This window comes from Hydrogenophaga sp. UC242_50, assembly GCF_042697355.1.
GTDB lineage: Bacteria > Pseudomonadota > Gammaproteobacteria > Burkholderiales > Burkholderiaceae_C > Hydrogenophaga.
Genome location: NZ_CP170553.1, coordinates 3,894,046 through 3,999,985, shown reverse-complemented (window position 1 = coordinate 3,999,985; position 105,940 = coordinate 3,894,046). Strand labels below are relative to the sequence as shown.

Below are 105,940 nucleotides of genomic sequence, written 5' to 3'. Positions count from 1 at the left end.
AGCTGCTCGGCATCTCGCGTGCCAGTCTGTACGACCGTTTGGCGGCCCTGGGCGATGCGTCTGAAATTCAGACGATTGTCTGAATTTCAGACAATTTCACGATTCGAGATTGTCTGAAATCTGGACAATCGCCAGGGCGTTCTGAACAAAACCCTTTGAAATCAAAGGCCTGTACCGCTGGCACGAAGTCTGCGATAAGGAAGGCACGGCGCACCGCGCTGTCACGATCCTTCCAACCAGGAGACAAGACATGACTCACACCACCCGCCGCCTGGCGGTCATCGCGCTCGCCTGCTCTGCGGCGCTCGGCACCTCGCTCGTTTCGGCCCAGGCCAACAAGGGCGAGATCCGCATCGCCCACATCCACAGCAAGACCGGCCCGCTCGAGGCCTATGCCAAGCAGACCCAGGCCGGCCTGATGATGGGCCTGAGCTACGCCACCGGCGGCACCATGATGGTGGGTGGCAAGAAGATCGTCGTGATCGAGAAGGACGATCAGGGCAAGCCCGATGTGGGCAAGAGCCTGCTGGCCGCCGCCTACGCCGACGACAAGGTGGATCTGGCCATCGGCCCGACCGCTTCGCCCGTGGCCCTGGCGATGCTGCCCGTGGCCGAGGAGTACAAGAAGATCCTGCTGGTCGAGCCCGCCGTGGCCGACTCGATCACCGGCGACAAGTGGAACAAGTACATCTTCCGCACCGGCCGCAACAGCAGCCAGGACGCCGCCGCCAACGCCGTGGCGCTGGACCAGCCGGGCAACGTGATCGCCATGCTGGCCAACGACAACGCCTTCGGCCGCGACGGCGTGAAGGCCGCCAAGGACTTCACCAAGAAGGCCAAGATCGTTCACGAGGAATACCTGCCTGTGGGCACGACGGACTTCACCGCCGGCCTGCTGCGCATCGTCGACAAGCTCAAGGACCAGCCGGGCACCAAGTACATCTCGGTGGGCTGGTCGGGCGCGCCCACGCCCTTCGGCAAGATCGCCGAGATGGAGCTGGACAAGCGCTACGGCATCAAGCTCGCCACCGGCGGCAACATCCTGCCCGCGATGGTGGCCTACAAGCAGTTCCCGGGCATGGAGGGCGCGCTGTACTACTACTTCGGCATCCCCAAGAACCCGGTGAACGACGCGATGGTGGCCGAGCACTACAAGCAGTTCAAGACGCCGCCGGACTTCTTCACCGCCGGTGGTTTCTCGGCCGCGATGGCCGTGGTGACCGCGCTGAAGAAGACCAACGGCGACACCAAGACCGACACGCTCATCAAGACCATGGAAGGCATGAGCTTCGACACGCCCAAGGGCACGATGACCTTCCGCAAGGAAGACCACCAGGCCATGCAGAGCATGTACCACTTCAAGATCAAGGCCGACCCGGCGTTTGCCTGGGGTGTGCCCGAGCTGGTGCGCGAGATCAAACCTTCTGATCTCGACATTCCGATCAGGAACAAGCGCTGAGCGCTTGACCCCCTGCGCCGCTGACGCGGCTTCCCCCATGAAAAGGGGGACAACACGTGCGGCCTGGCGAAGCCAGTTCCGCCGTGTTTCTGGAAGGTCGCCGCACTGGCGGCGACCGGTGTCCATGCTCTCCGGATCTCCCATGCTTGAAACCCAAGACCTCACGGTCCGCTTCGGCGGGCACGTGGCGGTGAATGCCGTCTCGTGCGCGTTCGCGCCGGGCACGCTCACCGCCATCGTCGGCCCCAACGGCGCGGGCAAGACGACCTACTTCAACCTCATCTCGGGCCAGATCAAGGCCAGCGCGGGCCGTGTGCGGCTCGGTGGCAAGGACATCTCGGCGCTGGGCGCGCCGGCGCGCGCGCAGGCCGGGCTGGGCCGGGCGTTCCAGCTGACCAACCTGTTCCCCAACCTCACGGTGCAGGAGAACGTGCGGCTGGCGGTGCAGGCGAGGGCGGGCGCGGGGCTGAACCTGTGGCGCATCTGGAGCGACCGGCGCGACCTGCTGCAGCGCGCCGACGAGGTGCTGGAAACCGTGGCCCTGGCCGACAAGCGCGACGCGCTCGCCTCCAGCCTGCCGCACGGCGACCAGCGCAAGCTGGAGGTCGGCATCCTCATGGCGCTGGAGCCGCAGGTTTTCATGTTCGATGAACCCACGGCCGGCATGAGCGTGGACGAGGTGCCCGTGATCCTCAACCTCATCCGCAAGCTCAAGGAAGACAAGCGCAAGACCATCCTGCTGGTCGAACACAAGATGGACGTGGTGCGCGAACTCTCGGACCGCATCATCGTGCTGCACAACGGTGAGCTCGTGGCCGATGGCGAACCCGCCACCGTGATTGCCTCGCCCGTGGTGCAGCAGGCCTACCTTGGCATCAACCCGGAAGAAGAGGTGAGCGCATGAGCCAGGACCTGTTGACGCTGAAAGGGGTTCACACCCACATCGGCGCGTACCACATCCTCCACGGCGTGGACCTCGCCGTGCCGGCCAACCAGCTCACCATGCTGCTGGGCCGCAACGGCGCGGGCAAGACCACCACGCTGCGCACCATCATGGGCCTGTGGCACGCCAGCCAGGGCACGGTGACGCTCGACGGCCAGGACATCACCCAGCGCCCCACGCCCGACATCGCGCGCAGCGGCGTGGCCTACGTGCCCGAGAGCATGGGCATCTTCGCGGACCTCTCGGTGCGCGAGAACATGCTGCTGGCCGCGCGCGGCGCGCGCAGCCTGGACGACATCGACACCAACCGCCTCGAATGGATCTTCGGCCTGTTCCCGGCCATGAAGAAATTCTGGCTGCACCCGGCCGGCAAGTTGAGCGGCGGGCAGAAGCAGATGCTCGCCGTCTCGCGCGCCATCGTCGAGCCGCGCAAGCTGCTGCTGATCGACGAGCCCAGCAAAGGCCTGGCGCCCGCGATCATCCAGAACATGATCGCGGCCTTCCGCGAACTCAAGGCCGCCAAGACCACCATCCTGCTCGTCGAGCAGAACTTCAACTTCGCGCGCCAGCTCGGCGACACCGTGGCCGTGATGGACGACGGCCGCGTCGTGCACAGCGGCTCCATGGCCGAACTCGCGGCCGACGAATCGCTGCAATCCAAGCTGCTGGGCCTGTCCCTCGGAGCACACCAATGAAACTCAACGCCGACTTCGACTGGAAGCCGCTGGCCCTGGTGCCCGCGCTGGCGCTGCTCGCGCTGCCCGCCGTGGGCAGCCCGTCCACCTGGATCACGCTCACCGTGGCCGGCCTGGCCATGGGCATGATCGTCTTCATCATCGCCTCCGGCCTCACGCTGGTCTTCGGCCTCATGGACGTGCTCAACTTCGGCCACGGCGTGTTCATCGCGCTGGGCGCTTTCGTTGCGACCACCGTGCTGGCCAGCATGGGCAGCTACACCACGGCCAACAGCCTCTGGCTCAACCTCGTGGCCTTGCTGCCCGCCATGCTGGTGGCCATGGCCGTGGCCGGCGCGCTGGGCTGGGTGTTCGAGCGGCTCATCATCCGCCCGGTGTACGGCATGCACCTCAAGCAGATCCTCATCACCATGGGCGGCATGATCATCGGCGAGGAGATGATCAAGGTCATCTGGGGCCCGGAGCAGATCGCGCTGCCGCTGCCCGAGAGCCTGCGCGGCTCCTTCATCTTCGGCGATGCCGCGGTGGAGAAGTACCGCCTGCTCGCCGTGCTGGTGGGCGCGGCCGTGTTCGCGGCCATGGTGTGGACGCTCAACCGCACCAAGGTCGGCCTGTTGGTGCGCGCCGGTGTGCAGGACCGCGAGATGGTCGAGTCCCTCGGCTACCGCATCCGGCAGCTCTTCATCGGCGTGTTCGTGGTGGGCAGTGCGCTCGCCGGCCTGGGCGGCGTGATGTGGGGCCTGTACCAGCAGACCGTGCTGCCGCAGATGGGCGCGCAGGTCAACGTGCTGATCTTCATCGTCATCATCATCGGCGGCCTGGGCTCCACGCTGGGCGCGCTCATCGGCGCGCTGCTGGTGGGGCTGATCGCCAACTACACCGGCTTCCTGGCACCCAAGGTCGCGCTGTTCTCCAACATCGCGCTCATGGTCGCCATCCTGCTGTGGCGGCCCCAGGGCGTGTACCCGGTCACGAACCGATAAGAAGGAGCCGAAGCATGTTGTCCCGTCTCCTCTCCAACGACCTGCCGCGCAGCCGCTGGCTGGTCGCCTTGCTGATCGTGCTCTTCCTGGGCCTGGCCTTCGCGCCCTTCCTGTTCCCGGGCGTGAAGGCGCTCAACGTGGCCGCCAAGGTGCTCATCTTCGTGGCGCTGGTGGCCAGCTTCGACCTGCTGCTGGGCTACACCGGCATCGTGAGCTTCGCGCACACCATGTTCTTCGGCATCGGGGCCTACGGCGTGGCCATCGCGCTCAACGCGGCGGAGTCACCGTCCTGGGGCGCAATTGCACTGGGTGTGCTCTGCGCGCTGCTGGTCTCGCTGGTGCTCTCGCTGCTCATCGGCCTGTTCTCGCTGCGGGTGCGCGCGATCTTCTTCGCCATGATCACGCTCGCGGTGGCCTCGGCCTTTCTCACGCTGGCCTCGCAGCTGTCGGATTTCACCGGTGGTGAAGACGGCCTGACCTTCCGCGTGCCCGAGCTGCTCTCGCCCGGCTTCACGCTGACCGAAGAACCGCTGCAGACGCCGCTGGGCGAGGTGGACCTCAACGGCCGGCTGATCACCTACTACCTGATCTTCCTGGCCGTCACCGCGATCTTCCTCACCATCCTGCGCATCGTGAACTCGCCCTTCGGCCGCGTGCTGCAGGCCATCCGCGAGAACGACTTCCGTGCCGAGGCCCTGGGCTACCGCACCGTCGTCTACCGCACGCTGTCCAACGTGCTCTCCGCCTCCTTCGCCACGCTCGCGGGCTGCCTGCTCGCGCTCTGGCTGCGCTACAACGGACCGGACACCTCGCTCTCGTTCGAGATCATGCTGGACATCCTGCTCATCGTCGTCATCGGCGGCATGGGCACGCTCTACGGCGCCTTCATCGGCAGCGTGCTTTTCGTGGTGGCGCAAAGTTACCTGCAGGACCTGCTGCGCATGGCCGGCAGCGCCACCGAAGGCCTGCCGCTGTTGCCCGCGCTGCTCACGCCCGACCGCTGGCTGCTCTGGCTGGGTGTGCTCTTCGTCCTGTCGGTGTATTACTTCCCCACGGGTATCGTGGGCAAGCTGCGAGAGCGGGCCTCGCTCGCGCGCCTGAAAGGAGGCCGGCCATGAACACCGCCACCACCCTCGCGCCCGCGGCCACCGCCGTGACCCCGCGCTCGCGCTACCTCATCTGCGCAGGCCGCGAAATCCACTTCATGGACTGGGAGCCCGAGACGCCCAACGGTCAGACGGTGGTCGCCTGGCACGGCCTGGCCCGCACCGGGCGCGACATGGACCCGCTGGCCGCGCACCTCAGCGCGCAGGGCTGGCGCGTGATCTGCCCCGACACGATCGGGCGCGGCCTCTCGGAATGGAGCCCCGAGCCCGAAGCCGAGTACTGCCTGGACTTCTATTCGCGCATCGCCACCGCGTTGGTGGACCAGCTCGTCATCAAACGCTTCCATTGGGTGGGCACCTCCATGGGCGGCGCCATCGGCATGGTGTGCGCCGCCGGCCCGCTGCACGGGCGCATCGAGCGGTTGGTGCTCAACGACATCGGCCCCAAGCTGGCCGACGCGGCGGTGCAGCGCATCCGCAGCTACGCGGGCAACCCGGCCGCGTTCCACACCATGAGCGAGCTGGAACAGTACTTCCGCACCGTCTACAAGCCCTACGGCTACCTGAGCGACGCGCAGTGGCGCCTGCTCACCGAAAGCTCGGCGCGCCGACTGGCCAATGGCCGCGTCACGCCACACTACGACCCGGCCATGGTGATGCAGTTCAGCCACCACCCCGCGGACTACGACCTCTGGCCCACCTACGACCGCATCGACGTGCCCGTGCTGTGCCTGCGCGGCGCGGAGTCGGACCTGCTGCTGGCCGACACGGCCGAGGCCATGCGCGACCGCGGGCCGCGCGCGCTGGTGGTGACGATTGCCGGCTGCGGACACGCGCCCGCGCTCAACGTGCCCGAGCAGTTCGAGCTGGTGCAGCGGTTTCTGGCGGGGCACTGAGCCGGGCACTCACGGAACGATCCCATGCGCCTTCATCACGGCTTCCTCGTCGCCCGTGATCCAGCCAAACACCGTGGCCGTGTCGCCTTCCCGGCGGACGAGGTACGCGTTGGTGAAGTCGATGGTCTTCTTCTCGTTGCCGATGGCATAGGTCGCCGTCCAGTCCACGCGCGCCAGCGCGTGAAGATCGTCGATGCCGGAGATGTCCAGGCGCTGGAGCTTCATGCCGCTCATGCCGATCTGCCGGTAGCGCTCGAAGCCGTCGGCCATCACCCGCTTCAACTGGTCGTCGTTCTGCCCCGTGACCACGCCCGACGGGGTCGCCGCGATGAATGCCTTGGCGTAGAGATTCGCGACCGCCACGAGGTCTGAATCACCGCGGAGGGATCGGTTGAACTCGCGCTCATAGCGCTGGAACAATTCATTCACCAACGATTCCATGGATGGAGATCCGGTCTGGTGGGTCATGGGCTCCTCGCTGCAGGGAGAAAAAGGGCATCGCACCCGATCGATGGGGTTCAACTACCATGGCGACTGTCGTTTGGCCGTGAACCTTGGAGTGGCGTGATGCGTCTTGAGTTCGGCATTTTCCTTCTGCACCCATGAGCCGCCTTCGCGAAGCCGGGCGCCGCATTCGGCACGCCGCGCTGAACACACCAGGGTTGCGCGTGATCCTGCTGGCCATCCGCAATTACGTCCTGCACCAGAGCGCCAACCAGGCCGGCAGCCTCGCGTTCTCGTCGGTGCTGGCAGTGTTTCCGCTCCTGATCCTGTTGTCCGCTTCGGCCGGCTACCTTGGCAAGCCTGGCGACGCGGCGGCGCTGGTGGGCCGCGTGGTGGGGTACACGCCGCAAGTGGTGCGCGACGTGATGCAGCCGGTCATCGAGCAGGTGCTGGCCCAGCGCAACCAGGCCTTGCTGGCCGTGGGCGTGCTGGTGACGCTGTGGACCGCCTCGTCGGGCATGCAGGCGATCCGCTCGGCGCTGAACCGCGCCTATGGCATCGAGCGCGGGCTGCCGTTCTGGAAGGCGCGCATCAAGGTCACGCTGTTCACGGTGGTGGTGGGCTCGGGCGTGCTGCTGGCTTTCAGTTCGGTGGTGGTGATGCCGTATGTGTGGCTATTGTTGGCCGAGAACGTGGGCGTGGGGCGGGAGACCTTGTGGGCGCGCAACAGCGTGCGCTATGGCTCGGCGTTCCTGGTGCTGGTGATGTTGTATGCCTTGATGTACGGCTGGCTGCCGGACATTCGCCAGCGGCTCTACACCGTGATCCCAGGTGCCGTGGTGGGGGCGGCCCTCTGGGTGGGGGCGGCCGCGAGCCTGTCGTACACCTTGCGCACCGCGGGCAAGCTGGCCTTGCTCTACGGCAGCTTCGCGGGCGTGGTGGCCACGCTGGTGTTCCTGTACATCAGCGCCACCACGCTGATCTTCGGTGCCGAGATCAATGGGGTGCTGCGCGGCTCGGTGGAGCCAGACGGCAAGACCTCCCCGCCTTAGCGGATGCGCCGGCCCAACGGCGTGTAGCGCAGCAGCTTGCTCAAGCCATCGCGGCCGCTGGCGGCTCGGCCCACGAGGGCGGTGGCCGCCAGCATACCTGCCGTGCGCACGACCACCGAAGGGCTCGTGCGCGTGAGCGCCCATGCCGCAATGCCCGCGCCCAGCACCAGCCAGTGCTCGCCGGGAAAACTGTCGCGGGCGCCGTCTTGCGCTTTGGCTCGCTCGACGAGCGAGCCTTGGGTTTTTCTTCTGGTCACCACGGTGCATCTCCTACAGTGATCGAGGCTCCACCTTATCGCGCCAGGACACGAGGCGATGTAGGACGACTTCGCGTCCTCATGGCCGCGCGGGCCGCTCCCGGCGGCGCTATTGCCGCAGGATCTTCTCCATCGTCCTGCCCTTGCCAGCTCGTCGATCAGCTTGTCCAGATAGCGGATGCGCTGCATCAGTGGGTCTTCCACCGCCTCGACGCGCACGCCACAGACGACGCCGGTGATCAGTGAGGTCTTCGGGTTCATCGCCGGGGCCTGGGCGAAGAAGGTTTCAAAGTCGTGCCCCTGCGCGATCTGCCGCTCCAGGCCCGCCTGGTCGTAGCCCGTCAGCCAGCGGATGACGTCGTCCACTTCCGCTTTCGTCCGGTGCTTGCGCTCCGCTTTCTGCACATACAGCGGGTAGACCTTGGCAAACGCCGTCTTGAAGATGGGGTGGGCGGGCATGGTCTTCCCTCGTGTGAACCAGCAGGATCAGTCTTTCGCGCCCAGCGCCAGGGCCCGTTCGCGACTGGCCTGCAGCTCCATCGGGTTGTCCGCTGTCTTGGTGGGCCAGCCTTGCAGGTGCCGCTCGGCCAGATCGGCCAGTGCGCGAATCCACTCGGGCGAGTCGTTCACGCAGGGGATGTACTGGAACTGCTGGCCGCCCGCGTGCAGAAAGGCTTCGCGCGCCTCCATGTTGATTTCTTCCAGCGTCTCCAGGCAATCGCTGGTGAAGCCGGGGCAGACCACGTCCACGTTCTTCAAACCCTTCTTCGCCATTGCCACCAGCGTGGGCTCGGTGTAGGGCTCCAGCCATTTGGCCTTGCCGAAGCGCGACTGGAAGGTGAGGGTGTAGCGCTCGGGCGCCAGGCCCAGTTGCTCGGCCAGCAGGCGCGCGGTCTTGCGGCATTCGCAGTGGTAGGGGTCGCCCAGGTGCAGGGTGCGCTCGGGCACGCCGTGGAAGCTCATCACCAGGTGGTCGCCCTGGCCGTGCGCCGTCCAGTGCGCGCGGATGGTCCGGGCCAGCGCCTTGATGTAGCCCGGGTCGTCGTGGTAGCGGTTGACGAAGCGCAGCTCGGGCAGGCTGCGCACGGGCTGGCTCCAGGCCGTCACCGCGTCGATCACGCTGGCGGTGGTGGTGCCGCTGTACTGCGGATAGGCCGGCAGCACCAGCACGCGGGCCACGCCCTGGGCCTTGAGCTCGTCGAGCACGGACGCGATGGACGGGTTGCCGTAGCGCATGGCATAGCGCACCGTCACCTGGTGGCCGCGCTCGCCCAGGTAGCCGCGCAGCAGCGTGGCCTGTTTTTCGGTCCACACCTTCAGCGGCGAGCCCTCGGGCAGCCAGACGCTGGCGTATTTGGCGGCGGACTTCTTCGGTCGCGTGCGCAGGATGATGCCGTGCAGGATGGGCCACCAGACCAGCGGGGGAATCTCCACCACGCGGGGGTCGCCGAGGAACTCGGCGAGGTAGCGGCGCAGGGCGGGGGCGCTGGCTTCGTCGGGCGTGCCGAGGTTGCAATAGACGATGGCCGTGCGCGCAGGTTGGCCATGGGGGATCGTCGGTTCGGGGCGGAAGGGCATGCGCTATTCTCCCGCAGACATGAATACCCCCCTCCCCACTGCGCTGGACGTCAGCCGCATCCGCGCCATCACCATCGATCTGGACGACACGCTGTGGCCGATCTGGCCCATCATCGAGCGCGCCGAGGCCGTGCTGGCCGCCTGGCTGCTGGAGCACGCGCCGGCCACCGCCGCGCAGTGGGGCGACCCCAAAGCCCTGCGCGCGGTGCGCAACGAAATGCACGCCCTGCGGCCCGACCTGGCGCACGACATGAGTGCCTTGCGCCGCGAGGCGATCCGCCTGGTGCTGACGCGCGCGGGCGACGACCCGGCGCTGGCCGAGCCGGCCTTCGACATCTTCTTTGCCGAGCGCCAGCGCGTGGAGCTGTTCGAGGACGCCTTGCCGGCGCTGGAGTTTCTGGCGAAGCGCTACCCGGTGGTGGCCCTGTCCAATGGCAATGCCAACGTGCACACGGTGGGCCTGGGCCAGCATTTCCATGCGGCGTTCAGCGCGCACGAGTTCGGCGTGGGCAAGCCCGATGCGCGGATCTTCCACGCGGCCGCCGGCAGCGCGGGCGTGGGCGCCGCCGAGGTGCTGCACATCGGTGACGACGCGCAGCTCGACGTGGTGGGGGCGCTGGGCGCGGGCATGCAGGTGGCCTGGCTCAACCGCGCCGGCCACGCCTGGGAGCACGCGCCGCTGCAACCCCATGTCACCGTGGCCGACCTGATGGCCCTGTGCCGCCAGCTGGGCTGAGCATGGGCCTCACGATCTACGGCATTCCCGCTTCCCGCGCTGTCCGCCCGCTCTGGGCCGCCACCGAACTGGGCCTGGATTTCAAGCACGTCGAGCTGGCCTACCAGGACCGCGGCACGCGCACGCCCGAGTTCCTCGCGATCAACCCCAACGGCCGCGTGCCGGCGGTGGTGGATGCCCGGCCCGAAGGCGATGTGGTGGTGTGGGAGAGCATGGCCTGCGCGCTGTACATCGCGCGCCACCACGGCCCGGCCGACGGCGCAAGCATCACGCCGGCCACACCGCACGAAGACGCCGAAGCCCTGCGCTGGAGCTTCTGGGCCATGACCGAAACCGAGGCCGATGCGCTCACGGTGCTGATGCACCGGCTGGTGATGCCCATGGAGCGGCGCAAGCCCGAGCTGGCCGACGCGGCCGAGCGCCGCCTGGCGGTGCCGCTGCGCGTGATCGAGCGGCACCTGCAGCGCCAGAAAGAGGCGGACCAGGCCCACCTCGCCGCCGCGCGCTTCACCGTGGCCGACCTGTGCGTGGCCAGCGTCTTGAACTGGGCGCGCCCGTCCAGGGCGCTGATGGACGCCCACCCGCTCACGCACGAATGGATCCGGCGCTGCATGGCGCGCCCGGCCTACCTCGCGGTGCGCGAGAACGGCTGAGCGCCGGGGCTCAGAAGCCCCAGAGCAGCTGTTTGGCGATCCAGCCGCCCACGCCTTCTTCGCGTTCCACGCGCACCCAGTCGGCCCGCTTCTCGCGCGTGCGCAGCAACTCGCCGTATTCCGCCTTGCCCACGATGCGGTGCTGTGCGCCCGGGCCGCTGCGGATGTTGGCGACCTTCGCCTTCACGACATGGTGCGGCGTGTTGCCGGTGAGCGAGCGCGCGACCCAGCCCGTGTCGCCCTCGAAGTCGCGCACCTTGACCCAGCTGCCCTTGCGCTCGGTGATCTGCAGCGGGTAGCCCCGCTTGAGTTCCCACAGCACGGCGGCCTTGGTGCTCGGGCCTTCGCGCATGTTGAGCGTGCTGCCCTGCACACTGACCATGCTTTGCGCCTGCGCCACGCTCGTGCTGAGCGCGAGCAGGCACAGGCCGGCGGCGGCGATGAGGTGTCGGGCGGGGTGGGGGGCGTTCATCCGCGAGGTCTCCTTCGGGTCGGGGTTGAAAAAAATGTCACACGGTGTGAACCCCGTGCGCCCCAGAGGTTCCGCAGATGCGTGGATCAGTGGGCTTCGGTGGCGAGCCGGGCCGCCGCGAGGCCGCTGCGCACCGCGCCTTCGAGCGTGGCGGGGTAGGGCCCTTCCACGTAGTCGCCCGCGGCCCAGAGCCCGGGGGCGATGGCCTGCACCGGCCGCACCAGGCCGGGCGTGCAGGCAAAGGTGGCGCGCTTTTCCACCACGGTCTGCACGGCCTGCAGCGCGGGCAGGCCGAGCTGGCGCCGGCCTTGTTCGAGCACCTGGGTCTGCAGGTCGTCGCGGTCCTCGCCGCTGGTGCTCACCACGAAGGCCAGCAGGCCTTGCGCGGCCGGGTCCGCGGGGCTGAGCTGGCCCCGGTCGAACACGAACTGCGCGGGGGCGGTCTGGGCGTCGGGCTCGGCGCGCAGGGCCAGCATGGGCGAGGCCAGGCGCGCGCCGGATGCCCAGGCATACACGGTCGTGATGGCCGTGAAGGGCAGCGCGCGGGCCGAGCGCGCCCAGGCCTTGAGGATGGGCTCGGTGCTTTCGTCGCAGGCGTCGGCGGCCTGGCGGATGGCCTTTTCGGCGGGGCTCGCGGCGGTGGCCCAGATCACGCGGTCAAAGGCCTCTTCGCCACCTTCGTGGCCCAGCATCCATTGCGTTGCGCAGCGGGCGCAGGGTGCTCACGCGGGTGCCGATGCGCATCTGGGTCGAGCCGCCATGGCGCAGCAGCCACTCGGCCGCCGCATCGGGGAACAGGCGCGAGAGGTCGGTGCGCGGCAGCAGCAGGCTGGACGCGCTGAAGCCCGCGAAGCCCTTGCCGAACAGGGCATCGCGCAGCACGCGCAGGAACACGGCCGCGCTCGCGTCCACCGTGGGCGTGTTGAGCGCGGACACGCACAGCGGTTCGATCAGCTCCTGCACCACGCGCGCGGGCAGGCGGGCGCAGAGCTCGGCCACGGTGAGCTGGGGATCGCATTGGAAGCCCTGGCGCTGCCAGCGCAGCGAGGCGTTGACGAGCGCGAGCCGCTCGCGCCAGCGCCAGCTGCGCGTGGTGGCGATGGCGGCGAGCGCGTCCAGCGGCGCGGGCCAGTGCGCGGCCCAGGCCGGCGTCTGCAGGCCCGAGCCGTCGGTGTGCGGCAGGGCGAGGGGCAGGGCCAGCAGCGCCTGGGACAGGTCCAGCCCCACGCGCTGCATCAGCGCCAGCGTGTCGCTGTAGGCGCCGATGAGGATGTGTTGTCCGTTGTCGATCGTGAGCGGCGTGCCGTCGGGCAACTGCGCGGGCAGGGCGCGCGCGCGGCCCCCGAGCGTGCGCGCCGATTCGAACACCGTCACATCGATGCCGCGCGAGGCGGCTTCCACCGCGGCGGCCATGCCGGCCCAGCCGGCACCGACGACGGCGAGCCTCATAGGACGCGAAGACCCGCGCGGCGGCGCAGCGTGGGGCTCATAGCCTGCCCAGGGCCTGGACTTTCCAGGCCAGCCAGAACTTGCGCAAAGGCGTCAGGCTCACGCGCTGGGTCAGCACCAGCAGCGGGTCGGCCGCGATTTCCTTGAGCAGGGTGCGGTAGATGCTGGCCATCATCAGGCCCGGTTTCTGGGCACGGCGGTCGGCCGCGGGCAACAGGGCCAGGGCATCGTCGTAGGTCTGCAGGGCGCGCGTGCACTGGAACTGCATCAGCGCGTGGAAGCGGCGCTGGAAGTCGGTCACATCGGTGCCGGGCGCGGCGCCGCGCTGCAGCAGCTCGTGGGCCCGCACGTTGAAGCTCTGCAGCTCGTTCACAGGCAGGTAGATGCGCCCGCGAGTGGCGTCCTCGCCCACGTCGCGGATGATGTTGGTGAGCTGGAAGGCCAGGCCCAGGCGGTGGGCGTATTCGGTGGTGGCGATCTGCGTCTGGCCGAAGATGCGCGCCGCCACTTCCCCCACCACGCCGGCCACCAGGTGGCAGTAGCGCTGCAGGTTGGCGAAGTCGAGGTAGCGGTTCTGCTCCAGGTCCATCTGGCAGCCGTCGATCACGGCCAGCAGGTGGCGGATCTCGATCTCGTAGGTCTTGGCCAGCGGCATCAGCGCCTGCATCACCGGGTGGCTGGGCTCGCCGGCATAGGCTTGCGCCACCTCGCGGCGCCACCAGGCCAGCTTGGTCTGGGCCACGGCGGGGTCGCTGACCTCGTCCACCACGTCGTCCACCTCGCGGCAGAAGGCGTAGAAGGCGGTGATGGCCGCGCGGCGCTCGGCCGGCAGGAACAGGAAGGCGTAGTAGAAGCTGCTGCCTGAGGCAGCGGCTTTTTGCTGGACGTAGTCTTGAGGGCTCATGCGTGGTGCGATCCGGGGCCCAAGTGTACGCACCCGGGCCCACCGCCTGCGGGTAGGATGGGCCGGCGATCCAGCGCGTCCCCCACGAGGTGCCCCATGAACGATTCGAACCGTCGCGTCTTTCTGTTGCGAGCGGCCGCCACCGGCGCGGCCGGCTGGGCCGCCTCGGCGGTGGCCCAGCCGGCCATGGTGGGCGACAAGGACCCCACCGCCCTGGCCCTGGGCTACACGCCCGACACCCAGAAGGTGGATCCGCGCAAGTTCCCCAGGCACACCCCGGCGCAGACCTGCCGCAACTGCCAGCTCTACACCGGCAAGCCCGGTGACGCGGTGGGGGGTTGCACCATCTTCACCGGCAAGATGGTGGTGGCGAACGGCTGGTGCAGCGCCCACGTGCCCAAGGGTTGACGCGGGCGCCGCCCGGGCTCACTTGCGGGCCTTCGCCACTTCCTCGGCCACCAGTGCGAGGAGCTGCTCGCGCCCGAAGCTGGGCAGGCCCCGGCCATTGACGAAGAAGGTGGGCGTCTTGGTCACTTCCAGCGCGGTGAGGTCTTCGATGTCCTGCCGCAGCGCGGCCGCGAGTTCGGGCCGCTGGGCGTCCTCGATGGCCTGGTTGATGTCCAGCCCGGCCTGTTCCGCGGCCTGGAAGGCCACGCGCAAGTTGGGCTGGGCGTGGTCGGCCCACTGCGGTTGCGCGGCCAGCACGGCGTCGAGCACGGGCGCGTACTTGTTCTGCCGCTTGGCCGCTTCCAGCAGCAGGACGATCTGGTCCGAGCCCTGGTGGAAGGGCGCATAGCGGATCACCACACGCACTTCGTTGGGGTACTGCGCCAGCAGGCCCTTGACCACGGGGTGGAAGGCGCGGCAGGTCTCGCAGGCCGGGTCGAAGAACTCGACGATGGTCACCGGCGCGCCCTGCGGGCCGAACACCGGCGAATGCATGCGCACGAGGCGCGCCTGTTGCTGGGTGACCTTGTCCATCTGCGAGTTCTGCACACGCTGCTGGTACAGGTAGGCGCCCAGGCCGAACGCGGCGAGCACGACGGCGACGAGCGCGATCACGGTGATTTTCTTGGAGGTCATCGGGAGGTCTTTCGAAGGAACAGGGTGAGCAGAAGGCTGATGGCCGCGAAGGCGGCCAGGGAGAGCCAGGGAATCTGGATGCCGTTGAGGATCTCGAGCCGCTGGTCCGCGCACGAGACACCGGCGCTGCACGGCAGCCAGGCCTTGGGGATGAGGCCGGCCACCAGCAGCGTGTGGTAACCCGCCATGGCGGTGCCGCCCAGCGCCAGCGGCAGCGCGTAGACCGCGCCGCGCCGGTCTTCGCTGAAGCAGGCCATGCCCAGGATGAGGGCCAGGGGAAACATGAAGATGCGCTGGTACCAGCAGAGCTGGCAGGGCACCATCAACATGACCTCGCCGATGAACAGCGCGCCGGCCGTCGCGGCGAGCGCCACCAGCCAGGCCAGGAGCAGAAGCGTCCAGGGGTTCTTCATGGTCGGGCGTCCGGTGTGGCGACGGGCGCGGCAGGCCGCCGCAGCGAGAGCAGGGCCCAGGCGACGACGGCGGTCACGACGAACACGTCGGCCAGGTTGAAGGCCGGCCAATGCAGGCCGCGCCAGTGGAGGTCGAGAAAGTCCACCACCGCGCTGGTCTGCACGCGGTCGATGAGGTTGCCCGCGCCGCCGGCCACGATCACCGCGCCGAGCCAGCGCTCCATCGGCTCGACGTGGCGCGTCATGCTCACGAAGCTGATGGCCACGACCACGATCAGGCCGACGGCGATGAGGAACGGGCGCTGCCAGCCGTCGGCATCGGCCAGCAGCGAAAACGCCGCGCCGGTGTTGAGCACATGGACCAGGTTCAGCCAGGGGGTGAGTTCGATGCCCGTGCCCAGCGGGATCGTGGCGGCGAAGTGGGCCTTGGTGGCCTGGTCCGCGCCCACCAGCGCGACGACGAGAACCAGCCAGGCCCAACGGGGGGATCGGCGGAGCCAATGGAGTGACATGGGGTGCACCTCTTCGAAGAGCGCAGGAATGAGAGAAGAGCGGGCGACCCGGAAGGCCGCTCGCCGCTGCGTGAGGAGGGGGAGACGCGGGCGCGGCGCCGCGAACGGCGCTGCCACAGGCGGATGAGGCCGCTGCCCGGGGTCAGCCCCGGGCGCTCCACTGAGGCCGGTCGGGCAGGTCGGCCGGCCTCGACGCCGGCACCATGGCGGCCCCCGTCAGCGGGAAGGCCGGTGCGCTCGCGAAGGGGCGGCGCGGTTCGTGGAACAGGGCCATGGGACAGCCGTTGTGGCAGGTGCCGCAATCGGCGTGGTGCGCCGTGCTGGCATCCAGCCCCGGCGTGCGGGTGGCGCAATGGGGATGGGGGCAGTGCGCCCCCGCCACGGGCTCGCGTTCATGCGGGGCGGGCGTGCCCATCGCAGCCCAGGAGAACTGCAACGGCAAGAGCACCAACAGGAGGACGGCGAGCCACGAACGCATCAGGGGATTGTAGGAGTGGCCTGGGCGATGGCATCGGCGATGTCCGCGTGCACGGCCATGGGCCGGAAGGCGCTGACCTGCGACCGGCCCGGGTTGCCGATCGGCAGGCGCCCTGTGAGGTGGCCCAGGGGCACGAGCAGCAGCCGCAGCACCTGCCCGGCCCCCTCACTCGCATCCCGGGTGCGCCAGGCCTGGCCGAGCATCAGCCAATGGGTCTCCAGGTGGGGCCGGAAACGGGTCTGGCCGACCACATGGGCCGCCTCCAGCAGCAGCCAGCGCTCGCGGGTCGCGGTGGCGGGCAGTGCGTGCAAGCGCGACAGCAGGCGGGCGTAGATCACCGGGTCGAAGCCCGGCACGGCGGTGGGCTCAGTGCGCATGGTCGTGGTGCCCGTGGGCTTCGCTTTCACCGGCGAGCTCGCCGCGCGCCTGGCGCAGCACCTGCCAGCCGCCGTGCAGGGCCAGCGCGGCCATCAGGCTGGCCACCATCAGGTCGGGCCAGGCGCTGCCGGTGCCGAACACGCCGAGCGCGGCCAGCATCACGGCCACGTTGCCGATGGCATCGTTGCGCGAGCACAGCCACACGCTGCGCATGTTGGCGTCGCCCTCGCGGAAGGCGTAGAGCATCCAGGCCACGGCCACGTTGGACACCAGCGCCAGCACCCCGATCACGCCCATGGTGGTGGCATCGGGCACCTGGCCGTTCCAGGCCGCCCACGCCGCGCTGCCCAGGATGTACAGGCCGAAGCCGATCATGCTCACCGCCTTGAGCACGGCCGCGCGGGCCCGCCAGGCCAGCGCGGAGGCGAGCACCGCGAGCGAGATGGCGTAGTTCAGCGCGTCGCCCGCGAAGTCGATCGCGTCGGCCAGCAGCGCGAGCGAGCCGGCGCGCCAGCCGGCGACGATCTCGACCAGGAACATGGCCGCGTTGACCAGCAGTGCGATCCAGAGAATGCGGCGGTAGCGGCCCAGGTTGGCGACCTCGGTGGGTTTGGGGGTGTCGTGGGTATGGCAATGGGCTGACATGGTTTTTCCTTTCGATGCCTGTATTGAAAACCCTAAAGCGGCTACAGTGTCAACAAGGAGAAAAACCATGCAGATCAAGGAACTGGCCCGTGCCACGGGCGTGGACGTGGAAACCATCCGCTTCTACGAGAAGGAAGGCCTGCTGCCCGAGCCCGCGCGGCTGGACAACGGCTACCGCAACTACGACCAGCCACACCTTGAGCGGCTGTCGTTCATCCGCCATTGCCGCGCGCTGGACATGCCCCTGGCCGACGTGAAACGCCTGCTCGGCTTCGTGGACGACCCCGAAGGCCATTGCCTCAATGTGGACCAACTGGTGGACGAACAGCTCAGCCGCGTGCGCGCCCGCCTCAAGAGCATGCGGGCGCTGGAGAAACAATTGCTGCAACTTCGTTCGCGATGCGACGGCGAGCACGAGGGCGGGGCGCCCTGCGGCATCCTGACCGAGCTGGTCTCGGCCGCGCACGGGGAAGCCTGCGCCTGCCATCCCGGCCATTGATGCCTTTTGACGCCGTTTTTTACCGGTTCACTCCCATGGACGCCCTGCGCATCACCTTCCTCTTCGCCGTCACCGCGCTCGCCGAGATCGTGGGTTGTTACCTCACCTGGCTGGTGTTCAAACAGGAAAAAGTCGCCTGGCTTCTGCTGCCGGCGGCGCTGGCGCTGGGCCTGTTCGCCTGGCTGCTCACCCTGCATCCCGCCGCCGCCGGCCGCACCTACGCGGCCTATGGCGGCATGTACATCGCCGTGGCCCTGGTCTGGCTGCGGCTGGTGGACGGCGTCTCCCTCACCCGCTGGGACGTGGCGGGAGCGGTAATTGCCCTGACCGGGATGGCGGTGATCGCACTGCAGCCTCAGGGCGCCTGATCCCTCTCGTTCTCCTACGGCGAAAAGGGCACTTCGTCTGACACGGTGTTCGTGCGATCCCCGGCCTAATTTGGGCTCGGCTCACCCCCCGGGTGGGCCCGCGAATCGAACGACCTGTTGAAAGGGAACTGCCATGACCACCAATCCGTCTCCGCTGCCCAGCAACCACTTGCTGGCCGATGCTGTCGAGCGCCGAATGGGAGCTTCTGGAGCCCGACCTCGAATGGGAAGAGCTGCGGGCCGGCGCCTTGCTGCACCAGGCCGGCGCCGAAGTGCGGCACGTGTACTTTCCCGTCAGCGCCACCGTGTCGCTGGTGTCCTCGCTGGAAGACGGCGCATCGTCCGAAGTGGCGGTGGTCGGCAACGAGGGCATGGTGGGTGTGTGCGCCTTCATGGGCGACACCAGCGCCCTGTGCGACGCCGTCGTGCAACGCCCCGGCCACGCTGGCCGCATGGGTGTGCAGGCGCTGCTGCACCACACTCGCCGCTCGCCCGAACTGCTGCAGCACCTGCTGGCCTACACCCAGGCGCTGTTCACGCACATGGCGCAGTCGTCGGCCTGCAACCGCCACCACGCGCTCGACCAGCAACTCTGCCGCTGGCTGCTCCAGCACCTGGACCGGCAGGACAACAGCGACATGCAGGCCACGCAGGAGCGCATCGCCAGCCTGCTCGGCGTGCGGCGCGAAGGCGTCACCAGCGGCGCGCTGAAGCTGCAGAAAGCCGGTTTGATCGAGTACCACCGGGGTCATATCTCCATCCTGGACCGCGACGGGCTCGAAGCGCGCAGCTGCGAATGCTACGGTGTGGTGCGCCGCGCGTACGACAAGCTCTCCTGCGGCCACGGCACACCTTCGCTTCCCACGCGGATCGTCAAACGGACCCTGCAGAGCGCCTGACCCGCGCCTCCTGCGGCAACGGTGCGGGCGCCGTGGTCAGGCCGAACACTTCGCTCAGGCTCTTGTGCTCGGGCAACACGTACACCACGGCCGACATGGTCGAGAACACCGGCTTCAGCTGCGCTTCGTAGAACGCGGCCGGCACATTAATGCACCCATAGGAAATCCGGTTGTCGTCGATGGTCGCTGACGCGAGCCGCTCGGCGCGCCGTTCCTTGGGCTGCAGCGTGGGCCGCACGCGGTGCATCGACACGGCGGCGTCGTAGTCGACCCACACCACGTCTTCGCCCGTGAGGTTGTGGCCCAGATGCCCGACAAAGCGGCCGGCTGGTGTCGTGCGCTCATGCGGTTTCACTTGTTCCACCGGCCTGTTGCCGATGCCTGGCACGGTGTCGTCGCCAGGCGCAAATCCGAGCAGCACCGGGGTGCTGTCTCGCAGGCTCGCGTTGGCATTGAAAACATGCAACCGGGCGGCTGGCTTGTCCACCAGCACGAAAGGCATGCCCGCGTTGTCGCCCGTGCGGGCGATCCACTGCACGAGTTCGTGCGCGTTGGCGGTGGCCTCGACGCCGCCGAAGTCCGGCTCCGGCGCAGACAGGGGCGCGAGCGGCACCGCGATGGCGGCACCAGCCTGTGGGCCGTCGGGGCCCTGCACCAGCTTGGCCGGCGGCATGAGCAAGGTGAGCACCGCCGCGCCGATCAGCACGCCGTTGCGGATGTCCTGCGCGAGGGAAGAGGGGATGCGCATGACGGTCGTGTTCTGGAAATGGGCGGCACCCGGAGCCTCATCGGGCTCATGGGGGCCTGTTTCATCAAGGGTCAGTTGCGATCAGCCTGGGCATCCGTGGTCATCGGCACGGTGCTGCGTTGCGTGGTGTCCTGGCTGGGCGTCGCAGGCATCGTGGTCGACGGTGCGGGCGCGGTGGGCGTGGCAGGCTGTGCCTGGGTGGTCGAGTCCTGCGTCATGGGCGCTGGCGTGCTCGGGGTGGTGGTCTGCGCGTACACGAGGCCAGCGCCAACGACGGTCAGCGCGGCCACGGAGGTGGTGAGGAGTTTGGAAGTCTTCATGATGGGGTCCTTTGGAAAGCTGCACGGGGCAGGGGGGAGACAACAGCCGGAAAAAGCGGCTGAGTCCAGACTAAGCCTCACGTGGGCGAAGTTCTGTACGTCAACGCACAGACCCCTGGGCGCATGCCCGCGATCCTGAAGACTCCATATCGAGGAGCACGCCATGGCACAAACCGCACACATTGTTGGCAAGGTCGAGTACCGCGAAGGCGATGGCCCCAACATCGTCATTCGCCCCGGTCCCGTGAAGGTGGAAACGGGTTTGAACGACGCCACTCTCAGCTGGGTGGACGAGGAAGTGCGCGGCTCGGCGGCCATGCCGCTGACCGACTTCAAGCGCTACGTGACGGAGGGCAAGATCAAGCTCGCCGCATGATGAAAAACGCCGCCTGCACCGGGCTGTGATACCCGATGTAAGCGGCGTAAATCTTGTGCTTCAGGCTGCCTGCGGCTGCAGGAACACCCGGGCCTTCTTCGGCGAGACCACCAGCGTGTCGCCTTCCTTGAAACCCAGTTCGCGGAAACGCTCCGACGACATGCGCGCCTCGATCAGCGGGTCGTACCCACCCGGGGCCTGTGCGTCCACCGGCAGCAGTTCGAGCCGGGCGATCGGGCCCACCACCACCGCACGCTCCAGCTTGGCCACGATGCCAGGCAGACCGGCCGCGTAACGCTGCACGTCCAGGTCGTGCGGGCGCACATAGGCAAAGGCCTTGGCGTCTTGGGCACCGGCGTGTTCGGGCGAATCGATGGACACGCCTTGCAGGTGCAACTGGCCTTCGTTGGCGCGGCCATGGAACAGGTTCACGTCGCCCAGGAAACCGTACACGAACGGGCTCGCCGGGTGTTCCCACACCTCCTGCGGCGCGCCGATCTGTTCCACCTGGCCCTGGTTCATCAGCACCACGCGGTCCGCCACTTCCAGGGCTTCTTCCTGGTCGTGGGTGACGAACACGCTGGTCACGTGCAGCTCGTCGTGCAGGCGGCGCAGCCAGCGGCGCAGTTCCTTGCGAACCTTGGCATCGAGCGCGCCGAAAGGCTCGTCGAGCAGCAGCACCTTGGGCTCCACCGCGAGCGCGCGCGCCAGGGCGATGCGCTGGCGCTGGCCGCCCGAGAGCTGCGAAGGGTAGCGGTCCGCCAGCCAATCCAGCTGCACCAGCTTGAGCAGATCGAGCACCTTGGTCTTGATCTGCGCGTCGCTCGGGCGCTGGCCGCGCGGCTTCACGCGCAGGCCGAAGGCCACGTTCTCGAACACCGTCATGTGGCGGAACAGCGCGTAGTGCTGGAACACGAAGCCCACGTTGCGCTCGCGCACGTGCACGTCGGTGGTGTCCTCGCCGCTGAACAGGATGCTGCCCGTGTCCGGCGTCTCCAGCCCCGCGATGATGCGCAGCAGCGTGGTCTTGCCGCAGCCCGAAGGGCCGAGCAGGGCCAGCAGCTCGCCCGAGTGGATGTCCAGGTTGACGTTCTTCAGCGCCTGGAAGGTGCCGAAGTTCTTGTTGATGTCGCGGATCTCAATGCTCATGGTGTCTGTCCCAGCAGGGTTGGGTGGGCGGGCGTGGGCCGTTCGGGGGGCAGCTCGGCCAGCGCCTTCAATTCGCGCTCCATCTGCCATTCGGCGACCGACTTGATCACCAGCGTGACCAAGGCCAGCAAAGCCAGCAGCGACGCCACGGCGAAGGCGGCGACGGACTGGTACTCGTTGTAGAGAATCTCCACGTGCAGCGGCATGGTGTTGGTCTGCCCCCGGATGTGGCCCGACACCACCGACACCGCGCCGAACTCGCCCATGGCGCGCGCGTTGCAGAGAATCACGCCGTAGATCAGGCCCCACTTGATGTTGGGCAGGGTCACGTGCCAGAAGGTCTGCCAGCCCGAGGCGCCGAGCACGATCGCGGCCTGCTCCTCGTCATTGCCCTGCGCCTGCATCAGCGGAATGAGTTCGCGCGCGATGAAGGGGAAGGTGACGAAAATCGTGGCCAGGATGATGCCGGGCACGGCGAACACGATCTTGATGTCGTGCTCGGCCAGCCAGGGGCCCAGCCAGCCCTGCGCGCCGAACACCAGCACGTAGATCAGGCCCGCCACCACCGGCGACACCGAGAACGGCAGGTCGATCAGCGTCGTGAGGAAGGACTTGCCCCGGAACTCGTACTTCGCCACGGCCCAGGCCGCCGCCACGCCGAACACCAGGTTCAGCGGCACGGCGATCGCGGCCGTGAGCAGCGTGAGGCGGATGGCCGACCACGCGTCCGGGTCCTTCAGCGCTTCCCAATACGCGTCGAAGCCCTTGCGCAGCGCCTCGGTGAACACCGCGGCCAGCGGCAACACCAGGAACAGCGCCATGAACAGCAGCGCGATGCCGATCAGCGTGCGGCGCACCCAGGCCGCTTCGGTCGTGCCCTTGCGCGCGGTGCGCGGGGAGGTGGCGGTGCTCATTGCAGGTTCCCCCCGGAGCGCTTGCGTTGCCAAGTCTGCAGGCCGTTGATGAGCAACAGCAGCACGAACGAGAACAGCAGCATCACCAGCGCCACGGCGGTGGCACCCGCGTAGTCGTACTGCTCCAGCTTGCTGATGATGATCAGCGGCGTGATCTCCGACACCATGGGCATGTTGCCCGCGATGAAGATCACCGAACCGTACTCACCCACCGCGCGGGCGAACGCCATCGCGAAACCGGTGAGCAGGGCAGGCGCGATGCTCGGGAAGATCACGCGGCTGAAGGTCTGCCAGCGCGTGGCGCCCAGGCAGGTGGCGGCCTCTTCGAGTTCCTTTTCGGAGTCTTCGAGCACCGGCTGCACCGTGCGCACCACGAAGGGCAGGCCGATGAAGATCAGCGCGATCACCACGCCATTCGGGTTGAAGGCCAGTTGGAGACCCAGCGGCTCCGTGTACTGGCCGATCCAGCCGTTGCCCGCCAGGATCGCGGTGAGCGAGATGCCCGCCACGGCGGTGGGCAGCGCAAACGGCAAGTCCACCAAGGCGTCCACGATCTTCTTGCCGGGGAAGCTGTAGCGCACCAGCACCCAGGCCACCAACAGGCCGAACACGGCATTCACCGTGGCGGCGATCAGCGAAGCGCCGAAGGTCAGCTTGTACGACGCCAGCACGCGGGGCGCGGTAACGGCTTCCCAGAACTGCGGCCAGGTCAGCGAAAACGTCTTGAAGAACAGGGCCGACAACGGGATCAGCACGATCAGGCTCAGGTAGAAAACCGTGAAACCCAGCGTGATGTTGAAGCCCGGCAGCACGCGGCGGCGCGTGCGGCGACGGGTTTCAGTTGGAGCGGCTGCGGTTGGCAGCGTGGCGGTGGTCATGTCGTGGGTCCAGGTCGCTGCAACGCGAGAAGTGGCTTGTTCAAGAGGTGCCGCGGAACCGGCTTTGCCGGGCCGCAGGCACCGCCCCCTCGAGGGGGACGCGCGCAGCGTGGCGGGGGTGTTTCCTTGTTACTTGCCGACCGTGTACAGCTTGTCGAACTGACCGCCGTCGTTGAAGTGCACCTTCTGCGCCTCAGCCAGCGAACCGAAATAGTCGCTCACGTTGAACAGCTTGATCGGCTTGAAAGCCGAGGCGTACTTCTTCAGCACCGCTTCGTTGCGCGGGCGGATGTTGTGCTTGGCCGCGATCTCCTGGCCTTCCGGGCTGTAGAGGAAATCGAGGTAGGCCTTGGCCTCGGCGGCCGAGCCCTTCTTGTTCACCGTGCGCTCCACAATCGCCACCGGGTTCTCCGCCACGATGGACGCGCTGGGGTGGATCGCATCGACCTTGCCGGCGCCGAACTCGGCGTCCACCGACACGACCTCGGATTCGAAGGTGATCAGCACGTCACCAATATTGCGTTGCAGGAACACGCCCGTGGCGTCACGGCCACCACGCGCCAGCACCGGCACGTTCTTGTAAAGCTTGCCCACGAACTCGGCGGCGTCGGCATCGCTGCCGCCCTTGCTGCGCACATAGCCCCAGGCGGCCAGGTAAGCCAGGCGGCCATTGCCACCGGTCTTGGGGTTGACCACCACCACCTGCACGCCAGGCTTGATCAGATCGTCCCAGTCCTTGATGCCCTTGGGGTTGCCGTTGCGCACCAGGAACAGCATGGTCGAGGTCGTGGGGGCGGCGCCATTCGGGAATTTCTGGCGCCAGTCCTTGGCCACCACACCCTTTTCCGCCAGGAAGTCCACGTCCGTCGTCGTGTTGAAGGTCACCACATCGGCTTCCAGGCCATCCGCCACGGCACGCGCTTGAGCGCTCGAGCCGGCGTGCGACTGGTCCACCTTGATGTCCTTGCCGGTCGATTTCTTGTAGCTCGCGGCGAACGCCACGTTGATGTCCTTGTAGAACTCACGGGCCACGTCGTAAGAGACGTTCAGCAGCGTGGTCTGTGCGCCCGCCAGGGCAGAAGTGGACAGGGCGACGGCGGCAAGCGCCGCGCGCAAGGTGTTTTTCATGGGAAAGCTCCAAGCAAGAAACAGGATGTGTCAGATTCTGGGTGCCCACCCTGAGAATCCAAACGACTTTGTTCTTGTTTCTTTATTCCAGATGGGAATAAAGAAGGCTCGGGCCTTTCTCGCGTTTAGACACCCGTGCGGGCTCGCAGCAGACGGTCTGTGTCGGTGAACAGCTGGCGCAGCTTGAGCAGCCAGTCTCCATCTGCTCGCCACTGCCCCGTCTCCACCATCAGGGCGTACCTCGCCCGCAATTCATCGTGAAACGCCCTGGCCCCCAAATGCCCGGCCAGACCCATCAAAGCATGCATCAGCGTCTTCGCCCGCCCCATGTCGTTGGCCGCGACATAGCCGGCCAACTGGCCAAACTTGGTGCGCATGTCCTCCAGCGCATGGGCGAGATCCGCCTTGATCAGGCCCAACCGGCGCAAGCTGTCCAGCCTGGCGACATCGATGAGCGCGTGCACCGCCGCTGACGCCTGTGGGGTCGGCAAGGCATCCACCCTCACATCCTTGATGGCGATACCCAGTTGCCGGCTCAGCGACTCAAGGAGTTTTATCGACTGCACCGGCTTGATGAGAAAGTCGTTGATGCCCGCCTCGCGTGCCTCCGACATCATGGCCTCATCGGAACGGGCGCTCAGCGCGATCACGGGCATGGTGCCCGAGGGCGGGGGCGTGCACGCAGGGTGTGCGCGATCTCGATCCCGCTCAGGTCGGGCATGTGAATGTCCGTGATCACCGCGTCGACATGCATCGAGGCATCGTTCAAAAAGCTCAGGGCGATCTGTCCGTTGGGGGCCTCGAGCACCTGAAACCCCTGCGTCATCAACACCGTGCGCACGTACTTGCGGCTGAAGTCCTCGTCGTCGACCAGCAGGATGGTCTTGCCTGAGTGCTTCGCGCAAGCCTCCATGGTTTTCGCCTGGCTTTTCGACGAGGCGTGGGCGCGACACAGCACCTCGATCAACTCCAGTGGCGAACAACCCTTCGAAAGGAATTCCTTCACCCCGATCCGGTCCAGCCTGACCCTGGCCGCATGTGGAGACTCCGATGAATGGGCCACGATGGTCAGGTTCTCCAACCCGGGGATGGCACCACGGCGCACCCTTTCGGCCGTGGCGTAGCCGTCCAGCTCGGGCATGCACAGGTCCAGCAGCATCGCGTCGTGTCGTTCGGCGGCCAGGGGCGCACCCTCAGGGTCAGCAGTGGCGAAGCTCCGTCCAGCGCCCGTCTTGAACACGACGTGCCAGAACAGGCTGCACCCAGCACTCAAGGCCTGTATCGGAACCAAGCCATCACCAGCCTTGAGACCGACGATCGATGACTACATCCTGAGCCAGCCAACGGCATCTTTTGGCACTTGGCTTTGGTCAGGTTTGCGACTGACTTGAAGTGTCAGTTGACCACTTCCACCTGCCGCACCCCCACCGGCACCTCCGCCCCCAGCGACTGCAGCAACGCCAACCCCAGCGGCCATGCCCCATGGCCCGAATCCACGTTGATGTGTCCCGCGTCGTTGAGCCGCACGAATTCGCTGCCCCAGGCCCGGGCATACGCGCCGGCCGTGCGCACCGGGCAATACGGGTCGTTGTTGCTGCGCCCGAGGATGCTGCGGTACGGCAGGCGCTGGTAGGGCACGGGCGCGAAGTCGGCGAGCACGCCTCGGCGCTCCGGGTCGGCCGGGGCCACGAGCAGCGCGCCCTGGATGCGCTGCGTGATCTCGGGCGGCAGGTGGGTGGTGGTGATGCAGCCCAGGCTGTGCGCGACCACGACCACCGGGCCGGGCGCGCGTTCGATGGTTTCGCTCAGCCGCGCCACCCACGACTGGCGCACCGGCGCCACCCAGTCGTCCTGCTCCACCCGCAGCACCGAGGGCAGGCTGTCGGACCACAGCGTCTGCCAGTGGCCCGGGCCGGAGTTGCGCCAGCCGGGAATGATGATGACGGTGGGTGAGGACGACATGCGGCGAACCCTCAGCGGTTGGGCTGCGGGGTGAGGCGCAGGTAGGGCCGCACGGCCTTGAAGCCCTTGGGGAAGCGTTGTGCGATCTCGGCCGGGTCTTGCAGGCTGGGCACGATCACCACGTCGTCGCCGTCTTTCCAGTTGGCGGGCGTGCGCAGCCTTGTGGCTGTCGGTGAGTTGCAGCGAGTCGATGACGCGCAGGATCTCGTCGAAGTTGCGGCCGGTGCTGGCGGGGTAGGTCAGCGTGGTGCGGATCACTTTCTTGGGGTCGATGATGAACACGCTGCGCACGGTGGCGGTGGCCGATGCGTTGGGGTGGATCATGTCGTAGAGCGTGGCGACTTTCTTGTCCGCATCGGCGAGGATGGGGAAGTTCACCGTGGTGTTCTGGGTCTCGTTGATGTCGAGCACCCATTTGCCGTGCGAGTCCAGCGGGTCGACGCTGACGGCGATGGGTTTGACGTTGCGCTTGGCGAATTCGCCCGAGAGCGCGGCGGTCTTGCCGAGTTCGGTGGTGCACACGGGTGTGAAGTCGGCCGGGTGCGAGAAGAGCACGACCCAGCTGTCGCCCGCCCAGTCGTGGAAGTGGATGGGGCCGGCGGTGGAGTCTTGCGTGAAGTCGGGAGCGGTGTCGCCGAGTCGAAGGGTGGTGTTGCTCATGAGAGGGCTCCTGGTTGTTCAAATGCAAAACTGCATTCTGTTGACGCCGTCCAAATAACCAAACGACTATGAAGTAGTTTGTTTATGGCTTGTGGGCATATGGGTGCGCATAGACGCTGAGCGCATGAGCTAAGTCCGAATGCGTCGTTGTGTGGGTGGCGGAGCGCGCGGACACTGGACCGCATGGCTGCTGTTGCGACGTTCGATGCCGACGGTCTCTGGTTGTCCACTTCGGTGTGCGAAGGTGCTGCCTGCCCGGCCGCCGCGTCGGTGGGCGTGCGCTGGGGGCGCTGGGTGGACGGGCCCGAGCCGGGCGATGCCGTGGTGGATCATGCGAAAGCGCTGGTCGAGTTGCGGCGGCAACTCGGCGCGCACGTGTCGGAGCGCGTGCGCTTCAGCCACCCGGGTTACGACGGCGCGCACCCGCGCCCTCAGGAGCTCACCAGCGAGGACGCCGTGGCCTGCGTCTTCCTGAAGGGCACGGCGCTGCTGAGCGTGCGCACCTCGGCCGGTTTCACCGGTGTGTTGTGCGAGGCTGGGGACTGGGTGTGGCTGCCGGCGGGCGTGCCGCATGTGTTCGACGCGGGCGAGTCGCCCGACGTGGTCTTCCTGCGGCTGAGCGCGGGCCGGCGCGGCTGGTTTCCGCTGCACACCGGCCGCTCCCTGCCACCGGGTCTGCCGCCGATGGAGGCCTTCGTCGAACACCTGCTGCACGAGCTGGGCGAGGACATCGAAGGCAGCGAGGCATGAGCCGGCGCCAGCTGCGGCTGGGCGCGTTCATGCGCCCCGTCAGCATTCACACCGGTGCCTGGCGCTACCCCGGCGCCTGGGCCGACGCGAACTTCAACTTCGAGCGCCTGAAGTACCTCATCAAGCGCCTGGAGGCCGCGCGCTTCGACGCCTTCTTCATGGCCGATCACCTGGCCGTGCTGAACATGCCGATCGAGGCCCTGCAGCGCAGCCACACGGTGACCTCGTTCGAGCCCTTCACGCTGCTCTCGGCCCTGGCGCAGCACACGCGCCACATCGGGCTGGTGGCCACGGCCTCCACCACGTTCGAGGAACCGTTTCACATCGCCCGGCGCTTCGCGTCGCTGGACCACCTGAGCCACGGCCGCGCGGGCTGGAACATCGTGACCACCAGCAACCCGGACGCGGCGCGCAACTTCGGTCTTGAAGATCACATGGAGCACGACCAGCGCTACGTGCGCGCCCGCGAGTTCCACGACGTGGTCACCGGCCTGTGGGACAGCTGGGCCGACGACGCGTTCGTCCGCGATGCGCAGAGTGGTCGCTTCTTCGACCCCGAGCGCCTGCACGTGCTCAACCACAAGGGGCCGTATTTCTCGGTGCGCGGCCCGCTGCACATCGCGCGGCCGGTGCAGGGCTGGCCGGTGATCGTGCAGGCCGGCGCCTCGGAAGCTGGGCGCCAGCTCGCGGCCGAAACGGCCGAGGTGGTGTTCTCCGCCCCGGGCACGCTGGACAACGCGCGGCACTTCTATGCGGACGTGAAAGGCCGCATGGAAAAGATCGGCCGCGACCGCGACCACCTCAAGGTGCTGCCCGGCGCCTTCGTGGTGGTGGCCGATTCCGTGGCCGAGGCGAAAGCGATCCGCGCGCGGCTCGACGGCCTGGTGCACACCGACAGCGCGATCGCCTCGTTGTCCATCGCGCTGGGCCACGATGTCTCGGGTTTTGATCTCGATGCGCCGCTGCCCGAGGTGCCGCCCACCAACGCGAGCCAGAGCACGCGCGAGCGCACCATCGAGCTGGCCCGGCGCGAGAACCTCACGGTGCGCCAGCTGGCCCAGCGGCTGGGCGGCTACGCTGGCCTGGCCTTCGTGGGCACGGCGCAGACCATTGCCGACGAGATGCAGGAATGGCTGGACACCGAGGGCAGCGACGGCTTCAACGTGATGTTCCCCTGGCTGCCCGGCGGGCTGGACGCCTTCGTGGACCACGTGGTGCCCGAGCTGCAGCGGCGCGGCCTGCTGCGCCGCGAGTACGAAGGCAGCACCCTGCGCGAGAACCTGGGCCTGCCCCGGCCCGACAACCGCTTCTTCCCATCGCCGTCGAACGCATAAGCAATCGCGAAAACCTTCTTTGCGCACCGAGGGGCCGGCCTCGCATGATGGCCGGTTTAACCCAAGAAGCCGAGGATTGTTCGTGAGCGTTGACCGCACCTATTTCGAGGATGGAAGAATCGAGCTGACCCACTACGGATCAGCGGCCTGGAAGATCACCGACGGCAAACACACCGTCTTGCTGGACCCGTACTTCACCCGCCTGCGCTACAGTGGCAACCGCTTCGGCATGCTGCCCGCGAACGCCGCGCCGGGCGACGAGCGCCCCGCCTACAGCTTCGACGAGATCGTGCCCAGCGACGCCGAGACCATCGACCGGCACATCCACGAAGCCACGCACATCCTGCTGTCGCATGCGCACTTCAACCATTGCATGGACATGCCGCACATCGCGAAGAAAACCGGCGCGCACGTGGTCGGCTCCTACAGCGCCACCAACATCGCCCGCGCCTACGGCGTGGCCGAACCGCAGCTGGTGCCGGTGCGCGGTGGCGAGGACTACGACTTCGGCGAGCTCTCGATCCGCGTCATTCCCAGCCTGCATTCCGCCCTGTGCGACAAGTGCTATTTCGACGCCGGCATCGTGCCCGAGGGCCTTCAGGGGCCGCTGCCGCTGAAGGCGTTTTCCGAAGGCGGCACCTTCGGCTACCTGGTGCGCTTCCGGCACCACGAGATCCTGATGTTCGGCTCCATGAACTACATCGAGCGCGAGGTGCAGGGCCTCACACCGTCCATCGTGCTGGTGCCCTCGGCCCGGCCGCGTCTGCAGATCTTCCGCTACACCGAGCGCCTGCTGCGCGCCACCGGCCTGCCCAAGGTGGTGGTGCGCAGCGCACTGGGACGTGCAGACCTTCCCCTACGGCGCGGACCAGAGCAGCGCGCTGGCGCACGCCGAGATCTTCCAGAAAGAGGTGCGCCGGGTGGCACCCGCGGCGGCGCAGGTGCTGCCCCGGCATTTCGAGACCTTCTCGGTGCTGCCGGGCGGCCAGGTGGTCCAGCGTTGACGGTCAGTCGCTGAGTTTCACGTTCTTCCAGAGCTGTACTTCCTGCACCACCACGGCCTGCGCGTCGTCGGCGGTGCCGGGCAGCGCGTCCAGGCCCAGGTCCACCAGCTTCTTCTGGATCTCGGCCGAGGCCAGGGCCTGCTGCAGCGCGGCGTTGAGCTTGTTCACCACGGGGGTGGGCGTGGCCGCGGGCACGACCACGGCGTACCAGGGCAGCACGCGGAACCCGGCGACGCCCGCTTCTTCGACCGTGGGCAGGGTCTCCCAGCCGCGCAGGCGCTTGGTGCCGGTGGTGGCCAGTGGCACCAGGGCGCCCGTGTCCACGTGCTGGCGCGCGATCAGCGGGCTCACGAAGGCCACCGGCACCCGGCCCGCGAGCAGGTCGGGAATGAACTCGCCCGTGCCCTTGTAGGGCACGTGCACCATGTCGATGTTCGCGGTGTTCTTGAGCAGCTCGCCCGCCAGGTAGGGCGAGGTGCCCTTGCCACCCGAGGGGAAAGACAGCTTGCCCGGGTTCGCCTTGGCGTGGGCCACCAGCTGCGCGATGGTCTTGATGTTCAGCGACGGGTGGGCCACGGCCACCACCGGGCCCTGCGCCACCATGCCGACCGCGCGGAAGTCGCCGATCTTGTAAGGCGCGTTGTCGAAGATCACGGTGTTGATCGACAGCGCGGAGCCGGGCAGGGCGATGGTGTAGCCGTCCGCCGCGGCGCGGGCGGTGTGGCCGGTGCCGATGTTGCCGGCGGCGCCCGGCTTGTTCTCGATCACCACCGGCACCGCGAGCGCCTTGGCCAGCTCCGGCCCGAGGGCGCGGGCGATCGTGTCGTTCGGCCCGCCGGGCGGGTAGGGCACCACCAGGGTGATGGGTTTGGTGGGGTAGGCCGGCGTCTGCGCCAGGGCGGGAGCCACCGCGGCGACCAGGGAAACCAGCGAGAGGGCGGTGACTTGGAGCACCTTCGAGTTCATGCAAACATCCTTGGGTTGAAAGGCCGTCGAATGACGGCGAACCCGGCAGCGTAGGCAGGCGCCCGCATCCGCGCCAATGCGCTTTTCGCAGATCGATACTCGGTCTTCGCCAGGGGCATGGCTTCCTGCGCACAATGGAGGCCGATCCCACCCATGGAGAGCACACACGATGACGTGGTCCGCCCGCACCTACTCGGCCTTTGAACAAGAGCGCACGCGCCCGGTGCGCGACCTGGTGGCCGCCTTGCCGGCGCGCGGCGTGCAGGTCGCGATCGACCTGGGCTGCGGCCCGGGCAATTCCACCGAGGTGCTGGCCGACCGGTTTCCGCAGGCCCGGGTGACGGGTCTGGACAGCTCCGACGACATGCTGGCCGCGGCGCGCGAGCGCCTGCCCGGCATCCGCTTCGAACTCGCCGACATCGAGGCCTGGAACCCGGTCGAGTCGTTCGACGTGATCCTGGCCAACGCCTCGCTGCAATGGCTGCCCGACCACGCCACGCTCTACCCGCGCCTGCTGAGCCGGCTGGCGCCCGGCGGCAGCCTGGCCGTGCAGACGCCCGACAACCTTGAAGAGCCGGCGCACCGCCTCGCGCGCGAGGTCGCGGCGCAAGGGCCCTGGGCGAGCAAGATCGGGAGCGTGAAGCACCCCGCGCGGCACGACGCCGCGTTCTATTACCAGTTGCTCAAGCCGCGCTGCGCGGCGGTCGATGTCTGGCGCACCACCTACTTCCACCCGCTCTCGGGCGGCCCCGAGGCGGTGGTGGAGTGGTTCAAGGGCTCGGCCCTGCGGCCCTACCTGGCGCCGCTGGACGGCGGCGAGAAAGCGGCCTTCCTCGCCCGCTACCTCGCCGCCATCACCCAGGCCTATCCCGCGCTGGCCGATGGCACGGTGCTGCTGCCTTTCCCCCGGCTGTTCATCGTCGCCAGCCGCTGAGGCTTCGGGCTACCGCCGCCGGCCCGAGCTGAGCCGCCGCACCACCGCGATGAAGCGGTCCACCTCTTCGCAGGTGTTGTAGAACGCCAGCGAGGGCCGCACCGTGGCCTCCACGCCGAAGCGCCGCAGGATGGGTTGCGCGCAGTGGTGGCCCGAACGCACCGCGATGCCTTCCTCGTTCAGCGCCTGGCCCACTTCCTCCGTGCTGTGGCCCTGCAGCACGAAGGACAGCACGCTGGCCTTGTCCCGCGCGGTGCCGATCAGGCGCACGCCCGGAATGGGTTGCAGGTGGTGCGTGGCGTAGGCCAGCAGGTCGTGCTCGTAGCGCGCGATGTTCTCCAGCCCGATGCGCTGCACGTAGTCGATCGCCGCGCCCAGGCCCACCGCGTCGGCGATGTTGCCGGTGCCGGCCTCGAACTTGTTGGGCGGCGGCTGGAACACGGTGCGCTCGAAAGTCACGTCCGCGATCATGTTGCCGCCGCCTTGCCAGGGCGGCATGTCGTCCAGCAGTTCGCGCTTGCCGTAGACCACGCCGATGCCGGTCGGGCCGAACACCTTGTGGCCGGAGAACACGAAGAAGTCGGCGTCGATCGCCTGCACGTCCACGCGCAGGTGGCTCACCGACTGCGCGCCGTCCACCAGCGCTTTCGCGCCCGCGCGGTGCGCCAGCGCCACGATCTCCCGCACCGGCACCACCGTGCCCAGCGCGTTCGAGACCTGGGTGACGGCCACGATCTTCGTGCGGCTGTTGAGCAGCTTCTGGTACTCGTCCAGCCGCACCTGGCCGCTGTCGTCCACCGGGATCACGCGGATCACCGCGCCCTTCTCGGCCGCGAGCTGCTGCCAGGGCACGATGTTGGCGTGGTGCTCCAGGTGCGAGACGATGATCTCGTCGCCTGCGCCCACGTTTTTCGCGCCCCCAGGTTTTCGCCACCAGGTTGATGGCCTCGGTGGCGCCGCGCACGAAGATGATTTCCTCCACCGACGACGCGCCCAGGAAGGCGCGCACCTTCTCGCGCGCGCTCTCGTAGGCGTCGGTCGCGCGGGCCGCCAGCGCGTGCGCGGCGCGGTGGATGTTGGAGTTCTCGTGCTCGTAGAAGTGGGCGATGCGGTCGATCACCGACTGCGGCTTGTGCGTGGTGGCCGCGTTGTCGAACCACACCAGCTGCCGGCCGTTCACGCGCTCCTGCAGGATGGGGAAGTCACGTCGCACCGCGTTCACGTCGAACGGCGGGTGGCGCGCCGCGTCGGCCTGCGGCGCCTGGGTGGCGAAGCCTTGCGGCGTCTGCAGGCCCTGCGTGAAGTAGAACGCGCCCGCCGTGTCGGTGGGGGCGTTGCCTGGTGCCGCGCTGTGGCGCGGTGGCGTGGCGAGCAGCTCGCGCAGGTCGTCCGCGCCCGGCAGGCCGAAGGACTGCGCGGTCACGCGGTCCGAGGGCGGCACGCCCAGGGCCTGCGTGCCCACGCGGCCGTCGAGTGCGGGCGGCACGATCGCGGCGTGGTCGGGCAGGCCGTTGGGCGCGGTCGAGTGCGGCACCAGCGAAGGCGCGGACGCGCCCAGCGAGAGCACGCTCTGTGGCGAGGTGGGCGCCAGGTTCGCGCCGGGCGCCAGCGTGCCGGGCAGCTGCGGGCCCTGGGCCAAAGGCCCGAGCGAGCTGCCGCCAGGCAACACGTTCACCGGTGCCGGCACGCCACCCAATGGGGTGGTGGGCAGCGTGGGCGGCGAGCCGGGCAGGGCGGCGAAGAACGCGCCCGCGAGCTGGTTCAGCGCCGCCAGGTCGGGCAGGCCGGCCGGCGGCCGCTCACTTGTAGGTGTCTGGATAGTCATGGAACTTGCCCACTTCAACGTCTTCCAGCACGGCCAGTGCGTCCTCGGTCTGCACCGCGAGCGAGCAGTACAGCGAGATCAGGTACGAGGCGATGGCGCTGCGGTTGATGCCCATGAAGCGCACCGACAGGCCCGGGCTCTGCTCGCCGGCCAGACCCGGCTGGTACAGGCCCACCACGCCCTGGCGCTTGTCGCCCACGCGCAGCAGCAGGATCTTGGTCTTGCCATCGGCCACGGGCACCTTGTCGCTCGGAATCAGCGGGATGCCGCGCCAGGTGAGGAACTGCGAGCCGAACAGGCTCACGGTGGGCGGCGGCACGCCCCGGCGCGTGCACTCGCGGCCGAAGGCGGCGATGGCCAGCGGGTGCGTGAGGAAGAAGGCCGGCTCCTTCCACACCTTGGTGAGCAGTTCGTCCAGGTCGTCGGGCGTGGGCGCGCCGGTGAGCGGGTAGACGATCTGGTCCGGGTGCACGCTGGCCAGCAGGCCGTAGTCGGCGTTGTTGATCAGCTCGCTTTCCTGCTTTTCCTTGATGGTCTCGATGGTCAGGCGCAGCTGTTCCTTGATCTGGTCGTGCGGGCTGCTGTAGAGGTCGGACACGCGGGTGTGCACGTCCAGCACCGTGGAGACGGCGTTCAGGAAGTACTCGCGCGGCTGGTCTTCGTAGTCCACGTAGGTCGAGGGCAGCTCGCTCTCGTCGCGCTTGGCGCACAGCACCTCCACGTCCTGCGGGTTCTTCACCTTGTTGAGGCGGTAGATGCCGGCCTCCACCGGCTGCCATTGCAGCAGATGCGTGAGCCAGCGCGGGCTGATGGTCGACAGCACGGGGGCCGTCTTGGTGGCATTGGCCAGTTGGCGCGCGGCGTTGTCGCTCAGCGCCAGTTGCGAGGGGGTTGGGTCAGACATGAAGGCTCCGTGGCTCGGTGGTTGAAAAAAGGCAAAAGAAGGCCCCACGCGTGCGGCCGAAGCGACGCGGCGAAGGGGGAAGGGCGGGGAAAGCTCGGTGGCGGTCGATCAGGGGCTGGCGGTGACCTCCCGCGATCGGGCCTGGCTCAGGTTGGCGCCGGCGGCCACGTCGTGCGTGACCCACAGGTTGCCGCCGATGGTGGCGCCGCGGCCGATGGTCACGCGCCCGAGCACGGTGGCGCCGGCGTAGATCACCACGTCGTCCTCCACCACGGGGTGGCGCGCCAGGCCCTTGCTCAGGTGGCCGTTCTCATCGGTGGGGAAACGCTTGGCGCCCAGCGTGACCGCCTGGTACACGCGCACGCGCTGGCCGATGACGGCGGTCTCGCCGATCACGACGCCGGTGCCGTGGTCGATGAAGAAGCCCGCGCCGATGGACGCGCCGGGGTGGATGTCGATGCCTGTCGCGCCGTGCGCGAGCTCGGCCACGATGCGCGCGAGCAGCGGCACACCCAGCTGGTAGAAGCGGTGCGCCACACGGTGGTGGATCATGGCCTGGATGCCGGGGTAACACAGCAGCACCTCGTCCACGCTGCGCGCGGCGGGGTCGCCCTCGTAGGCCGCCACCACGTCGCTGTCGAGCAGCTCGCGCAGCCGGGGCAGCGAGTGCGCGAAGTCGCGCACCAGTTCGCGCGCCTGCTGTTCGGTGGCCGCTTCGTCGGTGCCGCCCGCGTGGCGGTGCTGGTAGCGCAGCTCCAGCCGCACCTGGCCCAGCAGCGCATGCAGCGTGGCATCCAGCGTGTGGCCGATGTAGAAGTCCTCGCTCTCCTGGCGCAGGTCGGGCGGGCCCAGGCGCATGGGAAACAGGGCGCCGCGCAGCCCGTCGAGGATATTGCCAAGCGCGTCGCGCGACGGCAGCTCGCGCCCGCCCGGTTCGCGCGAGCGCTTCTGCGCGGTGCGCCAGCGTTGGCGCACGTCGGCAAGGTCGCGCACGACCTGCTGCAGGTCGAACAGGTGCGAGCGCACGTCCACAGACGATTTCCGGGAATCGCTCATGAGACCACCACCCTGTTGGCGCGCCGTGGCCCAACCAGAAATGCCGCAGATCCGGCTTTGCCGGTCGGCTGGCGTTGCCCCCTTGAGGGGGACGCGCGAAGCGCGGCAGGGGTGTTCAATCTTGCACCCATGGGAGTTGGTGGAAGCGCCAACCGTCCTGACCGCCGCGGTGCTGCTGCGCGTCGATCTCGCCCTCGAAACCTTCGAGCACGTTGAACACCTGCGTGAAGCCGGCCTTGGTGGCGGCCTCGGCCGCCAGCGCCGAGCGCTTGCCGCTGCGGCACAGCAGCAGCACGCGCGCTTCCTTGCCGACCTTGGCTTCGAGCTCGCGCACGAAGCGCGGGTTGCGCGTGAGGCTGGTGCCCGTGGCCCAGGGCACGTGCAGGCTGTCGGGCACATGGCCCACGAACTTGCGCTCTTCCGCGCTGCGCACATCCACCAGCCGGGCTTCGCCGGCCGAGACCAGCGACCAGGCGAGTTCGGGCGGGATGCCACCCGCGTAGGGCAGGCCCCGGGCCTGGGCGTCGCGCCCGATGGCGTCCAGGGCGTCGAGCAGCGTGGGGGATTCGATGGCAACCGTCATGTTGGAGACCCTTGGTGTGAAGTTGGAATGCACTCTAAAAGCGCCGCTTCAACACACAAACCATTGTTTTTTTGTTTCTTAATTGCCCAAACATCTGAGCCAGGGTCACGCTCCAAAAAAAAACCGGCCGATGCAATCCTCCCCCCAGGAGACAACCAGGGTTCTCTGCATCCCCGCATCGGCCGGACCAGTCGTTTCCAACACCGGTGCATGAATGCTAGGCCGCATGCTGCGTTGCCGCAACGAATCAGAACGGCTATGGATATGCGGTTTGTTTCCTTCCTCGGGGCCGCATGCGCGCCTAGATTGGCGGGCTCGATCCACTGGGAGCACACCCGCATGAGCAAACGACAACTGCGCCTTGGCGCCTTCATCATCGCCACCGGCCACCACGTCGCCGCCTGGCGCCACCCGGGCTCGCAGATCGACTCGGGCACCAACATCGACCACTACATCGAGGTCGCGCAGACGGCCGAGCGCGGCCTGTTCGACCAGGTCTTCGTCGCCGACAGCCCGGGCATCTGGGGCACGGGCGACGACGAGTCCTTCAGCCGCCAGGGCCGCATCTCGCACTTCGAACCGGTCACGCTGTGGGCCGCGCTCTCGGCGGTGACGAAACACATCGGCTTCGTCGCCACCGCGTCCACCACCTACGAAGACCCCTACCTGCTCGCGCGCAAGTTCGCCTCGCTGGATCACATCAGCAAGGGCCGCGCGGCCTGGAACGTGGTGACCACCAGCAACGACAGCGTGCACGGCAACTTCGGCCTGGACGCGCACCCCTCGCCCGGCGAGCGCTACGCCAAGGCCACCGAGTTCGTGGACGTGGTCAAGGGCCTGTGGGACAGCTTCGAGGACGACGCCTTCGTGCGCGACCGCGAGTCCGGCGTGTACTTCGACCCGGCCAAGCTGCACGAGCTCAACCACATCGGCAAGCACCTCAAGGTCAAGGGGCCGCTCAACCTGGAGCGCTCGCCGCAGGGCCACCCGGTGATCGTGCAGGCCGGTTCGTCCGAAGACGGCAAGGAACTCGCGGCCGCCACCGCCGAGGCCATCTTCACCGCCTGGACCAGCCTGGCCGAAGCCCAGGCCTTCTACCAGGACGTGAAGGGCCGCATGGCCAAGTACGGCCGCCGGCCCGAGCAGCTGCTGGTGCTGCCCGGCATCTCGCCCGTGATCGGCCGCACCGAGGCCGAGGCGCAGGCCAAATGGGCCGAGCTGCAGGCGCTGATCCACCCCTCGGTGGGCCTCTCCACCCTGGTGCCGTTCTGGCCCGGCGAAGACCTGCGCCGCTGGAACCTGGATGCGCCGCCGCCGTACTACCCCGAGCCGCCCAAGGGCATCAACAGCCGCGCGCACGTGGTGATCGAGCTCGCGCGCCGCGAGCGCTTCACCGTGCGCCAGCTCTACGAATACCTGGCGGGTGCGCGCGGGCACTGGGTGGTGATCGGCACGCCACAGACCATCGCCGACCGCATGCAGGAATGGTTCGAGAACGGCGCGGCCGATGGCTTCAACGTGATGCCGCCGGTGCTGCCCGCCTCGCTCAACGAGTTCGTGGACCTGGTGGTGCCCGAGCTGCAGCGCCGCGGCCTGTTCCGCACCGCCTACGAAGGCCGCACGCTGCGCGAGAACCTCGGTCTGGAGCGCCCGGTCGGCCGCCACGCGGCGGCCGCGCGCCTGGCGGCCTGATCAGCGGTCGAGGTGCGGCTGCATCAGCGCCTCGAACCACTCGATGAACGCGATGAGCCGGCGCGAGCGCTGCCGCCGGTGCGGGTAGACCAGCGACACCGGCATGGCCGCCGCGCGGAACCCGGGCAGCACCTCGACCAGCTGGCCCCGGTCCAGCAGGTGCTGCACGTCGAAGCGCGGGATCTGGATCAGGCCCAAGCCCGCCGCGCAGCAGGCGATGTAGCTCTCGGCGTTGTTGACGAGCACGCGGCTGGGCACCTGCAGCGCCCGGGCCGAGGGCGGGAGCTCCCAGGCCAGCTCGCGCCCGTTGGAGGCGGAGGCGTAGCCCACCGCCCAGTGCCCTCGCGCCAGATCGTCGGGCTGCGCCGGCACGCCATGCTCGGCCAGGTAGTCGGGGCTGGCGCAGTTGATCAGCGCCACTTGCCCGAGCGGGCGCACCACGAGGCTGCTGTCCTGCAGGGTGCCGAAGCGCACCGCGCAGTCCACCCCTTCCTGCACCAGATCGATGGCGCGGTCGGTCGAACCCAGCGCCACCTGCAGCCGGGGGTAGCGGCGCAGGAAGCCCGGCAGGGCCGGCGCGACCAGCCGGCGCGCGATGCGGCTGGGCACATCCACCTTGAGCCGCCCCGAGACCTTGCGCTGGCCGGCCTGGAACAGCTGGTCGATGTCCTCGGCCTCGGCCAGCAGCGCTCGCGCACGCTCCAGCAGCTGCAGGCCATCGGCCGTGGGCCGCACCTGCCGGGTCGTGCGGTGCAGCAGGCGCGTGCCCAGGGTGGCCTCGAGCTGCTGGATGGCCGCCGACACCGAGGCGCGCGGCAGCTCCAGCGCGTGCGCGGCCTTGATGAAGCTGCTCATCTCCGCGACCTGAACGAACACCCGGTACTGCTCAAGCTTGTCCATGGACCGAATTTAGCCCACGGCAGCGGGGTTGGTATCGTCCAGAGGCATCCAGGGTCCGGCTGCGCCGGCCCGAGATGCCGTCCCCCCTCGAAGCGCCGAAGGCGCGCCACGGAGGGGGGAAGCCGCGCAGCGGCGCAGGGGGGTGTCATTACTTCGTGGTGTAGCCGCCGTTGATCAGGATCGTCTGGCCCGTGATCCACCAGCCGTCGCTCACGAGATGGCGGATGAAGGGCACCACGTCCTCGATGTCGGTCAGGCCCGTCTTCGAACGGGGCGAGAGGGCGGCGGCGGTCCTGTGGTACGCCACCGCGTCGCTGCCTTCCTGGCCGTAGAAGAAGGGCGTGTCCATCGGGCCCGGGCCCACGGCCGTCACCGAGATGCCGCGCGCGCCGAATTCCTTGGCCGCCGCGCGGGTGTAGTGCTCCACCGGTGCCTTGGTGCCCGCGTACGCCGCGTAGAAGGGCGTGAAGGCCCCCAGCAGCGAGGTCACCAGGGTGCAGACCTTGCCGTTGTCGTTGACGTGCCGGCCCGCTTCCTTGAGGAAGAAAAAGGCGGACTTGGCATTGACGGCGGCCATCTCGTCGTACTCGGCCTCGCTGATCTCGGCGAACGGCTTCTTGAGCACCTTGCCCACCGTGTTGATGGCGATGTCGGGCCGGCCCACGGCCGCGATGGTGTCGGCGAACAGTTTCTCGACCGCGCCCGCCGTGGTGAGGTCCGCCTGGATCGCGACCGCCTGCGCGCCCGCGGCGCGGATGGCGCCCACCGTGGCGTCGGCATCGGCCTTGCTGGCGGCGCTGTTGTAGTGGATGGCGACCGCGCGGGCGCCGTGCTGGGCGAGGTCGCGGGCGATCAGGCCGCCGAGGTTCTTGGCGCCGCCGGCGATGAGGACCACCTTGCCGTCGATGGAGTGCTGTGCCATGGTCATGTTTCCCTGTGAAGGATGGATGGAAGGAACACCCAGTCTAGGCAGCGGCAGGCGGGAGATCAGCCCGTGCTGGCTGGATGCATTGTTCAGGAAACCGGTCCAATGCCGGGGTCACAGGGTCCGCAGAAAGGCCTGCAGCGCGACGATGTCCGCCGCGCTCAGCGGCAGCGGCTTCAGGTGGGGCGAGCGGCGCTGCGCGCAGGCGTACAGCGGGTCGGCCGCCACGCCCGCGCGGCCATTGCGCGGGTCGCCGCCGCCGCGAGCATAGAGGTTCAATACGCCTTGCAGCGAATCGAACAGGCCGTGGTGCATGTAGGGCGCGGTGCGCGAGACCCCGCGCAGGCTGGCGGTGCGAAAGCGGCCCACGTCCTCGCACCGCCGCGTCACCTCGAAACGGCCGAGGTCTTGCGAAGGCTCGCCGACGAAGGCGATGCCGAGGTTGTGGAAGCGGCCGTCGCTCAGGGTGGGGCCGAAGTGGCAGTTGGCGCAGCGCGCGCTGGTGCGGAACAGGTGCAGGCCCTGGAGTTCCAGGTCGGTCAGCGCGCGGTGTTCGCCCTGCGCGAAGCGGTCGAAGCGGCTGCGTTCGTGCAGCGTGTGCTGGAAGGCCGCGAGGGCCTCGCCGATCCGGGCGGGTGACAGGGCCATGCGCCGGCCGACAGCGTGGAGAGAGGCGTTGGCGATCTCGCGCGGGTCGGTCAGGGGCCGCAGCGATTGTTCCGCGAGCGAGCGGGCCGCGCCGTCCCAGGCCCAGTGCGCCCGCGTTGCGCACGTCCTGCAGGCCGGGCGGGTTGCGCCGGCCCGGCGCGCCCCTCACACCGGTGGCCGTGGGCGTGCGCACGGTCCAGCCCTGGTCGGGCCGGTGGCAGCTGGCGCAGGCCACGTGGCCGCTCGCGGAGAGGCGGGCGTCGAAGAACAGGCGCTGGCCCAGTTGCACGAGGTGGTTGGGTGGCGCGGGCGGTGGCGGCAAGGCCCCCAGCTCCACGAAGGCCACACCTTCATCGACCCAGGGCGCAGGCCATTGGTTGGCCGGTTTCTCGTACAAGGCGCGCAGCGGCTCGCCCGCGACCACCGGGCCGCTCAGGCCGAGCGCGATCGCCAGCGCCGTGAGCCACCGCCGGCTCAATGGCAGTCCGGCCCCGTCTGGTCGAAGTAGACCTCGAACGCGACGTTGGCCGCCCACTTCTGGCGCCGCTGCGCCCAGGCGGCCGTCGAGCCGATCTCCTGCACCGCGGCGCGGATGGGCGCGGCCAGTTCGTCGCGGCCCTCGGCCAGCCAGGCCTGCAGCGCGCTGTCGCGCGTGGCGGGCAGGGTGGCGGAGAACTTGCGCCATTCCTTCTGCGCCAGCAGCGGCTCCAGCTGCGAGCCGTCGAGGATGGCCGCCGCGCACTCGCCGGTGCGCACCTGCACCAGGGCCTGGGCCGGCGCGTCGAAGACCTTGAGTTGTCCCTGGATGCGCGCCGCCTGCGCGTGGGCGCGCGGATTGTCGGCCGTCACGCACACCACGCGCCCGGCCAGGTCGGTCCAGGCGCGCACGTCGGTGTCCGAGCGCATCGAAACGCTCAGGCCCGACTGGTAGCCCGTGCGCAGCACGCGCAGACCGTCTTCCTTCTGGCGCGCCTCGTCGGCGCGCGTCAGCACCAGGTCCACGTCGCCCTGGCGCAAGGCCTGCGCCTGCGCGCCGGGCGGCAGCGGCACGATGAGCGCGTCCACGCCCAGGTGCCGCGCCAGTTCCTGCGCGTAGACCGCCTCGAAGCCGGCGTTGGTGTAGTCGCGCTCGCCGGTGCTCACGGGCAGGGTGGTGGGCGCCACGCCGATGCGCAGCTGCTTCAGCGGCAAGGGCGCGGCCGCGGCGGCGCGCGATTCGATCGCCATGAACACCGCCGCGCACAGCGCGCCGATGCCCAGCGCGGTGAGCCAGGCCAGCGGGCGCAGCGGGCGTTCGGGGGAAGCGTCGAGGAAACTCATGGGAAGGGCATTCTGGGCGCGCCCCCGCGTTCGTGTGGCTCGAAATGCGCATAAGCATCTGCGCCATTTGCGGCCGCATATCGGTGTCCGTTTTCCTTCGTTGGCCGGCGCGCGCTCCGCCCCAAGAATCGGCGCGTCATTCACACCACCTGACAGACGAACCCTTGGAGAACCTCATGACCGTCGTGACGAAACACAGAAGCCCCCGCAACCGCTTGCGCGCCCTGAGCAGCGCCGCCGCCCTGGCCCTGGGCCTGATCGGCCAGGCCGGCACCGCCGCCGCCGAGGTGCTGCCGGCGATCAACCTGCAGCTCACACCGTGGACGGTGATCGCCCGCGAGAAGGGCATCTTCAAGGAAGAGTTCAGCAAGGTCGGCACCAAGGAAGTCAACCTCATCGCCTCGGGCGGTGCGGAGCTGGTGGGCGCCGAAACGGGCGCCCTCAGCAAGGGCGCGATCTCGATCGCGCAGCGCATGATCTACCCGGCCACGGTGCACCGCGCCAACGGCCTGGACGGCGTGATCATCTGGGCCTCCGAGACCTCCAACCGCTACCGCGCGCCGGTGCTCGCCGCCGTGTCGAACAAGTCGGTGAACACGCTGGCCGATCTGGACGGCAAGAAGTTCGGCAGCAGCCGCATCAGCTGCTACTGGTCCGCCCCCACCGAGGCCTTGAACTCGGTGGGCCTGCCGCTGGACACGCGCCAGACCAAGGGCCGCGTGCGCTACGAATCGATCGACAACCCCACCGTGGCGATCTCGGCGGTGATCTCCGGCGCGCTCGATGCCACCACCACCCACCTGGCCGCGGGCAACGCCACCGGCGCCTGGCTCTCGGGCAAGCTCAAGGTGATCGGCCACGTGCCGGACGACGGCGTGTACGTGAACCACGCAGGCCGCGTGACCTACTTCGCCAAGCGCGAGTTCGTCAACAAGTACCCCGACGCGGTCAAAGCCTTCCTGGCCTCGCGCGAACGCGCCATGGCCTGGACGCTGGACAACGTGGACGAGGCCGCCAAGATCGTCTCGCGCGAAACCCGCGTGCCGGTGGAAGTGGCAGAGTTCCAGATCACCCACCTGGGCCAATGGGAGTTCATGGCCGGCGAGCCCAATGCCCAGCGCGCGCGCAACTCCATCAAGACCTTCATCGACTGGTACGTGAAGCAGGGCGACGACATCCTGAGCGAACGCCGCCTGACCGACGCGCAGGTGGACGCCTTCGTGGACGGCCGCTTCTTCGCCGGCGGCTCGCACTCGATCTACCACTGAGCGCGCCATGAACACGCTGACGCACAACCTTCCCTCCACGGCGCCAGCGTCGGAAGCTTCGTCCTTCGCGACGAAGCTCCAGCAATGGCTGGCGCCCAGCCGCGCGATCGGCTTCCTGCTGCCGGCCGGGGTGCTGCTGCTGTGGCAGACGGCGGCCAGCCTGGAATGGATCGACCCGGTCTTCCTGCCCGCCCCCATCAAGGTGGTGGAGGCTTTCTTCAAGATGCTGACGGAGCAGAAGCTGCTCTGGGACTTCGCCGTCAGCCTGTCCCTCGTCGCGCAGGGTTTCCTGTACGGCGCCTTCGCCGCCGTGGTGCTGGGCGTGGGCGCGGGCCTCTCCAAGCGCTTCGAACAATTCCTCTCGCCCACCTTCGACACCATCCGCCACATCCCCGGCATCGCCTGGTTTCCGCTGATCGTGCTGTGGCTGGGCCTGGGCGCGCCGGCCAAGATCCTGGTGATCGCCAAGACCGTGTTCTTCCCGGTCTTTCTCAACACGCTGCAGGGCATTCGCAGCGTGGACAAGAGCTACATCGAGCTGGCCGAGGTGATGACGCTCACCCGCTGGCAGCTGGTGCGCAAGATCATCCTGCCGGCCGCCACGCCGACCATCATGGTCTCGCTGCGCTACGCGGCCGGCCTGGCCTGGGCGCTGGTGGTGGTGGCCGAAGGCCTGAGCGGCCTCGAAGGCCTGGGCTTCCTGATCTTTCGCGCGCAGGGCCTGCTGCTCACCGACCAGCTGCTGGTCTGCATGGTGATCATCGGCCTGGTGGGCTTCGGCATCGACCGCACCATGTACCTGCTGCAGCGCCGCGTGCTGCGCTGGAAACAAGGCTTTGAAGGATAAACACCATGGCAGAACCCGGTCGCCTTGAAGTCAAGGCCGTCTCCAAAAGCTATGCCGTGCCCGGCCGCCCGCGCCTGGACGCGCTGGTCAACGCCAGCTTCAACGTCGAGCCCGGCGCCTTCGTGACGCTGGTCGGCCCCAGCGGCTGCGGCAAGTCCACGCTGCTGCGGCTCATCCTCGGTCTGGACAAGGACTACGAGGGCGACATCCTGCTGCACGGCGAGCGCATCGCCGGCACCAGCCTCTCGCGCGGCATCGTGTTCCAGGACCACCGCCTGCTGCCCTGGATGACGCTGGAGCAGAACATCGGCCTGGCGCTGACCAATTCCACGCTCCCGCCCGAGCAGCAGCGCCGCACCATCCAGTCGCACATCGATCTGGTGGGCCTGCAGGGCTTCGAGAAGGCCTACCCGCACGAGCTCTCGGGCGGCATGGCGCAGCGCGGCGCGATCGCGCGCGGCCTGGTCGGCCAGCCCGAGATCCTGCTGCTCGACGAACCCCTGGGCGCGCTGGACGCGCTCACGCGCGTGCGCCTGCAGGAAGAGCTGCTGCGCATCTGGCGCGCCGAGGGCGTGACCATGATCCTGGTGACGCACGACGTGGACGAGGCCATCTTCCTGAGCGACACCGTGATCGTGATGAACGCCAACCCCGGCCGCATCGTCAAACAGGTGAAGGTGGACCTGCCACCCGGCCCGCGCGACCGCGTGAGCCCGGCGTTCGCGGCGCTCAAGCGCGAGATCCTGGTCGGCGATGGGCGAGGCGGTGCCGCACGCGGCCGCGCAACTGGCGGAGGCCTGAATGAGGCGGTGGCTCATCACCGCCGCCCTGGCGGCCGCGCCGCTGGCGCTGGGCGCGGCGGGCACTCCGCCGTCGTCCGACCTGCCCGACCTCTCCGCCGTGCGCGCGCTGGTGTACGCCGGCGAGTACACCAAGGCGGTGCAGCGGCTCACGGCGCTGAGCGAGACCGTGCAGCACGCCGAGGTCTACAACCTGCTCGGCTACAGCCTGCGCCAGCTCAAGCGCTACGAGGAAGCGGGGCGCTGGTACCGCGAAGCCCTGCTGTACGACCCCGAGCACCGGCCGGCGCTGGAGTACCAGGGCGAGCTGTTCCTGGCGCTGGGCGACGTGGCCGGCGCGCGCAAGAACCTGCGTTACCTGGAATTGCTCTGCACCGCCAAGCCCTGCGCGGAATACGAGCTGCTCAAGAAGGCGGTCGACAAGGCCGGGCGCTGAAGCGTCCCGAACACGTCCGGCAGCATGCGGTGGATCTGCGCCGCGATGAACATGGCCCCGCCCGGGTCGCCGAAGGTGCCCAGCGTGGGCGGGCCGATCAGGCGGATGCGCGACAGCGCTTCGCCTTCGCTGTCGATCACGCGGCAGTTCGCATCCACCGCGTAGCCGATGCCGCAGGCGTCGGCGCGCAGCGTGCCGTGCGACACCAGGGCCTGCAGCAGGGGGTTGCCGGCGGTGCGCGCGGCGGCGTCCAGGCCGGTGCAGTTCACCACCACGTCGAAGGCCTCGGTGCGCGGCGCGCCGCCGCCCGAGGGCTGCAGCATGGCGTCGATGCGGTGCGTGCCGGCCTGCACCGCCAGCGAGCGCAGCCGCGCGGCCAGGTGCACCACCCGGCCGGCGGCCAGGGCTTCGCGGTGGATGGCTTCCGTCTGCGGTGGCGAACGGAAGCGGTGCACGTCGTACCAGGGGCGCACGCTGCGCAGGAAGCGGCGCTGCTGCGCCGGCGGCAGCGTGGGCCAGAGTTGCCACACGGCGTCGCGCAGCTCGTCGAAGGGCACATTCCAGTTCTCGCCGCGCGCCACGCTGTCGCGGATGCGCGCGCGCAGGGTCTTGATCCAGGTGCGCAGCTCGGGCTTCACCTCGGTGAGGAAAGCGGGCGCGGGGCCGAGCAGGCGGTCCAGGTTCTGGCGCCCGACCGGGTGGGCCACCACGCCGCTGGCCAGCGGTTGCGCGCGTGGGCGCAGGCCCCGGCGCGAGACCACCGTGACGCCACCCGCGTGCCCTTGCCGCTGCAGCGTGGAGACCACGTCCAGCGAGGTCAGGCCGCTGCCGATGATGAGCACGCGCGCCTCGCGCGGAATGCCCAGCAGCCGAGCGGTCACCAGTGGGTTCTCGATCACGCCCGGGTGTTGCGCCAGCGCCGGGTCCAGCGGGGCCTGCAGGCGCGGCTCGGCGTTGCCGGTGGCGAGCACCAGCAGGTCGGCCGTCAGCGTCTGCCCGTGTTCTGTGACGGTGGTGACCTCGCCGTCGGCCTCCCAGGCGTGCACGGCGCGGTCCTGCAGGGTGCGGATGGTCGAGCCCGTGGCCGCCCAGGTGGCGTGGCCGCGCACCATGGCTTCGAGGTAGGCACCCAGCACCGCGCGGCGCACGAAGGCCGTGCCATTGGCCTGAACGGCCTGCGGGTCTGCCTCGAACACGCCGTGCGTTTCGCACCAGCGCGTGAAGTGCTCGCCGTCGACGGGGTCGACCGCGTGCACCCAGGTCGGTCCGTTGAGGCGGTGGTCGGGGTCGTGCGTGGCATAGGCCAGGCCGGGGCCGACGCGGTCGCGCGATTCGATCAGCGTGACCGCCAGCGGCACCGGGCTGTGGCGCACCAGCTGCACGGCCGCGCTCACGCCCGAGAAACCACCGCCGACGATGGTGATGCGGCGCGGCGCGCTCATCGCGCCACACCCCAGCGGCGGATGGTGAGTTTTTCGACCGTCTGGAACACCACGTTCTCCACCAGCAGGCCGATGAGGATCACCATCACCAGGCCGGCGAACACCTTGTCGGTGTAGAGCTCGTTGCGGTTCTGGAAGATGTACCAGCCCAGGCCGCCTTTGCCGGAGGACACGCCGAACACGAGCTCGGCGGCGATCAGCGTGCGCCAGGCAAAGGCCCAGCCGATCTTCAGGCCCGAGAGGATGGCCGGCAGGGCCGAGGGCACCAGGATCAGCAGCACGTAGCGCACACCGCGCAGCCCGTAGTTGCGCCCGGCCATGCGCAGGGTCTCGGGCACGGCCTGGAAGCCCGCGAAGGTGCGCAGGGCCAGCGGCCACAGCACCGAGTGCACCAGCACGAAGACCAGGCTGCCGTTGCCCAGACCGAACCACAGCAGCGCCAGCGGCAGCAGCGCGATCGCCGGCAGCGGGTTGAACATGGACGTGAGCGTGGCCAGCAGGTCGCGCCCGATCTGGGTGGACACGGCCAGCGTGGTGAGCACGAAGGCGGCCACGATGCCGAGCAGGTAGCCCTGCAGCAGCACGGCCAAGGAAGCGCGGGCGCGCAGCAGCAGCTCGCCGCCCGCCAGGCCCTCGGCGAAGGCGCGCGCGGTCTGCGCGAAGGTGGGCAGCAGCAGATCGTTGTCCTGCCAGCGCGCGAGCACTTCCCACAGCAGCGCCAGCGCGAGCAGGATCAGGGTCTTTCGCACCCAGGCCTGCTGCCACACGCGGCGCTGCCAGGGCAGGGGGCGCTCGGCCGGGGTGTCGCCCAGCGCGGGCAGCGGGTATTCGGCCTCGGGCCGGATCGGGGGCAGGGCGTCGGCCAGGCTCATGGGTGGGGGGTCTCGGGCCCGAACAGCAGGCCGTGGATGCGTTGGGTGGCGGCCTGGAAGGCGGGGCCGCCGCTGCTGCCCAGGCCGAATGCGTGCGCCTGGATCTCGGCGCGCAGGCGGCCCGGGTGCGGCGAGAGCACACCGATGCGGCTGCCCACCACCAGGGCTTCTTCAATGGAGTGCGTGACGAACAGCAGCGTGAAGCGCACCGTCTCCCACAGCGCGAGCAGCTCTTCCTGCATGCGGCGGCGCGTGAGGGCGTCCAGCGAGGCGAAGGGCTCGTCCATCAGCAGCACGCGCGGCTGCATGGCCAGGGCGCGAGCGATCGCCACGCGCTGCTTCATGCCGCCCGAGAGCTGGTGCGGGTAGGCGTTCGCGAAATCGGCCAGGCCCACCTGTTCGAGCACCGCGTGCGCGCGCTCCAGCGCCTCGGCGCGGGCCAGGCGCCCGGTGGCGCGCAGCGGGAACATCACATTGCCCAGCACCGTCTTCCAGGGCGGCAACTGGTCGAATTCCTGGAACACCACGATGCGGTCCGGCCCCGGGCCGGTGATGGCCTGGCCGTCGAGCCGGATCTGGCCCTCGCGCGGTGCGATGAAACCGGCCGCCGCCTTCAGCAGCGTGCTCTTGCCGCAGCCCGAAGGCCCGAGCAGCACATAACGCTCGGCCTCGAACACCGACAGGCTCACGCGGTGCGTGGCGCGCACCACCTGCTGGTCGGTCGCGTACTCCAGCGAGACGCCATCGAAGTCCAGCAGCGGCCGGGGCAGGGCGGCCGTGGGCACTTTCTCGGGGCCGAACACCGCGCCGCCCTCCTGCTCGCGCGTGGCGCGCAGCAGGTCCTGCATCGGCGTGCCGATGGCGTGGCGCTGCAGCACGTGGGCCGGGTTCATGTCAGTTCGCGGCCGCGCTGTGGGCGTCGTCGAAGAAGTAGTCCTTCGCCGAGGCGGGCTTGTTCTTGATCGCGCCGATGCCGTGCATGAAGGTCGCGAGCTTGAAGGTGTTCTGCGGCGCGAGCTTGAACTGCACTTCGGGGTTCTTGATGATGGAGAGCAGCAGCTGGCGGTCGATCGCGCCCTGGCCGGTGCGCAGGTAGATGTCGGCCGCGCCCTCGGGGTTGGCGGTGATGTACTGCGCGGCTTCCTGCAGCGCGGCGGTGAAGGCGCGGTAGGTCTTGGGGTTGTCGTTGCGGAATTTCTCGGTCGCGTACAGCACCGTGGCCGACGAGGGGCCGCCGAGCACGTCGTAGCTGTTGAGCACGATGCGCGCGTTCGGGTTGCCGGCCAGCGCCTGGTTCTGGAACGGCGGGTTGCCGAAGTGCGCCGTGATCTCGGTGCCGCCCTTGATGATCGCGGCCGTCGCGTCCGGGTGGGGCACGGCCACCTGCAGCTTGTCGAGCTTGTTGTACTGGTCGTTGCCCCAGCGCTGGGCCGAGGCCAGCTGCAGCACGCGCGACTGCACCGACACGCCCACGGCGGGCAGGGCGATGCGGTCCTTGTCGCTGAAGTCGGCAATCGTCTTCACGGCCGGGTTGTTGCTCACCAGGTAATACGGGAAGTTGCCCAGCGAGGCGACGCCGCGCACGTTCTGCTTGTCCTTGGTGCGGTCCCAGATGGTCAGCAGCGGGCCCACGCCCGCGCCGGCGATGTCGATCTGGCCCGAGAGCAGCGCGTCGTTGACCGCGCTGCCGCCCGAGAGGCGCACGAATTCCACCTTCACGTCCAGCCCGGCGGCCTTGCCGTGTTTCTCGATCAGTTTCTGTTCTTCCGCCACGTTGAGCAGCAGGTAGACCACGCCGAACTGCTGGGCGATGCGGATCTGGCCTTCGGCGTGGGCCGCGAACGACGCGCCAGCGGTCAGCGCGGCGGCCAGCAGGCCGTGGATGAACGTGTGTTTTTTCATGGTGTTTCCTTCTAGAACGGCACGTGGCCTTCGATCGTGGTGCGGAACAGGCGGCGGCGCTGGTCGGGCGGGCAACCCGCGGCCAGGTGCAGCACCGAGCGGTTGTCCCAGAACACCATGTCGCCTGGCAGCCAGCGGTGGCGGTAGATGTAGCGCTCCTGCGTGCTGTGGGCGTACAGGGCCTGCAGCAGCGCCTCGCTTTCGTCGTCGGGCAGGCCGACCACGCGGGTGGTGAAGTGTTCGCTGACGAACAGCGCCTGGCGGCCGGTTTCCGGGTGCGTGCGCACGATGGGGTGGCTCACGGTGGGCACGGCGGCGATCTGCTCGGGCGAGAGGTTGGGCCGCCAGGGGCTGCGGCGTTGCAGCTCGGCGTACACCTTGAGGTAGCTGTGCTCGGCGCGCTCGCCCTGCACCGCGCCGCGCAGCCGCTCGGGCAGTTCGTCCCAGGCCAGGTGCTGGTTGGCGAACAGGGTGTCACCGCCCTCGGCGGGCAGTTCCTGCGCGTGCAGGAAGGAGCCCAGGCTGGGCCGCTCCTTGTACGACAGGTCCGAGTGCCAGAACACACCCGCATCGCCCAGGCCGATGGGTTTGCCGTTCTCCACGATGTTGCTGACGATCAGCACCTCGGGCTGTTCGGGGTGGGCGAACTGGTGCAGCACATGGCGCTGCAGCGGGCCCCAGCGCGCGCTGAAGGCGACCTGTTGCGCGGGGGTGATGCGCTGGTCGCGGAACACCAGCACGTGGTGCCTGAGGTGGGCGCGGTGCAGGCGGGCGAAATCCTCGTCGGACAGGGGCGCGGCGAGGTCCAGGCCCAGCACCTCGGCGCCGAGCGCGTCGCTCAGGGGCTGGATGTGAAAGTCCTGCCGCACGGGGGAAGCTCTACAAGAATCATGGTCCGCCCATGCTAGGCAGCCCATCGCGCGCAGGGAACGATCCTTATCGAGCAGCGATATGCGGAAAACGGATATCGGCACCCGGTGGAGGGAAAAACCGCCGCCCCCTGGTGAATCTGACCGACGTTTTTACCGATTCCGGGTGGGTGTGGGCCCCATGTCCAGCAGCTGCGGACCCATGCAGGCGAAGCGCGCCTGCGCCTCCCGCACCAGCCAGCCGCCGGTGAAGAGGGAGAAGGCGGGCAGCACCAGCTGCCGTTCCGTCAGGGCGAAGGCCGGAAACCGGCCCCGGAAGCCCGGCACGCTCACCACCGGGTGCACATGGCCGCAGACGACGAACCGGGCACCGGTGGTTTCGGGTGCGGGGCGCGGAGCGTGCGCGAAGCCGAACGGGCCGTCGTCCACGGGTTCGCGGCGGTGCTCGATGTCCAGCCCCGCGCGCGCCGCCGCGCGGTCGTGATTGCCCTCCACCAGCAGCATGCGCACGCCCGCGTGGCGAGCGCGAAAGCGCGCCCATTCCTCGCGCCAGCGCGCATCCACGCGCGGGCCATGCAGCAGGTCGCCCAGCACCCACAGCGAATCCGCGCCGCTGCGTTCGATGAGCGCCGTCAGTCGCTCCAGGTCGTGGCGCGTGCCGCCGGTGGGCAGGGCGATGCCGGCGGCGCGGAACGCGTCGTCCTTGCCCAGGTGCACGTCGGCCACCAGCAGGCGCCGCCGCGCCGGCCAGTACAGCGCGCGGTCGGCGAACAGGCGAACGGGCTCGCCGGCCAGCACCAGGTCGATGGCCTCAGCCATGGCGCGCCTGCAGTTGCTCGGCCGCGCGCCGCACCCGGGCCGACCAGTCTTCCGTGCTCAGCTCGCCGCGCACCGTCTCCGCCCACAGCGGAAACGACAGCGGGGTCAGCGTGCGGGGCTGGCGCAGATCGATCGTGCGCGCCGCGCAGCGCTTGAACGCGGCCGTGAGGGCCTGCACGTCCATCTGCGCCTCGAACACCTCGCGCACCGCCTGGGCCAGCAGCAGGTGATCGGGGTCGTAGCGCTGGAGCACGTCGAACAGCAGGCCGCTGGAAGCCTGCAGTTGCCGCGCGCTGCGCTGCGCGCCGCCGGGCAGCGAAGGCACCAGCATGCCGGCCACGCGCGCGATCTCGCGGAACTGGCGGCGCGCCATCTCGGTGAGGTTCAGGCCTTCGTGCAGGTCGTCCAGCAGATCCGCCGGTGCGAGCAGCCGGGCGATGAGGTCCGGGTCCACCGGCGTGGGCTGCGAGGCGTTGAGCACGAAGCCGTAGTCGTTGACCGCGTACAGGAAGGTGTTGGGCGCCAGGCGCCCCCAGCGCAGGGCAAACAGCGCGGCCATGCCTTCGTGCACGGTGCGCCCGGCGAAGGGGTAGACGAACAGCGACGCGCGCCCACGCGTGCGCACCGTCTCCACCAACAGGGTCCGCGGCGTGGGCAGGGCCGAGACACGCGCCTGCAGGTCCAGCAAGGGGGCCAGGGCGCGCAGTTCCGGGCTGTCGCGCGGGCCGTCGAGCACCGACTCCATGGCCGCGCCCAGTTCGGTGGACAGCGGCATGCGCCCACCCTGCCAGCGCGGCACGGCGGCGCTCAGGCCTTTGGCCATGCGCACGTAGGCCGTCATCTGGTCCACCGCCACCAGCTCCAGCGTGCGGCCGGCGAACTGGAAACGGTCGCGCGGGCGCAGCCGGCTGATGAAGCTCTCCTCCACCGAACCCAGCGAGGCGCCGCGCAGAAAGCGCACCGCCACCGCGCCGTCGGCCGTGATGGTGCCGATGGAGAGCCGGTGGCGCAGCGCCACGCGCCGGTCCGTCACGCGGTACACGCCGTCGTCGCCGCGCACGGCGCGGTGGAAGTCGGGGTAGTTCTCCAGCGCCTGGCCGCCGCGTTCGATGAAGCGCAGCACGCCGGCCCATTGCGTGTCGCTCAAGGCGGCGAAGGCGTGTGTGCCGCGCACCTCGGCGAGCAGCGCGTCCGGCTCGAAGCCGCCGCCCAGCGCCAGCGTCACGCAGTGCTGCGACAGCACGTCCAGCGACAGGCGTGGCGGCCGCCGGGCCTCGATCTCCCCGGCCGCGATGGCTTTGCGTGCGGCGGCGAACTCGGCCAGTTCCAGCGCGTGCGTGGGCACGCCGTGGACCACGCCGGCCTCGCCGGGCCGGTGGTTGGCGCGGCCGGCGCGCTGCAGCAGGCGCGCCAGGCCCTTGGGGCTGCCCACCTGCATCACCAGCTCCACGGCGGGAAAGTCCACGCCCAGGTCCAGGCTGGAGGTTGCGCACCACGCAACGCACGCTGCCGTCGCGCAAGCCCTGCTCGGCGGCCAGGCGCAGTGCCGTGTCCAGCGAGCCGTGGTGCAGGGCCAGGGTGCCCGGCGCTTCCAGCCAGATCGACGACAGCGCGCGGTGCCACAGCTCGGCCTGCGCGCGCGTGTTGGTGAACAGAATGGCGCTGCGCGCGCCGGCAATCAGCTGCATCACCCGCTCCAGCTGCGACAGGCCCAGGTGGCCGGCCCAGGCGAAGCGCTCGCCGTGCTCGGGCAGCAGCGTCTGGAGCACCAGGCCCCGGCGCCGCGCGCCGCGCACCACCGGCGCGCCGGGCCGGTGCGGCAGCAGCACGTCGCGCGCCTCGTCCAGGTTGCCCAGCGTGGCCGAGAGGCCCCAGGTCACGGCCGTGGGCGCCAGCGCGCGGATGCGCGCCAGCGTGAGTTGCAGCAGCACGCCGCGCTTGTTGCCCAGCAGCTCGTGCCACTCGTCCACGATCACGCCCCGCAGCCCCGCGAGCAGGGCCACCGTCTCGGGATAGGACAGCATCAGGGCCAGCGACTCGGGCGTGATCACCAGCACCTCGGCCAGGCCCTGGCGGGCCAGGCGCCGGTCGCGCGAGCTGGCGTCGCCCGTGCGCTTGGCGCACCGTCCAGGGCAGGCCCAGGGCTTCCAGTGGCGCGCTCAGGGCCTGGGTGGTGTCGGTGGCGCAGCGCGCGCAGCGGCGTCACCCAGAGCAGGCGCAGGCGCGAGGTGGGGGACGCGGGGGCCGCCTCGCGCAGGCCGTCGAGCAAGGCGCCGCCCAGCGCCGCCAAGGTCTTGCCGCTGCCGGTGGGCGTGACGAGCAGGCCCGACTCTCCGCGCTGCCAATGGCGCCACACCTGCCGCTGGAAGGGGGCGGGGGACCAACCCTGGGCAGCGAACCACGCGAGCAGCGCCGCGTCCGCCGCGCGGGCGCGAGCAACCGGAACCCGCTGGGTCAGGGCCACCCGATCGTCAGGACGTCGAACGGCAGCAACGGCGGCGGCTGCTTCACCTTGTCCAGCTGCGCGTTCACCACCATCAGCCCGCGCGGGCCCACGGCGGCGGTGGTGGGGAAGTTGAAGCCAGGCTCGGCGATGCGCTGCGTCACGCGCGCGCGGCTCCAGTCGTCGCTGAGGGTGAGCCGGGCGACCTCGTTGGCCTGGTTGCGCACCACGTAGAGTTCATTCGCCCCCCGCAGCGCCAGGCCGTCGCCGTAGCGCAGGTCGCCGCCGTCCACCGCCACCGGCGTGACCGCCTTGGAGGCGATGTCGATGCGCCAGAGCTGTCCCGTGATCAGCTGCACCACCATCAGCCAGCGGCCATCGGGCGAGGCGACGATGCCGTTGAGGTTGATCTGGTTGGGCTGGTAGCGGATGGGCGTGGTGGAGAGGTCCAGCCAGGGGTCGAGCAGGGGCGGCCCGTCCATCACCTGCCGGGCGCGGAACAGCACGGGGCGGAACGAGTCGGTCACATAGACATGGTTGTCGGGCGCGAGCACCAGGTCGTTGAGGAAGGTGTGCGAGTCCTTCGGGCTCTTGAGGTTGCGCCACGGTCATGCCGGTGTTGAGGTCGATCACCGCCACGTTGCCCTGCGGCCCGCCCGCCACCCACAGGCGCCCGGCCACGTCCACCTTCATGCCGAACGCCGCCTGCCGCCCCACGGCGCCACCGGCCTGGAACAGCTCCGCCTTGTTCGCGCCCGCTGGCAGGCGCCAGATGTTGCCGTCGTTGGTCGAGCCCACGTAGGCATCGCCCGTGCGCTGATCGATGGCGATGCCTTCGGGAAACACGCTCGCGCCATCGAAGGTGGTGCGAGCGGTCGCGGCACTGGGCCGGGCCGCCTGGATCACGCCGCACAACACGCGCGCGCCGGAGTTGCCGGCCGGGTCGGTGGCGTGGTCGTCGGGGTTCTGGTGCACCACCAGCGCGCGGCCGAACGCCGAGTCGGGCCCGCGCGAGAGGGTGACGTTGGGGTTCAGGTAACGCAGCGATCCCGTGCCGTCCGCGCCCACGGTGATGTTGGGCAGTTCACCGGCGTGCGCCTGGTGCGCGGGTTGCCCCGGCTGCCCATGGTTGTGCGACTGGCCAGGGTCGAAATGGCAGCCCGCCGCGCCGAAGGCCACGGTCTGGCCTGTGGCCGGGTCCGGTCCCGGGGCGCAGGCGCCGTGGGCGTGGATGTGGAAACCATGCAGGCCGGGTGTGAGGCCCTGCACGGTGATGGCGATCTCCACCCCGGCGGGTGTCTGCACGAGCTCGGCCCGGCCCGCTGACTGGCCCGAGGCCGTGACCAGCTGGGCCACGGCGGGTTGGCGCTCAGGCCCGCTCTGCGTGGGCCCGCCCGGATCGGCGGGCGAGGGGGTGGTCCTGCAGCCCGCCACGGCGCCCAGCACAAGGACGGCGGCGAGCGACACACAGGAAGACAAATGGCGTGGCATGGAGGGATCCTTCAAAGGGTTCAACGGCCGGTGTGGGTGATGCGGTAGATCACCCCGTTCTGGTCTTCCGCCACCAGCAGCGAGCCGTCGGCCGCCATGGCCAGCCCGGCCAGCCGGCCGAACTGCGCCGGGCGCCTGGCCCGGTTCTGCTCGGAAGGCGGCGCGTTCGGGCCCACTTGCGTGAAGCTGGGCGGCGGCGTGTCCATGAGCCAGCCGGTGGCGAAGTCCTGCACCGCGGTGGCGCGCCCGGCCGCGTCGAAGCGCACGCGCGCGACGCGGTAGCCGCTGGGCTGGGCGCGGTTCCACGAACCGCGAAACGCGACGAAGGCGTCGTTGCGGAACTCCGCCGGGAACTGGCTGCCGGTGTAGAACGCGAAGCCGATCGGGGCGGCGTGCGCCGTGTAGGTGAGCACGGGGGCTTCGGTGCCCGGGCAGAAGTCGGCCTTGGTGGTGCCCGGCGGATCGTTGAACACCTGGGGGTCGGGTTGGCGGGTGCCGTAGCAGTACGGCCAGCCGTAGTGCTTGTTGGCCCGCAGCTGGTTGAGCTCCTCGGGCGGCGTGTCGTCGCCGTGGTAGTCCGAGCCGTGGTCGAAGCCGTAAAGCAGGCCGCTGCCCGGGTGCCAGCCGAAGCCGATGGTGTTGCGCAGGCCGCTCGCGTACACGGCGCGCGCGCTGCCATCGGGCAGGGCGCGCAGCAGTGTGGCGTTTTCCGGGTTGGCGTCGCGGCAGTCGTTGCAGGTGGAGCCCACGGTGATGTAGAGCATGCCGTCCGGCCCGAAGGCCAGCGTGCGGTTCGGGTGCTGGCCCGCGTCGGGCAGGTCGTCGATGAGCACGCGCGGGGTCGAGAGCGAGCCGTCGGGCTGGATGTCGGCCACCAGCACCTTCTTGTCGGCGGTGATGTAGAGCTGGTTGCCCCGCAGCGCCAGGCCGTGCGCGGCCTTGAGGTTCTGCGCGACGATCTTTCGCTCATCCACCGTGCCATCGCGGTTGCTGTCGCGCAGCAGCAGCACGTCGCCCTGTTCGCGGCGGCTGGCGTACACATCGCCATTGGGCATGGGCAGGAGCCAGCGCACGTTCTGCAGGTCCTTGGCGAAAACCGTGATGCGGAAACCCGGCGGCACCGTGAGCCGCGAGAGCAGCTCGTCCTGGAACTTCACCGGGCTGGGCTCGAGCACCGTCACCGTCGTGGTGAGGGGGCCATCGCCTGGTGGCAGCTGCGCGTGGACCATCGACGGGGCCAGCAGAAGGGCGGGCAGCGCGCCGCCCAGGGTCACTGTCAGCACGGCGGAGCGCCAAGGGTTCATGAAAATCTCCAAAGGGTTGCGCCAGGGGGCATCAGTCGCCGCTCGGCTCTGGCTTGTCGGGCGCGGGGCGGTACGGCACCTCGGCCGGCGCGTGGTCTTCTTCGGGCTTTTCCGCGTCGCGGTAGGCGCCGCGCTGGTTCTGTTCGAGGTGGGGGGCGTCGCTGCTGCCCAGCGGCGCGTGGTCGCGGCCCCGGCCAAAGTCGCCCTGGGGCTGGCGCGAGGAGGCCCGCACGGCGGCGGGGCGCTTGCTGTCTTCGAGTCGGGTCATGGTCGGTCCTTTCCGTTGGTGTGCAAAGGCGGGGGCAAGGCGCGTACCCGCGCCGTGCCTTCAAGCGGGCACGGTCGCTTCGTGCAGTTGCACCGCGTGCCCCGTCGCCTGGTGGAAGACCGCTTCCAGCGACGCGGCGAACTCGGTGTCCATCACGATCAGCTCGGCGCCTTCGCCCACCTTGGCGCGCGGCCCGTCGACCGCCAGGCTCGACCAGTGGCGATCCACGACGGCGTGGCAGGGGAAGGGGCAGCTGTCGTCCACACGGTACACGCGGGCCCCGACGCTCAGAAGGTCGGCGCAGCGTTCCTGCCACCGCCAACCCAGCGCATGCCGGTGCACCACGACGGTCACACCCACGCCGCTGGCGCTCGCCGCGAGCAGGGCCTTCATCAGGCGGCGCGAGGGCGCTCGCTCGACCATGCTCACGAACACCTGGGCGCGCGCTTTCTCGATCTGCTCGACGAGGGAGTGGCCTGCCTGCAGCGGCACACCGCCCGTGGCGGGCGCGGCCGACAGACCCATGTGCGCGCGCCCGACCGCGATCAAGGGCGGAAAGTAGTTCGCCTGGGGCAGGCGGGCGGCGGAGCTGGAGGCGTGCCAGGCCTCCAGAAAGAGCCGCTGCAGGCGCTGCACCACCGGCCCGCGCATCCGCACGTGGGGACCGAAACTGCAGAGGTCCGGGGAGCGGATGCCCGGCCCGCACCAGGCTACCTCGCCATCCACCACCGCCAGCTGGCGGTGCGTGGCGCGCAGACGGCGGTCCAGCCAGCCGCGCCAGCCGCGCCGGGGGTGGTCTTCGTTCAGGGTGATGCCCGCCTCGCACAGGCGAGAGAGCTCGTCGGTCGCGCGCGCCATGTCCAGCGTGTGCGCGATGACCTGCACGCGCACGCCCTTGCGGCATTGTTCGCCCAGGCAGCCGATGATGTCGGCGCCCAGCCCGGGTGTGTGCAGCAGCGCGGCGTCCAGGTTGATGTGGTCCACCGCGCGCTCCAGCGTGCCGATCAGCGCGGCCCGGACGTCTTCGGTGTGGTCGAAGAGGTCGGCCTGGTTGCCCTCCAGCAGCCGCTCGCCCGGCTCGTCGTCCGCGTCGGTGGCGGCCACGGAGGCACGCTCAGGGCCAAATGGCGTGAAGGCAGGCTGTTTCATGCCCCCCCAGGGCAAGCGGCGTTCCCGACCGCCTCTTCAGCGGCGGGTCGCGCAGCAGCTCGGTCAGCTGTTCAAGGTCCGCAGGTTTGATGAGGTGGTGGTCGAAGCCCGCGGCCATGATGCGTTCGCGGTCCGTGGCCTGTCCCCAGCCGGTGAGCGCGACCAGCACCGTGTCGGCCAGCGCGCTGTCCGCGCGCACCAGGCCAGCCAGCTCGTACCCGTCGCGCACGGGCATGCCGATGTCGACGAACGCGATGGTCGGTGGACACGCCTCCATCGCGGCCAGAGCCTCGTCGACGCCATAGGCCACCGAGGTGCTCGCGCCCATCAGACCGAGCAGCTCCGCCAGGGAGTCGGCCGCGTCGCGGTTGTCGTCCACCACCAGGACGCGGTGGCCCTGGCCGGCGCGCCGATGGGCCGCCAGGGTATCGGCGGTCACCTGCTGTGCTTCATCGGACACCAACGGGAGTTCGACCATCATCGTGGTCCCCTCGTTGACGCCAGGGCTGCTCGCCGTCACCCGCCCGCCATGCAGTTCGACCAGGCTGCGCACCAGCGTGAGACCGATGCCCAGGCCGCCCTGCGCCACGCGGGACGTGTCGCTGATCTGCACGAACATGTCGAACACCGAGCCCAGCATGGCCGGCGGAATGCCCACGCCCGAATCGCGGACCTGCACGCGCGCGGTGCGCCCGTCCGACCGCAGGCTCACCACGATGCGGCCTTGCGGCGGGGTGAATTTGGCGGCGTTGTTGAGCAGGTTGGCGAACACCTGGGTCAGTCGCACGCCGTCGCCCTGCACGGTGCAGGGCATCGGGGGCAGGTCCAGCTCCAGCTCGTGGCGGCCCGCCGCGAGCAGGGGTTTGCTGAGTTCGGCGGCATCGCGCACCACACGGTCCAGCGAGATGGGCGCCAGGCGCAACTCGATCTTGCCGCGCGTGATGCGCGACACCTCCATGAGGTCGTCGATCAGCCGCACCATGTGCGTCACCTGCCGGTCCATCATGGCGTAGAGGCGCTGGGCGGTGGCTTCGTCCGGTTGCTTTTCCGTGAGGATGCTCAAGGACGTGCGCAGCGGCGCCAGGGGGTTGCGCAGCTCGTGCGCGAGCGTGCGCCAGGAATTCGGTTTTCCGCTGGTCCGCCTCGCGCAGGCCTTCCAGCGTGGTCCTCAGCTGGTACTGCCGCCTGCGCGCGGCCAGCGCCGTGCGCACCGAACTCACCAGCGAAGACACCCGCATCGGCCGCTCCAGCACCGTGAGGTTCGCCAACTGCTCCAGGGCCTCGGTGATCGCCACCGAATCCAGGCCCGAGCGTGCCAGCACGATGATCGGCATGTCGGACCAGGCGGGCTGTGCCCGCAAGGCCAGCATGACGCGCCCGAAGCCCTGGTCGGCCAGGACCTCCTCCGCGATCAGCACGGCCCCGGCGCCCACCGCCATCTCTTTCGCCAACTCGGCGGCATCCGCGCAGGATTCGGCCGCGATGCCAGCGCGCTCCAGGAGCTGGATGGTCATCGCGGCGTCCTTCGCCGTGACCATCCTGAGCAGCACACGCACATCGTGCGACCGCGTTGACACCTCGGTCATGCAGTGGGCGTGTCGGGTGCGACCACGCCTTCCAGGGGAATCGGAACGCCCGTGAGAATGCCGCGGAACTGGCGCAAGGGCGGGCCGAGGGACAGCCCCTCTGCAGTGATCTTGAAACTGCGGATGCTGCGCTCGTGCTGGCCGCCACGCTTTTTCATCACGGAAATCGCCTGCCGCACCTCGCCCTCGGCCTCGAAGTAGCGCAGCAGCACCACGGCATCGGCCAGGTAGCTCGCGTCCACCGGCGAGTGCATCTGCATGCCGATCAAACCGTGCTGCGCGCCGATGAGCAAGGTGCGCACGCCGGCCTGACCGAGGAAGGTGAGCAGCTCGTGCAGTTGCACGATGAGGAAACGCTCGTCCGGCATGGCGTTGAGGTAGCCGTTGAGGCTGTCGATCACGACCACGCTGGCACCGTGTTCTTTGACCGCCTGCCGGATCTCGTGCACGAACTCGCCGGGCGAGAGTTCGGCCGGATCGATCTGCCGCACGCGGATGCGGCCCGACGCCATGTGTTTGGACACCGGCAGACCCATGCCCTCCGAGCGCGTGCGCATGGTCGCGATGCTCTCGTCGAAGATGAACAGGGCCGTGCACTCGCCGCGCTCGGCCGCCGCCATGGCGAACTGCACCGCCACGCTGGACTTGCCGGTGCCCGGTGCGCCCACCAGCAGCGTGCTGGTGCCGCGCTCGATGCCGCCGCCCAGCAGGTCGTCCAGCTCCTTGAGGCCGCTGGGCATCTTGGTCTGGCTCACGGGTTCGACGTGTTCGGCCGCCACCAGCCGGGGAAAGACGATCAGGCCGCCGCGCGTGATCTTGTAGTCGTGGTACCCACCCCGGAACGACTGGCCCCGGTACTTGAGCACCACCAGCCGGCGCCGGGCGTCGCCGTAGTCGGGGTTGAGCTGTTCCAGGCGCAGCACCGCGTGCGAAATGCTCTGCACCTGCAGGTCGTGTTCCACGGCGGTCATGTCGTCCAGCAGCACCACGGTGCAGTTGCGCCCCGCGAAGAACTGCTTGAGCGCCAGGATCTGTCGCCGATACCGCAGCGAATTGCCGGCCAGCAGCCGCAGTTCGGACAGGGAGTCGAACACCACCCGGGAAGGGTTGATGCGCTTGACGTCCTCCAGGATGCGGATGGTCGTCTCGCCCAGCTCCACCTCGGAGGGGTGGAACACCGTGTACTGCTCCTCGGGCGAGAGCGATTCCTGCGCGGGCAGCATCTCGCGGATTTCCACGCCATTGAGATCCCAGCCGTGGGAGCGGGCCACGCCCTGCAGTTCGTCGGCGGTTTCCGAGAGGGTGACGTACAACACGGCCTCACCCATGCGAACCCCTTCCATGAGGAACTGCATCGCGATGGTGGTCTTGCCCGAACCCGGCGAACCCTCGGCCAGGTACAGGCGGCCCGGCGTCAATCCGCCACCGAGCACGTCGTCCAGGCCGGGCACGCCGGTGCGCAGCAACGGGGAGGTGGTGGTGTCGTCGATAGGCAGTGAGGGTCGGGTCATGGCGGGCCGCGTGAAGAGAGGGGGGGAGGGGGGCTTAACCCATCTTCCCACAGGCGCCCGGATGCACCAAGCCACCGCGCCCATCAGGCGGTGGCACCACCGGACAACGCCTTGAAGAAACGAAAGTTGAATTGGGCGCCATACCAACGGAATGGCCGGTTTTCCATGGCCTGATCGTGCGAAGGACGACTACCGAAACTGCTAAGGTCCACTGCCAGTTACAAAATCCAATCACCCTAGCCATCCATGCTGTCTGCCATCACGAATCGGAAATTCTGCGTCCTGAATCTGTTGGCACTTCTCACCGCTTGCGGCGGTGGTTCCGGAGGCTCTCCCGAGGCAGCCCCGCCGCCCGTGCCCCCGCCACCCCCACCACCCGTTCTCACCTCGCCCGCCGCCGCGACCACCCTGAGCGTGAGCCTCAGCGTCCTGGCGCTCAAGGTCTCTGGCGCCTCGCGCAGCGTCAGCGTGGTGAACACCGGTGCCCACCCCGCGACGCTGGTGGAGGTCGATCCGGCGGTGGTGTTCCCGGCGGGCACCACCTACCTCAACCACTGCGCCACGCTGGCACCCGGCGCCACGTGCACCATCACCATCACGCCCGGTGCGGTGGCCAGCGCGCCGCCCGGTGCCCTGGCGCCGGTTCCGGTGTCCATGGCCGTGCGGGGCAGCAACACCAACACGCCAACGGTTCAGGTCCATGTGCTTGACTACGGCAGCGTCTACCAGGGTGGTCATGTCTTTGCCCTCGACGACGCCACGCCCCCCAGCGCGAGCATCGGCGGCAAGGTTGCCATTGCCGGCGACAGCACCGCGCTCTACAACTGGAGCCAGCACAACGTCGCGCCCGGCGCCGTGTTCGAAATCCCCGGCGTGACCGACAACTCGGCGGGGCCGCTGCCCTTCTGCAACGGCAAGTTCGACGGCGCCTGCAACACGCAGCGGATCGTGTCGGCACCCGAGCATGTGGGTGTTCCCTTGACGGGTTACGCGGCGGGCGCCTGCCGCGCCACCATCAATGGCTATGCCGACTGGTACCTGCCCGCCATCTGCGAGCTCAGCGACAGCGCTTCCACCGGATGCACCAGCGGGGAGTCGGTGCAGGAGAGGCTGCACAGGCCCGGCCATGTCAGCTTTCCCACGAGCTGGAGTTCCACGCAATGGAGCGTGGGCCCGGTGGCCCTCGCCTGGTTCCATGCGTTCGCGCCCCCCCGGTGGTGGTTCCGCCGGGATGTTCAAAGGCGTTCCCACTGCGGTCAGCTGCGTTCGTCAACTCACGCACTGACCGGCTCAGGGCTTTTTATTCGACCGCTTCCACGATGCGGATGTCGCGCTCCGCGCCATTGCCCAGGGCCTTGAGCGCCAGCTGGTACTGCGGGCTGTCGTGCGCCCCGGTGGCCTGCGCCACGCTGTCGAATTCGATCAGCACGGCGCGCTGGTGGACCGCCGCTTCGTACACCTGCGCGGGCATGCCGCGCGCCAGGAAGCGCCCGCCCGCCGCCTGAATGGCAGGGCCGGCCAGCTTGGCGTATTCCGCCAGGGCGGCGGGGTCGCTGATCGAACGGTAGGTGCGATCCAGTAAGCCTTGGGCATGTGATTTCCTCGTGTGGTTGTTGAGAGCAGGGATGAAGCCCGCAATGTACAGGCCGCGTCTTTTTCACATGCCACCCAGGGCCTTTTCGACCAGCCCGGCCAGGGCCTGAGCTTCGTCGCTCGGGTCCGCTCGCAAGGCGCACACGGTGCCCAGCCGGTCGGGCAGGTCTTCGTCCTGGCTGGCCTTGAGCTTGCCTTCGAGACGTTGGATGGGCAGCTCCACCCCGACGATGGCGCGCAGCATGCGGTCGACGTAGTCCGCGGGCGCATCGTCCACGCGCCACGGTGCGGGCCGGTCGGCCTCGTGCGTGGCCGTGAGCCGGTTCAGCATGTCCAGCAGCCAGTCCCGGTCGTCCACCGCGCGCGCGACGCCGTGCGCATGCGCCACTGTGTAGTTCCAGGTGGGCACGACCTTGCCGTGGGCCGCCTTGCCCGGGTACCACCCGGGCGAGATGTAGGCCTGCGGCCCCTGGAACATCACCACCGAAGGCGCGGCCGCGCCCAGCGCGCGCCAGATCGGGTTGGCCCGCGAGACATGGCCCACCAGCGTGCCGAATTCGCCTCGGCTGCGGTCCAGCAAGAAGGGCACATGGTTCGCCACCAGGCCGCCCGCGGTATGGCACACCCAGGCGCCCAGCGGGTGTGCCTCCACCAGGCCGAAGATCGCCTCGCTGTCATCGAGGGCGTGGTGCTTTGAAACGTACATGGTCCATCCTCAGGAAGTGGTGAATGCATGGCGCACCAGCAGCGCCGCGAGCACCCACATGGTGATGCCGATCAGCCCGTCCAGCACCTGCCACGCGCGCGGCCGCGCGAACCAGGGCGCCAGCCAGCGCGCGCCAAAGCCCAGCAGCCCGAACCAGCACAGGCTGGCCGTGCTCGCCCCGGCCACGAACCAGCCGCGCAGCGCGGCCGGCTGCTGGGCGCCGATGCTGCCCACCAGCAGCACCGTGTCCAGGTACACATGCGGGTTGAGCAGCGTGAACGCCGCCGCCTGCGCCACGGCCGCGCCTCGGCTCAAACCCTCACCCCCATCGGCGGCAGTCAGCTGCTGCGGCAGGCGCGCGCGCCGCAAGGCCCGCCAGCCGTACACCGCGAGGAAGGCCGCGCCCGCCAGCGCCAGCGCCCGCGCCAGGCCGGGGCTTTCGCCCAGCGCCTGCGCCATGCCCAGCACACCGGCCGTGATCAGCACCGCGTCCGCCACGGCGCAGAACAGCACCACGCTGCCCACGTGCTCCCGGCGCAGGCCCTGCCGCAGCACAAACGCGTTCTGCGCGCCAATCGCCACGATCAGGCCCAGGCTCAGCACCAGGCCTTGAATGAAAGTTGTCGTCATGCCCCGAGATTGCCAGTGCGGGGTTGTGAAGGCAAACTGTCTTCACTACATCCGATGAAGCAAAACTGAATCATGCTGGACTACGCCTCCTTGTCCGCCCTGGCCGCCGTCGTGCGCGAAGGCAGCTTCGAGCGCGCCGCGCGCGCGCTCCATGTGACGCCCTCGGCCGTCTCGCAGCGCATCCGGCTGCTGGAAGAGCGCGTGGGCTGCGCGCTGGTGGTGCGCGGCCAACCCTGCGAAGCCACCGAAACCGGCCGGCGCCTGTGCCAGCACGTGGACCGCGTGAGCCTGCTGGAACAGGAACTGCAAGGCACGCTGCCCGCGCTCGCACCCGAAGGCGTCGCGCGCGTGGCGCTGCCCGTGGCGGTGAACGCCGACAGCCTGGCCACCTGGTTCGCCCCCGCCGTGGCCGCGTTCGCGGCCCAGGCGCCCGTGCTCATGCAGGTGGCCGTGGACGACGAAGACCACACCTCGGACTGGCTGCGCAGCGGCGCGGTGCTCGCCGCCGTCACGGCCACCGCGCGCCCGGCCGTGGGCTGCAACAGCCGCCCGCTGGGCACCATGCGCTACCTCGCCACCGCCAGCCCCGCATTCGTGCAGCGCCACTTTCCCCAGGGCGTGGGGGCCGGCAGCCTGGGCAAGGCGCCCAGCCTCGTCTTCAACACCAAGGACCAGCTGCAGGCGCGCTGGGCGCGCCGCCAGTGCCACCGGCACGTGGAGCTGCCCCGGCACACCTTGCCGTCGCCGCATGCGTTTGTCACGGCGGCCCTCGCGGGCATGGGCTGGGGCCTGCAGCCCGAGGTGATGGTGCGTGCCCATCTCAAGGCCGGCCACCTCGTTGAACTGGTGCCCGGCACCCCGCTCGATGTGCCGTTGCACTGGCAGCAGGCGCGCGCGGCCTCCACCTTGCTCGACGAACTCACGCGGCACCTCACGCGCGCCGCCGCGGCAGCGCTGTTGCCCCACTGACCAACCCCTGGGGCTGTGTTCGCTACCCAACAGACGACCTGGTCACCCAGGCCAATACTGGTCTGATGGACGCCTCAACCGGTTGCCACCATGGCTGACATCTTCCTGGTCGATGACCACGTGATGTTGCGTGAAGGCCTGCGCAATGTGCTGGAGAAAGCCGGGCACCGCGTCGTGGGCGAAGCCGGCCACCCGGCGGCGGCCATCGCCGACATCGCCCGCCTCCAGCCTTCGGTGGTGCTGCTCGATCTGCACCTCGAGCCCGACTCGGGCTTTGACGTGCTGGAGGAGGTGCAGCGCCGCAAGCTGCCGTCGCGCGTGGTCATGCTCACCATGTCGGCCAACCCCCGGCACGTGGTCGAAGCCTTGCGGCGCGGCGCCCTGGGCTACGTGCTGAAAGACTCGGCATCCCTCGAGCTGCTCAACGCCGTGGAGGTGGTCGCCAACGGCCACCGGTACCTTTGCCGGCGGGCATCCACGCTGGCGGTGGAAGGCCTGATGGCCGAATCCCGATCGGCCGCCGTGCTCTCCCTGTCGGCGCGGGAAAGGCAGGTCATCCTCATGGTGGTTCGGGGCCTCACCAGCGCCGTCATCAGCACGAAGCTGGACCTCTCGCCCAAGACCGTGGAGTCCTACCGCGCCCGCATCATGGCCAAGCTGGGCGTGGACGACGTGCCCGCCCTGGTGCGCCTGGCGGTGCGCGAGGGCTTGATCGGCGTCGAGGACTGAGCCTGCGCGCTCAGAACCGCAACCACCCGCGCCGCGCGAGGTGGTGCAGCACCAGCCCCACGGCCAGGCCGATGGCCACGTTCCACAGGCACAGGCCGGCCGTGGCCAGCACCACCAGGCGGTCGTTTCTGGCCGCGCCCAGCGCGCCCGCGCCCAGGGCCAGCTGCGCGCCGGTGAAGAACAGGATGACGCCCAGCACCGCCGGCGGGAAGAGCTGGAACAGCACGTGCACCGAGTCGCTGAAGAACAGCGCCAGCGCCAGCAGCACGGCGCCCAGAATGACCACGGCCCCGCCGGTGCGCGCGCCGAAGGCCACGTGGCCGGCCATGCCGCCCGCGCCATGGCACATGGGCACGCCGCCCACGGTTGAGCTGAACACGTTCATGAGGCCGGTCGACACCGCCACCTTCTTCTCCGTCACCGGCGCGTGAGGGAACAGGCGGTTGTTCTCCTCCTTGATCGCGATCACCGCATTGCCCAGCGTCAGCGGGATCTGCGGCAAGGCGAGAAACACGACGCCGATGAACAGGTCGTTCCACGAGAGCGAGCCCAGTGCGAAGGTGGGCGTGGTCAGTTGCACGCTCGCATTCGCCAGCGCCGAGCCCAGGGCCGGGTTCTGGTACAGGCCCACCGCCGCGCCCAGGGCCAGCAGCACGAACATGGCGGGAATGGCCCGGGTGCACATCAGCGCCAGGGTGACGGCGCCCGCCACGGCGGCCAGCACCCAGGCCGTCTGCATCATGCGCACGCCTTCGAGCATGAAGCCCAGGCCCAGCCCGAGCACGATGCCCGCCACCACCGTGGGCGGCACCAGGCGCGAGAGGGTGCGCGCCGCGCCCGTGAGCCCGAGCACGAGCCACACCGCGCCCGTCACCAGCGCCGCCGCCACCACGGTGCCGGGTGTGATCACCGCCGTCTGCGCCGCCTGCGCCACCGCCACCGCGCCAATGGCCTTCATGGGCTGCACCGGGAACGGCGTGCGGTAGTACAGACCGCAGACCAGCATGCGCAACGCCGAACGCGAACAGCACGCCCGTCGGGTCCATCTTCAGCACGCCGATGTAGGCCGCCAGAAAGGGAATGAGCGTGCCCAGGTCGCCGAACGCACCGGCCCATTCCATGCGGTCGAATCGGTTGGCCGGTCGTGCCAGCGGCGCGGTGGTGTTGGCGGAAGGTTCGGTGCTCATCAGGGGTGCCAGTTTGACACCACCGGTGGCGTGTTCGCCGAGCGGCTGCCCGCGAGCGCATACGACAGTTCGTTGGCCGCGCGGATCACGTGCTTGGCGTATTTCTCCAGCTTGGGCTTCGTGAGCCGCGAGCCCGGCCCCGAGATGCACATGGAACCCAGCAGCCGCCAGTTCAGGCCGAACACCGGCGCCGACACGCTCGACACCTCGGGCTCGCGCTCGCCCAGCGAGAGGTGGTAGCCGCGCTTGCGGATCTCTTCGTAGGGCTCGCCGCGCTGCCCGCTGAACGCCAGGATCACGCGGCCGGGCGAGCCCTTGTCCAGCGGCAGGCGCTCGCCGATGCGCACGTGGTGGCGCACCGCCTGCGCGCCTTCCACACGGGCGATGCAGGCGCGGATGTTGCCCTCGCGCACGTAGAAGGTCGCGCTCTCGCCGGTGAGTTGCACGAGTTCGCGCAACACCGGCTCGACCGCGAAGTTCACGTCGAAGCCGCGCTGGTAGCGCGCGCCCAGCCAGCCCGTGGCCGGCCCCAGGCGCCACTGGCCGTCCTCGGCCTGCACCATGTAGCTGGAGAGCGCGAGCGTGCGCGCCAGCCGCAGCGCCGTGGTCTTGTGCATGCCCGCGCGCCGGCTCATTTCCGCGAGCGACAGCGTGGCCTCGCCGGCCTGGAAAGTCTCCATCAGCGAGAGTGCCCGCGTCACCGCGTTGACACCCCCGGCAGCGGGTTCATCATCGTCTTTGGGAGGATTGCGCACCATGCACCTCGTTTCGTTCCGTGAAACGGCATTGTACTGAACGCAACTCCTCCCTACAGTCCGGTCCCACGGCCAACGTGGTTGGCTGAACAACTGGAGACAAGCACCGTGATCATTTCCCGCCGCATCCTCGCCGGCCTCGCGCTGGCATCCGTTTTCGTCACCACCGCCCATGCCCAGGCCTGGCCCAACAAGCCGGTGCGCCTGGTCGTGCCCTTTCCCGCGGGCGGCGGCACCGACCTGATCGGCCGCGAGGTCACGCAGAAGATCAGCGAGACCACCAAGTGGTCCTTCATCATCGACAACAAGCCCGGCTCGGGCGGCAACATCGGCATCGACAACGTGGCCAAGTCGCCCGCCGACGGCTACAGCCTGGTGCTCGGCCAGACCAGCAACCTCGCCATCAACCTCAGCCTGTACAGCAAGCTGCCCTACGACCCCGTCAAGGACCTCACGCCGATCTCCATGGTGGCCAGCGCGCCGCTGGCGCTCGTGGTCTCGGCCACCTCGCCCTACAAGACGTTTGCCGACCTCGTCGCGGCGGCCAAGGCCAAACCCGGCGCGCTGAACTTCGCCACCTCGGGCAACGGCACCGTGGCCCACCTGGCCATGGAGATGTTCCAGAAAGAAGCCGGCGTGAAGCTCATGCACGTGCCCTACAAAGGCGCGGCCCAGGGCATCAACGACGTGATCAGCGAGCGCGTGGAGGTCTATGTGTCGTCCATCCCCACGCTCATCGGCCACATCAAGAACGGCAAGATGCGCGCCCTGGCCGTCACCTCGCTCAAGCGCGTGGACGACCTGCCGCAGACGCCCACCATCGCCGAGTCCGGCTACAAGGGCTTCGAGGCCGTCACCTGGTTCGGCATCCTCGGCCCGGCCAACCTGCCCAAGGACGTCACGGCCCGCCTCAACACCGAGATCAACAAGGCCCTGCAACTGCCCGCCCTGCAGAAACAGCTGAGCGACCAGGGCGCTGACGTGGCCGGCAGCACCCCCGAAGCCTTCGCCAAGCTCATCGGCGACGACATCGTGCGCTGGGGCAAGGTCGTCAAGGACTCCGGCGCCAAGCTCGACTGATTCACTTCCTTCAGGACCTCACCGTGACCACCACCCCCGACATCCTCCGCGACTTCGAGCGCGTTCCCCCGCACATCGTGCAGCAGGCCGGCGCCTACCAGGCGGCCATCCTGGCCGACGTGGCCGGCCGGCGCGGCGCGCTGCACGGCCGCATCACCGCCCTTCGCCCCAGCATGAAAGTGGTGGGCACCGCATTCACCGTGGAAGTGCGTCCCGGCGACAACCTCATGATCCACGCCGCCATGTCGCTCGCCCAACCCGGCGACGTGCTGGTGGTGGACGGCAAAGGCGACCAGACCGCCGCGCTCATGGGCACCATCATGATGACCGCGTGCCAGAAACTCGGCATTGCCGGCGTGGTGCTCGACGGCGCCGTGCGCGACTCGCTCGAACTCGAGGAAATGGGCTTTCCCGTGTTCAGCGTGGGCACCAACCCCAACGGCCCCACCAAGCTCGTGCCCGGCCGCATCGGCCACCCCATCTCCATCGGTGGCGTCACCGTGCACCCCGGCGACCTCGTGCTCGGCGATGCCGACGGCGTGGTGATCGTCGAGCGCGAGAAGATCGAAGCCCTGCTGCCCCTGGCCGAGAAAAAGGTGAAAGACGAAGCCGCGCGCATCGCCGCCATCCAGCAGGGCGACACGGCCGCCAAATGGCTGGACGCCGCGCTGCGCTCGGCCGGCGTGCTCAAGGAAGGGGAGCGGCTGTGAGCTCCACCAGGCCCGCCATCCTCGTCACCGCCGCCGACCTGGCCCCACAAGCGCTCGCGCTGCTGACCGATTTCGACATCGTCTATGCCGGCAAGACCCCCAGCGAGCAGGACATCGTTTCGCTCTGCCAGCAACACGACCCCGTCGCCATCATCGTGCGCTACGGCAAGGTGGGGGCAGAGGCCATCCACGCCGCGCCCTCGCTGCGCGTGATCTCCAAGCACGGCAGCGGCACCGACACCATCGACAAGGTGGCCGCGACAGCGCGCCACGTGGAAGTGCGCGCCGCCGTGGGCGCCAACGCGGCGGCCGTGGCCGAGCAGGCCATGGCGCTGCTGCTGGCCTGCGCCAAGTCCGTGCCGGCCCTGAACGCCCGCATGCACTCGGGCCACTGGGACAAGGCCACGCACAAGAGCGTGGAACTGGCCGGCCGCACCATCGGCCTCATCGGCCTGGGCGCCATCGGCCAGCGCTTCGCGCGCATCGGCCAAGGCGCTGGACATGCGGGTGATCGGCTTCGACCCTTACGCCAGCAAGGTGCCGGCCGACATCGAGGTGGTGGACCTCGACACGCTCTGGCGCGAGTCCGACGCGATCTCGCTGCACTGCCCATTGACCGACGACAACCGGGGCCTGCTCAACCGCGACACCCTGGCGCGCTGCAAGCCCGGCGTGCTCATCGTCAACACCGCGCGCGGCGGCCTGGTGGACGAAGCCGCGCTGCTGGACGCCGTGCGCTCGGGCCACGTGGCCTCGGCCGGGCTGGACAGCTTCGCCATGGAGCCCATGGTGGCCGACCACCCGTTCCGCGACGAAGACCGCATCATCCTCAGCCCGCACATCGGCGGCGTCACGGCTGACGCCTACGTGAAGATGGGCCTGGCGGCCAGCGAAAACCTGCTCGCCGTGCTGCGCGAGGCAGAGGTCTCGGCGGACCGCTGAGCCCGATCGGGTTCAAGCCGGAAGAAACAGCGCCACCGCGCCGGCCACCACCCCCACGATGGAGCCGAGCGTGAACAGCAGCCCGGCATCGCGGGCGTTGTCGGCCTTGCGCTCGTTCCAGGCCAGCCACAGCAGCAGGGCGGCGATGGCGCCGATGGTCAAGGCGTAATCCAATGAAGTCATGAAGATGCGTCCGATAGAGAAATAGGGAAGGGCACGCGCGGCTGCGGCGCGCCCCGCGGCCTCCTGGGCCAGGAGGGCACGGCGAAGCAACGCGGCAGCGGCGTCGTCAGGCGAGGAAGAGGGGGGGTGGCGCACCAACCGGTGCGCCAGGCGTCACGCCAGGGCGGCAGGTGGCGCGCGGGCCAGGTAGCCGTGGGGCGCGGGCTCGGGCAGCCTCGGGCCATGGCGGTCGGGGGCCTCGCCCCCGGGGGTGTCGAGCGTGGTGAACGTGACGCTAACCACCGGCAGCGCGCCATCGGCCCCCTTCGCCCCCATCTTCTTGGCAAAGGGGCGCAGGGCCGCCATCGCAGACCGCCCCGCCGCCGTCATCACCGCCTGACGCAACGGCGTGCCATCGCCCTGGGCGTAGGTGTGGGGCGCGTGCTCGCTCAGGCGCGCCGCCGGGTTCCCCAGGGAAACACCCAGAAGAACCAGCAAAGACAGCAGCGCGGCAGTGAACGCACGGTTCATCGACATGGCCGCCGGGTTGTAGGTGGCGCTACGGCGGCGAAGAAGAAGACACCGCCGCTGACTTCCTCTCCACCTGCGCCTGCAGCACCGTGGTGGTGTCCGCCAGCGCGCCGAGCTGCCGCTGCATCTCGGCATTCAGCGTGTGCAGCAGCGAGCCCAGCTCCGAGCGCGAAGGTGGCACAGCGTCGTCCACCTCGTGCTCGTACTCCGGCGAGATGAAGCGCTCCAGCGCCTGATAGGCCTTGAAGGTGATCGACAGCTCGGTCACCTGGTTGGCCGCCTGCAGCGCGAGCGACGAGACCCGCGCCTCGGTCGCATCGGCCGATGCGGCAGCGCCAAGAACGCGCACGCCGCGCGGCTTTCTGGTGGGGATGGTGCGTTGTTCTGCCATGAGGGCTTGCCTGAATGGCAGGCGCTTCAGCGGCGGCCGTTGTTCTTGTCGGCCAGCGCCTGCAGCGCCAGCAACGTGTCGAACAGGTCGATATAGCGGCGGCTCGCCTCGTCGTGAAGCGCCTTGCGTCGCTCGTCGTGGACGGCATGGACGATGTCGTCATCGACCTGGCTTTCCAGGGACAGGCCCAGCCGGTTGAGCCGGTGGAAGGCTTGAGCGGTGAGGTCGGAGACTTCGTGGGCGAAGCTCTTGGGGCGCAGGCGAGCGAGCGCGTGTTGGAAAGAGAGACGAAGGTTGATGGCCGATGTAGGGGCTCCCCCGGATTCGGTTTGCTACAACCGCCGCCCCTCTTGTGGAGGGGCGGCGGCCCGAACAGGTTGGAAGACCGGCGAAACCGAAAGCGGAAAACCGGCGGACCTTGCGATCACCCCATTCGGGCCGCCATAAAGGGGCACGAACAGGCAAGCCGCAACGCCTCGTGCGTTGGGTTTCACATGGAGCGGTGCGGCTTGCAGCGCTCTCGGTTTCGTTTCAGGCTTCCAAACCTCATCACGCCTTTTTTGGGCGTGACCGGCGAAGTATAGCTAGGGACATGTAAGGCAAATGGCCGAGTTTGGCCTTGCGCCATCGCATGGTTGCAGGGGATGGCCGGTCTGCAGCGATTGCCGTCAGCCGCTCCCACGCCCCGAATGGGCGATCTGCGTCACATGGCGGACATTCCAGTGTGCGCGGTCGGCAAATCGACAGCTGGCGGGCGACGGACCCGATCAACTAAAGGTCGCCGCCTCGGGTTTCGCTTTCTCCCATGCCTTGCGCGCTGCGCTGTACTCAGCCTTGATTCGGTCCATTTGAGCCAACTCGTCAACCACGAAATCAATCGTCAACGGCACTTCGTGGAAGTCTGGCGAATGGGAGTGAGCATCGATGTAGCGAGACAGCATCGCCATGCGCGTGTGAACCTGGGCAGCAATGCCTTCATCGAAATACACCTGACTGAGCGTGAAGGTGATGTTCTCCCGCCAGCGGCGGACGACATTGCCAAACAGCTTTCGCTGGATGAAGTCCTCATAAGCGGTACGCAGGCTGCCACACGCCTTCTCCAAGCTGTCGCGCTGCTTCTCGCCGTCTAGCGTACGGGCCAGGGCGAGATGATTTAGTGCGCGATCGTGTGCAGCACCTTCGTAATGTTCGTGTGGGAAGGCCAGGCTGTCGATGACACCTGGCTCATCTGCCACGCCACGCCACACGGTCCTGCCCGCAAAATCTACACCCTTGTCCACCGCAGCCGTCGCCAGATAGTTCGTAAACAGGATGTCATGCGTAAAGACGATCACCTGCCGCTTGGCGGCTTCGTCCACAAGACGCTGCGCGATCGCCTCTTTGCGAACATGGTCCATTGAGGTCACGGGGTCATCGAACACCACGCCCAAGCAGGAGCCATTGAGTTCCACTTCAGTGAGAAAGTCGGCCAGCGCTGCCACTGTCTGTTCGCCCTCGCTCAGCACCGAAGAAGGGTCGATGCCAGCCACGCTGGCGTTGGCAATCTCGATTTTTCGATCGGTCGTTCCGGCATCGCCCGCGAAGCGGAACTGCACCGGTAGTTTGAGTTGCAGGGCGGCGCAATTGTCCGTGAATCGCGCGATGAAGCCCTGCGCGACCAGTTCCGTGCGCCAGCGCTTTCTGCTTACTCGTCACTTCGCGTTGGGTCGCGGAAAAGCCGCGGATACACGCATTTGCCTTTCCTACCCACTTGAGGTCCGCTACCGCCGCGGCGATAGCATCGTACTGGTCGGCGAGGACCTGGCGATCGAGTAACAACCGCTCTTCGGCCATCAACGACTCCATCAGTACCTTCAGGTCCTTCTGTCGCAAGGCATCGTTGTCGGATTTCAGGCGTTCAACCAACTCCGTGATGCGTATCGAAACCGGGTCATGATCCAACATGCTCAAGCCAGGGTCAAAGGCACCGGCAACTGCGTGCACCAATGCTCCGATGACTTCCCGATAGCCTTCGACATGACTGGAAACCGCTGCGGCCATCGCGGCATCCACCTCGGTCAAGGTCCGGTGCGCAACACTGCCCTCATCAAAAAAGGCGAGACTGAACTTGGACAGCTTCATGCCATACCCTACGAGCGCGGTCTTGGCCTGGCCCAGCTGCGCTTCCACATCGCTAGTTGCGAACTGATAGAAGCGGGTCAATCGTGCCACCCCGTCTTCGTCAAGAACCTGATGGCAAAGCACGCATCGGGCCGCATCTGCTTTCGGTGGAAACGCCTCGTCAGGGTAGGCTTCGGTGTTATAGGCGATGGCCGCAGTTAGCAGGTCACGCCATGCTGCTGTGCCGATAGGCTGCACCGGCTCCTCGCCCAACTGTGCCACTGAGAGCGCCGCTGCCTTTTCCGTCAACGTCTGAATCCGCTTGACGGCATTGATGATTTGTTCCGCAAGTGCAGGCGATAAAGTCAGGTGCAAAGCGGAGAGCGATACCTTCAGTGCGTCCAGGTCGGTGATGCGCTGCTCATTCTGGCGAATGATCTCCTTGGGATCGGTAGTCCTGAGTGTCGCAAGTTGCCGGACAACCGATTCCAAGCGCGCGAGCTCCTCGTTGCCAAAGACGGCCAACGCCTTCAGGCGAATGAGGTTCGTCTGTGCCGTCAGGGCTGCGCAACAGCGTAGCGACTTCGGACGTGCTGCTTGGAACTGCGAACTTGTCCGTTGCATGGGAACGCAGAGCGATGTCATCGCGCAGCCTGCGCTGCAGCTTTCCGAAGACCTCCACCATGCGGGGAAAGACATCGAACAAATAGGGCATGACCTGGAAAGCATTGCGCTCATCCAGGTGGACACGCACGCAGGTCGAGTCGAACACCGCGAAGTTGTCGCGCAGCCGCTGGCAAGGCTCCTTGTAGACGAAAGTCGTGTTGGAACCGTCGTCGAAGGCAAACGTCGCGCTCGGCGTGGGTTGCTTGTGCTTGGCCAACTTCACGTCGCCAAGAATCGCGGTTTGCTTGGAACGGGTAAAGCATGCGGCTTTCAGCACTCGCGCATAGCCGGACTTGCCTGCACCGTTGGGGCCATAGATCACAGTGAGCTTGCGGCCGAAAGTCAGTGTTTCACCCTGCGCCAGAGCGTTGACGCCGGTCAGCGCGGTCATAGCTGTAACTACGCTCGTGGCCGTTGTGGGGCCGCCCTGAATCTGTGGCAAGGCTATGTCCCATGTCGCACGTGGCACCTCCGCCGGGGCCAGTTGCTGGTCCATCAAGTACTCGCGGTAGACGTCATCCAAAGCCTCGTCCGGGAAATCGACGGCGCCGACGAGTTTGACCAGCAGGCACCGTTGCCAGTTGGAGAGCGTCCTGCTCCAAGCGGATAGTGCATCGAAGACATTGAATGCCGCTTGCGACATGAAGACCCCCAGTTTTAAATCATTCCCACTTTTTCAACAAATCTGGATGATGAACCACTGCTTGGGTTGCTACCTGTTTCGAAGCGAGGGTCCAATTCCCCGACCTTGCCTGAACCGTGTTGCGGCATGCCAGTGATTGCAGGACTGCGCAGTGTAGGAAAAGTACCAAGAACCGTGTGAACTAGAGGCGGCGATGGACGACTGCTAGGGCTACGCAACCGTCCTTTATTTGCCAAAGTTGACGGACCGTACTCAGCCTGACTCGTCGTCTAGCTGCCAAGATCTGCTTCGAAGCGACTGGAATGTTTTAGTAATCTTTGCCTGACTTAGATTCAGGTGGCATTGCTGATTTGTGCGCACGAACTCCCATTGGGCGCCGGCAGCAAGTCAGAGACGACACCATGTCTGAACTTGAAATTTGCTCACAGCTCACCTAGAGTATGGGTAACCACCAAGCCGAAGTTATCTGACAATGCTTCAGCATTAAGAGGCTCTAGGAATGGTGGCAAAGCGCAGAGGGGTGTTCGTAACCGAATCGAGGGTTTAAAGCATGTGTTCTAAGTCGGCTCAGGTAAATGTAGCCATGTTTTTGCAAGCCGTATTTGCAGCGAATGCTTGGGCTATCGAGTGCAGCCCGCCTCCTAGCACGACCTTAAGAGACTATCGTGCGGATTTTGAGGTGGCTACGCTGCAAGTACTGAAGCTACGCGGGCCTAGCGCCACCAGCGCAGTCCAGTCTCAATCGAGGAGCTTGCTGGAAAAGTTGCCGAATGCAGACAAGACCCTAGTCGAACTGACATATCTGTACACCCTGTGTACCGCATTGAGAGACGACCGTTTCATGCCGGAGCGCGAAAAAGGGCGACTGATTTCAGACTACGGGCGTGCGCTGAGACCAGCTAGTGCCTTGTCTGATCGTCCACAGGCACCTGCTGTAAAGCCCCAGGCGCCACGCGCAAGTGCCCCCCCTCAGACGCCGTTAGCGAGCAAACCAACCACTTCGGTGTTGGGGAACACTGGAACCGTTGTCATAGGCAACGAGGTCAAGGGAGATCTCAACATTAACAGCACCAGCAAATGAAATATTGGAGCGCACGCTTTTGCGCGGTGATGTTGTCGGCTTTTGCCGCGCACTCACTGGGGGTGGCGCAAGAGAGAGGGCCAGCAGTCACGGGTAACAGCGGACCTGTGGTGACCAATAACAATGTCGGAGGTAACTTACATCTCACCATCAATCACGGGTGGGATATCAATCGTGCGCCCGTTGTGCGTCAGTCCCAAGTGCATCAGCAAACTTGGCAGGAGACGGCTTCTTCCGTCGAGCTACTCAACAAACAGCTGTTGAATGATCGAGAGTTCTCTTCCTTTCTTATGCTGTTGACTGGAGCTACTGGAACGTTGCACGTAGACAATGCTCTAAAGCAGCTAGACGTCGCGGCCGAGAAGGGCAGCTCCATGGCTTCAATGGTTAGTGCGGTGTCCTATTGGAATGGCTGGTGGGGAAGAGCGCAAGACCGAAATCGGGGGCGTCGGTTATTTGAGCAAGCCGCCGAGAGGGGCTCACCAGGCGGTCAAATTTTTGTCGGAGACAATCTTTGGAATGGTGCGAATGGCTTTCCCAAGGATCCGGTTCGAGCAAATCAATATCTTGTGAAGTTGGTCAACAACGAGAACGCTCTGCGTCAGACGCGCGCTGAGCATGCAACCTACTTAGGGAACCGGTACTTGCAAGGGACGGCGGTGCCTAAGGACGAATGTTTAGGAATTCGTTACATGGCTCAGGCCGCAGCGCTAGGTAGCCCTGAATCGATGCGGACACTTGGCTTTGAACGGGAGAGCCAGACGCGGTGCCTACCTGTGGATAAAGCGGAAGCGTTGAACTGGTTCGAAAAGGGCGCACATGCTGGCGACAGCGACAGCGCCAACCAAGCGGGTCGCATGCATCACTTCGGCGCCGCGAAGGACCGTGACTATGCATCGGCCGAACGTTTCTATCTGATGGCGGGGACGCCTTACGCGGACGGGATGCTGTCTTGGCTGTTTGTCAAAGGACTGTCCAATTCGGAAGGCCGCACCGATGTGGGAAAAGCTTTTTACTATGCGCGCAAGGCTGTGGACGGGGGGGATGCAAGCTCCGCACTGATGTTGGGCTTGTACTATGAACTTGGGATAGGTGTCCGGCAGAATGTCCATGAAGCATTTCGCTGGTACGGGAAGGCTTTCGACGCAGGCATCGTTCAAGGAAAAGTTAACCAGGCTACGCTTATCAAACAAGGCTGCGTTGGCTTAGAGCAAATGCCAAATTGGGTTGCGGAGTTGAGCCTGATCGCGGAGTCTGCGGACGCTGAAAGCGGAGCAAAAGCTCGAGCGCTGAATATCCTTGGTGGTGTGTACACGGATGGAAGTCCAGGAGTTCCTGCTGACAAGCGGCGAGCGTTGACGTTCTTTGATCGCAGTTGCAAGTTGGGCCTGAAGCAGGGCTGCGAGAACTATGTTGCGCAGAATCGTGGAGGCAAGATTTCTCCTGAGGCGCAAGCTGCTGCTGATAAGGCGCGCACCGAAGGGAGCAAGCTCACAGGTGAAGCTTGCCAACGAGTGGTAGCAGAGTTTTCTGCTGACCCAGACACGTTTCCTTAACTGGACGCCACCGGTCAACTTAAGGAGTAAGCTTCTTCGGGTAGGGCACCTCCCGGGATACTTAAGAAGAGGGGAATCAGGAGTCTACCTGCCGCTCTCTTGCGAGCAAGGCCGCTCGTGCTTCAATGATGGTTTTGAAGGGCCGCTGAGGAAGTCAGCGACGCTCGCCGCGATCGCGCCGGGCTGGACCGTACTGAGGAGCACCCATTCGAACGGCCGCTGCAGAAGCTTATGCGCGAACCAGAGAGTGAACCGCCTTTCAGGTACCGCTACGGGAAGAAGCCGAGCAACCTCGACGACTGCTATCGGCACAAGCAGTCTTTGGCGGACTGCACTTTAGACGTCCGCTCGCAGTCTGAAACGGCCGTTCATTGGGGCAAGCCTCATGGCGACTCCTTGCCGGTGAACTGCACCAGCCGGCGCGGCACACGTCACACCGTCACGATCTCATCATTCAGCGCTTTTTCCAAAATCTGCCGCATGAGGCCAGGTGGAAGTTCTCAATGAAGCTGCAGGCATACCCGCGCAGCCTGATTCCGCGCGTCCGGCGCGGTCAGGAGGCAAGTGGCAGGCCTCAGCCGAACCGCTGGGCAGATCCGAAATCGCCGATCGGCTGCAAATGGCTGACGAGGCTGCCATCGGCTTGCACGCCATGAAGGTAGAAGCCCGGCGGCTCGAAGATGAAGGCGGGTTCGCTCTGCGGCAGCAACCCCATGGCGATCTGGTGGGCGGTGGATGGTGCGGTCATCGCCAGCGTGCCGCCGAAGCGCCGCAGGATCGTGCGGTGCAGATGACCGCACAGCAAGCGCTCCACCTGTGGGTGCTGCGAGACGATGCGTTCGAGTTCCTCGGCGCCTTCGCGCAGACCCATGCCGTCCATGAAGGCGATGCCGGTGGTGAAGGGCGGGTGGTGCAGGGCGACGAGGGTGGGCATTTCGGGCTGGGCGTCCAGGCGCTTGCTCAGCCAGTTCAACCTCGCGGCGCACAGGGTGCCGAACGGCTTTCCCGGCACGGTCGTGTCGATTGAGAGCAGGCGATGGCTGCCGAGGTCAAGCTCATAGAGCACGAACGCCGCGATCGTGCCGTTGTCTTCGGGGTTGCCTTGCAGGTACGCATGGTCGGGAAACGCTTCGCGCAGTTGGGGCACCGAGTCGTGGTTGCCGGGCATCAGCCAGTAGGGACACGGCAGTGGCTTGAGCAACTCGCGCAGGTGCTGGTATTCGCCGAGCGATCCCTGATCCACCAGGTCGCCGGTGATCAGCACATGGCTCGGGCGTGGTGTGATCTGGTTGACCCGCTCGACGGCCTGGGCGAGGTACTTCGCTGTGTCGATGCGCCCCATCAGGCGCTTGCCCCGCGCCACCACATGGGGGTCGGAGAGTTGCACAAGGTTCAGGCGCGGTGCTTCCGGGTTCATGGCGTGGGGCTCGGGTGGGGTGGCGGTGCTGGCGAAACACGCGCTCATTCTCACGCAAGATGACGCCCGGCTACACCGTCACGATCTCATCATTCAGCGCCTCTTCCACGATCTGCCGCGTGAGGCTCGGCGCGAAGTTCTCGATGAAGCTGTACGCATACCCCCGCAGCCAGGTGCCGCGCCGCACCGCGAGGCGGGTCACGTTGATTTCGAACAGGTGCCGCGCGTCCAGCGCGTGCAGGTGGCGGTCGCGGTCGGGGTCCACCGCGATGCTGGCGACGATGCCCACGCCCATGCCCAGTTCCACATAGGTCTTGATCACGTCCGCGTCCATGGCGGTGATGACCACGTTGGGCCGCACGCCTTCCTTGTCGAACGCGTCGTCGATGTGCGATCGGCCGGTGTAGCCCTGGTCGTAGGTGATGATGGGGTGTTCGGCCAGCTGTTGCAGCGACAGCGGGCCCTCCACGCGCAGCAGCGGGTGGCCGTGCGGCACCACGACGCTGTGCGTCCAGCGGTAGCAGGGCAGCGTGACGAGTTGCGGGTAGTTGGCGAGTGCTTCGGTGGCGATGCCGATGTCGGCTTCGCCCGCGATCAGCATCTCGGCCACCTGTTTGGGTGAGCCCTGGTGCAGGTTGAGCGTGACTTGCGGGAACAGCGCGCGGAAGTCGCGCACGGCGTGCGGCAAGGCGTAGCGCGCCTGCGAGTGGGTGGCAGCGATGGAGAGGCCGCCTTCGAGGCGCGAGACGAATTCCTTGCCGGCCTGCTTGAGGTTGTCGGCTTCCTGCAGCAGGCGTTCCACGATGGGCAGCAGCGTCTGCCCCGGCCCGGTGAGGCCGGTGAGGCGCTTGCCCGCGCGGGCGAAGATGGTCACGCCCAGCTCGTCTTCCAGCTCGCGGATCTGCCGGCTCACGCCGGGTTGCGAGGTGTAGAGCATGGCGGCAACCTCGGTGAGGTTGAAGCCGCTGCGCGCTGTCTCTCGAACCGATCTGAGTTGCTGGAAGTTCATGGCGTTGTCGTCAAAGCAAGGCGTCTGCCCAGATGTTGCGTGCCCAGGACCGGGCGTACTGGCCTTCGAGCGCATTGGCGGTCGGCGTGAGGCCGCCCGCGCCGTTCACGGCCACGAGTGTTTTCTGTTCAGTGTTCCATTTGTGCACGCTGGCCACGTGCACCACGTCGGTGTCGCTCACGAAGCTGTAGCAGGTGTTGGCGATGATGGGTTCGGTGTTCACCGGCCGGCCCTGGATGAGCGCGATCACCGCGTCGGCCGCCACCTTGGCGTGGTTGTTGGCCATGAAGCCGGACTTGGGCATGCCCGGTGCCGAGAGCGTGGCGTCGCCCAGCACGTGGATGCCCGGGGCCACGGTGGATTCGAAGGTCTGGAAGTTGACGCCGCACCACTTGTTGTTGGCGGTGATGAGCCCGGCGGTCTGCGCGATGCGCCCGGCCTGCTGCGGCGGCACCACGTTGAGCACGCCCGCGCGCACGGTTTCGAACTGCAGTTCCACGGTGCGGTTGGCCGCGTCCACGCGCACGATCTCGCTGTTGGGCTTGTATTCGACGATGCCGGGGTAGAGCTCGTTCCAGGCCTTGAGGAAGAGGGCTTTCTTGGAGGTGATGTCGGGGTTGGCGTCGAGCACCAGCACCTTGCTGCGCGGCTTGTGCTGTTTGAAGTAGAAGGCCACTTGCGCGGCGCGTTCGTAGGGGCCGGGCGGGCAGCGGTAGGGTGCCTTGGGAATGTGCAGGGCGTACACGCCGCCGTCGGGCAGGGCTTCGAGCTGTTTGCGCAGGGCCACGGTCTGCGGGCCGGCTTTCCAGGCGTGCAGCACCTGGTTTTGCGCTTCGGCGCTTTGCAGGCCGGGCACCTGGTCGAACTGGAAGTCCACACCGGGTGAGACGATGAGGCGGTCGTACTTCAGTGTGTCGCCGCGCGCCAGGCGCACTTCTTTCCTGGCCGCGTCGATGGCGGTGGCCTCGTCGCGCACCACGCGCACGCCGTGCTTTTTCTGCAGCGCGTCGTAGCCGGTGGTGAGGTTCTCGATCTTTTCCGTGCCGCCGAGCACGAGGTTGCTCAGCGGGCAGGAGACAAACGCGGCTTCGCGCTCGACCAGCACCACCTCGATCTCGGGCGCCCATTGGCGGATGTACTTGGCGGCGGTGGCGCCACCGAAACCGCCGCCGATGACGACGACGCGGGCCTTGGGCGCGGACGAGACCGAGGCGCAGCCCGGCAGGGCCAGGGCGGCCACGGTGCCGCCGGCGGCGGCGAGGAAGTGGCGGCGTTGCAGCAGTTGCTTCATGGGAGGTCTCCTTGTTGTTATTTGGGTTGGCGCGCGAAGTGGGCGGCCAGGCGTTCGAGCTCGGCGTCGGTGTAGCCCTTGGCGTGCTGGTGCATCACGGTGGCGGGCAGCGTGCCTTGCTTGTAGGCCAGCAGCTTCTGCAGCAGCACGGTCTTGTCCTGCCCTGCAATGGCGGGAATCGCGCTGTTGCTCTTGCCGTCGGTGCCGTGGCAGGCCGCGCACGAGGCGGCCCAGGCGCGGGCCTGGAGGTCGGGCGCGGTCTGCGCCTGCGCGGCGCCGCCCAGCATCAGGGTGGCGGCGATGCCGAGGAGTCTCTTCTGGTTCATCGTGGTCTCTTGTTGTGATGGGTTCGTTCGTTCGTTCAGACGGCGGCCAGGGCCTGGTCGAGGTCGGCCAGCAGGTCGTCGATGTGTTCGATGCCGATGGACAGGCGCACCGCGTCTTCGGGCACGCCGGACTTGCCAGTTCCTCGGGCGAGAGCTGGCGGTGCGTGGTGGAGGCGGGGTGGGTGGCGAGCGATTTGGCGTCGCCGATGTTCACCAGGCGGGTGAAGAGTTGCAGCGCATCGAGGAAGCGCGCGCCGGCCGCGCGACCTTCGCCGGCGGCGGCTTTCACGCCGAAGGTGAGCAGGCCCGAGGCGTGGCCGCCCAGGTATTTCAGGGCGAGCGCGTGGTCCGGGTGGTTGGGCAGGCCGGCGTAGTTCACCCAGCCCACCTTGGCGTGCTGCTCCAGGTGCTTGCGCACGCGCAGCGTGTTGCTGTTGATGCGGTCCAGCCGCAGAGAGAGGGTTTCGATGCCTTGCAGGATCAGGAAGGCGTTGAAGGGCGAGATGGCCGCGCCGGTGTTGCGCAGCGGCACGACGCGCGCCCGCCCGATGTAGGCCGCCGGGCCCAGGGCCTCGGTGTAGACCACGCCGTGGTAGCTCGGGTCGGGTTCGTTCAGGCGCTTGAAGCGGGCCTTGTGCTCCGCCCAGGGGAACTTGCCGGAATCGATGATGGCGCCGCCGATGCTGGTGCCGTGGCCGCCGAGGTATTTGGTGAGCGACTGCACCACGATGTCGGCGCCGTGTTCGATCGGGCGCAACAGGTAGGGCGAGGCGACGGTGTTGTCCACGATCAGCGGCACGCCGTGCTTGTGCGCGATGGCGGCGACGGCCGCGATGTCGGTGATGTTGCCCTGTGGGTTGCCGATGGACTCGACGAAGATGGCTTTGGTGCGCGCGTCGATCAGCGGCTCGAAGCTGGCCGGGTCGCGGTGGTCGGCGAAGCGCGTGGTGATGCCGAACTGCGGCAGCGTGTGCGCGAAGAGGTTGTAGGTGCCGCCGTAGAGCGCGGTGCTGGAGACGATGTTGTCGCCCGACTCGGCGATGGTCTGGATGGCGTAGGTCACGGCAGCCTGGCCCGACGCCAGCGCCAGCGCGGCGATGCCGCCTTCGAGCGAGGCGATGCGCTGTTCCAGCACGTCCTGCGTCGGGTTCATGATGCGCGTGTAGATGTTGCCCGGCACCTTCAGGTCGAACAGGTCGGCGCCGTGCTGCGCGTTGTCGAAGGCGTAGGCGGCGGTCTGGTAGATCGGCACGGCCACGGCCTTGGTGGTCGGGTCGGGCTTGTAGCCGGCGTGCACCGAGCGGGTTTCGAATTTCCAGTGGGCGGACATGAGGGTCTTCTCCTTGTTGTGGTTGATCAGGCCGTGGCGAGCTCGCGCGAGGCTTGCACGGTGGCCGGGTGCGCGGGGCGAGGCAGGCCCAGGTGGTCGCGCAGGGTGCGGCCGGTGTATTCGGTGCGGAACAGGCCGCGCCGCTGCAGCTCGGGCACGACGAGCTGCGCGAAATCCTTCAGGCCGTGCGGCAGCGTGGGCGCGAGCACGTTGAAGCCGTCGGCCGCGCCGGTGGTGAACCAGTGTTCGAGCTGGTCGGCGATGGATTCGGGCGTGCCCACCACCGTCCAGTGGCCGCGCGCGCCGGCCACGCGCTCGTAGAGCTGGCGGATGCTCAGGCCTTCGCGGCGCGCGAGGCCGGCGAACAGTTCCTGGCGGCTTTGCCAGCCTTCGGTCACCGGCAGGCCTTGCGGGAAGGGGCCGTCCACCGGGTACTTCGAGAGGTCCACGTTGCCGAGGAAGGTGGAGAGCAGGCCGACGCCGAGCACCGGGTCGATGAGGGATTGCAGTTCCTCGAACTTCTCGCGCGCTTCGGCCTCGCTGCGGCCCACGAAGGGCGAGATGCCGGGCAGGATCTTCAGCGCGTCGGTGGAGCGGCCATACCCGGCCAGCTGGCCCTTGAGGCTGTTGTAGAACTTGCGCGCCTCGTCGGCCGTCTGCTGCGCGGTGAACACCACCTCGGCGCTGGCGGCGGCGAGGTCCTGCCCGTCGCCGGACGAACCGGCCTGCACCAGCACCGGGTGGCCTTGCGGCGAGCGCCGGGTCTGCAGGCCGCCGTGCACCTTGTAGTGCGCGCCGTCGTGCGCCACGCGGTGCAGCTTGGTGGGGTCGAAGAAGCGGTTGCGGGCCTTGTCTTCGATGAAGGCGTCGTCTTCCCAGGTGTTCCACAGGCCTTTGACGACCTGCACGTACTCGCGCGCGCGCTCGTAGCGCTGGGCGTGGGCGATCTGCTGGTCCAGCCCGAAGCTGCGGGCCTCGAAGTCGCTGCCGGAGGTGACGAGGTTCCAGCCCGCCCGGCCGCCGCTCAGCTGGTCGAGCGAGGCGTATTTGCGGGCCAGGTGGTAGGGGGGCAGGTAGGTGCTGGAGACCGTGGCCACCAGGCCGATGTGCGTGGTGTGCTGCGACAGCGCGGCCAGGGTGAGCAGCGGGTCCAGCGGGTACCAGAGCGCGTTCTTCGCCACCACCTCGTCGGGCGGGCCGGGCAGGCCCACGTTGTCGGCGAAGAAGATGGCGTCGAACTTCGCCGCCTCGGCCAGCTGCGTCCATTCGGTGAGCGCGGCGATCTGCCCGCCGGCCGAGGGCACCACGTCCGGGTGCCGCCAGGCGGCCAGGTGGTGGCCGGCGCCGAAGAAGAAGGCACCGAGGTGCATCTGGCGAGGGGTGGTCATGTCAGAACCCGGCGAGCACGGAGCCCTTGAACTCGGTCTGGATGAAAGCCTTGACCTCGGCCGACTGGTAGGCCTTCACGAGTTTGGCGACCCAGGGCTTGTCCTTGTCGGCTTCGCGCACGGCGATCAGGTTCACGTACGGGCTCTTGGCGTTTTCCTGGGCGATGGCGTCCTTGCCCGGGTTCAGGCCGGCGGAGAGCGCGTAGTTGGTGTTGATGGCCGAGGCGTCGAGGTCATCGAGCGAGCGCGGCAGTTGCGCGGCGTCGAGCTCCACGAACTTGAGCTTCTTGGGGTTGCTCACCACGTCCAGCGGCGTGGCCTTCAGGCCGGCTTCGGGCTTGAGCTTGATGAGGCCCTGGTCCTGCAGCACCAGCAGCACGCGCCCGCCGTTGGTGGGGTCGTTCGGAATGCCGACCTTGCCGCCTTCGGGCAGGTCTTTCAGGCTCTTGACCTTCTTGCTGTAGATGCCGATGGGGAAGTTCACCGTGTAGCCGACGGCGGTGAATTTGTAGCCGCGGTCCTTGATCTGGTTGTCCAGGTAGGGCTTGTGCTGGTAGCTGTTGGCGTCGAGGTCGCCGGCGGCGAGCGCGGCGTTGGGCTGCACGTAGTCGCTGAACTCGACGATCTGGATCTTCAGGCCGTCCTTCTCGGCGATCTTCTTAACCTGCTCGAAGATCTGCGCGTGCGGCCCGGCGGTGACGCCGATCTTGAGCGGCTTGTCCTGCGCGAGCGCGGGCGCGGCGAAGGCGGCGGCCAGCGTGAGGGCCAGGGTGGATTGCAGCAGTTGCCGTTTGTTGAACTTGTTGGTCATGATGAAAAGTCCTTGTGGGAAGTTGAAGTGGTGAGGGGTAGGGGAGGAAACGAAAGGGGGATCACTTGTGGCTGAGGCGGCGCACCAGCCAGTCGCCCAGGCTTTGCACGGCCTGCACGAAGACGATGAGCAGCAGCACCACGGCCAGCATCACCTCGGGCAGGAAGCGCTGGTAGCCGTAGCGGATGCCGAGGTCGCCCAGGCCGCCGCCGCCGATGGCGCCGGCCATGGCCGAGTAGCCGGTGAGGCTGACGAGGGTGATGGTGAAACCGGCCACGATGCCGGGGAAGGCCTCGGGCAGCAGCACCTTGAAGACGATCTGCGAGGTGGTGGCGCCCATGGCCTGCGCGGCCTCGACCAGCCCGCTGTCCACCTCGCGCAGCGAGGTTTCCACCAGGCGCGCGATGAAGGGCGCGGCGGCGATCGTCAGCGGCACCACGGCGGCGGCCGTGCCGATGGACGAGCCGGTGATGAGGCGCGTGAACGGGATGATCGCGACCAGCAGGATGATGAACGGCGTGGAGCGCACCGCGTTGACGATGCCGCCCACGGTGCGGTTGAAGGCCGCGTTCTGCAGCACGCCGCCGTGGTCGGTGAGGCGCAGCAGCACCCCCCAGCGGCACGCCGATGAGCGCGCCCACGAAGCCCGAGATGCCGACCATCACCAGCGTCTCCCAGAAGGAGAGCACGAAGAGGTCGAGCAGGGCCGGCGGGAACCAGGTTTGCAGCTGTTCAAGCATAGGCCACCTCCTGCACCTGCACGCCCACGCCACGCAGGTGGCCGATGGCGGCGGTGAGCTGTTCGCGCGCTCCGCTGGCGAGCACGGCGAGGGTGCCGAAAGGGTGGCCCTGCACCTCGTCGATCTGGCCGTGCACGATGTTCAGGTCGAGGCCGAAGCGGCGCACCAGGTCGGAGAGCAGGGGCTGGTCGGACTCGACGCCGGCGAACACCAGGCGCAGCAGGCTGGCCGGCGGCTGGCCCGGCGCGCCGAGCAGCGCGCGCACGCGCTCCAGCACGTTGGCCGGCAGTTCGCGCGGCACCACATCGTCGAGCAGGCTGCGCGTGACCTCGTGCGCCGGGTGGCTGAACACCTGCAGGGCCTCGCCCTGTTCGACGATCTGGCCGGCCTCCATCACCGCGAGGCGGTCGGCGACCTGTTTGATGACCTGCATCTGGTGCGTGATGAGCACGATGGTCAGGCCCAGCTCGCGGTTGATCTGCTGCAGCAGCGCGAGGATGGAGCGGGTGGTTTCGGGGTCGAGCGCGGAGGTGGCTTCGTCCGACAGCAGCACCTTGGGTTGGCTGGCCAGGGCGCGGGCAATGCCCACGCGCTGTTTCTGCCCGCCGCTGATCTGGGCCGGGTAGCGGTCGGCCAGCGCGCCCAGGCCCACGAGTTCGAGCAGCGGGTTCACGCGCGCGCGGATCTGGTGGCGCGAGAGGCCGGCGAGTTCGAGCGGCAACGCCACGTTGTCGAACACCGTGCGCGAGGTCAGCAGGTTGAAGTGCTGGAAGATCATGCCGATGTCGCGCCGGGCTTCGCGCAGGCCGGCGGCGTTCAGCGTGGTGAGGGAGCGGCCGGCGACCGTCACCGTGCCCTGGCTGGGCCGGTTGAGCAGGTTGATGGTGCGCACCAGCGAGCTCTTGCCCGCGCCGCTGCGCCCGATCACGCCGAAGACCTCACCGCCGCGGATCTGCAGGTCCACGCCGCGCAGGGCGTGCACCGGCCCTTTCGGGCCGCGGTAGGTCTGGTGGATGTTGTCGAGAAGGATCACGTCGGCGCCGGCCTTCAGAGCTTGGCGATCGACACTTCGGTCGACTTCACGAGCGCGACCACCTCGGAGCCGATCTGCAGGTCCAGGTCGTTCACCGAGCGGGTGGTGATGACGGAGGTGACGATGCCCCAGGGCGTTTCGACATCGACTTCGGAGACGACATCGCCCTTGATGATTTCCTTGACTTTGCCCTTGAACTGGTTGCGCACGTTGATGGCTTGGATGGACATGGTGTTTTCCTTGGTTTGAAGTGGAGGAGATGACTTAGATGGCCCAATGCCAGGCGGGGAACGCCGCGGAACCGGCTTCGCCGGGCCGCTGGCGTTGCCCCCCTTGGGGGGTGGCGCCGTAGGCGACGCGGGGGGGAGTTGTGTTCAACACGCGGTCGAGGATGCGTTTCTCGATCGCGGCGAAGGTGGCATCGCCGCGCGAACGCGGGCGGGCCAGCGGCACGCGCTCGTCGAGCGCGATGGCGCCGTCCTCGATCAGGATCACGCGGTCGGCCAGGGCCACGGCCTCCTGCACGTCGTGCGTGACGAGCAGGGCGGTGAAGCCGTGGCGTTTCCACAGGCCTTCGATGAGTTCGTGCATCTCGATGCGGGTGAGCGCGTCGAGCGCGCCCAGCGGCTCGTCGAGCAGCAGCAGCTGGGGCCGGTGCACCAGCGCGCGGGCCAGCGAGACGCGCTGGCGCTGGCCGCCCGAGAGCTTGGCCGGCCAGTCGTTCAGACGGTCGCCCAGGCCCACCTGGCCGAGCACGGCCTCGGCGTCGGCCCGGCGGTCCTTGGGCAGGCCCAGGGCCACGTTGTCGACCACGCGCTTCCAGGGCAGCAGGCGCGCGTCCTGGAACATGATGCGGGTGTCGTCGTGCAGGCCGTCCACGTTCTTGCCGTCGAGCAGCAGCTCGCCGCCGCTGGCCGGCTCCAGGCCGGCGATGAGGCGCAGCAGCGTGCTCTTGCCGCAGCCGCTGCGGCCCACGATGGCGACGAACTCGCCGGGTTCGATGGTGAGCTGGTTGTCGCGCAGCACCTCGCGCGCGCCGTAGCGCTTGCTCAGGTGGCGCAGCTGCACGCGCACGCCGTGGGTGTCGGTCTTCTCGCTCATGCGTTCACCCCTGCGGCTTGAACAGCGCCACGTCCACCGCGTTGACGCGGCGCGGCAGCAGCTTCTCGGCCAGGAAGGCGTCGGCGATCTTCTGCTGCTCGGTGATGTTCTGCGGCGTGACCGGGCGCACCGCGTAGCTGCGGCGGCCGTTGGCCTGTTCGACGATGGCCGCGTCCAGGCCCCAGAAGGGCGCGAGCAGGGCGGCGGCGTCCTTGGGGTTCTGCTTGACCCAGCGGCCGGTCTTCTCCAGCTCGGCGTAGATCACGCCGAGCACGTCGGGCCGGGCCTGGGCGAAGCGGGTGCTGGCCAGGTAGTAGCGCTGGTACGAGGCCAGGCCCGTGCCGTCGGCGAGCACGCGCGCGCCGGCCTGCTTCTGAGCGGCGGAGAGGAACGGGTCCCAGACCACCCAGGCGTCCACCGCGCCTTTCTCGAAGGCGGCGCGGCCATCGGCCGGCGTGAGGTAGGCGGGTTCGATGTCGGCGAAGGACAGGCCGGCTTTTTCCAGCGCGGCGATCAGCAGGTAGTGCGCGCCGGCGGCTTTGGCGAAGGCCACGCGCTTGCCCTTGAGCTCGGCCACGCTCTTGAGCGGCGAGTCCGCGCGCACCACGATGGCCTGGGCCGTGGGCGAAGGCGCTTCCTGCGCCACGAAGGTGAGCTGGGCGCCCGCGGCCTGGGCGAACACCGGCACGGTGTCGGCCACGTCGGCGCTGAAGTCCAGGTTGTCGAGGTTGAGCGCTTCGAGCAGCGGCAGGCCGCTGGTGAACTCGTGCCAGCTGAGCTTCACGCCCAGCGGCTCCAGGCGCTGTTCCAGCGTGCCCTGCAGGCGCAGCACGGCGATCAGCGTGGACGATTTCTGGTAACCCAGGCGCACGGCGCGCGGCGCGTTGCCCTGGGCCAGGGCGGCACCGGCGGCGAGGGAACCCAGGGCGCCCAGCGCGGCGCGGCGGTTGAAGAGGGAGTGCGTCATGGTGGTCGTTCTCGTTGGATGGGGTTCAGGGGTTCTGGTAACCGGGGTGCCAGCGCAGCCAGTAACGTTCGAGGCCGCGCGCGAAGACATCGGCCAGCTTGCCGAGCGCGGCGTAGAGCAGGATGCCGACGAGCACGATGTCGGTCTGCAGGAACTCGCGGGCGTTCATCGTGAGGTAGCCGATGCCGGCCTGCGCCGAGATGGTCTCGGCCACGATCAGGATCACCCACATCAGGCCGAGCGAGAAGCGCAGGCCGACCAGGATGGAGGACAGCGCGCCGGGCAGGATGATCTGCGTGTACAGGCCCCAACGCGAGAGGCCGTAGGTGCGGCCCATCTCGATCAGGCCCGGGTCCACGTTGCGGATGCCGTGGAAAGTGTTGAGGTAGATCGGGAAGAACACGGCCACTGCGATGAGGAAGAGCTTGCGCACCTCGTCGATGCCGAACCACAGGATCACCAGCGGGATCAGCGCGAGCGCCGGGATGTTGCGCACCATCTGGATGCTGGAGTCCAGCAGCGTTTCGAAGAAGCGCACCGAGCCGGTGAGCAGGCCCAGCGCCAGGCCCAGGCCGCCGCCGACGGCCAGGCCGATCAGGGCGCGGCCGGCGCTCACCTTCACATGGGTCCAGAGTTCGCCCGAGACGGCCAGTGTCCAGAACGCGGCGACCACGTCCAGCGGCGCGGGCAGCACGCGCGTGGACAACCAGCCCAGCGAGGACGAGAGCTGCCACAGCACCACCAGCAGCACTGGCACCAGCCAGGGCAGGAAGCGCTGCCAGAGGCCGCGCAGCAGCGGGCCGAGGAAGGCACCGGCGCCACGGCCGGGCAGCAGGCCCCAGCCGGGCGCGTCGATGGTGTCGGGCACCGGCGTCACCGGGGCCTCGCGGAGGGTTTGGGCCTGGGCCTGCGTCATGCGGCGCTCCCTTGTGGCGAATGGTCGGGTTCGAGGAACTCCAGCGGGTTGCCCGCGGGGTCGTTGACGAAGAAGCGCAGGTGGCCGGGCAGCGGACGGGTTTCGTCCAGCTCCAGCCCGGCGTCGAGCAGCTTGGCGCGAAAGCCGGGCAGGTTCTGCACTTCGAAGGCCAGGCGCGAAGGCGAGGGCGGCGGGGCCCAGTTCGGCACGGGCACGAGGTCCACGCGCTGCGAGGCGGCGTAGAAGCGCAGCGCGTTGCCGGTGCCGCCCAGGCGGAATTCCTTCAAGCCCAGCAGTTCGCCGTAGAAGTGCCGCACCAGCGACTGCTGGCCGGCGGGGAAGCCAAGCTGCACGTGGTGGATGGAATGGATGGTCATGGCAACTCCGTGACGCTTGCAGAGGTCTCTTCCAGAGACACCGCGGAACCGGCTTCGCCGGGCCGCTGGTGTTGCCCCCTGGAGGGGGTGGCGCGCAGCGCCGCAGGGGTGGGAACGAATACGTTGGCCACGGTTTCGCCGAACGGGCCGGTGAGCGCGGGGCCAGGCAGCTTCTCGCGCAGCTTGCGCGGCAGCAGCGGGAACACGAGTTCGGCGAAGCGGTAGGCTTCTTCGAGGTGCGGGTAGCCCGAGAAGATGAAGTTCTCCAGGCCCAGCTCGGCGTACTCCTGGATGCGCGCGGCCACGGTCTCGGGGTCGCCCACCAGGGCGGTGCCGGCACCGCCGCGCACCAGGCCTACGCCGGCCCACAGGTTGGGGCTGATCTCCAGGTCGGCGCGGGTGCGCTTGGCCCCACCGGCATGCAATGCGGCCATGCGGCGCTGGCCTTCGGAATCCATCTTGGCGAACGCGGCCTGCGCGCGGTTCACCACGTCGTCGTCGAGCTTGCTGATGAGCGCATCGGCGGCGGCCCAGGCCTCGGCGTCGGTCTCGCGCACGATCACGTGCAGGCGGATGCCGAACTTCACCGTGCGGCCGTGTTTCGCGGCGCGGGCGCGCACGTCGGCCACCTTCTTCGCCACCTCGGCCGGCGGCTCGCCCCAGGTGAGGTAGGTGTCCACCTGTTCGCCCGCGAGTTCGTGCGCGGCTTCCGAGGAACCGCCGAAGTACACCGGCGGGTGGGGGTGCTGCAGCGGCGGGAAGAACAGCTTGGCGCCTTTGACCTGCAGGTGCTGGCCGTCGAAGTCGTAGGTCTCGCCTTCGTGGCTGCGGGTGAGGATCTCGCGCCAGATGCGGATGAACTCGGCCGACTGCTCGTAGCGCTGCGCGTGGTCCAGAAACACGCCATCGCCTTCGAGCTCGGCGCGGTCGCCGCCGGTGACGAGGTTGATGAGCAGGCGGCCGTTGGAGAGGCGGTCGAAGCTGGCGGCCATGCGCGCGGCCAGCGCCGGCTGGTGCAGGCCGGGGCGCACGGCCACCAGGAACTTGAGCCGCTGCGTCACCGGCAGCAGGCTGGCGGCGACGACCCAGGGGTCTTCGCAGGAACGGCCGGTGGGAATCAACACGCCTTCGTAGCCCAGGCTGTCTGCCGCCTGCGCCACCTGCTTGAGGTAGTCGTGGTTGAGCTGCCGCCCGCCCTGCGCCGTGCCGAGGTAACGGCTGTCGCCGTGGGTAGGGATGAACCAGAAGATGTTGAGACCCATGACCGTGTTGCTCCTTAACTTGCGTTGACCGCAGCCTCGAGCACGTTGATCTTTTTGGGGATCAGCTTGAGGTTGAAGAAGGTGTCGGCGATGACCTGCTGTTCCTGCAGGATGGCCTTGGTGATCGGGCCGGTGCCGTAGACCTGGCGGGTCACCGAGCGGTCCACCACCGGCTTGGGCAGGCCCCACAGCGGCGCGAACTCGGCGGCCAGCGCGTCGCGGTTGGCGCTGCCCCACTGGTCGAGCTTGTTGATCTCCTCGATCACGATCTTGATCACGTCGGCGTTCTTCGCCGCGTAGTCCAGCGTGGAGAAGTAGTAGGCGCGGTTGTTCACCACGCCGGTGGCGTCGGCCAGGATGCGGCCGTTCAGGCCCACTTCGGCGGCGGCCAGGAACGGGTCCCAGATCACCCAGGCGTCCACGGCGCCTTTCTCGAAGGCGGCGCGCGCATCGGCCGGCGGCAGGAAGACGGACTGCACGTCCTCGTACTTCAGGCCGTTCTTCTCCAGCAGCTTGACCAGGAAGTAGTGCACGTTGGAGCCCTTGTTGTAGGCGACCTTCTTGCCCTTGAGATCGGCCACGCTCTTGATGGCCGAGTCCTTGGGCACGAGCACGGCTTCGGTGGCGGGGCGCGGCACGGTGGCGGCCACGTAGGCCAGCGGCGCGCCGGCGGCCTGCGCGAAGATGGGCGGGGCTTCGCCCACGTCGCCGAAGTCGATCGAGCCGACGTTGAGCGCTTCGAGCTGCACCGGGCCGGCGGTGAATTCGGTCCAGCTGATCTTCACGCCCAGGGGGGCGAGACGCTGTTCCAGCGTGCCCCGGCCTTTGAGCAGGCTGAGGAAACCTTTCTGGTGGCCGACGCGGAACACGCGGTTGGTCTGCTGGGCCTGCGCGGGCAGGCTGGGCAGTGAGGCGAGGGCGGCGGCGCCCACGCCCGAGAGGACGAAGCGGCGGCGGTTGGAGACATCGAAGGTCATGGCGGTGGTGTTCGTTGAAGGGGTCAGGACGCTGCGCGCTTTCGCGGCGGCGATGCTCCAGGAGGCCGCGGTGACGGCCAGCAGCTGGGCGATGTGGCGGCGCAGGTCGGCCGCACTGAAGGGCTTGGACATGGCGCAGGTCTCAGGGCTGGGCGACGACGACGGCTTCGTTGACCTTGATCGCCTTGGGGATCAGCTTGAGTTCGAAGAAGGTGTCGGCGATCTTTTGCTGGTCGGCGGCCACGGCGGGCGTGATCGGCTTGACGTTGAACTCGTAGCGCTGCAGCGCGAGTTCGACCACTTCGACCGGCAGGCCTTGCAGCGGCGCGATGAGTTCGGCGGCCTGGCGCAGGTTCTTCTTGAGCCAGATGCCTTGCGCCACGGAGTCCTCGAACAGGGCTTCGATCACCTTGGGGTTCTTGCTGACGAAGTTGCGCGCGCCCAGGTAGTACTGGTAGTTGTTGACCACGTTGCCCGTGCCGTCGGCCAGCACGCGGGCGCCGGTGGCTTTTTCGGCGGCGGCCTGGAACGGGTCCCAGATCACCCAGGCGTCCACGTTCTTGCTTTCGAAGGCGGCGCGGCCATCGGCCGGGGCGAGGTAGACCGGCGTGATGTCGGTGATCTTCAGGCCGTGTTTTTCCAGTTGCTTCACCAGCAGGTAGTGCACGTTGCTGCCCTTGTTGAGCGCGACCTTCTTGCCCTTGAGGTCGGCGACCGACTTGATGGGCGAGTCCTTGGTGACGAGGATGGCTTCGGCGCGCGGCGCGGCCGGGTCGTAGCCGAAGTAGACGAACTGCGCGCCGGCGGCCTGCGCGAAGATGGGCGGGGCTTCACCCACGTAGCCCACGTCCACCGCGCCGACGTTGAGGCCTTCGAGCAGCTGCGGGCCGGCCGGGAACTCGACCCACTTCACGCCGAAGCCCAGCGGGGCGAGCTTCTTCTCCAGCGTGCCTTGCGCCTTCTGCAGCACGAACAGGCTGGCCGACTTCTGGTAGCCGATGCGCAGCTCGCCCTTGGTCTGCGCTTTCGCTTCGGGCACCGGCAGCAACAGCAGGGCCAGGCCGAAGGCGGCGATGACGAAGACCAGGAAGCCGATGGCCCATTGCTTCAGGCGGCTGAAACGCGTGGGCTCGACCGGCACGCCGGCCTCGGGGTGGTGTTGAAACAGTTCACTCATGATCAATTCCTCTGTCTGTGACGAAGGCGCAGGCAACGGCCGTCAAGGCCACCCGCGCGGTGGCTGAAAAAAACGAATGGGGATGCGGGCGAGATCGGCCGGGTGGTCCCGGCTCGCGGCGGCTCAGACGCTACATCGCACCTGGGCGAACGGCACGGGCGCGAACCCGGCCGTGACCGGCATTCGCAGGCCTTCGTGGAGGAGGGTGTTCACGGCGTCGTCCAGCCGGTCACCGATTTCGGTGCCGACGTGGTACTGGCCTTCGGTGTCCTTCGGGATCTGCGCATCGGTGGCGTAGACCCCGGGGAGGATGTGCCGCGCCGCGAGCGACTGCAGCACGGGGCGCAGCGCGTAGTCGAGCGCGAGCATGTGGTGCGGGCTGCCGCCGGTGGCGCAGCGGCAGCACCACCTTGCCCTTGAGGGCGGATTGCGGCAGCAGGTCCAGGAAGACCTTGAGCACGCCGCTGTAGGCGGCCTTGTAGACCGGGGTGCGCCACGACCACGGCGCGCGCGGTCTCCACCTGGCTCAGCGCGGAGCGGATGGACTTGTGGCCCACGTCCGCCAGCAGCAGGGCCTGGGGAGACAGGTCCCGGATGTGCAGGCGTTCGATCAGCGCGTGGCGCAGGCCCAGCCGTTGGGACACCGCATCGAGCAGCGCCGCCGAGCGCGAGTGCTCGGACGGGCTGCCTGCGATCAAGAGAATGGACACGGTGTGTTTCCCTGAAGGGTCGTTCGTTCTTGTGGGTGGCAGCGCGAAGGCTTCTTCTTACTTCTTGGTGTAGATCTGGTCGAAGCTGCCACCGTCGGCGAAGTGCACCTTGGCCGCTTTGTCCCAGCCGCCGAAGGCGTCTTCGATCTTGAACAGGTTGAGCTTGGGCAGCTGCTTGGCGTACTTGGCCTGGGCCTTGGCCGAGGTCGGGCGGTAGAAGTGCTTGCCGATGATGTCCTGCGCCTCTTCGGTGTACAGGAACTCCAGGTAGGCCTGGGCCACGGCGCGCGTGCCCTTCTTGTCCACGTTCTTGTCCACGACCGTCACGGCGGGCTCGGCCAGGATGGACAGCGAGGGGTAGACGAAGTCCACCTTGTTGCCGAATTCCTTCTCCAGCAGGTAGGCCTCGTTTTCCCAGGAGATGAACACGTCGCCCTGGTTGCGCTGCGCGAAGGTGATGGACGAGCCGCGCGCGCCGGTGTCGAGCACGGGCACGTTGGCGTACAGCTTGCCCACGAACTCCTTGGCCTTGTCGTCGCTGCCGTACTTGCGCTTGGCGAATTCCCAGGCGGCCAGGTAGTTCCAGCGCGCGCCGCCGGAGGTCTTGGGGTTGGGGGTGATGACCTTGACGTCGGGGCGGATCAGGTCGTCCCAGTCCTTGATGTTCTTGGGGTTGCCCGCGCGGGTCACCAGCACGATGGTGGAGGTGTAGGGCGAGCTGTTGAGCGGCAGGCGCTTCTGCCAGTCCTTGGGGATCCAGTTGCCGTTGTCGTGCAGGGCGTCGGTGTCACCGGCCAGGGCCAGGGTGGCGACGTCGGCGTCCAGGCCGTCGATGATGGAGCGGGCCTGCTTGCCCGAGCCGCCGTGGCTTTGCTTGATGGTCACGTCCTGACCGGTCTTGGCCTTCCAGGCCTTGGCGAAGGCGGCGTTGTACTCGACGTAGAGCTCGCGCGTCGGGTCGTACGACACGTTGAGCAGCGTCACCGGCGCCGGCTGGGCCACGGCGGAAAGCGCGCTGGCGGTGAGGGCGGTGGCGGCGAAGGCCTGGATCAGTTGGCGGCGGGTGGTCATGTCGTTCCTCATGGGGATGCGTTGAAGGGATGCCGGATGATCCTTTCAAAGCCACGGATAAGGAACGAATGGTTTTTTGGTTGTTTATTACTTAAACATCTGAGCCGGTTTTTCCTTCCGCCGGGCCGCGCCGGAGCGCGCGAAAGCCCTGGCGGACGCGCTCGACCAGGGCCTGCTCCAGCGTGGAGGCCGGGAAGTGGGGGTTGCGCACCATGAAGACCTGGGTCGACGGCGCCTTGCGCACCGGGCGGAAGGCCAGCCGGTCGTGCGGCCAGGCGCGCGCGGTCAGGCTGTCGACCACCGCCACGCCCGCGCCGGCCGCCGCCAGCGCGCAGGCCACCTGGCCCGAGCGCACCTCGATGCGCTGACGGCCCGGGTCGATCGCGCGCGGGTAGGCCTGGGCCACCATGCGGCCCTGCGGCGTGTCGGGGCTGAAGGCGATCAGCGGCTCCTTCACGATCTCGCGCAGCGAGACCGCGCTTTCCTGCTCGAAGCGGTGGCCTTTCTGGAACACGCAACTGAGCGACCACGAACCGATGGCTTCGGTGACCAGGGGCGGGTGGTCGATGGGCAGGCTGCTGAAGCCCACGTCGGCCTCGCCGATGGAGAGCAGGCGCACCATCTCGCGCACCAGCTGCGATTCCACATAGAAGCGCGAGTCCGGGTAGCGGGCCGAGAGCGAGGACACCGCCTCGGGAATGATTTCCAGCAGCAGGCTGGGCGTCGCCAGCACGCGCACGGCCAGGCCGCCGCCGGACTTCAGGGCCTGGGCTCGCGCGTCGATGCGCTGCACGCCCCGGTAGACCTGCTCCACCTCGGCGTACAGCGCGTGGGCCTCGGGCGTGGGCTTGAGCCGGCCCTTGCCGCGCTCGAACAGGCTCACGCCGAGCTGCAGCTCGATGTGGCCGATCATGCGGCTGATGCCGGGTTGCGAGACGTGCAGCAGCCGGGCCGCGTCGGCGGTGGATCCGGTCAACATGGTGGCTCGGAACACCTCAATCTGTCGCAGGTTCATGGCCTTCCTTCCAATCGATAACAGCATGTTATTGCATGCCATCGAATTGGTATTTGCCTGTTAGGGGGTCCGTTTCTACGATGCCGGCTTCCGACACCGATCCTGGAGACAACACATGACCTCGCCTTCCGCTTCTTCCTCGCCCCTCGTCCGCCGCCGCACGCTGCTCTCGGGCGCCGCCGCCCTGGGCTGTGCCGCCGCCGTCTGCGCACAGGGCGTGCTCGCGCAGTCGGCCTGGCCTTCGCGCCCCGTGCGCATCATCGTGCCCTTCGCCCCCGGTGGCGGTGCCGACAGCTCGGCGCGCGTGCTGGCCGAGCTGTTCGCCGCCCAGCTGGGCCAGGGCGTGATCGTGGAGAACAAGCCCGGCGCGGGCAGCGCCGTGGGCGTGAACGCCGCCGCGCAGAGCAAGGACGGCCACACCCTGCTGATGGGCAGCAACAGCATGGTGATCAATCCCTCGCTGATCCCCAACATCGGCTACGACGTGGCGCGCGATTTCGACGCCGTGGGCATGGTCTCGGCCCAGCCGCTGGTGCTGGTGGTGCCGGCCAACTCGCCGCTCAAGAGCTTCGCCGACGTGGTCGCCGAAGCGAAGGCCAAGCCCGGCCAGCTCATGGCGGGCAACAGCGGCAACGGCACGCTGGCCCACCTGGCTTCGGAAATCTTCGCCAGCCAGACCGGCACCACGATCACCCCCGTGCCCTACAAGGGTGAGAGCGCGCTCATGCCCGACCTGATGGGCGGCCTGGTCTCGCTGGGCTTCCTGAACCTGCCCAGCGTGATCGCGAACATCCGCTCGGGCCGCCTGCGCGCGCTGGCCGTGTCCTCGCCGAAGGAAGTGCCGGAGCTGCCGGGCGTGCCCACCTTCCGCTCGCTCAACCAGCCCAGCCTGGAAGTGCAGGGCTGGGCCGCGCTGTTCGCGCCCAAGGACTCGATCCCCGCCGACGGCCTGACCAAGCTCGAGAAGCTGCTGGCCCAGGCGCTGGCCTCGGACGCGGTGAAGAGCCGCTTCGCCACGCTGGCCGTGTCGCCGGTGAGCCAGAGCCGCGCGGAGACCGTGAAGTTCATGAAGGCCGAGACCGAGCGCTACGCCGCCGTGATCAAGGCGCGTGGCATCAAGGCGGAGTGAACGTGAGCCCTGCCAACGGACGGGCACCGATGACGGTGGATGTGCTGGTGTGCGGCGGCGGTGTCGCCGGCACCATGGCGGCCGTGGCCGCGGCGCGCCAGGGCGCTTCGGTGCTGCTGGTGGAGCGCTACGGCTTCCTGGGCGGCAACGCCACCGGCGGGGCCGTGGCCCAGTTCAACAGCTGGCAGACCGAGAACGGCCGCCGCGTGATCGCCGGGCTGCGCCAGCGAGGTGGTGGAGCGGTTGCGCGCCTACCAGGCGGCCGGCGAGCACGAGGTCTTCGTGATGTCCACCGGCCACCGCATGGACCGGGTGGAGTACGCGCCCGAGGTGCTCAAGCTGGTGCTCGACGACCTCGTGACCGAAGCCGGCGTGCAGCCCATGCTGCACGCCCAGGTGTGCGACGTGGTGCGCGAAGGCGATCGCATCCAGGCCGTGCGCCTGCTCACCAAGAGCGGCGTGATCGAGGTGAACCCGCGCGTGGTGATCGACACCTCGGGCGACATCGACGTGCTGCACCGCGCGGGCGCGGACTTCCTGGAGCTGGACGCGGGCGATGCCCTGCAGCCGGCCACCATGATGTTCCGCTTTGGCCCGATCGACTTCGCGCGCTTCGACGCGCTGGCGCCGGCCGAGGTGCAGGCCCTGGCGCGCCAGGGTTATGAAAGCGGCGAGCTGGCGCGGGCCGCGCTGCACTCGTCGCGCGACCCGTACTCCCACGACGGCTGGTTCAACATCAGCCGCCTGGGGCATCGACGCCACCGACGCCAGCGCGCTCAGCCGCGCCGAGATCGACGGCCGCCGCCAGGCCTGGAAGGCCGCGGCCTACCTGCGCCGCGCCGTGCCCGGCTGCGAGGGCGGCCGCCTGCAGGCCTTCGCCACCCAGGTCGGCATCCGCGAGACGCGGCGCGTGCAGGGCGACCACGTGCTCACCGCCGAGGAGTTGCTGCAGCCCACGAGCTTCGCCGACGGCATCGCCTGTGGCGCCTACCCGATCGACATCCACCCCGCCGCGGGCGGCGAGCTGATCTATTCGGGCCTGGGCGAAGACCACGCATACCAGATTCCCTACCGCAGCCTGATCCCCACCGGCCTGTCGAACGCGCTGGTGGCGGGGCGCGGCATCTCGGCCACGCACGCGGCGCTGGCCGCCATCCGCGTGATGACGATCTCGATGGCGGTCGGCCAGGCGGCCGGCACCGCCGCCGCCATGGCCTGCCAGGCCGAGGGCGCGCCCGACGTGCGCGCGGTGGACGCGGCGGCGCTGCGCGCCAGCCTGGTCGCGCAGGGTTCCCTGGTGGGCGGTTGAGCGTGCGCATCGATGGCCGCACCGAGCTGATCGCCCTCATCGGCCACCCGACCCACACGGTCAAGTCGCCGATGATCTACAACCCGCATTTCGAAGCAGTCGGCATCAACGCCCTGGTGATGCCCATGGACTGCCGGCCCGAGTATTTCAGCGTGCTGATGCGCGGCCTGTTCGCGCTGGAGAACACGCGCGGCGCGCTCATCACCATGCCGCACAAGGTCGCCACCCTGGCGCTGCTGGACGAGGCCAGCGTGGCCGTGAAGGTGGCGGGCTCCTGCAACGCGGTCAAACGCACCGAGGACGGCCGCCTGGTGGGCGACATGTTCGACGGCGAAGGCTTCGTGCGCGGCGTGCGCCGCAAGGGGCTGCCGCTGGCGGGCGCGAGCGCGCTGGTGGTGGGCAGCGGCGGCGTGGGCTGCGCCATCGCGGCCTCGCTGGCCGGCGCGGGCGTTGCGCACGCTGGCCTTGTTCGACGCGAACGCCGCCTCGGCCCAGGCCCTGGCCGATCGCTTGCGCCAGCACCACCCGGCGTTGCGGGTGCGTGTGGGCAGCAAGGACCCCCAAGGCTTCGACCTCGTGGTCAACGCCACGCCGCTGGGCATGAACGCGGGCGACCCCTTGCCGCTGGACGTGGACCGCCTCTCGCCCGACACGCTGGTGGGCGAGGTGGTGATGAAAGCCGAGATGACGTCGCTGCTGCAGGCCGCGCGGGCCCGGGGCTGCCCGGTGCAGATCGGCACCGACATGCTGTTCGAGCAGATCCCGGCCTACCTGGAATTCTTCGGCCTGCCCACGGCGACGGCGGACCAGCTGCGCGCGACCGCGCGGCTGGCCTACTGAGGCCCGCCGCTCACGCGCGGGCGGCGTGCTGGTAGCCGGTGCGCAGCAGCGGGGTGAGGGCGCCGAAGCGCGGCCACTCCAGCAGCACACCTTGCGCTTGCAGCAGCCGCTGGAAGTCCTGCAGCAGCTCCGGCTTGGCGCGCACCGCGCGCGGTGGCTCGGCCCGTTGCAAGGCGAAGGCGGCGAGCGAGCCGGCGGCTTCGCCGATGCTCCATTCGGTGGCGTGTTCGCGGTAGGCGCCGTTGGTGACGCGCGTGGTGCCGAGGTTCTTGCAGGCCGGCAGCAGGTTGTCCACCCGCTGCGGCAGCAGGGCGCCCAGCGGGATCTGGAACGGGTACGCGTCGATGTCCACCGTGTTGCGCCCGCGCGTGCTGGGGTGCAGGTCGATGCGGTAGGCACCGATGCCCACGCTGTCGAAGAAGCGCTCCGCGCCGTCCTGCCCCGGCCGCGCGGCCACGCCGATGTGCTGTTCGAGCACGGTGAACTCGGCCTGGATGCGCCGGCCTTCGCGCCAGTAGACCTGCTGGGCCATGCCGTCTTCGGTGCCCAGCACGTCGCCGCGCAGGCGCAGGCCCGGGTAGCCCACGCCGCCGTCGTGGCGCGGGGCCTCGGTCTGCATCCAGTAGAAGAAGCCCAGGCTGAACTGCTTGGCCTGCCGCAGCGCGTGCTGCTCCTCGGCCTCGGACACGCCGATCAGCGGCTTCTCCCAATAGTCCATCTGCGGCCAGTTGGCCAGCGTGATGTCGCTCTCGTAGGCCCCCGGCTGGAAGTGGCCGCGCCAGGCGATGCGGCGCGCGTGCCAGAGGTCGTACACGCCGGGCGCGTCGGTGTCGCCCGCGAACAGGGCGCGGGTGCGCGGCTGGTGGGTGACGAAGTCCGACAGCGTCCAGCTGTACTGGGCGTTGGGCCAGCAGTCGAGCTGCAGGGTGCGGAAGCGCTCGTAACCTTCGGGTTGGTCGATCACGTGGTGCTCGCCCGGGCGGTGCTCCATGGCGAAGCACCAGGTCACGGCCTGCTGGTCCATGGGGTCGGCCTGCGCCAGGGCATGGGGCTCCTGCGTGGCCGACTGCGCCTCGGCGCCCAGCACGTGTTCCACGCCGGCCTGTTGCAGCAGCTCGCCGGTTTCGGTGGCGTCGATGAACAGCGGCGCCTGCAGCACGCTCTCGCGGCCCGTTCGCAGGTCGCGCAGTTCCAGCGCCCTGAGCCGGTCGCCTTCGCTGTGCGCGCGTTGCACGCGGTGCTGGCGCAGCACGCGCAACCGGCCATCGTGTTCCCAGGGCGCGAGCAGTTCGTCGATCACCTTCGCGGCCACCCAGGGCTCGTGGCACAGGGTGCTCACATTGCCCTGACCGGGGTTGAGGCACAGCGCGCGCCGGGCCTCGGGGGTGAGGGGCAGGTGCAGGCGGTAGTGCTCGCGGATGGCGCGGCGCAGCTGCGCGTAGCTCTGCGAGGCCTGCAGCGATTCGATCCAGGGGTACTCGTCGGGCGGCACGGCCTGAGCCGTGAGCTGCCCGCCGAGCCACTGCATCGCCTCCACCAGCACCACGCGCCGGCCCAGCCGCAGCGCGGCCAGCGCCGCCGACACCCCACCCAGGCCACCACCGACGATGGCGACCTCCGTTGTCCAACCGCCTGCCACCACCGCCATGCTCATTCCACCTTGATGCCCATGCGGCGGATCGCTTCGCCGTAGCGCTGCGTGTCCGAGCCGATCAGTTTCTGGAACTCGGCCGGCGTGCCGCCGCCGGACTCCAGGCCCAGACCGCTCAGGCGCTCGCGCAGCTCGGGCTGTTGCAGCGCGGCGTTGAGCTCGCGGTTCAGGCGCTCCACCACGGCGGCGGGGGTGCCCGCCGGCGCCAGCACGCCGAACCAGCCGATCACCTCGAAGTCGCGGATGCCTTGTTCGATCACCGTGGGCACGTCGGGCAGCGCGGTGCTGCGGGTGCGGGTGGTCACGGCCAGCGCGCGCAGCTTGCCCGACTGGATGTGGGGCAGGGCGCTGGAGGGAATCTCGAAGCCGACCTGCACCTCGCCCGAGAGCAGCGCGGTGAGCGCCGGGCCGGAGCCTCGGTAGGGCACCTGGACCATGTCGGTGCCGGTGTCCTTCTTCAGGAACTCGGCCGCCAGCGCGGTGGTGGTCGCGCCACCGCCGCCGGCGGCGTAGTTCAGCGTGCCGGGCGCCTTGCGCGCGGCGTCGAGCAGTTCGCTGAGCGATTTCCAGGGCTGGGCGGCCGGGACCACGACCACCACCGGCGTGGCCGCGAGCTTGATCACCGGGGTGAAGGCCTTGATCGGGTCGTAGCGCAGCGTGGGGTAGAGCGCGCCGCTGCCGGCGTGGCCGCTGGTCACCAGCAGCAGGGTGTGGCCGTCGGGCGTGGCCGAGGCCACCGCGGCGGCGGCGATGGTGCCGCCCGCGCCGGGCTTGTTGTCGACGACCACGGGCTGGCCGAGCGCGCCGGTGAGTTTCTGCGAGATGGCGCGCGCCAGGATGTCGGCCGAGCCGCCGGCGGCGAAGCCCACGGTGAGGGTGACGGGCTTGCTGGGCCAGGCCGCTGGTGCCTGGGCCTGGGCCAGCAGGGCGGTCGAGCACAGCGCGGTGGCGAGGGCGGTGCGCGCCAGGGCGCGCCGGTGAAGCTTGAACATGTCTTGTCTCCTGAATGAATCCCGGTGTTCGGGCCGAGTGGGGGGATGCTAGGAGGGCCGCTCCATACGATCCAATACTTTTCCGCCAGTTCTGAATAACACGGGGTTATGCGTGGGCGACAATGCGGCCCATGAACCTGCGTCAGATCGAGGTGTTCCGCGCCGTCATGACCACCGGCTCCACCACCGAGGCCGCGCGGCTGCTGCACGTCTCGCAGCCGGGCATCAGCCGCCTGGTGCGCCACCTGGAGCTGCAGCTGGGCGTGGCCCTGTTCGAGCGCCGCAGCGGCCGGCTGGTGCCCACGGCCGAGGCGCGCGAGCTGCAGGAGGAAATCGAGAAGGTCTACCGGGGCGTGCAGCACGTGCGCGACGTGGCGGCTCACCTGCGCTTCGGCACGCGCACCACGTTGCGCGTGCTCTCCAGCGCCAACACCGCACTGCAGCTGGTGCCGCGCTGCATCGCCGCGCTGGTCGGCCAGGCCACCACCGCGCGCGTGCTGTTCGAGTCGCTGCCCACGCGCGAGATCGTCAAGCTGCTGGTGACGGAGGAGGCCGACGTTGCGCATCTCCAGCGCGCCGCTGGACCACCCGGCGCTGGACATCGAGGAGATCGGCCGCTGGGAGCTGCTCTGCGCCTTGCCCGCCGACCATGCGCTGCTGAAGAGGGCCAAGCCGTCGTTGGCCGAGGTGCTGGCCGGCCGCCTCGTGGTCTACAGCCCGGAGGCACCGCAAAGCGCGGTGATCGACCACTGGATCGAATCGCACGGCGTGGCGCGCAACGTGGCGGCCGAGGTGCGCTCGGGCCTGGCCGCGTGTTCGGTGGCGGCCACCGGCGCGGCCGTGGCCTTCGTGGACGACCTCTCGGCCCGCGCCCACCGGCCCGAAGGCCTGGTGTTCACGGCGCTGCCGGGTTCACCCACGTTTCCGATCTTCGCGGTGCGCAACCGGCACCGTCCGCTCTCGCGCCTGGGCACCGCGTTCCTGCAGATCGCGCGCGAGCAGCTGGAGGCCCTGCGCGCGGCGCCCCTGCCGCTGCACAAGGCCGCGCTGCGCTGAAGGACGTTCAGGCCGCCGCGATCGGCAGGCCCACGAGCTTTTCGAGTTCGGCGTGGTCCAGGCCCTCGACCTTGTCGATCAGCTTCAGACCTTGCGGCGTGCACGCCAGCGTGGCGAGGTCGCTGTAGATGCGCTTGACGCAGCCGATGCCGGTGAGCGGGTAGCTGCACTGCGCCACCACCTTGCTCGCGCCCTGCTTGGTGAGCAGGTCCATCATCACCCAGGTCTGCTTGGCGCCGATGGCCAGGTCCATCGCGCCGCCCACGGCCGGGATGGAGCCCGCTTCGCCGGTGCTCCAGTTGGCGAGGTCGCCGGTGGCCGAGACCTGGAAGGCGCCGAGCACGCAGATGTCCAGGTGGCCGCCACGCATCATGGCGAAGCTGTCGGCGTGGTGGAAGAACACGCCGCCGGGCAGCAGCGTCACCGGCTGCTTGCCGGCGTTGATCAGGTCGTAGTCTTCCTCGCCCGCGGCCGGCGCCGGGCCCATGCCCAGGATGCCGTTCTCGCTGTGCAGCACCACCTCGATGCCCGGGGGCAGGTGGTTCGCGACCAGCGTGGGCTGGCCGATGCCCAGGTTCACGTAGGCGCCGTCGTGGATGTCCTGCGCCACGCGGCGCGCGAGTTCGTCTTTGGTTCTTCTCGTGTAGCTCATGCGGCCTCCTTGAAACCACCGGCCTGCGTGCGCACGCGGGGGATCTGCACGATGGCGCTCACGTGGATGCCGGGCGTTACCACCCCTTCGGGGTCGAAGCTGCCGAGTTCGGCGATCCCGTAGACGCTGGCGATGGTGCGCTTCGCGGCGGTGGCGATCACCGGGCCGAAGTTGCGCGCGGCCTTTCGGTAAGTGAGGTTGCCCCAGCGGTCGCCGCGCTCGGCCTTGATGAGCGCCACGTCGCCGAAGATCGGGTACTCCAGCACATAGGGCTTGCCGTTGATCACGCGCGTTTCCTTCGCGCTGCCGTCGGCGTTCTTCGCGAGTTCGGTGCCGAAGCCGGTGGGCGTGAAGAAGGCGCCGATGCCGGCGCCGGCGGCGCGCAGGCGCTCGGCCAGGTTGCCTTGCGGCACCAGCTCGAGTTCGAGCTGGCCGCTGCGGTAGAGCGCGTCGAACACATGGCTGTCGGCCTGGCGCGGGAAGCTGCAGATGACCTTGCGCACGCGCCCGGCCTTGAGCAGCGCGGCCAGGCCGGTGTCGCCGTTGCCGGCGTTGTTGTTGACCACGGTGAGCTCGCGCGCGCCCTGGTCGATCAGGCCGTCGATGAGTTCACCGGGAATGCCAGCGGTGCCGAAACCACCGATGAGCACGGTGGCGCCGTCTTCGATGCCGGTGAGCGCCTCGGCGACCGAGGCGGCGATCTTGTTGATCACGGAAGTTCTCCTTCAGGGGGTGCCCGCGCATTTTGTCAGCGAAAGGCCCGCCATTTCGTGTCCACATTTCCCTCTGCGGAAAACTGATTTTCAGGTGACCCGAAAGGCACCCGGGCCCGGATAGGCTGCGATCATCGCGGGGAACGACGCATCAAGATAGGGACAAAAAGGCATGAAATCATTCGTCTACCAGAACCTGCCGGCGCGCGTGGTCTTCGGTGCCGGCTCGCTGGCCCAGCTGCCGCGCGAAATGGACGCCCTGGGCGCGGCGCGCGCGCTGGTGCTCAGCACGCCCGAGCAACGCGCCTCGGCCGAACGCGTGGCCGAACTGCTCGGCGCGCGCGCCGCCGGCATCTTCGACCGCGCGGTGATGCACGTGCCGATCGAGACCGCGCGCGAAGCCCGCGAGGTGGCGCGCCAGCTGGGCGCGGACTGCGCCGTGGCCATCGGCGGCGGCTCCACCACCGGCCTGGGCAAGGCCATCGCGCTCGACTCGGGCCTGCCCATCGTCGCCATCCCCACCACCTACGCGGGCTCGGAGATGACGCCCATCTACGGCATCACCGAAGCCGGCCTGAAGAAAACCGGCAAGGACCCGCGCGTGCTGCCGCGCACGGTGATCTACGACCCCGAACTCTCTTTGGGCCTGCCCGTGGCAATGAGCGTGACCAGCGGCATCAACGCCATCGCGCACGCGGCCGAAGGCCTGTACGCGACCGACGCCAACCCCATCATCGACCTCATGGCCGAAGAGGGCATCGCCGCGCTGGGCCGCGCGCTGCCGCGCATCCGCGCGCAGCCGGCGGACGCCGAGGCGCGGTCCGACGCACTGTACGGCGCCTGGCTCTGCGGCACCGTGCTCGGCGCGGTGGGCATGGCCCTGCACCACAAGCTCTGCCACACCCTGGGCGGCAGCTTCAACCTGCCGCACGCCGAGACGCACACCATCGTGCTGCCGCACGCCCTGGCCTACAACGCGGCGGCGGCCCCGCAAGCCATGGAACGCATCCGCCGCGCCCTGGGCGGCGCGAGCGCGGCGCAGGCGGTGCACGACCTCGCCAAGGCCAACGGCGCGCCGGTGGCGCTGAAGGATATCGGCATGAAGGCACAAGACCTGGACAAGGCCTGCGAGATCGCGATGAGCAACCAGTACCCGAACCCGAGGCCGCTGGAGGCGGGGGCGATCCGGCGCTTGCTGCAGGATGCGTTCGAGGGCACGCGGCCTTCCTGAGGCTAGCGCTGGCCCTGCGCCAGCAGATCCACATACGCCCCACACACCAGCTGCGAGGGCGCGATGCCGAGGTCGGTCATCAGCCGGTGCGCTTCGCGCACGCCGGCTTCCAGCGGTTCGCCGTCTTCGAGCA

At 68.5% G+C, this 105,940-nt stretch carries 112 protein-coding genes and 14 pseudogenes (2 of these 126 running past the window's edge); 41 read left to right on the top strand and 85 right to left on the bottom strand.

Features of this window, described 5'->3' with window-relative positions; translation table 11 throughout:
• From ACFJGX_RS20385 to ACFJGX_RS20355, 7 genes and pseudogenes are all read left to right on the top strand, one after another.
• A pseudogene (locus ACFJGX_RS20385) lies at positions 1-83 on the top strand (sigma-54 interaction domain-containing protein); it begins 1,406 nt to the left of the window's first position.
• 167 nt (positions 84-250) lie between these two features.
• On the top strand, positions 251-1,459 hold the full coding sequence (locus ACFJGX_RS20380; protein ID WP_382324133.1) for a substrate-binding domain-containing protein: 1,209 nt from the start codon (positions 251-253) through the stop codon (positions 1,457-1,459).
• A 142-nt stretch (positions 1,460-1,601) separates the two neighbouring features.
• Positions 1,602-2,363 (top strand): ABC transporter ATP-binding protein, encoded by a 762-nt coding sequence (locus tag ACFJGX_RS20375; protein WP_291112282.1) that lies wholly within the window; start codon positions 1,602-1,604, stop codon positions 2,361-2,363.
• Entirely contained in the window at positions 2,360-3,097 is a 738-nt protein-coding gene (locus ACFJGX_RS20370; RefSeq protein WP_382158814.1) for an ABC transporter ATP-binding protein, read from the top strand. Before ACFJGX_RS20375 ends, ACFJGX_RS20370 begins: the two co-directional genes overlap by 4 nt.
• Entirely contained in the window at positions 3,094-4,080 is a 987-nt protein-coding gene (locus ACFJGX_RS20365) for a branched-chain amino acid ABC transporter permease (RefSeq protein ID WP_382326910.1), read from the top strand. The genes ACFJGX_RS20370 and ACFJGX_RS20365 overlap by 4 nt, the downstream gene beginning before the upstream one ends.
• 14 nt (positions 4,081-4,094) lie before the next feature.
• Positions 4,095-5,198: a branched-chain amino acid ABC transporter permease gene (locus ACFJGX_RS20360; RefSeq protein ID WP_291112288.1), complete on the top strand. Its 1,104-nt coding sequence runs from the start codon at positions 4,095-4,097 to the stop codon at positions 5,196-5,198.
• On the top strand, positions 5,195-6,082 hold the full coding sequence (locus ACFJGX_RS20355) for an alpha/beta fold hydrolase (protein ID WP_382324135.1): 888 nt from the start codon (positions 5,195-5,197) through the stop codon (positions 6,080-6,082). Before ACFJGX_RS20360 ends, ACFJGX_RS20355 begins: the two co-directional genes overlap by 4 nt.
• Positions 6,083-6,091: 9 nt before the next feature.
• Here the strand turns inward: ACFJGX_RS20355 and ACFJGX_RS20350 are convergent, their stop codons facing one another.
• Positions 6,092-6,550 carry a nuclear transport factor 2 family protein gene (locus tag ACFJGX_RS20350; RefSeq protein WP_382324137.1) on the bottom strand — a complete coding sequence of 153 codons (459 nt, stop codon included), beginning with the start codon at positions 6,548-6,550 and terminating at the stop codon, positions 6,092-6,094.
• 134 nt (positions 6,551-6,684) lie between these two features.
• Here ACFJGX_RS20350 and ACFJGX_RS20345 point away from each other — a divergent pair, with 134 nt between their 5' ends.
• Positions 6,685-7,578: a YihY/virulence factor BrkB family protein gene (locus ACFJGX_RS20345; protein ID WP_382326908.1), complete on the top strand. Its 894-nt coding sequence runs from the start codon at positions 6,685-6,687 to the stop codon at positions 7,576-7,578.
• Here ACFJGX_RS20345 and ACFJGX_RS20340 read toward each other — a convergent pair.
• Positions 7,575-8,294: a DUF2200 domain-containing protein gene (locus ACFJGX_RS20340; RefSeq protein ID WP_382326906.1), complete on the bottom strand. Its 720-nt coding sequence runs from the start codon at positions 8,292-8,294 to the stop codon at positions 7,575-7,577. The genes ACFJGX_RS20345 and ACFJGX_RS20340 overlap by 4 nt on opposite strands.
• Before the next feature lie 27 nt (positions 8,295-8,321).
• Positions 8,322-9,413: a ferrochelatase gene (hemH, locus tag ACFJGX_RS20335; RefSeq protein ID WP_382326904.1), complete on the bottom strand. Its 1,092-nt coding sequence runs from the start codon at positions 9,411-9,413 to the stop codon at positions 8,322-8,324.
• Between the two features lie 19 nt (positions 9,414-9,432).
• On the opposite strand from hemH, the gene ACFJGX_RS20330 reads away from it, so the two are divergent.
• The gene (locus ACFJGX_RS20330) at positions 9,433-10,149 is read left to right on the top strand and encodes an HAD family hydrolase (protein WP_382324145.1); all 717 of its coding nucleotides are present in this window, start codon (positions 9,433-9,435) and stop codon (positions 10,147-10,149) included.
• 2 nt (positions 10,150-10,151) lie between these two features.
• On the top strand, positions 10,152-10,802 hold the full coding sequence (locus ACFJGX_RS20325) for a glutathione S-transferase family protein (RefSeq protein WP_382326902.1): 651 nt from the start codon (positions 10,152-10,154) through the stop codon (positions 10,800-10,802).
• Positions 10,803-10,812: 10 nt separating this feature from the next.
• On the opposite strand, the gene ACFJGX_RS20320 is transcribed toward ACFJGX_RS20325, so the two are convergent.
• The 4 genes from ACFJGX_RS20320 to hpnD all read right to left on the bottom strand — a co-directional run bounded on the left by ACFJGX_RS20320 (position 10,813) and on the right by hpnD (position 13,627).
• Complete coding sequence (locus ACFJGX_RS20320) at positions 10,813-11,274, bottom strand: SH3 domain-containing protein (protein WP_382324147.1); 462 nt, start codon at positions 11,272-11,274, stop codon at positions 10,813-10,815.
• A gap of 86 nt (positions 11,275-11,360) precedes the next feature.
• Positions 11,361-11,966, bottom strand: coding sequence for an FAD-dependent oxidoreductase (locus ACFJGX_RS20315; RefSeq protein WP_382326900.1), 606 nt, complete (start codon positions 11,964-11,966; stop codon positions 11,361-11,363).
• Complete coding sequence (locus tag ACFJGX_RS20310) at positions 11,932-12,723, bottom strand: NAD(P)-binding protein (RefSeq protein WP_382326898.1); 792 nt, start codon at positions 12,721-12,723, stop codon at positions 11,932-11,934. The genes ACFJGX_RS20315 and ACFJGX_RS20310 overlap by 35 nt, the downstream gene beginning before the upstream one ends.
• Before the next feature lie 37 nt (positions 12,724-12,760).
• On the bottom strand, positions 12,761-13,627 hold the full coding sequence (gene hpnD, locus ACFJGX_RS20305; RefSeq protein ID WP_382324151.1) for a presqualene diphosphate synthase HpnD: 867 nt from the start codon (positions 13,625-13,627) through the stop codon (positions 12,761-12,763).
• A 96-nt stretch (positions 13,628-13,723) separates the two neighbouring features.
• Between hpnD and ACFJGX_RS20300 the strand changes: the two genes are divergently transcribed.
• Complete coding sequence (locus tag ACFJGX_RS20300) at positions 13,724-14,035, top strand: high-potential iron-sulfur protein (protein ID WP_382324152.1); 312 nt, start codon at positions 13,724-13,726, stop codon at positions 14,033-14,035.
• 18 nt (positions 14,036-14,053) lie between these two features.
• Here the strand turns inward: ACFJGX_RS20300 and ACFJGX_RS20295 are convergent, their stop codons facing one another.
• The 6 genes from ACFJGX_RS20295 to ACFJGX_RS20270 all read right to left on the bottom strand — a co-directional run bounded on the left by ACFJGX_RS20295 (position 14,054) and on the right by ACFJGX_RS20270 (position 17,136).
• Positions 14,054-14,710 carry a DsbA family protein gene (locus ACFJGX_RS20295; RefSeq protein WP_382158783.1) on the bottom strand — a complete coding sequence of 219 codons (657 nt, stop codon included), beginning with the start codon at positions 14,708-14,710 and terminating at the stop codon, positions 14,054-14,056.
• The gene (locus tag ACFJGX_RS20290; RefSeq protein ID WP_382324153.1) at positions 14,707-15,123 is read right to left on the bottom strand and encodes a disulfide bond formation protein B; all 417 of its coding nucleotides are present in this window, start codon (positions 15,121-15,123) and stop codon (positions 14,707-14,709) included. The genes ACFJGX_RS20295 and ACFJGX_RS20290 overlap by 4 nt, the downstream gene beginning before the upstream one ends.
• On the bottom strand, positions 15,120-15,635 hold the full coding sequence (lspA, locus tag ACFJGX_RS20285) for a signal peptidase II (RefSeq protein ID WP_382324154.1): 516 nt from the start codon (positions 15,633-15,635) through the stop codon (positions 15,120-15,122). Before lspA ends, ACFJGX_RS20290 begins: the two co-directional genes overlap by 4 nt.
• A gap of 142 nt (positions 15,636-15,777) precedes the next feature.
• Positions 15,778-16,113: a hypothetical protein gene (locus ACFJGX_RS20280; RefSeq protein ID WP_382324155.1), complete on the bottom strand. Its 336-nt coding sequence runs from the start codon at positions 16,111-16,113 to the stop codon at positions 15,778-15,780.
• Positions 16,113-16,490, bottom strand: a complete 378-nt coding sequence (locus ACFJGX_RS20275) for a DUF3703 domain-containing protein (RefSeq protein ID WP_382324156.1) — start codon at positions 16,488-16,490, stop codon at positions 16,113-16,115. Before ACFJGX_RS20275 ends, ACFJGX_RS20280 begins: the two co-directional genes overlap by 1 nt.
• The gene (locus ACFJGX_RS20270; protein ID WP_382324158.1) at positions 16,480-17,136 is read right to left on the bottom strand and encodes a cation transporter; all 657 of its coding nucleotides are present in this window, start codon (positions 17,134-17,136) and stop codon (positions 16,480-16,482) included. Before ACFJGX_RS20270 ends, ACFJGX_RS20275 begins: the two co-directional genes overlap by 11 nt.
• A gap of 67 nt (positions 17,137-17,203) precedes the next feature.
• Here ACFJGX_RS20270 and cadR point away from each other — a divergent pair, with 67 nt between their 5' ends.
• The 3 genes from cadR to ACFJGX_RS20255 all read left to right on the top strand — a co-directional run bounded on the left by cadR (position 17,204) and on the right by ACFJGX_RS20255 (position 18,902).
• Complete coding sequence (cadR, locus tag ACFJGX_RS20265) at positions 17,204-17,635, top strand: Cd(II)/Pb(II)-responsive transcriptional regulator (RefSeq protein WP_382324160.1); 432 nt, start codon at positions 17,204-17,206, stop codon at positions 17,633-17,635.
• A gap of 35 nt (positions 17,636-17,670) precedes the next feature.
• Positions 17,671-18,003 (top strand): YnfA family protein, encoded by a 333-nt coding sequence (locus tag ACFJGX_RS20260; protein WP_382158770.1) that lies wholly within the window; start codon positions 17,671-17,673, stop codon positions 18,001-18,003.
• Between the two features lie 179 nt (positions 18,004-18,182).
• Positions 18,183-18,902 carry a Crp/Fnr family transcriptional regulator gene (locus ACFJGX_RS20255; RefSeq protein ID WP_382326896.1) on the top strand — a complete coding sequence of 240 codons (720 nt, stop codon included), beginning with the start codon at positions 18,183-18,185 and terminating at the stop codon, positions 18,900-18,902.
• On the opposite strand, the gene ACFJGX_RS20250 is transcribed toward ACFJGX_RS20255, so the two are convergent.
• Both ACFJGX_RS20250 and ACFJGX_RS20245 read right to left on the bottom strand, forming a co-directional pair.
• Positions 18,877-19,650: a hypothetical protein gene (locus ACFJGX_RS20250; protein ID WP_382324162.1), complete on the bottom strand. Its 774-nt coding sequence runs from the start codon at positions 19,648-19,650 to the stop codon at positions 18,877-18,879. The genes ACFJGX_RS20255 and ACFJGX_RS20250 overlap by 26 nt on opposite strands.
• 71 nt (positions 19,651-19,721) lie before the next feature.
• Positions 19,722-19,970 (bottom strand): hypothetical protein, encoded by a 249-nt coding sequence (locus tag ACFJGX_RS20245; RefSeq protein WP_382324164.1) that lies wholly within the window; start codon positions 19,968-19,970, stop codon positions 19,722-19,724.
• 163 nt (positions 19,971-20,133) lie between these two features.
• On the opposite strand from ACFJGX_RS20245, the gene ACFJGX_RS20240 reads away from it, so the two are divergent.
• The gene (locus ACFJGX_RS20240) at positions 20,134-20,346 is read left to right on the top strand and encodes a hypothetical protein (RefSeq protein WP_382158764.1); all 213 of its coding nucleotides are present in this window, start codon (positions 20,134-20,136) and stop codon (positions 20,344-20,346) included.
• Between the two features lie 60 nt (positions 20,347-20,406).
• Here the strand turns inward: ACFJGX_RS20240 and ACFJGX_RS20235 are convergent, their stop codons facing one another.
• The 8 genes and pseudogenes from ACFJGX_RS20235 to ACFJGX_RS20200 form a co-directional block, all read right to left on the bottom strand.
• Positions 20,407-21,495 (bottom strand): sulfate/molybdate ABC transporter ATP-binding protein, encoded by a 1,089-nt coding sequence (locus ACFJGX_RS20235; RefSeq protein WP_382158762.1) that lies wholly within the window; start codon positions 21,493-21,495, stop codon positions 20,407-20,409.
• On the bottom strand, positions 21,492-22,409 hold the full coding sequence (cysW, locus tag ACFJGX_RS20230; RefSeq protein ID WP_382158760.1) for a sulfate ABC transporter permease subunit CysW: 918 nt from the start codon (positions 22,407-22,409) through the stop codon (positions 21,492-21,494). The genes ACFJGX_RS20235 and cysW overlap by 4 nt, the downstream gene beginning before the upstream one ends.
• A complete protein-coding gene (gene cysT, locus ACFJGX_RS20225) occupies positions 22,406-23,287 on the bottom strand; it encodes a sulfate ABC transporter permease subunit CysT (protein WP_382158758.1) in 882 nt (293 codons plus the stop codon). Before cysT ends, cysW begins: the two co-directional genes overlap by 4 nt.
• Positions 23,288-23,416: 129 nt before the next feature.
• Positions 23,417-24,415, bottom strand: a complete 999-nt coding sequence (locus ACFJGX_RS20220) for a sulfate ABC transporter substrate-binding protein (RefSeq protein ID WP_382324166.1) — start codon at positions 24,413-24,415, stop codon at positions 23,417-23,419.
• Positions 24,416-24,540: 125 nt separating this feature from the next.
• Positions 24,541-25,071, bottom strand: a complete 531-nt coding sequence (locus ACFJGX_RS20215) for a hypothetical protein (RefSeq protein WP_382326894.1) — start codon at positions 25,069-25,071, stop codon at positions 24,541-24,543.
• On the bottom strand, positions 25,062-25,574 hold the full coding sequence (locus ACFJGX_RS20210) for a response regulator (RefSeq protein ID WP_382326892.1): 513 nt from the start codon (positions 25,572-25,574) through the stop codon (positions 25,062-25,064). Before ACFJGX_RS20210 ends, ACFJGX_RS20215 begins: the two co-directional genes overlap by 10 nt.
• A 236-nt stretch (positions 25,575-25,810) precedes the next feature.
• Positions 25,811-26,377: an RBBP9/YdeN family alpha/beta hydrolase gene (locus ACFJGX_RS20205; protein WP_382326890.1), complete on the bottom strand. Its 567-nt coding sequence runs from the start codon at positions 26,375-26,377 to the stop codon at positions 25,811-25,813.
• 11 nt (positions 26,378-26,388) lie between these two features.
• Positions 26,389-27,037: pseudogene (locus ACFJGX_RS20200) on the bottom strand (peroxiredoxin).
• 183 nt (positions 27,038-27,220) lie between these two features.
• Here ACFJGX_RS20200 and ACFJGX_RS20195 point away from each other — a divergent pair.
• The 3 genes from ACFJGX_RS20195 (at position 27,221) to ACFJGX_RS20185 (ending at position 30,139) form a co-directional block, all read left to right on the top strand.
• Positions 27,221-27,787 (top strand): hypothetical protein, encoded by a 567-nt coding sequence (locus ACFJGX_RS20195; protein WP_382158744.1) that lies wholly within the window; start codon positions 27,221-27,223, stop codon positions 27,785-27,787.
• A complete protein-coding gene (locus ACFJGX_RS20190; RefSeq protein WP_382326888.1) occupies positions 27,784-29,121 on the top strand; it encodes an LLM class flavin-dependent oxidoreductase in 1,338 nt (445 codons plus the stop codon). The genes ACFJGX_RS20195 and ACFJGX_RS20190 overlap by 4 nt, the downstream gene beginning before the upstream one ends.
• Before the next feature lie 82 nt (positions 29,122-29,203).
• Positions 29,204-30,139, top strand: a complete 936-nt coding sequence (locus ACFJGX_RS20185) for an MBL fold metallo-hydrolase (protein WP_382326886.1) — start codon at positions 29,204-29,206, stop codon at positions 30,137-30,139.
• On the opposite strand, the gene ACFJGX_RS20180 is transcribed toward ACFJGX_RS20185, so the two are convergent.
• Positions 30,129-31,091, bottom strand: a complete 963-nt coding sequence (locus ACFJGX_RS20180; protein ID WP_382324176.1) for a tripartite tricarboxylate transporter substrate-binding protein — start codon at positions 31,089-31,091, stop codon at positions 30,129-30,131. The genes ACFJGX_RS20185 and ACFJGX_RS20180 overlap by 11 nt on opposite strands.
• Positions 31,092-31,260: 169 nt before the next feature.
• Between ACFJGX_RS20180 and tam the strand changes: the two genes are divergently transcribed.
• Positions 31,261-32,025: a trans-aconitate 2-methyltransferase gene (tam, locus tag ACFJGX_RS20175; protein WP_382324177.1), complete on the top strand. Its 765-nt coding sequence runs from the start codon at positions 31,261-31,263 to the stop codon at positions 32,023-32,025.
• Positions 32,026-32,034: 9 nt separating this feature from the next.
• On the opposite strand, the pseudogene ACFJGX_RS20170 reads toward tam, so the two are convergent.
• The 4 genes and pseudogenes from ACFJGX_RS20170 to ACFJGX_RS20155 form a co-directional block, all read right to left on the bottom strand.
• Positions 32,035-33,850 (bottom strand): annotated as a pseudogene (locus ACFJGX_RS20170) (family 2A encapsulin nanocompartment cargo protein cysteine desulfurase).
• Entirely contained in the window at positions 33,825-34,754 is a 930-nt protein-coding gene (locus tag ACFJGX_RS20165; RefSeq protein ID WP_291112362.1) for a family 2A encapsulin nanocompartment shell protein, read from the bottom strand. The pseudogene ACFJGX_RS20170 and the gene ACFJGX_RS20165 overlap by 26 nt, the downstream one beginning before the upstream one ends.
• 108 nt (positions 34,755-34,862) lie before the next feature.
• On the bottom strand, positions 34,863-35,810 hold the full coding sequence (epsC, locus tag ACFJGX_RS20160; RefSeq protein ID WP_382324181.1) for a serine O-acetyltransferase EpsC: 948 nt from the start codon (positions 35,808-35,810) through the stop codon (positions 34,863-34,865).
• Between the two features lie 115 nt (positions 35,811-35,925).
• Complete coding sequence (locus tag ACFJGX_RS20155; protein WP_382324183.1) at positions 35,926-36,393, bottom strand: rhodanese-like domain-containing protein; 468 nt, start codon at positions 36,391-36,393, stop codon at positions 35,926-35,928.
• A 339-nt stretch (positions 36,394-36,732) separates the two neighbouring features.
• Between ACFJGX_RS20155 and ACFJGX_RS20150 the strand changes: the two genes are divergently transcribed.
• Complete coding sequence (locus tag ACFJGX_RS20150) at positions 36,733-38,085, top strand: LLM class flavin-dependent oxidoreductase (RefSeq protein WP_382326884.1); 1,353 nt, start codon at positions 36,733-36,735, stop codon at positions 38,083-38,085.
• On the opposite strand, the gene ACFJGX_RS20145 is transcribed toward ACFJGX_RS20150, so the two are convergent.
• The 4 genes and pseudogenes from ACFJGX_RS20145 to ACFJGX_RS20130 all read right to left on the bottom strand — a co-directional run bounded on the left by ACFJGX_RS20145 (position 38,086) and on the right by ACFJGX_RS20130 (position 41,878).
• On the bottom strand, positions 38,086-38,985 hold the full coding sequence (locus ACFJGX_RS20145) for a LysR family transcriptional regulator (RefSeq protein WP_382324187.1): 900 nt from the start codon (positions 38,983-38,985) through the stop codon (positions 38,086-38,088). It lies immediately after the preceding gene.
• A 148-nt stretch (positions 38,986-39,133) separates the two neighbouring features.
• Positions 39,134-39,907 carry an SDR family oxidoreductase gene (locus ACFJGX_RS20140; protein WP_382324189.1) on the bottom strand — a complete coding sequence of 258 codons (774 nt, stop codon included), beginning with the start codon at positions 39,905-39,907 and terminating at the stop codon, positions 39,134-39,136.
• Positions 39,908-40,024: 117 nt separating this feature from the next.
• Positions 40,025-40,678 (bottom strand): annotated as a pseudogene (locus tag ACFJGX_RS20135) (cytochrome-c peroxidase); the annotation flags it as partial.
• A gap of 354 nt (positions 40,679-41,032) precedes the next feature.
• Entirely contained in the window at positions 41,033-41,878 is an 846-nt protein-coding gene (locus ACFJGX_RS20130) for a transporter substrate-binding domain-containing protein (protein WP_382326882.1), read from the bottom strand.
• Between the two features lie 176 nt (positions 41,879-42,054).
• Between ACFJGX_RS20130 and ACFJGX_RS20125 the strand changes: the two genes are divergently transcribed.
• From ACFJGX_RS20125 to ACFJGX_RS20110, 4 genes and pseudogenes are all read left to right on the top strand, one after another.
• Positions 42,055-43,146 carry an ABC transporter substrate-binding protein gene (locus ACFJGX_RS20125; RefSeq protein ID WP_382326880.1) on the top strand — a complete coding sequence of 364 codons (1,092 nt, stop codon included), beginning with the start codon at positions 42,055-42,057 and terminating at the stop codon, positions 43,144-43,146.
• Positions 43,147-43,153: 7 nt separating this feature from the next.
• The gene (locus ACFJGX_RS20120) at positions 43,154-43,993 is read left to right on the top strand and encodes an ABC transporter permease (protein WP_382324197.1); all 840 of its coding nucleotides are present in this window, start codon (positions 43,154-43,156) and stop codon (positions 43,991-43,993) included.
• Positions 43,994-43,998: 5 nt separating this feature from the next.
• A pseudogene (locus tag ACFJGX_RS20115) lies at positions 43,999-44,739 on the top strand (ABC transporter ATP-binding protein); the annotation flags it as partial.
• A gap of 55 nt (positions 44,740-44,794) precedes the next feature.
• Positions 44,795-45,229, top strand: coding sequence for a tetratricopeptide repeat protein (locus ACFJGX_RS20110; protein WP_382324199.1), 435 nt, complete (start codon positions 44,795-44,797; stop codon positions 45,227-45,229).
• On the opposite strand, the gene ACFJGX_RS20105 is transcribed toward ACFJGX_RS20110, so the two are convergent.
• The 15 genes and pseudogenes from ACFJGX_RS20105 to ACFJGX_RS20035 all read right to left on the bottom strand — a co-directional run bounded on the left by ACFJGX_RS20105 (position 45,148) and on the right by ACFJGX_RS20035 (position 58,851).
• A complete protein-coding gene (locus tag ACFJGX_RS20105) occupies positions 45,148-46,671 on the bottom strand; it encodes an FAD/NAD(P)-binding protein (RefSeq protein WP_382324201.1) in 1,524 nt (507 codons plus the stop codon). The genes ACFJGX_RS20110 and ACFJGX_RS20105 overlap by 82 nt on opposite strands.
• Complete coding sequence (locus tag ACFJGX_RS20100; protein ID WP_382324203.1) at positions 46,668-47,543, bottom strand: ABC transporter permease; 876 nt, start codon at positions 47,541-47,543, stop codon at positions 46,668-46,670. Before ACFJGX_RS20100 ends, ACFJGX_RS20105 begins: the two co-directional genes overlap by 4 nt.
• Positions 47,540-48,436 carry an ABC transporter ATP-binding protein gene (locus tag ACFJGX_RS20095; protein ID WP_382324205.1) on the bottom strand — a complete coding sequence of 299 codons (897 nt, stop codon included), beginning with the start codon at positions 48,434-48,436 and terminating at the stop codon, positions 47,540-47,542. Before ACFJGX_RS20095 ends, ACFJGX_RS20100 begins: the two co-directional genes overlap by 4 nt.
• Before the next feature lies 1 nt (position 48,437).
• Positions 48,438-49,445, bottom strand: coding sequence for an ABC transporter substrate-binding protein (locus ACFJGX_RS20090; protein ID WP_382158706.1), 1,008 nt, complete (start codon positions 49,443-49,445; stop codon positions 48,438-48,440).
• Positions 49,446-49,456: 11 nt separating this feature from the next.
• Positions 49,457-50,362, bottom strand: coding sequence for a TauD/TfdA dioxygenase family protein (locus ACFJGX_RS20085; RefSeq protein WP_382328761.1), 906 nt, complete (start codon positions 50,360-50,362; stop codon positions 49,457-49,459).
• A 105-nt stretch (positions 50,363-50,467) separates the two neighbouring features.
• The gene (gene pdeM, locus ACFJGX_RS20080) at positions 50,468-51,133 is read right to left on the bottom strand and encodes a ligase-associated DNA damage response endonuclease PdeM (RefSeq protein WP_382324209.1); all 666 of its coding nucleotides are present in this window, start codon (positions 51,131-51,133) and stop codon (positions 50,468-50,470) included.
• Positions 51,126-52,598 (bottom strand): hypothetical protein, encoded by a 1,473-nt coding sequence (locus ACFJGX_RS20075; protein ID WP_382326878.1) that lies wholly within the window; start codon positions 52,596-52,598, stop codon positions 51,126-51,128. The genes pdeM and ACFJGX_RS20075 overlap by 8 nt, the downstream gene beginning before the upstream one ends.
• 436 nt (positions 52,599-53,034) lie before the next feature.
• Positions 53,035-53,190 (bottom strand): annotated as a pseudogene (locus tag ACFJGX_RS20070) (hypothetical protein); the annotation flags it as partial.
• Complete coding sequence (locus tag ACFJGX_RS20065; RefSeq protein ID WP_382326876.1) at positions 53,181-53,597, bottom strand: DEAD/DEAH box helicase; 417 nt, start codon at positions 53,595-53,597, stop codon at positions 53,181-53,183. The pseudogene ACFJGX_RS20070 and the gene ACFJGX_RS20065, both read right to left, overlap by 10 nt.
• The gene (locus tag ACFJGX_RS20060) at positions 53,588-53,806 is read right to left on the bottom strand and encodes a hypothetical protein (protein WP_382326874.1); all 219 of its coding nucleotides are present in this window, start codon (positions 53,804-53,806) and stop codon (positions 53,588-53,590) included. Before ACFJGX_RS20060 ends, ACFJGX_RS20065 begins: the two co-directional genes overlap by 10 nt.
• A 7-nt stretch (positions 53,807-53,813) precedes the next feature.
• Positions 53,814-55,067 (bottom strand): superoxide dismutase family protein, encoded by a 1,254-nt coding sequence (locus ACFJGX_RS20055; RefSeq protein WP_382326872.1) that lies wholly within the window; start codon positions 55,065-55,067, stop codon positions 53,814-53,816.
• Positions 55,068-55,087: 20 nt separating this feature from the next.
• Positions 55,088-56,371 carry a PQQ-dependent sugar dehydrogenase gene (locus ACFJGX_RS20050; RefSeq protein ID WP_382324215.1) on the bottom strand — a complete coding sequence of 428 codons (1,284 nt, stop codon included), beginning with the start codon at positions 56,369-56,371 and terminating at the stop codon, positions 55,088-55,090.
• A gap of 31 nt (positions 56,372-56,402) precedes the next feature.
• On the bottom strand, positions 56,403-56,639 hold the full coding sequence (locus ACFJGX_RS20045; protein ID WP_382324217.1) for a hypothetical protein: 237 nt from the start codon (positions 56,637-56,639) through the stop codon (positions 56,403-56,405).
• Between the two features lie 60 nt (positions 56,640-56,699).
• Complete coding sequence (locus tag ACFJGX_RS20040; RefSeq protein ID WP_382324219.1) at positions 56,700-57,743, bottom strand: phosphatidylserine/phosphatidylglycerophosphate/cardiolipin synthase family protein; 1,044 nt, start codon at positions 57,741-57,743, stop codon at positions 56,700-56,702.
• Positions 57,744-57,753: 10 nt separating this feature from the next.
• Entirely contained in the window at positions 57,754-58,851 is a 1,098-nt protein-coding gene (locus tag ACFJGX_RS20035) for an ATP-binding protein (RefSeq protein WP_382326870.1), read from the bottom strand.
• 98 nt (positions 58,852-58,949) lie between these two features.
• Between ACFJGX_RS20035 and ACFJGX_RS20030 the strand changes: the two genes are divergently transcribed.
• Complete coding sequence (locus ACFJGX_RS20030; protein ID WP_382324223.1) at positions 58,950-59,429, top strand: hypothetical protein; 480 nt, start codon at positions 58,950-58,952, stop codon at positions 59,427-59,429.
• On the opposite strand, the gene ACFJGX_RS20025 is transcribed toward ACFJGX_RS20030, so the two are convergent.
• Complete coding sequence (locus tag ACFJGX_RS20025; RefSeq protein WP_382324224.1) at positions 59,371-60,885, bottom strand: ATPase domain-containing protein; 1,515 nt, start codon at positions 60,883-60,885, stop codon at positions 59,371-59,373. The genes ACFJGX_RS20030 and ACFJGX_RS20025 overlap by 59 nt on opposite strands.
• A gap of 414 nt (positions 60,886-61,299) precedes the next feature.
• Between ACFJGX_RS20025 and ACFJGX_RS20020 the strand changes: the two genes are divergently transcribed.
• Positions 61,300-62,244 (top strand): hypothetical protein, encoded by a 945-nt coding sequence (locus tag ACFJGX_RS20020; protein WP_382326868.1) that lies wholly within the window; start codon positions 61,300-61,302, stop codon positions 62,242-62,244.
• On the opposite strand, the gene ACFJGX_RS20015 is transcribed toward ACFJGX_RS20020, so the two are convergent.
• From ACFJGX_RS20015 to ACFJGX_RS20005, 3 genes are all read right to left on the bottom strand, one after another.
• Positions 62,186-62,392 carry a DUF1330 domain-containing protein gene (locus ACFJGX_RS20015; protein ID WP_382328759.1) on the bottom strand — a complete coding sequence of 69 codons (207 nt, stop codon included), beginning with the start codon at positions 62,390-62,392 and terminating at the stop codon, positions 62,186-62,188. The genes ACFJGX_RS20020 and ACFJGX_RS20015 overlap by 59 nt on opposite strands.
• Before the next feature lie 150 nt (positions 62,393-62,542).
• Positions 62,543-63,184, bottom strand: a complete 642-nt coding sequence (locus tag ACFJGX_RS20010) for an FMN-binding negative transcriptional regulator (RefSeq protein WP_382324230.1) — start codon at positions 63,182-63,184, stop codon at positions 62,543-62,545.
• A gap of 9 nt (positions 63,185-63,193) precedes the next feature.
• Positions 63,194-63,814 (bottom strand): LysE/ArgO family amino acid transporter, encoded by a 621-nt coding sequence (locus tag ACFJGX_RS20005; protein WP_382324232.1) that lies wholly within the window; start codon positions 63,812-63,814, stop codon positions 63,194-63,196.
• Between the two features lie 72 nt (positions 63,815-63,886).
• On the opposite strand from ACFJGX_RS20005, the gene ACFJGX_RS20000 reads away from it, so the two are divergent.
• Positions 63,887-64,783: a LysR family transcriptional regulator ArgP gene (locus tag ACFJGX_RS20000; protein ID WP_382324234.1), complete on the top strand. Its 897-nt coding sequence runs from the start codon at positions 63,887-63,889 to the stop codon at positions 64,781-64,783.
• A 90-nt stretch (positions 64,784-64,873) separates the two neighbouring features.
• Complete coding sequence (locus ACFJGX_RS19995; protein WP_382324236.1) at positions 64,874-65,512, top strand: response regulator transcription factor; 639 nt, start codon at positions 64,874-64,876, stop codon at positions 65,510-65,512.
• Positions 65,513-65,522: 10 nt separating this feature from the next.
• On the opposite strand, the gene ACFJGX_RS19990 is transcribed toward ACFJGX_RS19995, so the two are convergent.
• Positions 65,523-66,518 carry a putative sulfate/molybdate transporter gene (locus tag ACFJGX_RS19990; RefSeq protein ID WP_382326866.1) on the bottom strand — a complete coding sequence of 332 codons (996 nt, stop codon included), beginning with the start codon at positions 66,516-66,518 and terminating at the stop codon, positions 65,523-65,525.
• A gap of 180 nt (positions 66,519-66,698) precedes the next feature.
• On the bottom strand, positions 66,699-67,457 hold the full coding sequence (locus tag ACFJGX_RS19985) for an IclR family transcriptional regulator (RefSeq protein WP_382324240.1): 759 nt from the start codon (positions 67,455-67,457) through the stop codon (positions 66,699-66,701).
• A gap of 105 nt (positions 67,458-67,562) precedes the next feature.
• Here ACFJGX_RS19985 and ACFJGX_RS19980 point away from each other — a divergent pair, with 105 nt between their 5' ends.
• The 3 genes and pseudogenes from ACFJGX_RS19980 (at position 67,563) to ACFJGX_RS19970 (ending at position 70,186) form a co-directional block, all read left to right on the top strand.
• Positions 67,563-68,534 (top strand): Bug family tripartite tricarboxylate transporter substrate binding protein, encoded by a 972-nt coding sequence (locus ACFJGX_RS19980; RefSeq protein ID WP_382324242.1) that lies wholly within the window; start codon positions 67,563-67,565, stop codon positions 68,532-68,534.
• Positions 68,535-68,557: 23 nt separating this feature from the next.
• Complete coding sequence (locus tag ACFJGX_RS19975; protein WP_382158670.1) at positions 68,558-69,244, top strand: RraA family protein; 687 nt, start codon at positions 68,558-68,560, stop codon at positions 69,242-69,244.
• A pseudogene (locus ACFJGX_RS19970) lies at positions 69,187-70,186 on the top strand (hydroxyacid dehydrogenase). The gene ACFJGX_RS19975 and the pseudogene ACFJGX_RS19970 overlap by 58 nt, the downstream one beginning before the upstream one ends.
• Positions 70,187-70,198: 12 nt before the next feature.
• Here ACFJGX_RS19970 and ACFJGX_RS19965 read toward each other — a convergent pair.
• From ACFJGX_RS19965 to ACFJGX_RS19955, 3 genes are all read right to left on the bottom strand, one after another.
• Positions 70,199-70,369 carry a hypothetical protein gene (locus ACFJGX_RS19965; protein ID WP_382324246.1) on the bottom strand — a complete coding sequence of 57 codons (171 nt, stop codon included), beginning with the start codon at positions 70,367-70,369 and terminating at the stop codon, positions 70,199-70,201.
• 153 nt (positions 70,370-70,522) lie between these two features.
• Positions 70,523-70,885 carry a hypothetical protein gene (locus tag ACFJGX_RS19960; RefSeq protein ID WP_382326864.1) on the bottom strand — a complete coding sequence of 121 codons (363 nt, stop codon included), beginning with the start codon at positions 70,883-70,885 and terminating at the stop codon, positions 70,523-70,525.
• Positions 70,886-70,907: 22 nt separating this feature from the next.
• Positions 70,908-71,270: a hypothetical protein gene (locus ACFJGX_RS19955; RefSeq protein WP_382324248.1), complete on the bottom strand. Its 363-nt coding sequence runs from the start codon at positions 71,268-71,270 to the stop codon at positions 70,908-70,910.
• A 14-nt stretch (positions 71,271-71,284) separates the two neighbouring features.
• Here ACFJGX_RS19955 and ACFJGX_RS19950 point away from each other — a divergent pair, with 14 nt between their 5' ends.
• The gene (locus ACFJGX_RS19950; protein WP_382326862.1) at positions 71,285-71,854 is read left to right on the top strand and encodes a hypothetical protein; all 570 of its coding nucleotides are present in this window, start codon (positions 71,285-71,287) and stop codon (positions 71,852-71,854) included.
• A gap of 183 nt (positions 71,855-72,037) precedes the next feature.
• Here ACFJGX_RS19950 and ACFJGX_RS19945 read toward each other — a convergent pair whose 3' ends face one another.
• Genes ACFJGX_RS19945 through ACFJGX_RS19935 form a run of 3 tightly spaced genes read right to left on the bottom strand, consistent with a single transcriptional unit; the run spans position 72,038 to position 74,679 of the window.
• Positions 72,038-72,799 carry an AAA family ATPase gene (locus tag ACFJGX_RS19945; protein ID WP_382324252.1) on the bottom strand — a complete coding sequence of 254 codons (762 nt, stop codon included), beginning with the start codon at positions 72,797-72,799 and terminating at the stop codon, positions 72,038-72,040.
• Complete coding sequence (locus ACFJGX_RS19940; RefSeq protein WP_382326860.1) at positions 72,723-73,862, bottom strand: hypothetical protein; 1,140 nt, start codon at positions 73,860-73,862, stop codon at positions 72,723-72,725. The genes ACFJGX_RS19945 and ACFJGX_RS19940 overlap by 77 nt, the downstream gene beginning before the upstream one ends.
• Positions 73,792-74,679, bottom strand: a complete 888-nt coding sequence (locus tag ACFJGX_RS19935) for an AAA family ATPase (protein WP_382324256.1) — start codon at positions 74,677-74,679, stop codon at positions 73,792-73,794. Before ACFJGX_RS19935 ends, ACFJGX_RS19940 begins: the two co-directional genes overlap by 71 nt.
• Positions 74,680-75,756: 1,077 nt before the next feature.
• Between ACFJGX_RS19935 and ACFJGX_RS19930 the strand changes: the two genes are divergently transcribed.
• On the top strand, positions 75,757-77,316 hold the full coding sequence (locus ACFJGX_RS19930; protein ID WP_382324258.1) for a tetratricopeptide repeat protein: 1,560 nt from the start codon (positions 75,757-75,759) through the stop codon (positions 77,314-77,316).
• Positions 77,317-77,890: 574 nt separating this feature from the next.
• Here the strand turns inward: ACFJGX_RS19930 and ACFJGX_RS19925 are convergent.
• The 20 genes and pseudogenes from ACFJGX_RS19925 to ACFJGX_RS19830 form a co-directional block, all read right to left on the bottom strand.
• Entirely contained in the window at positions 77,891-78,733 is an 843-nt protein-coding gene (locus ACFJGX_RS19925) for a phosphodiesterase (RefSeq protein WP_382324260.1), read from the bottom strand.
• A gap of 70 nt (positions 78,734-78,803) precedes the next feature.
• Positions 78,804-79,742, bottom strand: coding sequence for a CysB family HTH-type transcriptional regulator (locus tag ACFJGX_RS19920; RefSeq protein ID WP_382158650.1), 939 nt, complete (start codon positions 79,740-79,742; stop codon positions 78,804-78,806).
• A gap of 10 nt (positions 79,743-79,752) precedes the next feature.
• Positions 79,753-81,033, bottom strand: coding sequence for an FCSD flavin-binding domain-containing protein (locus tag ACFJGX_RS19915; protein ID WP_382326858.1), 1,281 nt, complete (start codon positions 81,031-81,033; stop codon positions 79,753-79,755).
• Between the two features lie 17 nt (positions 81,034-81,050).
• Positions 81,051-81,320 (bottom strand): c-type cytochrome, encoded by a 270-nt coding sequence (locus ACFJGX_RS19910; RefSeq protein WP_382328757.1) that lies wholly within the window; start codon positions 81,318-81,320, stop codon positions 81,051-81,053.
• 74 nt (positions 81,321-81,394) lie between these two features.
• Positions 81,395-82,689 (bottom strand): annotated as a pseudogene (locus ACFJGX_RS19905) (O-acetylhomoserine aminocarboxypropyltransferase/cysteine synthase family protein).
• Positions 82,690-82,715: 26 nt separating this feature from the next.
• Positions 82,716-84,077, bottom strand: coding sequence for an LLM class flavin-dependent oxidoreductase (locus tag ACFJGX_RS19900; RefSeq protein ID WP_382324266.1), 1,362 nt, complete (start codon positions 84,075-84,077; stop codon positions 82,716-82,718).
• A 1-nt stretch (position 84,078) separates the two neighbouring features.
• A complete protein-coding gene (locus ACFJGX_RS19895) occupies positions 84,079-84,888 on the bottom strand; it encodes a MetQ/NlpA family ABC transporter substrate-binding protein (protein ID WP_382324268.1) in 810 nt (269 codons plus the stop codon).
• A 61-nt stretch (positions 84,889-84,949) separates the two neighbouring features.
• Positions 84,950-85,628 (bottom strand): annotated as a pseudogene (locus ACFJGX_RS19890) (methionine ABC transporter permease).
• Complete coding sequence (locus tag ACFJGX_RS19885) at positions 85,621-86,661, bottom strand: methionine ABC transporter ATP-binding protein (RefSeq protein ID WP_382324272.1); 1,041 nt, start codon at positions 86,659-86,661, stop codon at positions 85,621-85,623. Before ACFJGX_RS19885 ends, ACFJGX_RS19890 begins: the two are co-directional and overlap by 8 nt.
• Positions 86,662-86,675: 14 nt before the next feature.
• Positions 86,676-86,891 carry a molybdopterin-binding protein gene (locus ACFJGX_RS19880; RefSeq protein WP_382158642.1) on the bottom strand — a complete coding sequence of 72 codons (216 nt, stop codon included), beginning with the start codon at positions 86,889-86,891 and terminating at the stop codon, positions 86,676-86,678.
• A 34-nt stretch (positions 86,892-86,925) separates the two neighbouring features.
• Positions 86,926-87,762 carry an ATP-binding cassette domain-containing protein gene (locus tag ACFJGX_RS19875; RefSeq protein ID WP_382324274.1) on the bottom strand — a complete coding sequence of 279 codons (837 nt, stop codon included), beginning with the start codon at positions 87,760-87,762 and terminating at the stop codon, positions 86,926-86,928.
• Positions 87,763-87,766: 4 nt separating this feature from the next.
• Complete coding sequence (locus ACFJGX_RS19870; protein WP_382324276.1) at positions 87,767-88,729, bottom strand: aliphatic sulfonate ABC transporter substrate-binding protein; 963 nt, start codon at positions 88,727-88,729, stop codon at positions 87,767-87,769.
• A gap of 25 nt (positions 88,730-88,754) precedes the next feature.
• The gene (gene ssuC, locus ACFJGX_RS19865) at positions 88,755-89,645 is read right to left on the bottom strand and encodes an aliphatic sulfonate ABC transporter permease SsuC (RefSeq protein WP_382326856.1); all 891 of its coding nucleotides are present in this window, start codon (positions 89,643-89,645) and stop codon (positions 88,755-88,757) included.
• Entirely contained in the window at positions 89,642-90,022 is a 381-nt protein-coding gene (locus ACFJGX_RS19860; protein WP_382324279.1) for a VOC family protein, read from the bottom strand. Before ACFJGX_RS19860 ends, ssuC begins: the two co-directional genes overlap by 4 nt.
• Positions 90,019-91,284, bottom strand: coding sequence for an FMNH2-dependent alkanesulfonate monooxygenase (gene ssuD, locus ACFJGX_RS19855; protein WP_382326854.1), 1,266 nt, complete (start codon positions 91,282-91,284; stop codon positions 90,019-90,021). Before ssuD ends, ACFJGX_RS19860 begins: the two co-directional genes overlap by 4 nt.
• A gap of 14 nt (positions 91,285-91,298) precedes the next feature.
• On the bottom strand, positions 91,299-92,261 hold the full coding sequence (locus ACFJGX_RS19850; RefSeq protein ID WP_382325576.1) for a sulfonate ABC transporter substrate-binding protein: 963 nt from the start codon (positions 92,259-92,261) through the stop codon (positions 91,299-91,301).
• Positions 92,262-92,403: 142 nt separating this feature from the next.
• Positions 92,404-93,438, bottom strand: coding sequence for a sulfonate ABC transporter substrate-binding protein (locus tag ACFJGX_RS19845; protein WP_382158630.1), 1,035 nt, complete (start codon positions 93,436-93,438; stop codon positions 92,404-92,406).
• A 123-nt stretch (positions 93,439-93,561) separates the two neighbouring features.
• Positions 93,562-94,148 (bottom strand): annotated as a pseudogene (ssuE, locus tag ACFJGX_RS19840) (NADPH-dependent FMN reductase).
• A 57-nt stretch (positions 94,149-94,205) separates the two neighbouring features.
• Positions 94,206-95,219, bottom strand: coding sequence for a sulfate ABC transporter substrate-binding protein (locus ACFJGX_RS19835; protein ID WP_382324281.1), 1,014 nt, complete (start codon positions 95,217-95,219; stop codon positions 94,206-94,208).
• A gap of 91 nt (positions 95,220-95,310) precedes the next feature.
• Positions 95,311-96,198 (bottom strand): LysR family transcriptional regulator, encoded by an 888-nt coding sequence (locus ACFJGX_RS19830; protein WP_382326852.1) that lies wholly within the window; start codon positions 96,196-96,198, stop codon positions 95,311-95,313.
• A 151-nt stretch (positions 96,199-96,349) separates the two neighbouring features.
• Between ACFJGX_RS19830 and ACFJGX_RS19825 the strand changes: the two genes are divergently transcribed.
• The 5 genes and pseudogenes from ACFJGX_RS19825 (at position 96,350) to ACFJGX_RS19805 (ending at position 99,512) form a co-directional block, all read left to right on the top strand.
• Entirely contained in the window at positions 96,350-97,363 is a 1,014-nt protein-coding gene (locus tag ACFJGX_RS19825) for a Bug family tripartite tricarboxylate transporter substrate binding protein (protein WP_382326850.1), read from the top strand.
• 29 nt (positions 97,364-97,392) lie between these two features.
• Positions 97,393-97,719, top strand: a pseudogene (locus ACFJGX_RS19820) (FAD-dependent oxidoreductase); the annotation flags it as partial.
• Positions 97,649-97,981: pseudogene (locus ACFJGX_RS19815) on the top strand (FAD-dependent oxidoreductase); the annotation flags it as partial. The pseudogenes ACFJGX_RS19820 and ACFJGX_RS19815, both read left to right, overlap by 71 nt.
• A 43-nt stretch (positions 97,982-98,024) precedes the next feature.
• Positions 98,025-98,672 carry an FAD-dependent oxidoreductase gene (locus tag ACFJGX_RS19810; protein ID WP_382328755.1) on the top strand — a complete coding sequence of 216 codons (648 nt, stop codon included), beginning with the start codon at positions 98,025-98,027 and terminating at the stop codon, positions 98,670-98,672.
• A gap of 2 nt (positions 98,673-98,674) precedes the next feature.
• Positions 98,675-99,512 (top strand): annotated as a pseudogene (locus tag ACFJGX_RS19805) (shikimate dehydrogenase family protein).
• A 10-nt stretch (positions 99,513-99,522) separates the two neighbouring features.
• Here ACFJGX_RS19805 and ACFJGX_RS19800 read toward each other — a convergent pair.
• Together ACFJGX_RS19800 and ACFJGX_RS19795 are read right to left on the bottom strand one after the other, a co-directional pair.
• A complete protein-coding gene (locus tag ACFJGX_RS19800) occupies positions 99,523-101,160 on the bottom strand; it encodes an FAD-dependent oxidoreductase (protein ID WP_382324289.1) in 1,638 nt (545 codons plus the stop codon).
• Between the two features lie 2 nt (positions 101,161-101,162).
• Positions 101,163-102,155 (bottom strand): tripartite tricarboxylate transporter substrate-binding protein, encoded by a 993-nt coding sequence (locus tag ACFJGX_RS19795; RefSeq protein ID WP_382324291.1) that lies wholly within the window; start codon positions 102,153-102,155, stop codon positions 101,163-101,165.
• 122 nt (positions 102,156-102,277) lie between these two features.
• On the opposite strand from ACFJGX_RS19795, the pseudogene ACFJGX_RS19790 reads away from it, so the two are divergent.
• Positions 102,278-102,412, top strand: a pseudogene (locus tag ACFJGX_RS19790) (LysR family transcriptional regulator); the annotation flags it as partial.
• 122 nt (positions 102,413-102,534) lie between these two features.
• Here the strand turns inward: ACFJGX_RS19790 and ACFJGX_RS19785 are convergent.
• Complete coding sequence (locus ACFJGX_RS19785; protein ID WP_382326849.1) at positions 102,535-102,687, bottom strand: hypothetical protein; 153 nt, start codon at positions 102,685-102,687, stop codon at positions 102,535-102,537.
• Positions 102,688-102,713: 26 nt separating this feature from the next.
• Between ACFJGX_RS19785 and ACFJGX_RS19780 the strand changes: the two genes are divergently transcribed.
• Complete coding sequence (locus tag ACFJGX_RS19780; RefSeq protein WP_382326847.1) at positions 102,714-103,211, top strand: LysR substrate-binding domain-containing protein; 498 nt, start codon at positions 102,714-102,716, stop codon at positions 103,209-103,211.
• 7 nt (positions 103,212-103,218) lie between these two features.
• Here the strand turns inward: ACFJGX_RS19780 and ACFJGX_RS19775 are convergent, their stop codons facing one another.
• Together ACFJGX_RS19775 and ACFJGX_RS19770 are read right to left on the bottom strand one after the other, a co-directional pair.
• Entirely contained in the window at positions 103,219-103,863 is a 645-nt protein-coding gene (locus tag ACFJGX_RS19775; RefSeq protein WP_382326845.1) for a 3-oxoacid CoA-transferase subunit B, read from the bottom strand.
• Positions 103,860-104,576, bottom strand: coding sequence for a 3-oxoacid CoA-transferase subunit A (locus tag ACFJGX_RS19770; RefSeq protein ID WP_382326843.1), 717 nt, complete (start codon positions 104,574-104,576; stop codon positions 103,860-103,862). Before ACFJGX_RS19770 ends, ACFJGX_RS19775 begins: the two co-directional genes overlap by 4 nt.
• Positions 104,577-104,748: 172 nt before the next feature.
• On the opposite strand from ACFJGX_RS19770, the gene ACFJGX_RS19765 reads away from it, so the two are divergent.
• The gene (locus ACFJGX_RS19765) at positions 104,749-105,807 is read left to right on the top strand and encodes a maleylacetate reductase (protein WP_382324295.1); all 1,059 of its coding nucleotides are present in this window, start codon (positions 104,749-104,751) and stop codon (positions 105,805-105,807) included.
• A gap of 2 nt (positions 105,808-105,809) precedes the next feature.
• On the opposite strand, the gene ACFJGX_RS19760 is transcribed toward ACFJGX_RS19765, so the two are convergent.
• A protein-coding gene (locus ACFJGX_RS19760; RefSeq protein WP_382324297.1) for a class IV adenylate cyclase crosses the window boundary here: on the bottom strand, positions 105,810-105,940 show its 3' end. Its footprint extends 388 nt past the window's final position; 131 of the gene's 519 nt are visible here — the last part of the coding sequence; the start codon falls outside the window, past its right edge; the stop codon is at positions 105,810-105,812.

What these genes read in the sequence shown, in the direction of transcription:
- ACFJGX_RS19930 (WP_382324258.1), top strand. Translation starts at nt 75,757, where the DNA reads ATGAAATATTGGAGCGCACGCTTTTGCGCGGTGATGTTGTCGGCTTTT.
- ACFJGX_RS20360 (WP_291112288.1), top strand. Translation starts at nt 4,095, where the DNA reads ATGTTGTCCCGTCTCCTCTCCAACGACCTGCCGCGCAGCCGCTGGCTG.
- ACFJGX_RS20130 (WP_382326882.1), bottom strand. Translation starts at nt 41,878, where the DNA reads ATGAGTTTCCTCGACGCTTCCCCCGAACGCCCGCTGCGCCCGCTGGCC.
- ACFJGX_RS20000 (WP_382324234.1), top strand. Translation starts at nt 63,887, where the DNA reads ATGCTGGACTACGCCTCCTTGTCCGCCCTGGCCGCCGTCGTGCGCGAA.
- ACFJGX_RS20050 (WP_382324215.1), bottom strand. Translation starts at nt 56,371, where the DNA reads ATGAACCCTTGGCGCTCCGCCGTGCTGACAGTGACCCTGGGCGGCGCG.
- ACFJGX_RS20240 (WP_382158764.1), top strand. Translation starts at nt 20,134, where the DNA reads ATGGCACAAACCGCACACATTGTTGGCAAGGTCGAGTACCGCGAAGGC.
- ACFJGX_RS20245 (WP_382324164.1), bottom strand. Translation starts at nt 19,970, where the DNA reads ATGAAGACTTCCAAACTCCTCACCACCTCCGTGGCCGCGCTGACCGTC.
- ACFJGX_RS20195 (WP_382158744.1), top strand. Translation starts at nt 27,221, where the DNA reads ATGGCTGCTGTTGCGACGTTCGATGCCGACGGTCTCTGGTTGTCCACT.
- ACFJGX_RS20250 (WP_382324162.1), bottom strand. Translation starts at nt 19,650, where the DNA reads ATGCGCATCCCCTCTTCCCTCGCGCAGGACATCCGCAACGGCGTGCTG.
- ACFJGX_RS19875 (WP_382324274.1), bottom strand. Translation starts at nt 87,762, where the DNA reads ATGAGCGAGAAGACCGACACCCACGGCGTGCGCGTGCAGCTGCGCCAC.
- ACFJGX_RS20375 (WP_291112282.1), top strand. Translation starts at nt 1,602, where the DNA reads ATGCTTGAAACCCAAGACCTCACGGTCCGCTTCGGCGGGCACGTGGCG.
- ACFJGX_RS20345 (WP_382326908.1), top strand. Translation starts at nt 6,685, where the DNA reads ATGAGCCGCCTTCGCGAAGCCGGGCGCCGCATTCGGCACGCCGCGCTG.
- ACFJGX_RS19910 (WP_382328757.1), bottom strand. Translation starts at nt 81,320, where the DNA reads ATGCTGGGCGGCGCCGCGCAGGCGCAGACCGCGCCCGACCTCCAGGCC.
- ssuC (WP_382326856.1), bottom strand. Translation starts at nt 89,645, where the DNA reads ATGACGCAGGCCCAGGCCCAAACCCTCCGCGAGGCCCCGGTGACGCCG.
- ACFJGX_RS19795 (WP_382324291.1), bottom strand. Translation starts at nt 102,155, where the DNA reads ATGTTCAAGCTTCACCGGCGCGCCCTGGCGCGCACCGCCCTCGCCACC.
- pdeM (WP_382324209.1), bottom strand. Translation starts at nt 51,133, where the DNA reads ATGGCTGAGGCCATCGACCTGGTGCTGGCCGGCGAGCCCGTTCGCCTG.
- ACFJGX_RS20140 (WP_382324189.1), bottom strand. Translation starts at nt 39,907, where the DNA reads ATGGCACAGCACTCCATCGACGGCAAGGTGGTCCTCATCGCCGGCGGC.
- ACFJGX_RS19870 (WP_382324276.1), bottom strand. Translation starts at nt 88,729, where the DNA reads ATGACGCACTCCCTCTTCAACCGCCGCGCCGCGCTGGGCGCCCTGGGT.
- ACFJGX_RS20150 (WP_382326884.1), top strand. Translation starts at nt 36,733, where the DNA reads ATGAGCAAACGACAACTGCGCCTTGGCGCCTTCATCATCGCCACCGGC.
- ACFJGX_RS20055 (WP_382326872.1), bottom strand. Translation starts at nt 55,067, where the DNA reads ATGCCACGCCATTTGTCTTCCTGTGTGTCGCTCGCCGCCGTCCTTGTG.
- ACFJGX_RS20280 (WP_382324155.1), bottom strand. Translation starts at nt 16,113, where the DNA reads ATGCGTTCGTGGCTCGCCGTCCTCCTGTTGGTGCTCTTGCCGTTGCAG.
- ACFJGX_RS19800 (WP_382324289.1), bottom strand. Translation starts at nt 101,160, where the DNA reads ATGGCGGTGGTGGCAGGCGGTTGGACAACGGAGGTCGCCATCGTCGGT.
- ACFJGX_RS19895 (WP_382324268.1), bottom strand. Translation starts at nt 84,888, where the DNA reads ATGACCAACAAGTTCAACAAACGGCAACTGCTGCAATCCACCCTGGCC.
- ACFJGX_RS20310 (WP_382326898.1), bottom strand. Translation starts at nt 12,723, where the DNA reads ATGAGGCTCGCCGTCGTCGGTGCCGGCTGGGCCGGCATGGCCGCCGCG.
- ACFJGX_RS19860 (WP_382324279.1), bottom strand. Translation starts at nt 90,022, where the DNA reads ATGACCATCCATTCCATCCACCACGTGCAGCTTGGCTTCCCCGCCGGC.
- ACFJGX_RS20095 (WP_382324205.1), bottom strand. Translation starts at nt 48,436, where the DNA reads ATGAACCCGGCCCACGTGCTGCAGCGCCACGCCATCGGCACGCCGATG.
- cadR (WP_382324160.1), top strand. Translation starts at nt 17,204, where the DNA reads ATGCAGATCAAGGAACTGGCCCGTGCCACGGGCGTGGACGTGGAAACC.
- ACFJGX_RS20125 (WP_382326880.1), top strand. Translation starts at nt 42,055, where the DNA reads ATGACCGTCGTGACGAAACACAGAAGCCCCCGCAACCGCTTGCGCGCC.
- ACFJGX_RS20235 (WP_382158762.1), bottom strand. Translation starts at nt 21,495, where the DNA reads ATGAGCATTGAGATCCGCGACATCAACAAGAACTTCGGCACCTTCCAG.
- ACFJGX_RS19960 (WP_382326864.1), bottom strand. Translation starts at nt 70,885, where the DNA reads ATGTCGATGAACCGTGCGTTCACTGCCGCGCTGCTGTCTTTGCTGGTT.
- ACFJGX_RS19985 (WP_382324240.1), bottom strand. Translation starts at nt 67,457, where the DNA reads ATGGTGCGCAATCCTCCCAAAGACGATGATGAACCCGCTGCCGGGGGT.
- ACFJGX_RS20010 (WP_382324230.1), bottom strand. Translation starts at nt 63,184, where the DNA reads ATGTACGTTTCAAAGCACCACGCCCTCGATGACAGCGAGGCGATCTTC.
- ACFJGX_RS20275 (WP_382324156.1), bottom strand. Translation starts at nt 16,490, where the DNA reads ATGCGCACTGAGCCCACCGCCGTGCCGGGCTTCGACCCGGTGATCTAC.
- ACFJGX_RS20300 (WP_382324152.1), top strand. Translation starts at nt 13,724, where the DNA reads ATGAACGATTCGAACCGTCGCGTCTTTCTGTTGCGAGCGGCCGCCACC.
- ACFJGX_RS19775 (WP_382326845.1), bottom strand. Translation starts at nt 103,863, where the DNA reads ATGAGCTACACGAGAAGAACCAAAGACGAACTCGCGCGCCGCGTGGCG.
- ACFJGX_RS20220 (WP_382324166.1), bottom strand. Translation starts at nt 24,415, where the DNA reads ATGAAAAACACCTTGCGCGCGGCGCTTGCCGCCGTCGCCCTGTCCACT.
- ACFJGX_RS19925 (WP_382324260.1), bottom strand. Translation starts at nt 78,733, where the DNA reads ATGAACCCGGAAGCACCGCGCCTGAACCTTGTGCAACTCTCCGACCCC.
- ACFJGX_RS19845 (WP_382158630.1), bottom strand. Translation starts at nt 93,438, where the DNA reads ATGAGTGAACTGTTTCAACACCACCCCGAGGCCGGCGTGCCGGTCGAG.
- epsC (WP_382324181.1), bottom strand. Translation starts at nt 35,810, where the DNA reads ATGAGCGATTCCCGGAAATCGTCTGTGGACGTGCGCTCGCACCTGTTC.
- ACFJGX_RS19830 (WP_382326852.1), bottom strand. Translation starts at nt 96,198, where the DNA reads ATGTTGACCGGATCCACCGCCGACGCGGCCCGGCTGCTGCACGTCTCG.
- ACFJGX_RS19965 (WP_382324246.1), bottom strand. Translation starts at nt 70,369, where the DNA reads ATGACTTCATTGGATTACGCCTTGACCATCGGCGCCATCGCCGCCCTG.
- ACFJGX_RS19765 (WP_382324295.1), top strand. Translation starts at nt 104,749, where the DNA reads ATGAAATCATTCGTCTACCAGAACCTGCCGGCGCGCGTGGTCTTCGGT.
- ACFJGX_RS20210 (WP_382326892.1), bottom strand. Translation starts at nt 25,574, where the DNA reads ATGCTGCTGGACCTGTGCATGCCCGAGCTGGACGGCTACGCCACGGCC.
- tam (WP_382324177.1), top strand. Translation starts at nt 31,261, where the DNA reads ATGACGTGGTCCGCCCGCACCTACTCGGCCTTTGAACAAGAGCGCACG.
- ACFJGX_RS20205 (WP_382326890.1), bottom strand. Translation starts at nt 26,377, where the DNA reads ATGTCGTCCTCACCCACCGTCATCATCATTCCCGGCTGGCGCAACTCC.
- ACFJGX_RS20330 (WP_382324145.1), top strand. Translation starts at nt 9,433, where the DNA reads ATGAATACCCCCCTCCCCACTGCGCTGGACGTCAGCCGCATCCGCGCC.
- ACFJGX_RS20370 (WP_382158814.1), top strand. Translation starts at nt 2,360, where the DNA reads ATGAGCCAGGACCTGTTGACGCTGAAAGGGGTTCACACCCACATCGGC.
- ACFJGX_RS20100 (WP_382324203.1), bottom strand. Translation starts at nt 47,543, where the DNA reads ATGAGCCTGGCCGACGCCCTGCCCCCGATCCGGCCCGAGGCCGAATAC.
- ACFJGX_RS19835 (WP_382324281.1), bottom strand. Translation starts at nt 95,219, where the DNA reads ATGACCACCCGCCGCCAACTGATCCAGGCCTTCGCCGCCACCGCCCTC.
- ACFJGX_RS19950 (WP_382326862.1), top strand. Translation starts at nt 71,285, where the DNA reads ATGGCAGGCGCTTCAGCGGCGGCCGTTGTTCTTGTCGGCCAGCGCCTG.
- cysT (WP_382158758.1), bottom strand. Translation starts at nt 23,287, where the DNA reads ATGACCACCGCCACGCTGCCAACCGCAGCCGCTCCAACTGAAACCCGT.
- ACFJGX_RS20320 (WP_382324147.1), bottom strand. Translation starts at nt 11,274, where the DNA reads ATGAACGCCCCCCACCCCGCCCGACACCTCATCGCCGCCGCCGGCCTG.
- ACFJGX_RS20355 (WP_382324135.1), top strand. Translation starts at nt 5,195, where the DNA reads ATGAACACCGCCACCACCCTCGCGCCCGCGGCCACCGCCGTGACCCCG.
- ACFJGX_RS20270 (WP_382324158.1), bottom strand. Translation starts at nt 17,136, where the DNA reads ATGTCAGCCCATTGCCATACCCACGACACCCCCAAACCCACCGAGGTC.
- ACFJGX_RS20340 (WP_382326906.1), bottom strand. Translation starts at nt 8,294, where the DNA reads ATGCCCGCCCACCCCATCTTCAAGACGGCGTTTGCCAAGGTCTACCCG.
- hemH (WP_382326904.1), bottom strand. Translation starts at nt 9,413, where the DNA reads ATGCCCTTCCGCCCCGAACCGACGATCCCCCATGGCCAACCTGCGCGC.
- ACFJGX_RS20365 (WP_382326910.1), top strand. Translation starts at nt 3,094, where the DNA reads ATGAAACTCAACGCCGACTTCGACTGGAAGCCGCTGGCCCTGGTGCCC.
- ACFJGX_RS19810 (WP_382328755.1), top strand. Translation starts at nt 98,025, where the DNA reads ATGAAAGCGGCGAGCTGGCGCGGGCCGCGCTGCACTCGTCGCGCGACC.
- ACFJGX_RS19825 (WP_382326850.1), top strand. Translation starts at nt 96,350, where the DNA reads ATGACCTCGCCTTCCGCTTCTTCCTCGCCCCTCGTCCGCCGCCGCACG.
- ACFJGX_RS20145 (WP_382324187.1), bottom strand. Translation starts at nt 38,985, where the DNA reads ATGGACAAGCTTGAGCAGTACCGGGTGTTCGTTCAGGTCGCGGAGATG.
- ACFJGX_RS20105 (WP_382324201.1), bottom strand. Translation starts at nt 46,671, where the DNA reads ATGAGCGCGCCGCGCCGCATCACCATCGTCGGCGGTGGTTTCTCGGGC.
- ACFJGX_RS20350 (WP_382324137.1), bottom strand. Translation starts at nt 6,550, where the DNA reads ATGACCCACCAGACCGGATCTCCATCCATGGAATCGTTGGTGAATGAA.
- ACFJGX_RS20260 (WP_382158770.1), top strand. Translation starts at nt 17,671, where the DNA reads ATGGACGCCCTGCGCATCACCTTCCTCTTCGCCGTCACCGCGCTCGCC.
- ACFJGX_RS20025 (WP_382324224.1), bottom strand. Translation starts at nt 60,885, where the DNA reads ATGACCCGACCCTCACTGCCTATCGACGACACCACCACCTCCCCGTTG.
- ACFJGX_RS20315 (WP_382326900.1), bottom strand. Translation starts at nt 11,966, where the DNA reads ATGCTGGGCCACGAAGGTGGCGAAGAGGCCTTTGACCGCGTGATCTGG.
- ACFJGX_RS20190 (WP_382326888.1), top strand. Translation starts at nt 27,784, where the DNA reads ATGAGCCGGCGCCAGCTGCGGCTGGGCGCGTTCATGCGCCCCGTCAGC.
- ACFJGX_RS19935 (WP_382324256.1), bottom strand. Translation starts at nt 74,679, where the DNA reads ATGTCGCAAGCGGCATTCAATGTCTTCGATGCACTATCCGCTTGGAGC.
- ACFJGX_RS20380 (WP_382324133.1), top strand. Translation starts at nt 251, where the DNA reads ATGACTCACACCACCCGCCGCCTGGCGGTCATCGCGCTCGCCTGCTCT.
- ACFJGX_RS19990 (WP_382326866.1), bottom strand. Translation starts at nt 66,518, where the DNA reads ATGCTGGTCTGCGGTCTGTACTACCGCACGCCGTTCCCGGTGCAGCCC.
- ACFJGX_RS20290 (WP_382324153.1), bottom strand. Translation starts at nt 15,123, where the DNA reads ATGAAGAACCCCTGGACGCTTCTGCTCCTGGCCTGGCTGGTGGCGCTC.
- ACFJGX_RS19920 (WP_382158650.1), bottom strand. Translation starts at nt 79,742, where the DNA reads ATGAACTTCCAGCAACTCAGATCGGTTCGAGAGACAGCGCGCAGCGGC.
- cysW (WP_382158760.1), bottom strand. Translation starts at nt 22,409, where the DNA reads ATGAGCACCGCCACCTCCCCGCGCACCGCGCGCAAGGGCACGACCGAA.
- ACFJGX_RS19850 (WP_382325576.1), bottom strand. Translation starts at nt 92,261, where the DNA reads ATGACCTTCGATGTCTCCAACCGCCGCCGCTTCGTCCTCTCGGGCGTG.
- ACFJGX_RS19915 (WP_382326858.1), bottom strand. Translation starts at nt 81,033, where the DNA reads ATGAAGCAACTGCTGCAACGCCGCCACTTCCTCGCCGCCGCCGGCGGC.
- ACFJGX_RS20325 (WP_382326902.1), top strand. Translation starts at nt 10,152, where the DNA reads ATGGGCCTCACGATCTACGGCATTCCCGCTTCCCGCGCTGTCCGCCCG.
- ACFJGX_RS20090 (WP_382158706.1), bottom strand. Translation starts at nt 49,445, where the DNA reads ATGAAAAAACACACGTTCATCCACGGCCTGCTGGCCGCCGCGCTGACC.
- ACFJGX_RS19955 (WP_382324248.1), bottom strand. Translation starts at nt 71,270, where the DNA reads ATGGCAGAACAACGCACCATCCCCACCAGAAAGCCGCGCGGCGTGCGC.
- ACFJGX_RS20085 (WP_382328761.1), bottom strand. Translation starts at nt 50,362, where the DNA reads ATGGGCTGCCTAGCATGGGCGGACCATGATTCTTGTAGAGCTTCCCCC.
- ACFJGX_RS20255 (WP_382326896.1), top strand. Translation starts at nt 18,183, where the DNA reads ATGCTGTCGAGCGCCGAATGGGAGCTTCTGGAGCCCGACCTCGAATGG.
- ACFJGX_RS20295 (WP_382158783.1), bottom strand. Translation starts at nt 14,710, where the DNA reads ATGACCTCCAAGAAAATCACCGTGATCGCGCTCGTCGCCGTCGTGCTC.
- ACFJGX_RS20045 (WP_382324217.1), bottom strand. Translation starts at nt 56,639, where the DNA reads ATGACCCGACTCGAAGACAGCAAGCGCCCCGCCGCCGTGCGGGCCTCC.
- ACFJGX_RS20215 (WP_382326894.1), bottom strand. Translation starts at nt 25,071, where the DNA reads ATGCCCGTGATCGCGCTGAGCGCCCGTTCCGATGAGGCCATGATGTCG.
- ACFJGX_RS20110 (WP_382324199.1), top strand. Translation starts at nt 44,795, where the DNA reads ATGAGGCGGTGGCTCATCACCGCCGCCCTGGCGGCCGCGCCGCTGGCG.
- ACFJGX_RS20120 (WP_382324197.1), top strand. Translation starts at nt 43,154, where the DNA reads ATGAACACGCTGACGCACAACCTTCCCTCCACGGCGCCAGCGTCGGAA.
- ACFJGX_RS19995 (WP_382324236.1), top strand. Translation starts at nt 64,874, where the DNA reads ATGGCTGACATCTTCCTGGTCGATGACCACGTGATGTTGCGTGAAGGC.
- ACFJGX_RS20165 (WP_291112362.1), bottom strand. Translation starts at nt 34,754, where the DNA reads ATGTCTGACCCAACCCCCTCGCAACTGGCGCTGAGCGACAACGCCGCG.
- hpnD (WP_382324151.1), bottom strand. Translation starts at nt 13,627, where the DNA reads ATGAGCCCTCAAGACTACGTCCAGCAAAAAGCCGCTGCCTCAGGCAGC.
- ssuD (WP_382326854.1), bottom strand. Translation starts at nt 91,284, where the DNA reads ATGGGTCTCAACATCTTCTGGTTCATCCCTACCCACGGCGACAGCCGT.
- lspA (WP_382324154.1), bottom strand. Translation starts at nt 15,635, where the DNA reads ATGTCACTCCATTGGCTCCGCCGATCCCCCCGTTGGGCCTGGCTGGTT.
- ACFJGX_RS20155 (WP_382324183.1), bottom strand. Translation starts at nt 36,393, where the DNA reads ATGACGGTTGCCATCGAATCCCCCACGCTGCTCGACGCCCTGGACGCC.
- ACFJGX_RS19880 (WP_382158642.1), bottom strand. Translation starts at nt 86,891, where the DNA reads ATGTCCATCCAAGCCATCAACGTGCGCAACCAGTTCAAGGGCAAAGTC.
- ACFJGX_RS19900 (WP_382324266.1), bottom strand. Translation starts at nt 84,077, where the DNA reads ATGACCACCCCTCGCCAGATGCACCTCGGTGCCTTCTTCTTCGGCGCC.
- ACFJGX_RS20005 (WP_382324232.1), bottom strand. Translation starts at nt 63,814, where the DNA reads ATGACGACAACTTTCATTCAAGGCCTGGTGCTGAGCCTGGGCCTGATC.
- ACFJGX_RS20180 (WP_382324176.1), bottom strand. Translation starts at nt 31,091, where the DNA reads ATGAACTCGAAGGTGCTCCAAGTCACCGCCCTCTCGCTGGTTTCCCTG.